The sequence below is a fragment of the Solwaraspora sp. WMMD1047 genome (genome assembly GCF_029626155.1).
GTDB lineage: Bacteria > Actinomycetota > Actinomycetes > Mycobacteriales > Micromonosporaceae > WMMD1047.
Genome location: NZ_JARUBL010000001.1, coordinates 7,040,710 through 7,153,011, shown reverse-complemented (window position 1 = coordinate 7,153,011; position 112,302 = coordinate 7,040,710). Strand labels below are relative to the sequence as shown.

The 112,302-nt window shown below is 70.3% G+C and carries 111 protein-coding genes, 2 tRNA genes, 1 other RNA gene, 1 pseudogene and 4 riboswitches (2 of these 119 cut by a window edge); of the genes and pseudogenes, 62 read left to right on the top strand and 53 right to left on the bottom strand.

Features of this window, described 5'->3' with window-relative positions:
* The 3 genes from O7627_RS32740 to O7627_RS32730 all read left to right on the top strand — a co-directional run.
* On the top strand, positions 1-1,054 hold the 3' portion of the coding sequence (locus O7627_RS32740) for a peptidoglycan-binding protein (protein ID WP_278097291.1). Its footprint begins 59 nt before the window's first position; the window shows 1,054 of its 1,113 coding nt (coding positions 60-1,113); its start codon lies off the left edge, out of view; its stop codon occupies positions 1,052-1,054.
* A 19-nt stretch (positions 1,055-1,073) separates the two neighbouring features.
* Positions 1,074-1,802, top strand: a complete 729-nt coding sequence (locus O7627_RS32735; protein ID WP_278098527.1) for an ABC transporter ATP-binding protein — start codon at positions 1,074-1,076, stop codon at positions 1,800-1,802.
* A 77-nt stretch (positions 1,803-1,879) separates the two neighbouring features.
* Complete coding sequence (locus O7627_RS32730) at positions 1,880-3,055, top strand: ABC transporter permease (RefSeq protein ID WP_278098526.1); 1,176 nt, start codon at positions 1,880-1,882, stop codon at positions 3,053-3,055.
* A gap of 54 nt (positions 3,056-3,109) precedes the next feature.
* Here O7627_RS32730 and deoD read toward each other — a convergent pair whose 3' ends face one another.
* The gene (gene deoD, locus O7627_RS32725; RefSeq protein WP_278097290.1) at positions 3,110-3,820 is read right to left on the bottom strand and encodes a purine-nucleoside phosphorylase; all 711 of its coding nucleotides are present in this window, start codon (positions 3,818-3,820) and stop codon (positions 3,110-3,112) included.
* A gap of 66 nt (positions 3,821-3,886) precedes the next feature.
* Here deoD and O7627_RS32720 point away from each other — a divergent pair.
* Positions 3,887-3,973 (top strand) — tRNA-Ser (locus tag O7627_RS32720).
* Positions 3,974-4,021: 48 nt separating this feature from the next.
* Here the strand turns inward: O7627_RS32720 and O7627_RS32715 are convergent.
* Positions 4,022-4,690, bottom strand: a complete 669-nt coding sequence (locus O7627_RS32715) for a TetR/AcrR family transcriptional regulator (RefSeq protein WP_278097289.1) — start codon at positions 4,688-4,690, stop codon at positions 4,022-4,024.
* 195 nt (positions 4,691-4,885) lie between these two features.
* On the opposite strand from O7627_RS32715, the gene O7627_RS32710 reads away from it, so the two are divergent.
* Together O7627_RS32710 and O7627_RS32705 are read left to right on the top strand one after the other, a co-directional pair.
* Positions 4,886-5,887, top strand: coding sequence for an NAD(P)-dependent alcohol dehydrogenase (locus O7627_RS32710; RefSeq protein ID WP_278098525.1), 1,002 nt, complete (start codon positions 4,886-4,888; stop codon positions 5,885-5,887).
* Positions 5,884-6,564, top strand: a complete 681-nt coding sequence (locus O7627_RS32705; protein ID WP_278097288.1) for a hypothetical protein — start codon at positions 5,884-5,886, stop codon at positions 6,562-6,564. The genes O7627_RS32710 and O7627_RS32705 overlap by 4 nt, the downstream gene beginning before the upstream one ends.
* 421 nt (positions 6,565-6,985) lie before the next feature.
* Here O7627_RS32705 and O7627_RS32700 read toward each other — a convergent pair whose 3' ends face one another.
* Both O7627_RS32700 and O7627_RS32695 read right to left on the bottom strand, forming a co-directional pair.
* The gene (locus O7627_RS32700; protein ID WP_278097287.1) at positions 6,986-7,738 is read right to left on the bottom strand and encodes a DUF6082 family protein; all 753 of its coding nucleotides are present in this window, start codon (positions 7,736-7,738) and stop codon (positions 6,986-6,988) included.
* A 365-nt stretch (positions 7,739-8,103) separates the two neighbouring features.
* The gene (locus tag O7627_RS32695) at positions 8,104-8,433 is read right to left on the bottom strand and encodes a hypothetical protein (RefSeq protein ID WP_278097286.1); all 330 of its coding nucleotides are present in this window, start codon (positions 8,431-8,433) and stop codon (positions 8,104-8,106) included.
* Positions 8,434-8,686: 253 nt separating this feature from the next.
* Between O7627_RS32695 and O7627_RS32690 the strand changes: the two genes are divergently transcribed.
* On the top strand, positions 8,687-9,097 hold the full coding sequence (locus O7627_RS32690; RefSeq protein WP_278097285.1) for a winged helix-turn-helix domain-containing protein: 411 nt from the start codon (positions 8,687-8,689) through the stop codon (positions 9,095-9,097).
* Positions 9,098-9,108: 11 nt separating this feature from the next.
* On the opposite strand, the gene O7627_RS32685 is transcribed toward O7627_RS32690, so the two are convergent.
* The 3 genes from O7627_RS32685 to O7627_RS32675 form a co-directional block, all read right to left on the bottom strand.
* Complete coding sequence (locus O7627_RS32685) at positions 9,109-9,666, bottom strand: dihydrofolate reductase family protein (protein ID WP_278097284.1); 558 nt, start codon at positions 9,664-9,666, stop codon at positions 9,109-9,111.
* A 74-nt stretch (positions 9,667-9,740) separates the two neighbouring features.
* Complete coding sequence (locus O7627_RS32680; RefSeq protein WP_278097283.1) at positions 9,741-10,811, bottom strand: TIR domain-containing protein; 1,071 nt, start codon at positions 10,809-10,811, stop codon at positions 9,741-9,743.
* Positions 10,812-10,923: 112 nt separating this feature from the next.
* Positions 10,924-11,487, bottom strand: coding sequence for a hypothetical protein (locus O7627_RS32675; protein ID WP_278097282.1), 564 nt, complete (start codon positions 11,485-11,487; stop codon positions 10,924-10,926).
* A gap of 152 nt (positions 11,488-11,639) precedes the next feature.
* Here O7627_RS32675 and O7627_RS32670 point away from each other — a divergent pair, with 152 nt between their 5' ends.
* Both O7627_RS32670 and O7627_RS32665 read left to right on the top strand, forming a co-directional pair.
* The gene (locus tag O7627_RS32670) at positions 11,640-12,413 is read left to right on the top strand and encodes a spermidine synthase (protein ID WP_278097281.1); all 774 of its coding nucleotides are present in this window, start codon (positions 11,640-11,642) and stop codon (positions 12,411-12,413) included.
* A gap of 159 nt (positions 12,414-12,572) precedes the next feature.
* Complete coding sequence (locus O7627_RS32665; protein WP_278097280.1) at positions 12,573-13,694, top strand: GDSL-type esterase/lipase family protein; 1,122 nt, start codon at positions 12,573-12,575, stop codon at positions 13,692-13,694.
* A gap of 59 nt (positions 13,695-13,753) precedes the next feature.
* Here the strand turns inward: O7627_RS32665 and O7627_RS32660 are convergent, their stop codons facing one another.
* The 4 genes from O7627_RS32660 to O7627_RS32645 all read right to left on the bottom strand — a co-directional run bounded on the left by O7627_RS32660 (position 13,754) and on the right by O7627_RS32645 (position 18,163).
* The gene (locus O7627_RS32660) at positions 13,754-15,364 is read right to left on the bottom strand and encodes a DUF6297 family protein (protein ID WP_278097279.1); all 1,611 of its coding nucleotides are present in this window, start codon (positions 15,362-15,364) and stop codon (positions 13,754-13,756) included.
* A complete protein-coding gene (locus O7627_RS32655; RefSeq protein ID WP_278097278.1) occupies positions 15,361-16,005 on the bottom strand; it encodes an ABC transporter ATP-binding protein in 645 nt (214 codons plus the stop codon). Before O7627_RS32655 ends, O7627_RS32660 begins: the two co-directional genes overlap by 4 nt.
* A 98-nt stretch (positions 16,006-16,103) precedes the next feature.
* Positions 16,104-16,763 (bottom strand): response regulator transcription factor, encoded by a 660-nt coding sequence (locus O7627_RS32650; RefSeq protein WP_278097277.1) that lies wholly within the window; start codon positions 16,761-16,763, stop codon positions 16,104-16,106.
* Positions 16,763-18,163 (bottom strand): histidine kinase, encoded by a 1,401-nt coding sequence (locus O7627_RS32645; protein ID WP_278097276.1) that lies wholly within the window; start codon positions 18,161-18,163, stop codon positions 16,763-16,765. The genes O7627_RS32650 and O7627_RS32645 overlap by 1 nt, the downstream gene beginning before the upstream one ends.
* Before the next feature lie 200 nt (positions 18,164-18,363).
* On the opposite strand from O7627_RS32645, the gene O7627_RS32640 reads away from it, so the two are divergent.
* Together O7627_RS32640 and O7627_RS32635 are read left to right on the top strand one after the other, a co-directional pair.
* Positions 18,364-19,056, top strand: a complete 693-nt coding sequence (locus O7627_RS32640; RefSeq protein ID WP_278097275.1) for an ABC transporter ATP-binding protein — start codon at positions 18,364-18,366, stop codon at positions 19,054-19,056.
* A 58-nt stretch (positions 19,057-19,114) separates the two neighbouring features.
* Positions 19,115-21,520, top strand: coding sequence for an FtsX-like permease family protein (locus O7627_RS32635; RefSeq protein WP_278097274.1), 2,406 nt, complete (start codon positions 19,115-19,117; stop codon positions 21,518-21,520).
* Between the two features lie 51 nt (positions 21,521-21,571).
* On the opposite strand, the gene helR is transcribed toward O7627_RS32635, so the two are convergent.
* Positions 21,572-23,791, bottom strand: coding sequence for an RNA polymerase recycling motor ATPase HelR (gene helR, locus O7627_RS32630; protein ID WP_278097273.1), 2,220 nt, complete (start codon positions 23,789-23,791; stop codon positions 21,572-21,574).
* Positions 23,792-24,169: 378 nt separating this feature from the next.
* Here helR and O7627_RS32625 point away from each other — a divergent pair, with 378 nt between their 5' ends.
* Positions 24,170-24,595 carry a sigma-70 family RNA polymerase sigma factor gene (locus tag O7627_RS32625; RefSeq protein ID WP_278098524.1) on the top strand — a complete coding sequence of 142 codons (426 nt, stop codon included), beginning with the start codon at positions 24,170-24,172 and terminating at the stop codon, positions 24,593-24,595.
* Positions 24,588-25,718 carry a hypothetical protein gene (locus tag O7627_RS32620; protein WP_278097272.1) on the top strand — a complete coding sequence of 377 codons (1,131 nt, stop codon included), beginning with the start codon at positions 24,588-24,590 and terminating at the stop codon, positions 25,716-25,718. The genes O7627_RS32625 and O7627_RS32620 overlap by 8 nt, the downstream gene beginning before the upstream one ends.
* Positions 25,719-25,766: 48 nt before the next feature.
* Here the strand turns inward: O7627_RS32620 and O7627_RS32615 are convergent, their stop codons facing one another.
* The 3 genes from O7627_RS32615 to O7627_RS32605 form a co-directional block, all read right to left on the bottom strand.
* Positions 25,767-25,973 carry a hypothetical protein gene (locus tag O7627_RS32615; protein ID WP_278097271.1) on the bottom strand — a complete coding sequence of 69 codons (207 nt, stop codon included), beginning with the start codon at positions 25,971-25,973 and terminating at the stop codon, positions 25,767-25,769.
* Entirely contained in the window at positions 25,966-26,136 is a 171-nt protein-coding gene (locus O7627_RS32610; protein WP_278097270.1) for a hypothetical protein, read from the bottom strand. Before O7627_RS32610 ends, O7627_RS32615 begins: the two co-directional genes overlap by 8 nt.
* 344 nt (positions 26,137-26,480) lie before the next feature.
* A tRNA-Ser gene (locus O7627_RS32605) sits at positions 26,481-26,565 on the bottom strand.
* Positions 26,566-26,646: 81 nt separating this feature from the next.
* Between O7627_RS32605 and ffs the strand changes: the two genes are divergently transcribed.
* The 3 genes from ffs to O7627_RS32590 all read left to right on the top strand — a co-directional run bounded on the left by ffs (position 26,647) and on the right by O7627_RS32590 (position 30,421).
* Positions 26,647-26,737, top strand: an RNA gene (gene ffs, locus O7627_RS32600) — signal recognition particle sRNA small type.
* Positions 26,738-26,810: 73 nt separating this feature from the next.
* Complete coding sequence (locus O7627_RS32595) at positions 26,811-27,680, top strand: alpha/beta hydrolase (protein ID WP_278097269.1); 870 nt, start codon at positions 26,811-26,813, stop codon at positions 27,678-27,680.
* 194 nt (positions 27,681-27,874) lie between these two features.
* Complete coding sequence (locus O7627_RS32590) at positions 27,875-30,421, top strand: DNA polymerase III subunit gamma and tau (RefSeq protein ID WP_278097268.1); 2,547 nt, start codon at positions 27,875-27,877, stop codon at positions 30,419-30,421.
* A gap of 202 nt (positions 30,422-30,623) precedes the next feature.
* Here O7627_RS32590 and O7627_RS32585 read toward each other — a convergent pair whose 3' ends face one another.
* The 4 genes from O7627_RS32585 to O7627_RS32570 are packed head-to-tail and all read right to left on the bottom strand — an operon-like array spanning position 30,624 to position 33,283.
* Complete coding sequence (locus O7627_RS32585) at positions 30,624-31,622, bottom strand: hypothetical protein (RefSeq protein WP_278097267.1); 999 nt, start codon at positions 31,620-31,622, stop codon at positions 30,624-30,626.
* Positions 31,619-32,233: a TetR/AcrR family transcriptional regulator gene (locus tag O7627_RS32580; protein ID WP_278097266.1), complete on the bottom strand. Its 615-nt coding sequence runs from the start codon at positions 32,231-32,233 to the stop codon at positions 31,619-31,621. The genes O7627_RS32585 and O7627_RS32580 overlap by 4 nt, the downstream gene beginning before the upstream one ends.
* Positions 32,212-32,334, bottom strand: a complete 123-nt coding sequence (locus O7627_RS32575; RefSeq protein WP_278097265.1) for a hypothetical protein — start codon at positions 32,332-32,334, stop codon at positions 32,212-32,214. Before O7627_RS32575 ends, O7627_RS32580 begins: the two co-directional genes overlap by 22 nt.
* Before the next feature lie 58 nt (positions 32,335-32,392).
* The gene (locus O7627_RS32570; protein ID WP_347404695.1) at positions 32,393-33,283 is read right to left on the bottom strand and encodes an alpha/beta fold hydrolase; all 891 of its coding nucleotides are present in this window, start codon (positions 33,281-33,283) and stop codon (positions 32,393-32,395) included.
* Positions 33,284-33,418: 135 nt separating this feature from the next.
* Here O7627_RS32570 and O7627_RS32565 point away from each other — a divergent pair, with 135 nt between their 5' ends.
* From O7627_RS32565 to O7627_RS32555, 3 genes are all read left to right on the top strand, one after another.
* Positions 33,419-34,000: a TetR/AcrR family transcriptional regulator gene (locus O7627_RS32565; protein ID WP_278098523.1), complete on the top strand. Its 582-nt coding sequence runs from the start codon at positions 33,419-33,421 to the stop codon at positions 33,998-34,000.
* Positions 34,001-34,113: 113 nt separating this feature from the next.
* On the top strand, positions 34,114-34,515 hold the full coding sequence (locus O7627_RS32560; protein ID WP_278097263.1) for a DUF2752 domain-containing protein: 402 nt from the start codon (positions 34,114-34,116) through the stop codon (positions 34,513-34,515).
* A gap of 31 nt (positions 34,516-34,546) precedes the next feature.
* A complete protein-coding gene (locus O7627_RS32555; protein ID WP_278097262.1) occupies positions 34,547-34,969 on the top strand; it encodes an RDD family protein in 423 nt (140 codons plus the stop codon).
* Positions 34,970-34,992: 23 nt separating this feature from the next.
* Here the strand turns inward: O7627_RS32555 and O7627_RS32550 are convergent, their stop codons facing one another.
* Positions 34,993-36,837, bottom strand: coding sequence for a tetratricopeptide repeat protein (locus tag O7627_RS32550; protein WP_278097261.1), 1,845 nt, complete (start codon positions 36,835-36,837; stop codon positions 34,993-34,995).
* Between the two features lie 66 nt (positions 36,838-36,903).
* Between O7627_RS32550 and O7627_RS32545 the strand changes: the two genes are divergently transcribed.
* Positions 36,904-38,502: a recombinase family protein gene (locus tag O7627_RS32545; RefSeq protein ID WP_347404694.1), complete on the top strand. Its 1,599-nt coding sequence runs from the start codon at positions 36,904-36,906 to the stop codon at positions 38,500-38,502.
* Positions 38,503-39,049: 547 nt separating this feature from the next.
* Here the strand turns inward: O7627_RS32545 and O7627_RS32540 are convergent.
* Entirely contained in the window at positions 39,050-39,358 is a 309-nt protein-coding gene (locus O7627_RS32540) for a hypothetical protein (RefSeq protein WP_278097259.1), read from the bottom strand.
* Between the two features lie 886 nt (positions 39,359-40,244).
* Here O7627_RS32540 and O7627_RS32535 point away from each other — a divergent pair.
* Both O7627_RS32535 and O7627_RS32530 read left to right on the top strand, forming a co-directional pair.
* Positions 40,245-40,544, top strand: a pseudogene (locus O7627_RS32535) (transposase); the annotation flags it as partial.
* 17 nt (positions 40,545-40,561) lie between these two features.
* Positions 40,562-41,461 (top strand): IS3 family transposase, encoded by a 900-nt coding sequence (locus O7627_RS32530; RefSeq protein ID WP_278097258.1) that lies wholly within the window; start codon positions 40,562-40,564, stop codon positions 41,459-41,461.
* An 88-nt stretch (positions 41,462-41,549) separates the two neighbouring features.
* Here the strand turns inward: O7627_RS32530 and O7627_RS32525 are convergent, their stop codons facing one another.
* The 5 genes from O7627_RS32525 to O7627_RS32505 all read right to left on the bottom strand — a co-directional run bounded on the left by O7627_RS32525 (position 41,550) and on the right by O7627_RS32505 (position 45,470).
* Positions 41,550-42,170: a hypothetical protein gene (locus tag O7627_RS32525; RefSeq protein ID WP_278097257.1), complete on the bottom strand. Its 621-nt coding sequence runs from the start codon at positions 42,168-42,170 to the stop codon at positions 41,550-41,552.
* Complete coding sequence (locus O7627_RS32520) at positions 42,167-43,423, bottom strand: hypothetical protein (RefSeq protein WP_278097256.1); 1,257 nt, start codon at positions 43,421-43,423, stop codon at positions 42,167-42,169. Before O7627_RS32520 ends, O7627_RS32525 begins: the two co-directional genes overlap by 4 nt.
* On the bottom strand, positions 43,420-44,175 hold the full coding sequence (locus tag O7627_RS32515; protein ID WP_278097255.1) for an ATP-binding cassette domain-containing protein: 756 nt from the start codon (positions 44,173-44,175) through the stop codon (positions 43,420-43,422). Before O7627_RS32515 ends, O7627_RS32520 begins: the two co-directional genes overlap by 4 nt.
* 24 nt (positions 44,176-44,199) lie before the next feature.
* Positions 44,200-44,583, bottom strand: a complete 384-nt coding sequence (locus O7627_RS32510) for a hypothetical protein (protein ID WP_278097254.1) — start codon at positions 44,581-44,583, stop codon at positions 44,200-44,202.
* A 686-nt stretch (positions 44,584-45,269) separates the two neighbouring features.
* Positions 45,270-45,470 carry a hypothetical protein gene (locus O7627_RS32505; RefSeq protein WP_278097253.1) on the bottom strand — a complete coding sequence of 67 codons (201 nt, stop codon included), beginning with the start codon at positions 45,468-45,470 and terminating at the stop codon, positions 45,270-45,272.
* A gap of 936 nt (positions 45,471-46,406) precedes the next feature.
* On the opposite strand from O7627_RS32505, the gene O7627_RS32500 reads away from it, so the two are divergent.
* The gene (locus O7627_RS32500; RefSeq protein WP_278097252.1) at positions 46,407-46,580 is read left to right on the top strand and encodes a hypothetical protein; all 174 of its coding nucleotides are present in this window, start codon (positions 46,407-46,409) and stop codon (positions 46,578-46,580) included.
* A 396-nt stretch (positions 46,581-46,976) separates the two neighbouring features.
* Here O7627_RS32500 and O7627_RS32495 read toward each other — a convergent pair whose 3' ends face one another.
* A complete protein-coding gene (locus O7627_RS32495) occupies positions 46,977-48,911 on the bottom strand; it encodes an AAA family ATPase (RefSeq protein WP_278097251.1) in 1,935 nt (644 codons plus the stop codon).
* Between the two features lie 307 nt (positions 48,912-49,218).
* Between O7627_RS32495 and O7627_RS32490 the strand changes: the two genes are divergently transcribed.
* Together O7627_RS32490 and O7627_RS32485 are read left to right on the top strand one after the other, a co-directional pair.
* Positions 49,219-49,815: a hypothetical protein gene (locus tag O7627_RS32490; protein WP_278097250.1), complete on the top strand. Its 597-nt coding sequence runs from the start codon at positions 49,219-49,221 to the stop codon at positions 49,813-49,815.
* Positions 49,816-50,799: 984 nt separating this feature from the next.
* Complete coding sequence (locus O7627_RS32485; protein WP_278097249.1) at positions 50,800-51,816, top strand: hypothetical protein; 1,017 nt, start codon at positions 50,800-50,802, stop codon at positions 51,814-51,816.
* Positions 51,817-52,024: 208 nt separating this feature from the next.
* Here the strand turns inward: O7627_RS32485 and O7627_RS32480 are convergent, their stop codons facing one another.
* Together O7627_RS32480 and O7627_RS32475 are read right to left on the bottom strand one after the other, a co-directional pair.
* A complete protein-coding gene (locus tag O7627_RS32480) occupies positions 52,025-52,903 on the bottom strand; it encodes a replication-relaxation family protein (RefSeq protein WP_278097248.1) in 879 nt (292 codons plus the stop codon).
* A 248-nt stretch (positions 52,904-53,151) separates the two neighbouring features.
* The gene (locus O7627_RS32475) at positions 53,152-54,000 is read right to left on the bottom strand and encodes a replication-relaxation family protein (RefSeq protein ID WP_278097247.1); all 849 of its coding nucleotides are present in this window, start codon (positions 53,998-54,000) and stop codon (positions 53,152-53,154) included.
* Positions 54,001-54,540: 540 nt separating this feature from the next.
* Between O7627_RS32475 and O7627_RS32470 the strand changes: the two genes are divergently transcribed.
* Positions 54,541-55,092 (top strand): hypothetical protein, encoded by a 552-nt coding sequence (locus O7627_RS32470; protein ID WP_278097246.1) that lies wholly within the window; start codon positions 54,541-54,543, stop codon positions 55,090-55,092.
* A gap of 193 nt (positions 55,093-55,285) precedes the next feature.
* Positions 55,286-55,720: an NUDIX domain-containing protein gene (locus O7627_RS32465; protein WP_278098522.1), complete on the top strand. Its 435-nt coding sequence runs from the start codon at positions 55,286-55,288 to the stop codon at positions 55,718-55,720.
* Here the strand turns inward: O7627_RS32465 and O7627_RS32460 are convergent.
* From O7627_RS32460 to O7627_RS32420, 9 genes are all read right to left on the bottom strand, one after another.
* Positions 55,707-56,780: an NAD-dependent epimerase/dehydratase family protein gene (locus O7627_RS32460; protein ID WP_278097245.1), complete on the bottom strand. Its 1,074-nt coding sequence runs from the start codon at positions 56,778-56,780 to the stop codon at positions 55,707-55,709. The two genes, O7627_RS32465 and O7627_RS32460, sit on opposite strands and share 14 nt — an antisense overlap.
* Positions 56,777-57,415 (bottom strand): hypothetical protein, encoded by a 639-nt coding sequence (locus tag O7627_RS32455; RefSeq protein WP_278097244.1) that lies wholly within the window; start codon positions 57,413-57,415, stop codon positions 56,777-56,779. Before O7627_RS32455 ends, O7627_RS32460 begins: the two co-directional genes overlap by 4 nt.
* Before the next feature lie 104 nt (positions 57,416-57,519).
* Positions 57,520-58,521, bottom strand: coding sequence for a radical SAM protein (locus O7627_RS32450; RefSeq protein ID WP_278097243.1), 1,002 nt, complete (start codon positions 58,519-58,521; stop codon positions 57,520-57,522).
* 275 nt (positions 58,522-58,796) lie between these two features.
* The gene (locus O7627_RS32445) at positions 58,797-59,345 is read right to left on the bottom strand and encodes a helix-turn-helix transcriptional regulator (RefSeq protein WP_278097242.1); all 549 of its coding nucleotides are present in this window, start codon (positions 59,343-59,345) and stop codon (positions 58,797-58,799) included.
* A gap of 60 nt (positions 59,346-59,405) precedes the next feature.
* Positions 59,406-59,723 carry a hypothetical protein gene (locus tag O7627_RS32440; protein WP_278097241.1) on the bottom strand — a complete coding sequence of 106 codons (318 nt, stop codon included), beginning with the start codon at positions 59,721-59,723 and terminating at the stop codon, positions 59,406-59,408.
* Positions 59,724-59,798: 75 nt separating this feature from the next.
* On the bottom strand, positions 59,799-60,125 hold the full coding sequence (locus O7627_RS32435) for a hypothetical protein (RefSeq protein ID WP_278098521.1): 327 nt from the start codon (positions 60,123-60,125) through the stop codon (positions 59,799-59,801).
* Between the two features lie 316 nt (positions 60,126-60,441).
* On the bottom strand, positions 60,442-60,723 hold the full coding sequence (locus O7627_RS32430) for a hypothetical protein (RefSeq protein WP_278097240.1): 282 nt from the start codon (positions 60,721-60,723) through the stop codon (positions 60,442-60,444).
* Positions 60,716-61,567, bottom strand: coding sequence for a helix-turn-helix domain-containing protein (locus tag O7627_RS32425; protein WP_278098520.1), 852 nt, complete (start codon positions 61,565-61,567; stop codon positions 60,716-60,718). Before O7627_RS32425 ends, O7627_RS32430 begins: the two co-directional genes overlap by 8 nt.
* A 45-nt stretch (positions 61,568-61,612) precedes the next feature.
* A complete protein-coding gene (locus O7627_RS32420; RefSeq protein ID WP_278097239.1) occupies positions 61,613-62,353 on the bottom strand; it encodes a hypothetical protein in 741 nt (246 codons plus the stop codon).
* Positions 62,354-62,717: 364 nt separating this feature from the next.
* Between O7627_RS32420 and O7627_RS32415 the strand changes: the two genes are divergently transcribed.
* The 3 genes from O7627_RS32415 to O7627_RS32405 all read left to right on the top strand — a co-directional run bounded on the left by O7627_RS32415 (position 62,718) and on the right by O7627_RS32405 (position 65,902).
* Complete coding sequence (locus tag O7627_RS32415) at positions 62,718-64,124, top strand: helix-turn-helix transcriptional regulator (RefSeq protein ID WP_278097238.1); 1,407 nt, start codon at positions 62,718-62,720, stop codon at positions 64,122-64,124.
* Positions 64,121-64,708, top strand: coding sequence for a GNAT family N-acetyltransferase (locus O7627_RS32410; RefSeq protein ID WP_278097237.1), 588 nt, complete (start codon positions 64,121-64,123; stop codon positions 64,706-64,708). Before O7627_RS32415 ends, O7627_RS32410 begins: the two co-directional genes overlap by 4 nt.
* Before the next feature lie 350 nt (positions 64,709-65,058).
* Positions 65,059-65,274, top strand: a riboswitch (cobalamin riboswitch).
* Positions 65,275-65,392: 118 nt separating this feature from the next.
* Positions 65,393-65,902, top strand: a complete 510-nt coding sequence (locus O7627_RS32405) for an acyl-CoA thioesterase (RefSeq protein ID WP_278097236.1) — start codon at positions 65,393-65,395, stop codon at positions 65,900-65,902.
* A 21-nt stretch (positions 65,903-65,923) separates the two neighbouring features.
* Here the strand turns inward: O7627_RS32405 and O7627_RS32400 are convergent, their stop codons facing one another.
* Together O7627_RS32400 and O7627_RS32395 are read right to left on the bottom strand one after the other, a co-directional pair.
* Entirely contained in the window at positions 65,924-66,400 is a 477-nt protein-coding gene (locus O7627_RS32400) for a hypothetical protein (protein WP_278097235.1), read from the bottom strand.
* A 23-nt stretch (positions 66,401-66,423) separates the two neighbouring features.
* Entirely contained in the window at positions 66,424-67,464 is a 1,041-nt protein-coding gene (locus O7627_RS32395; RefSeq protein ID WP_278097234.1) for a prenyltransferase/squalene oxidase repeat-containing protein, read from the bottom strand.
* Positions 67,465-67,550: 86 nt separating this feature from the next.
* Positions 67,551-67,686, bottom strand: a riboswitch (cobalamin riboswitch).
* Positions 67,687-67,891: 205 nt separating this feature from the next.
* Positions 67,892-67,976, top strand: a riboswitch (cobalamin riboswitch).
* Positions 67,977-68,092: 116 nt separating this feature from the next.
* On the opposite strand from O7627_RS32395, the gene O7627_RS32390 reads away from it, so the two are divergent.
* The 5 genes from O7627_RS32390 (at position 68,093) to O7627_RS32370 (ending at position 74,101) form a co-directional block, all read left to right on the top strand.
* Positions 68,093-69,538 (top strand): prenyltransferase/squalene oxidase repeat-containing protein, encoded by a 1,446-nt coding sequence (locus tag O7627_RS32390; protein WP_278097233.1) that lies wholly within the window; start codon positions 68,093-68,095, stop codon positions 69,536-69,538.
* 89 nt (positions 69,539-69,627) lie between these two features.
* Positions 69,628-70,467 (top strand): hypothetical protein, encoded by an 840-nt coding sequence (locus O7627_RS32385; RefSeq protein WP_278098519.1) that lies wholly within the window; start codon positions 69,628-69,630, stop codon positions 70,465-70,467.
* Positions 70,468-71,637: a CbiQ family ECF transporter T component gene (locus O7627_RS32380; protein ID WP_278097232.1), complete on the top strand. Its 1,170-nt coding sequence runs from the start codon at positions 70,468-70,470 to the stop codon at positions 71,635-71,637.
* Positions 71,634-73,247: an ABC transporter ATP-binding protein gene (locus tag O7627_RS32375; protein ID WP_278097231.1), complete on the top strand. Its 1,614-nt coding sequence runs from the start codon at positions 71,634-71,636 to the stop codon at positions 73,245-73,247. The genes O7627_RS32380 and O7627_RS32375 overlap by 4 nt, the downstream gene beginning before the upstream one ends.
* Positions 73,244-74,101, top strand: a complete 858-nt coding sequence (locus O7627_RS32370) for an ECF transporter S component (protein ID WP_278097230.1) — start codon at positions 73,244-73,246, stop codon at positions 74,099-74,101. The genes O7627_RS32375 and O7627_RS32370 overlap by 4 nt, the downstream gene beginning before the upstream one ends.
* Positions 74,102-74,161: 60 nt before the next feature.
* On the opposite strand, the gene ureG is transcribed toward O7627_RS32370, so the two are convergent.
* Genes ureG through def form a run of 3 tightly spaced genes read right to left on the bottom strand, consistent with a single transcriptional unit; the run spans position 74,162 to position 76,469 of the window.
* Positions 74,162-74,890 carry an urease accessory protein UreG gene (gene ureG / locus O7627_RS32365; protein WP_278097229.1) on the bottom strand — a complete coding sequence of 243 codons (729 nt, stop codon included), beginning with the start codon at positions 74,888-74,890 and terminating at the stop codon, positions 74,162-74,164.
* A 23-nt stretch (positions 74,891-74,913) separates the two neighbouring features.
* A complete protein-coding gene (gene tsaD, locus O7627_RS32360; RefSeq protein WP_278098518.1) occupies positions 74,914-75,951 on the bottom strand; it encodes a tRNA (adenosine(37)-N6)-threonylcarbamoyltransferase complex transferase subunit TsaD in 1,038 nt (345 codons plus the stop codon).
* Positions 75,948-76,469, bottom strand: a complete 522-nt coding sequence (gene def / locus O7627_RS32355) for a peptide deformylase (RefSeq protein WP_278097228.1) — start codon at positions 76,467-76,469, stop codon at positions 75,948-75,950. The genes tsaD and def overlap by 4 nt, the downstream gene beginning before the upstream one ends.
* Before the next feature lie 49 nt (positions 76,470-76,518).
* On the opposite strand from def, the gene alaS reads away from it, so the two are divergent.
* On the top strand, positions 76,519-79,197 hold the full coding sequence (alaS, locus tag O7627_RS32350; protein ID WP_278097227.1) for an alanine--tRNA ligase: 2,679 nt from the start codon (positions 76,519-76,521) through the stop codon (positions 79,195-79,197).
* Here the strand turns inward: alaS and O7627_RS32345 are convergent.
* The 3 genes from O7627_RS32345 to O7627_RS32335 form a co-directional block, all read right to left on the bottom strand.
* The gene (locus O7627_RS32345; RefSeq protein ID WP_278097226.1) at positions 79,194-79,643 is read right to left on the bottom strand and encodes a transcriptional repressor; all 450 of its coding nucleotides are present in this window, start codon (positions 79,641-79,643) and stop codon (positions 79,194-79,196) included. The two genes, alaS and O7627_RS32345, sit on opposite strands and share 4 nt — an antisense overlap.
* Positions 79,644-79,781: 138 nt before the next feature.
* Positions 79,782-80,054, bottom strand: coding sequence for a superoxide dismutase (locus tag O7627_RS32340; protein ID WP_278097225.1), 273 nt, complete (start codon positions 80,052-80,054; stop codon positions 79,782-79,784).
* A gap of 5 nt (positions 80,055-80,059) precedes the next feature.
* Entirely contained in the window at positions 80,060-80,674 is a 615-nt protein-coding gene (locus O7627_RS32335; RefSeq protein WP_278097224.1) for a superoxide dismutase, read from the bottom strand.
* 84 nt (positions 80,675-80,758) lie between these two features.
* On the opposite strand from O7627_RS32335, the gene O7627_RS32330 reads away from it, so the two are divergent.
* Positions 80,759-81,208 (top strand): transcriptional repressor, encoded by a 450-nt coding sequence (locus tag O7627_RS32330; RefSeq protein ID WP_278098517.1) that lies wholly within the window; start codon positions 80,759-80,761, stop codon positions 81,206-81,208.
* Entirely contained in the window at positions 81,175-81,738 is a 564-nt protein-coding gene (locus tag O7627_RS32325; protein ID WP_278097223.1) for a GNAT family N-acetyltransferase, read from the top strand. Before O7627_RS32330 ends, O7627_RS32325 begins: the two co-directional genes overlap by 34 nt.
* A 210-nt stretch (positions 81,739-81,948) precedes the next feature.
* Here O7627_RS32325 and O7627_RS32320 read toward each other — a convergent pair whose 3' ends face one another.
* On the bottom strand, positions 81,949-82,389 hold the full coding sequence (locus O7627_RS32320) for a Fur family transcriptional regulator (protein ID WP_278097222.1): 441 nt from the start codon (positions 82,387-82,389) through the stop codon (positions 81,949-81,951).
* 190 nt (positions 82,390-82,579) lie between these two features.
* On the opposite strand from O7627_RS32320, the gene O7627_RS32315 reads away from it, so the two are divergent.
* From O7627_RS32315 to O7627_RS32295, 5 genes are read left to right on the top strand one after another with little or no spacing between them, the layout of a single operon-like run.
* Entirely contained in the window at positions 82,580-83,620 is a 1,041-nt protein-coding gene (locus tag O7627_RS32315; RefSeq protein ID WP_278097221.1) for an ABC transporter substrate-binding protein, read from the top strand.
* A 23-nt stretch (positions 83,621-83,643) separates the two neighbouring features.
* The gene (locus tag O7627_RS32310; protein WP_278097220.1) at positions 83,644-84,729 is read left to right on the top strand and encodes an iron ABC transporter permease; all 1,086 of its coding nucleotides are present in this window, start codon (positions 83,644-83,646) and stop codon (positions 84,727-84,729) included.
* The gene (locus tag O7627_RS32305) at positions 84,726-85,493 is read left to right on the top strand and encodes an ABC transporter ATP-binding protein (RefSeq protein WP_278097219.1); all 768 of its coding nucleotides are present in this window, start codon (positions 84,726-84,728) and stop codon (positions 85,491-85,493) included. The genes O7627_RS32310 and O7627_RS32305 overlap by 4 nt, the downstream gene beginning before the upstream one ends.
* The gene (locus tag O7627_RS32300) at positions 85,490-87,238 is read left to right on the top strand and encodes an ABC transporter ATP-binding protein (protein ID WP_278097218.1); all 1,749 of its coding nucleotides are present in this window, start codon (positions 85,490-85,492) and stop codon (positions 87,236-87,238) included. Before O7627_RS32305 ends, O7627_RS32300 begins: the two co-directional genes overlap by 4 nt.
* A gap of 20 nt (positions 87,239-87,258) precedes the next feature.
* Positions 87,259-88,959, top strand: coding sequence for an ABC transporter ATP-binding protein (locus O7627_RS32295; RefSeq protein WP_278097217.1), 1,701 nt, complete (start codon positions 87,259-87,261; stop codon positions 88,957-88,959).
* Between the two features lie 9 nt (positions 88,960-88,968).
* On the opposite strand, the gene O7627_RS32290 is transcribed toward O7627_RS32295, so the two are convergent.
* On the bottom strand, positions 88,969-90,141 hold the full coding sequence (locus tag O7627_RS32290) for a hypothetical protein (RefSeq protein WP_278097216.1): 1,173 nt from the start codon (positions 90,139-90,141) through the stop codon (positions 88,969-88,971).
* Positions 90,142-90,336: 195 nt separating this feature from the next.
* On the opposite strand from O7627_RS32290, the gene O7627_RS32285 reads away from it, so the two are divergent.
* The 10 genes from O7627_RS32285 (at position 90,337) to O7627_RS32240 (ending at position 100,550) form a co-directional block, all read left to right on the top strand.
* Positions 90,337-90,480 (top strand): hypothetical protein, encoded by a 144-nt coding sequence (locus O7627_RS32285; protein WP_278097215.1) that lies wholly within the window; start codon positions 90,337-90,339, stop codon positions 90,478-90,480.
* A gap of 82 nt (positions 90,481-90,562) precedes the next feature.
* Positions 90,563-91,351: a hypothetical protein gene (locus O7627_RS32280; RefSeq protein ID WP_278097214.1), complete on the top strand. Its 789-nt coding sequence runs from the start codon at positions 90,563-90,565 to the stop codon at positions 91,349-91,351.
* Positions 91,348-92,940: a CocE/NonD family hydrolase gene (locus O7627_RS32275; protein WP_278097213.1), complete on the top strand. Its 1,593-nt coding sequence runs from the start codon at positions 91,348-91,350 to the stop codon at positions 92,938-92,940. The genes O7627_RS32280 and O7627_RS32275 overlap by 4 nt, the downstream gene beginning before the upstream one ends.
* Positions 92,937-94,304, top strand: a complete 1,368-nt coding sequence (locus O7627_RS32270) for a YcaO-like family protein (RefSeq protein ID WP_278097212.1) — start codon at positions 92,937-92,939, stop codon at positions 94,302-94,304. Before O7627_RS32275 ends, O7627_RS32270 begins: the two co-directional genes overlap by 4 nt.
* Positions 94,244-95,620: a YcaO-like family protein gene (locus O7627_RS32265; protein ID WP_278097211.1), complete on the top strand. Its 1,377-nt coding sequence runs from the start codon at positions 94,244-94,246 to the stop codon at positions 95,618-95,620. The genes O7627_RS32270 and O7627_RS32265 overlap by 61 nt, the downstream gene beginning before the upstream one ends.
* A 46-nt stretch (positions 95,621-95,666) precedes the next feature.
* Positions 95,667-95,862: riboswitch (cobalamin riboswitch) on the top strand.
* An 87-nt stretch (positions 95,863-95,949) separates the two neighbouring features.
* Positions 95,950-97,005 (top strand): iron ABC transporter permease, encoded by a 1,056-nt coding sequence (locus tag O7627_RS32260; RefSeq protein ID WP_278097210.1) that lies wholly within the window; start codon positions 95,950-95,952, stop codon positions 97,003-97,005.
* Positions 97,002-97,784, top strand: coding sequence for an ABC transporter ATP-binding protein (locus O7627_RS32255; RefSeq protein ID WP_278097209.1), 783 nt, complete (start codon positions 97,002-97,004; stop codon positions 97,782-97,784). Before O7627_RS32260 ends, O7627_RS32255 begins: the two co-directional genes overlap by 4 nt.
* The gene (locus tag O7627_RS32250) at positions 97,774-98,682 is read left to right on the top strand and encodes an ABC transporter substrate-binding protein (RefSeq protein WP_278097208.1); all 909 of its coding nucleotides are present in this window, start codon (positions 97,774-97,776) and stop codon (positions 98,680-98,682) included. Before O7627_RS32255 ends, O7627_RS32250 begins: the two co-directional genes overlap by 11 nt.
* Entirely contained in the window at positions 98,679-99,716 is a 1,038-nt protein-coding gene (locus O7627_RS32245; RefSeq protein ID WP_278097207.1) for an ABC transporter substrate-binding protein, read from the top strand. Before O7627_RS32250 ends, O7627_RS32245 begins: the two co-directional genes overlap by 4 nt.
* 18 nt (positions 99,717-99,734) lie before the next feature.
* Positions 99,735-100,550, top strand: coding sequence for a hypothetical protein (locus tag O7627_RS32240; protein WP_278097206.1), 816 nt, complete (start codon positions 99,735-99,737; stop codon positions 100,548-100,550).
* Between the two features lie 293 nt (positions 100,551-100,843).
* Here O7627_RS32240 and O7627_RS32235 read toward each other — a convergent pair whose 3' ends face one another.
* The 3 genes from O7627_RS32235 to O7627_RS32225 form a co-directional block, all read right to left on the bottom strand.
* Positions 100,844-101,671 carry a DUF2637 domain-containing protein gene (locus O7627_RS32235; protein ID WP_278097205.1) on the bottom strand — a complete coding sequence of 276 codons (828 nt, stop codon included), beginning with the start codon at positions 101,669-101,671 and terminating at the stop codon, positions 100,844-100,846.
* 560 nt (positions 101,672-102,231) lie between these two features.
* Positions 102,232-102,615, bottom strand: coding sequence for a helix-turn-helix domain-containing protein (locus tag O7627_RS32230; RefSeq protein WP_278097204.1), 384 nt, complete (start codon positions 102,613-102,615; stop codon positions 102,232-102,234).
* Positions 102,616-102,756: 141 nt separating this feature from the next.
* Positions 102,757-103,215 (bottom strand): hypothetical protein, encoded by a 459-nt coding sequence (locus tag O7627_RS32225; protein WP_278097203.1) that lies wholly within the window; start codon positions 103,213-103,215, stop codon positions 102,757-102,759.
* A 263-nt stretch (positions 103,216-103,478) separates the two neighbouring features.
* Here O7627_RS32225 and O7627_RS32220 point away from each other — a divergent pair, with 263 nt between their 5' ends.
* From O7627_RS32220 to O7627_RS32190, 7 genes are all read left to right on the top strand, one after another.
* The gene (locus O7627_RS32220) at positions 103,479-103,787 is read left to right on the top strand and encodes a YbaB/EbfC family nucleoid-associated protein (RefSeq protein ID WP_278098516.1); all 309 of its coding nucleotides are present in this window, start codon (positions 103,479-103,481) and stop codon (positions 103,785-103,787) included.
* Between the two features lie 10 nt (positions 103,788-103,797).
* A complete protein-coding gene (gene recR / locus O7627_RS32215; protein WP_278097202.1) occupies positions 103,798-104,391 on the top strand; it encodes a recombination mediator RecR in 594 nt (197 codons plus the stop codon).
* Positions 104,392-104,647: 256 nt separating this feature from the next.
* Positions 104,648-106,312, top strand: coding sequence for an ABC transporter substrate-binding protein (locus O7627_RS32210; RefSeq protein ID WP_278097201.1), 1,665 nt, complete (start codon positions 104,648-104,650; stop codon positions 106,310-106,312).
* A 111-nt stretch (positions 106,313-106,423) separates the two neighbouring features.
* Positions 106,424-107,428, top strand: a complete 1,005-nt coding sequence (locus O7627_RS32205) for an ABC transporter permease (protein WP_278097200.1) — start codon at positions 106,424-106,426, stop codon at positions 107,426-107,428.
* Positions 107,425-108,402, top strand: a complete 978-nt coding sequence (locus O7627_RS32200) for an ABC transporter permease (protein WP_278097199.1) — start codon at positions 107,425-107,427, stop codon at positions 108,400-108,402. The genes O7627_RS32205 and O7627_RS32200 overlap by 4 nt, the downstream gene beginning before the upstream one ends.
* Positions 108,403-108,408: 6 nt before the next feature.
* Entirely contained in the window at positions 108,409-109,524 is a 1,116-nt protein-coding gene (locus O7627_RS32195) for an ABC transporter ATP-binding protein (RefSeq protein ID WP_278097198.1), read from the top strand.
* On the top strand, positions 109,521-110,639 hold the full coding sequence (locus O7627_RS32190; protein WP_278097197.1) for an oligopeptide/dipeptide ABC transporter ATP-binding protein: 1,119 nt from the start codon (positions 109,521-109,523) through the stop codon (positions 110,637-110,639). Before O7627_RS32195 ends, O7627_RS32190 begins: the two co-directional genes overlap by 4 nt.
* A 78-nt stretch (positions 110,640-110,717) precedes the next feature.
* Here the strand turns inward: O7627_RS32190 and O7627_RS32185 are convergent, their stop codons facing one another.
* Positions 110,718-111,185 carry a nuclear transport factor 2 family protein gene (locus O7627_RS32185; RefSeq protein WP_278097196.1) on the bottom strand — a complete coding sequence of 156 codons (468 nt, stop codon included), beginning with the start codon at positions 111,183-111,185 and terminating at the stop codon, positions 110,718-110,720.
* 81 nt (positions 111,186-111,266) lie between these two features.
* On the opposite strand from O7627_RS32185, the gene O7627_RS32180 reads away from it, so the two are divergent.
* Complete coding sequence (locus O7627_RS32180; RefSeq protein WP_278097195.1) at positions 111,267-111,767, top strand: MarR family transcriptional regulator; 501 nt, start codon at positions 111,267-111,269, stop codon at positions 111,765-111,767.
* An 8-nt stretch (positions 111,768-111,775) separates the two neighbouring features.
* On the opposite strand, the gene O7627_RS32175 is transcribed toward O7627_RS32180, so the two are convergent.
* Positions 111,776-112,012 (bottom strand): hypothetical protein, encoded by a 237-nt coding sequence (locus O7627_RS32175; RefSeq protein ID WP_278097194.1) that lies wholly within the window; start codon positions 112,010-112,012, stop codon positions 111,776-111,778.
* A 193-nt stretch (positions 112,013-112,205) separates the two neighbouring features.
* Between O7627_RS32175 and O7627_RS32170 the strand changes: the two genes are divergently transcribed.
* Positions 112,206-112,302 carry the 5' portion of a helix-turn-helix transcriptional regulator gene (locus tag O7627_RS32170; RefSeq protein ID WP_278097193.1) on the top strand. It continues 767 nt past the right edge of the window, so only the first 97 of its 864 coding nucleotides appear in the window; the start codon lies at positions 112,206-112,208; its stop codon lies off the right edge, out of view.

Genomic DNA, 112,302 nt, shown 5'->3' with positions numbered 1-112,302 from the left:
CGCGGTCGCGGTGCTCGCTGCGGTGGTCGTGGTGGCGGCGGGGGTCGCGGCCGCGGTCGGTTTCGGTGGCGGCAGCGAGAGTACGGCCAGCGGCTCGACGCTGCCGCCGGCCACCGCCACCATCACCCGGCAGACCCTGGTGGACCGCGAAACGCACAACGGCGAACTCGGGTACGGCGCCACCCGCGCCGCCGCCAGCCGGGCCGGCGGCACGGTGACCTGGCTGCCGGCCACCGGGACCACGGTCAAGCGGGGCCAGGCGCTCTACCGGGTGGACGAGGAGCCGGTGGTGCTGCTGCACGGGTCGCTGCCGGCGTACCGGATGTTGGAGCCCGGGATGGACGGCCGGGACGTCAAGCAGTTCGAGCAGAACCTCGCCGCGCTCGGCAACGACGGCTTCACCGTCGACTCCGACTACACCTCCGCCACCGCCGACGCGGTGCGCGACTGGCAGGAGAAGCTGGGCCTGCCCGAGACCGGCCGGGTGGAGCCGGGCCGGATCGTCTACGCCGCCGGTGCGGTCCGCGTCGACAGCCACGACGCCGCCATCGGCGATACGGTGCAACCCGGCTCAGCGGTGGTCACCTTCACCGGCACCGCCCGGGTGATCACCGTCGAGTTGGACATCGACGACCAGCGGCTTGCCCGGCGGGACGCCCCGGTGACCATCAACCTGCCGGACGGCACGGCTACCACCGGGAAGATCACCATGGTCGAGACGGTGATCGAGACCTCGGCGGGTGGCGGCGGTCAGGAGGCGAGCACCGAGACGAAGATCGAGGTCACCGTCACCGGTGACGACCCGGCGCCGCTCGCCGACTACGACCAGGCGTCGGTCGAGGTCGGGTTCACCGCCGACGAGCGCGCCGACGTGCTGAGCGTTCCGGTTGCCGCGCTGCTCGCGGTCGCCGAGGGCGGGTACGGCCTGGAGGTCGTCGAGGGGGAGCAAACCCGGATCGTGGCGGTCGAGACCGGCCTCTTCGCCGCCGGCCAGGTCGAGGTCTCCGGCCCCGACATCGCCGAAGGGCTGGCCGTCGGGGTGCCGAATGACTGACCCGGCAGCGGCCCCGCCGGTGGTGGAGCTGACCGGCGTGACGAAGGTCTACGGCGGCGGGGTGACCGCGCTCGGCGGGGTGTCGCTGACCATCCGCCGGGGTGAACTGGTGGCGATCGTCGGACCGTCCGGCTCGGGCAAGTCGACCATGCTGAACGTGATCGGCACCCTGGACCGGCCGACCGCCGGCACCGTGGTCATCGACGGGTACGACGTGGCCCGCCTCTCCGACCGGGAACTGTCCGCGCTGCGGGCCAGCCGGATCGGCTTCGTGTTCCAGCAGTTCCACCTGGCCCCCGGGGTGCCGGTGGTCGACAACGTGGCCGACGGGCTGCTCTACAACGGCGTACCCCGATCGGAGCGGCGGCGGCGGGCGGAGGCCGCGTTGCGGCGGGTCGGGCTGGCGCACCGGCTGGACCACCGGCCGCACGAGCTGTCCGGCGGGGAACGTCAGCGGGTGGCCATCGCGCGGGCGGTGAGCGGTGAGCCGCCGGTGCTGCTGGCCGACGAGCCGACCGGCAACCTGGACTCGACGTCCGGCGCCGGGGTGATGGACCTGCTGCGCGAACTGCACGCCGCCGGCACCACGGTCATCGTGATCACCCACGACCTGCAGATCGCCGCCAGCCTGCCCCGCCAGGTCCGGATGCGCGACGGCCTCGTGCTGTCGGACGACGGCGGGTCAGCGGCGGATGTTGGCGGGTCGCCGGGGGTGGCTGCTGGCGTACCCGTGGAGGTGGCCCGATGACCGCGACGGTGACTCGGCGGGGGGCCGGGCGGACCGCGCCGGCTGGCGGCGGGCCGGCGAGGCTGGTGCCGGCGCGGATGCGGCCGGCCGACGTGTTGCGGGTGGGTGGGGTCGGGCTGCGGACCCGGCCGCTGCGGGCGTTCCTGTCGGCGCTCGGCATCGCCATCGGTATCGCCGCGATGATCGCCGTGGTCGGCATCTCGTCGTCGTCGCGCGCCGAACTGGACCGGATGCTGGCGACGCTGGGCACCAACCTGCTCACCGTCTCGCCCGGCAGCACCTTCTTCGGCGAGGACGCGCAACTGCCGGTCGAGTCGGTGGCGATGATCGGGCGGATCGGGCCAGTTCAGCAGGTGGCGGCGACCGCGCAGCTCGCCGACACCCCGGTCTACCGGTCCGATCGGATCCCGCGCGCGCAGACCGGTGGGCTGGCCACCCGGGCGACCAGCCTGGAGCTGCTGGACACCGTCGGCGGCGAGGTGGTCAGTGGAAGCTGGCTCAACGCGGCCACCGCCCGGTATCCGGCCACCGTGCTCGGCGCGGCGGCCGCCGACCGGCTGGGGCTGGGCGCGGCCGGCACCGACGTGCGGGTGCAGATCGGCGGCCGGTGGTTCACCGTGGTCGGCATCCTGGCCCCGGTGCCGCTGGCGTCGGAGCTGGATTCGACGGCGCTGGTCGGCTGGTCGGCCGCCGGCAGCTACCTCGGCTTCGACGGCCACCCGACGACCGTCTACACCCGCTCGGCCGACGCCCACGTGGCGGCCGTCCGGGACGTGCTGGCGGCGACCGCCAACCCGTCGGCGCCGAACGAGGTCGACGTCTCCCGGCCGTCCGACGCGCTCGCCGCCCAGCAGGCCACCGACGAGGCGTTCACCGGGCTGCTGCTCGGGCTGGGCGCGGTGGCGCTGCTGGTGGGCGGGGTCGGGGTGGCCAACACGATGGTCATCTCGGTGTTGGAGCGGCGGGCCGAGATCGGTCTCCGTCGTTCGCTGGGGGCGACCCGGGGGCAGGTGCGGACGCAGTTCCTGGCCGAGTCGCTGCTGCTGTCGGCGCTCGGCGGCCTGGGTGGGGTGCTGCTCGGGGTGGCAGTGACCGCCGGCTATGCCCTGTCGCAGGGCTGGCCGACCGTGGTCCCGGCCTGGGTGAGCGTCGGCGGGGTGGGCGCGACCCTGGTGATCGGGGCAGTCGCCGGTCTCTATCCGGCGATCCGGGCCGCCCGGCTCTCCCCGACGGAGGCGCTGGCCACTCCCTGACGAGCCGGCGCGGCGGGGTGATCGCGCGGATCACCTCACCGCGCCGGGCCGGGATCAGACGGTGGTGGCGGTGTCCAGGGCGATCTCGACCATCTGGCTGAAGGTCTGCTCGCGCTCCTGCGCGGTGGTCCGCTCGCCGGTCTTGATGTGGTCGCTGACGGTCAACAGGGTCAGTGCGCGGGCCTTGAAGCGGGCGGCGATCGTGTAGAGCGCGGCCGATTCCATCTCGACGGCGAGCACGCCGTAGTCGGCCAACCGGTCGTAGAGGTCCGGGCGGTCGGTGTAGAACGCGTCGGCGGCCAGGACCGACCCGACCCGCACCGGCACGCCGCGCCGCTGCGCCACCTCGACCGAGGTACGCAGCAGCCCGAAGTCGGCGACCGGGGCGTAGTCGATCAGCCCGTCGAAGCGCACCCGGTTCATGTTCGAGTCGGTGGACGACCCGCTCGCGGCGATCACGTCCCGCAGGTTGAGGTCGTCGGTGATCGCCCCGCAGGAGCCGACCCGGATCAGCGTCCGGACGCCGTAGTCGTTGATCAGCTCGTGGGCGTAGATGGACGCCGACGGCATGCCCATGCCGGACCCCTGTACGGAGACCTCGACCCCGGACCACCGGCCGGTGAAGCCGAGCATGCCCCGCACGGTCGAGTAACACTTCGCGTCGTCGAGGTAGGTCTCCGCGATCCACTTGGCCCGCAGGGGGTCACCCGGCATCAGGACCCGCTCGGCGATCTCGCCCGGCTTCGCGCCGATGTGCGTACTCATGGGGGTGATCCTGCCAGGCGGGGTGCAGCCGGCGGCCCGGCGGGGACGTCGGGTACCCTTCTCGGCGGTGGTGTGTCCGAGTGGCCTAAGGAGCACGCCTCGAAAGCGTGTGAGGGTTCACGCCCTCCGCGGGTTCAAATCCCGCCGCCACCGCTCTGAAACGCGGTCATATCCCTCGCGGGTATGACCGCGTTCTCGTCGCTATCCGGAGGCTCTCAGGGGCTCGAGGGCGGCCAGGACGAGGTCGAGGCCGAACAGGAACTCCTCTGCCGGGTCGTAGTTGGCGGCGACGAGCGCCGCGGCGGACTCGTTGAGGTAGGGAAACTCGTCCGGAGGAAGCTGGGGCAGATAGACGTCCTCGGCCATGTCCGCGAACTCATCGGCGGAGCCGAACGGCAGGCTGGCTTCCTGCAGGGCGAACCCGTAGAGGTAGACGTCGAGTAACCAGTTGGCGTGCGTCGCCATCAGCACCGGGAAGCCAGCCTTCCGCAGGCAGGCGGTGACCGCTTCGCGGTGGCGCAGGTGCGCGGGTCCCGGCGATGTCCGCGACTCCATCAGGCCGATCGCCCACGGGTGGCGGGCGAGAACCTGTCGGGCGGATATCGTCCGCCGTCGTATCGCCGACTGCCAGTCGGTCCCCTCGGGTGGGAGCTCGATCTCCTCGAACACGACGTCGATCATCGCGTCCAGCAGCTCCTCCTTGTTCGCCACGTAGTGGTAGAGGGACATCGCGCCAGCGCCTAGCGCGTCAGCCAGCCGGCGCATGCTCAGCCCGTCGACCCCGTCGCGGTCGGCGAGCCGGATCGCCTCAACCACCACCCGCTGCTTGCTGAGCCCCGCGTCCGACGTGCCCTGGCGTTGCTTCCTCACCGGCACGGGTCTCCTCGCTTCCTCAGATGGCTTGACAATCGTACACCGTACGAGGATAGTACAGCGTACGTCGTACGGTGTACGAACGAGCCCGGGTCGCAGCCCTGACTTGAGGAGGCTCCGATGGGAGACGAACAGCGATCGAACGCCTCAGCACGCCTGGTGCCAGGGGCCAGTCAGGCGGGGGCGGCGACGATGCGGGCCATCGTCGGGCACCGCTACGGCCCACCCTCAGTGCTCGAGTCGTGCGAGGTCGGGCTACCACTGCCCGGTCGAGGCGAGGTGCTCGTCCAGGTGGGCGCGGCCGCCGTGCATCTCGGCGACTACTTCGTCATGACCGGTGAGCCCTACGTGGCGCGTCTGGCATTCGGGCTCCGCCGGCCGCGCAACGGCATCCGTGGCAGGGACCTTGCCGGCGTGGTGGCAGCGGTCGGAAAGGATGTCACCGCTTTCCGCCCTGGCGAGGAGGTGTTCGGCTGGAGCACCGCTGGCACGCTCGCGGAGTACGCCTGCGTTCCAGCGGCCAACCTCGTGTCCGTGCCCACCAACCTGTCGGCCGTGGACGCGGCGGCGGTCCCCACCTCGGCCATGGCGGCGCTGCAGGCATTGCGCGACACCGCGAAGGTTCGACCGGGCCAGACGGTGCTGGTCACCGGCGCGTCGGGTGGCGTCGGCTCCTTCGCCGTGCAGATCGCCAAGGCGTTTGGCGCCGAGGTGACCGGTGTGTGCAGCACCCGCAACGTCGACCTGGTCCGGTCGCTCGGTGCCGACCACGTCGTTGACTACACGAAGACCGACTTCACCCGCGCCGAGAAGCGCTACGACATCATCCTCGACAACGTGGAAGCCCAGCCCTTGGCGGATGTCCGTCGAGCGCTGACGCCCACCGGCACGCTCATCCCCAACAGCGGTCGCGGCGGCCGCTGGATCGGCCCTCTCGGCCGGATCGCCAAAGCGCGCCTGCTGTCCGGGTTCACCCGTCAGCAACTGAAGCCTCTCGTGTCGGTCGAGAAGCGCCGGGACCTGCTCACCCTGGCCGACCTGCTCGCGACGGGGCAGGTCACGCCGCTCATCGACCGCGTCTACCCCCTCGACGAAGCAGCCGACGCCCTCCGCTACGTCGGGGCCGGCCACACCCGAGGGAAGGTCGTCGTCACCCCGGCGGACGGACCGCTCCGCTCGAAGGAGGACCGATGACCGCCACCACGCCAGCCCGCAGTGGGGTCGTTCGAGGCCGGCTCGTCGGTGCTGCGGCGATCGCGTTCGCGGTGTTGGTGGTGGTGGAGAACGCGCTGTTTGCGGTGACGGGTGCGCTGACCTATGGCGCTCCGATCGAGGAAGTGCTGGCCTACTACGCGGCCAACCGCGACTCGGTCGCGATCGTGTCCGGTCTGGTGGCGCTGTATCTGCCGCTGCTGCTGGTGTTCGTGACGGGCCTGCACGGCCTCGTGGAGCGTCGCGGTGGAGCGGGCGCCGACTGGTCGCGCCTCGCCCTGGCCGCTGGCGCGACGCTGTCGGCCACCTTCGTGCTTGTCAACGTCCTGCAGATCGGGCTCGCGCTCGCCGCCGACGGCCTCGCCGAGCCGACGCCCGCGTTCGAACTCGTCTGGCAGGCTCACGCGGCGGCGTTCGCGCTGGCCCTGCCGACGATCGGCATCACCTTCGTCGGCGCGGCCCTCGCCGCGCACGCGAGCGGGCTGACTCCGGCTTGGCAGCGCCTGCTGGGCGTGGTGGGCGGGAGCCTGCTGCTCGCCGCGGGGGTCGGCACCCTCGCGATCGCCGACGGCTCGGCGCTGATCTTCGTCGGGCTCCTGGGGTTCGTCGCCTGGCTCGTCTGGCTGCTCGTGACCGGCGTACGCCTCGTCCGGTCGTGACCGAGATGAGGACACCTTCGGGACGACGGTGGCGACACAGGCAGCAAAAGCCTGTCTTATCCAGGTTTACTCCCTTTTGTAGCCTATTGTGGCTGCGTCGTGTTAGTTCGCCGAAGCTTCGGCCGACCGTGGGGGAACTGGTCCAGTGAAACTGAATTCTGTTCAGGGGACGTGGCGGAAGAGCAATCGCTGCGTAGCGGAACACCACTGCGTGGAGGTGGCGTCAGGAACCGAGATCGGAGTACGCAACTCGCAGCGCCCCGAGGTCAGTCTGGCCTTCGCGCCGAGCGCGTGGAGCCGCTTCATGTCCGGAGTCAAAGCTCCGGGTCTGGCGAACCCACGCGAATAGCTTGCTGCCGATCGCCACGGGCCGCGAGGACGCGGTCCGTGGCACCCCGGCCGCGCTGCCGTCACCACCGGCTCACCGCCCTTTGCGTCGGGGGCCGGACTGGTCGCCGGGCCGACGCGTCGCGCGTACCTGGGTCGCGGTCGCGTGTGACGGTTCGGCATGCGGCATCGCGGGCGACGGGCCGGGAAAGCCGGCCGGCGGCTCGTACGGCCTGGTCGGCGGACCGGCGAGTACGGCTCGTTCGTACTCCTGCTGCACGAGGCGGATGAAGCTGCGCTCCCGGGAACCGGCCGGTGCGCGCCAGGCGCCGAACCGGTTCCAGTATTCGCGGGCCACCTCGCTTTCGAAGAGGGACTGGGCGTAGGTCCGCGCCTGCCTTTCCGGCAACAGCCGGTGCTCCCAGGCGTGCGACCAGAGCATCACGATCAGATTGAGGTAGTAGAACAGTCTCTCGTCCATGTCCGGTGGGGCCACCCGGGGGCCCCAGCACTGGGCGAAGACCGGGTCCTCGATAGCGAAACTGACGATGTTGACATGGAGTTCCCGCTGCAGCCAGATCCGTTCGTGTCGTACCTGACTCCGCTGCAGGATCAATGACACGGAGACGACGCCGAGGGCCAACGTGGCGAGCATCGCCGATACCGCCCCGTACGTCTCGCCGATGTCGCTCAACCGCGCCCAGTCCCGGTCCTCCCGGTCGACCGTGCTGATCAACATGGGCGACAGCAGTAGCCCCACCGGGGCGCTGATCAGCACCACCAATCCGGCCAGCAGGGCCGCGCCCCGCACGGCCAGGGTGCGGAGGATGTTGAAGTGATCGCTCATCGGGGTCGCCCTCCCGTGATTCCAGAACCTCTGTCACCATTCTTAGGTTCCGGTTGCGGGCGCCGATCAACTCGCACACTTTCACGTTTGATTCACTCAGTTTTGGGGCCGAGTGTGCGGCATTTCCACGGCTGTGGTGCAAGTTGCTGAATGAAAATTGCGGGGGCGGTGGCGGCGTTGCCGGAAATCCTCTGATCCGTCGCCGTGCCTGTCCCGACGCGGAGCATAGCGCAACCGTCGCCTGTTGCACGTAGGTAAACCCGCCCAAAAGAACATGCCGGTTGAGTGATATACCACCGAGTCATAATTATGCCTCCGTGTCATACCGCCTACTGGTTCTATCGCTGCCAGCCTGTAAGAGGTAACTAATGGGGCTGGCAGCGGCCGTCGTGGCCGCAGGGGCGCAAGCAGTCGAGGTTGCCGGGCAGGACGAGGTCGCAGAAGGCGTGGTGGTAGGTGTTCGACTCGACATCGAGGACGAGCTCGTCGCGGGGGCGCAGGTCGGGTACGTGTCGCAGGGAGCGTCCGAGGACCACGGCGAGGTTCAGCGTCTTCCACAGGTCGGTGGTTTCGGTCGGCAGCAGGATGACGAACCGGGGTGTGGTGGGCGTCAGTCCGGTGAAGGCGGCTACGGCATCGCGGGGCAGCGGCCGGAACACCCGTCGCCGGCCGTCATCGTGAAGATCGGGAGTCAACGAACGCTGGCCAACCCGTCGATAGCCCCCAGCCGGCCGCTGATTCACCCCACTCCGCGCCGCCCCGGTCGGGGGCTGCGCTGCACGTCCGTTGAAGTTCAACCCTCGGCTTCTTCGGTCGGGCACATCCGGTGGTCGCCCGTCTCGGGCATCCGGACGTGGGCATCGTTCGTGTCAGGTAGCGTCCAGGGTAGCCATATGGCCACAGGGCCACAAGACCACATGCCCTTACGGGTCAGCAAGGCTGCGGCGCATGTCCATCGATCGGCGCTCACACACGCCCGTCTACCGGCAGATGGCGAATCTGATCCGCGAGCGGATCTACTCGGGCGAGTACCCGGCCGACGCGCCGTTGCCGAGTGAGGCGACGCTGTCGCAGGAGCACGGTGTAGGTCGCGACGCGGTCCGACAGGCGCTCGCGTTGCTACGCGCCGAAGGACTGGTGACCACCGAACGCGGGGAACGGTCCCGGGTCCGGGCAGCCCTCAATCGAGCGGCGGTCGAACTGCCGCCGGGCGGAACTGCGATAGCCCGGATGCCGCATGACCCGGAGCGGGTCGATCGCGATCTGGACGAAGGGGTGCCCGTGATCGAGGTTCGGCATCCCGACGGGACGACCGAGGTGTACCCCGCCGACCGGACGGAACTGATCCGCCCGGCCTGACGGGGACCGAATCAGCGGGTGCGGTAGTGCGCGTAGATCAGCCCGGTGTCGAAGGCGCGCTGCTCGACCAGTTGGAGATCCAGGCGTACGCCGTCGGGGAAGAACCGCTTGCCGCCGCCGACCACGCTCGTGGTGACGAAGAGATGGTACTCGTCCACCAGGCCCGCCCGGATCGCCTGGGCCGCCAGGTTCGGGCCGTCGATGGTCAGGTCGTGATCCGACTCGGCCTTGAGCTTGCCTACCGCCTCCGGGTCGAAGGTCCGCTCGATCCTCGTCCTCGCGCTGGACACCGACTCCAGCGTCGTGGAGTAGACGACCTTCTCCGCGGCCTGCCAGTCCCGGGCGTACTGCACGATGTGCGGCGGCGCGTCGGGGTGGGTGTGCGCGGTCTCCCAGAAGACCATCGTCTCGTACATGCGGCGGCCGTAGAGGTAGGTGCCGACGGCGCGGAAGCGGTCACCGATGAAGGTGTGCACCTCCGGGTCTTCGGCTCCGGTGCCGAGGTTGCCGTCCGCCGCCTCGGCGTAACCGTCGAGTGAGGTGATCATCGAGTAGATGAGCTTTGCCATGGGTCTCCGTCCGGGTGTGGCGCCAGTCTGCCGACGCTCCTGCAGACTGTGACCCGCAGCCGACCCGAAACTCATCAGTCGAGGCGGTCCAGCTCACGGCCGAATTCGGCGACCAGGTCGGGGTCGCCGTCGAAGCGCAGTTCCAGGGTGATGCTGAGAACCTCGTCGGTGCCGCTGGCCACGTGCTCCGGGATACGGCCGGCCTCGGCGACGATCTGCCGGGCGAATTCGTTGATCTTCTCGACCGGCTCGTCGGCGAAGCGGGCGATCAGCTCCAGCAGTCGGCGGCACTCCTCCGGGCAGGCGGTGCCGCGCACGTCGGCGGCCCAGTCCAGCAGTTCCTCGTACGCGCTGGCGAAGCGTTTGGTCAGGTGGTTGATCCGGGTCGGGTCGCCGGGGCTGCCGGCCGCGCCGAGCGCCCAGTCCTGTGACTCCTTGCGTACCACGTTCATGACTTTTGCGACCAGGTTGGTGAACTGGTCGATGGCCTGCTGGCTGAAGGTCCGGATGCCGTCGCGGGTGATGTACCGGTCGCAGGCGCGGGCGTAGCGCAGCTCGTGGTCGAGCCGTTTCGGCTCCAGTTCCTGTACGCCCTGCCAGATGCCGCCGGCCAGGAGGAGGTATTCCCAGCCGCGCGGCCGGGTCGAGATGATCGACTGCTTCTCCTCCGGGGTGAGCGGGACACCCAGTAGGCGATCCTCCGGCGGCTCGGTGGGCTCCGGCGCCGGCGTCGGTGCGCCGATCTTCGCGATGATCAGTTTGGCGACCGCCTCGGGGCCGCGGGCGGTGCCGTCGATGTAGCCGATGGTCGGCCGCAGGCCCGGTACCGAGCTGTCGTCGAGCCGGACCGGCAGCAGGTACGAGTCCTTCTCCTGCAGCGCGCGGGCCTGGGCGCTGCGCCGCTCGTGCGAGGTCCACATCTTGCGGGAGTAGTTCTCCGAGGCGAACACGACCGCGTAGCGGGACTTGTGGCGGTAGACGTCGTCGAGGAACGTGTAGAGGTCGAGCCCCCAGAGGGTGAGCACCTCGAACTCGTCGTAGAAGACCCGGACGCGGTTGTCGCGGAGGATGTTCGCGACCCGTTCGACGAAAACGCGATCTTCCCCGGCAAACGACAGCGCCACATCGAACTCGAATTCAGGCATCAGAAGATGCTATATCGGACAAGATCTATTGCCATCGCTCCTCGACCGTTGCCCCGGATTGGCAACAGACCACACCGTGGACGGTTACCGCCGCGATCGACGGTGTCAGCGGTCAGCAGGTGCCGAAGCCCTCGTCGAACAGCTTGCGGGCATAGTCGGCGTACCCGACGACGGTTTTGCGGACGGTCTGGCCGTCGTGCAGGAACAGGTAGGCCCGGTCGCCCTCGGTGGCCAGCAACCCGTCGAACCGGTACGTCCCCTGCGGCGCGGTCAGCCGGGTGGCCTGCGGATAGGCCCGGCGCACCTGCTCCACCGCGGTGCCGACCATGATTCCCTCCGGCGTCTGCATCGGCGAGTCGGCCCAGAGCAGCACCAGCCGGTCCTCGTCGAAGACCGGGCCGGCGGTGGCGACCCCGGCGAGGCGGGCGCCGCACGGGGTGGTCTGCGGGAGCAGGGTGCCCTCCCGGGTCAGCTTCCGCTGGCTTTCGCCGAATTCGATGTCCCGCAGGCCGGCCAGGTGGACGACGTCCGGCCCGTACCGGCCGCGATCGGCCTGCGGCCGGTCGGCGACGGACGGCGTGTCGACGGGTTTGGATGGGGCGTCCGACGTCGCCGAACAGCCGGCGACGAGAGACGTCGCCAGCAGAACCATGATCAACGAAAGACGGCGCTCCATCACAAAACCCCCGGTATGACTCCTCGGCGACAAACCATAGCTGATGCCGGGTTAGTCCATTATGACCACCCCGCCGGAAATGGCCATTCGGTTAGGTTCAACCGGGTCGGTCGTCGAGACTGAAGATCAGGGTGGTCCACAGCAGAAGGGAAGTGCCGTTGAGCATCCGGTTCGAGGAACTTGACTGGCAGCAGACCCCGATCGGCGAGATCAGCCTGCGCCGCCGCCGCGACCCCGCCCTCGACATCGACGTGTACGAGGTCAAGCTTGGCGACGAGTACCTGATGTCCAGCCTCTTCACCGTCGCCGAGATCGAACTCGCCCGGCTTGGCCTGGCCGCCCTGCCGGGCGCCGGCAACGGAGCCGCCCTGCCAGGCGCCGGTGCCGGATTCGATGTGGTGGTCGGCGGACTCGGGCTCGGCTACACCGCCCGCGCGGCGCTGGCCGACCCCCGGGTGCGGTCCCTGGTCGTCGTGGAGGCGCTCGGCCCGGTCATCGACTGGCACCGCCGCGACCTGCTGCCGTCCGCCGCCGAGCTGACCGGTGATCCGCGCACCCGGCTCGTACCCGGGGATTTCTTCGCCCTGGTCGCGGCCGGCGACGGCTTGGACCCGGACGCGCCGGGCCGGCGGTTCGACGCCATTCTGGTCGACATCGACCACTCGCCCCGCCACGTCCTGCACCCCGGTCACGCGGGCTTCTATCAACCGGCCGGGCTCCGCCGGCTCGCCGGCCAACTGCGGCCGGGCGGCGTCTTCGCGCTCTGGTCGGACGATCCGCCGGACGACGGGTTCGCCGCGGTGCTCGACGAGGTGTTCGCGACCTCGGCGGCGCACGTGGTCGGTTTTCCCAACCCGCTCACGGGCGGGCAATCGGCCAACACGGTCTACGTCGCCTCGGTGGCTCCGGACGCAGCGTCCGGCTGAAACGGATTCAGCGGGCCGGGTGCCGCTCGGCGCAGGAGGCTGACCGTTCGTCGCGCGGAACCCGTTCGGGGGTCGTCGTGACCCCGGTCGATGGGTTGCCATCCACGTATCTCGATGCAACGTTCCGCGCTCCACTATGAAACGAGAAAGGGGTGGCTCGTGAACTCGGTGCTTCGTCGATGTGCCGCGGGGTTGGCGGCGGCGTTGCTGCTGACCATGGCCATCGTGATCAACAGCGGCGCCAGCGCGCAGGCCGCCGCGGTCCGGGTGATGCCGCTCGGTGACTCGATCACAGACGGCTTCAACGTGCCGGGTGGCTACCGGATCGACCTCTGGCAGAAGGTGGTCGCCGGTGGCTACAACGTCGACTTCGTCGGCTCCCTGACCAACGGACCCGCCAGCCTCGGCGACCGCAACCACGAGGGCCACTCCGGCTGGCGGATCGACCAGCTCGACGCGAACATCAACTCCTGGATGCGCAGCTACACGCCGCGTACCGTGCTGCTGCACATCGGCACCAACGACATCACCCAGAACCGGGACCTGCCGAACGCCCCGAACCGGCTGGCCGCCCTGATCGACAAGATCAGCGCCGCGTCGCCGGACACCAAGATCTTCGTGGCCTCGATCGTGCCGGCGAACAACACCGGCATCAACAACCAGATCCGCACCTTCAACGCGGCCATCCCGCAGCTCGTGCGGACCCGCGCCAACGCGGGCCGCCCGGTCTACTTCGTCGACATCTTCTCCGCCCTCAACACCGGCGACCTGGCCGACCTGGTGCACCCGAACGCCAGCGGCTACAGCAAGATGGCCACCGCCTGGTACAACGCCCTCCAGGCCGTGCCCGGCAGCCTGACCGACGGCACCAGCCCCACCACCCCGCCGCCGACCACGCCCCCGCCGACCACCACCCCACCCCCGACCACGCCGCCGCCCACCACCCCACCCCCGACCACGCCGCCGCCCACCACGCCCCCGCCGGGTGGCGCCGGCTGCACCGCCAGCATCGCCCTGAACTCCTGGAACGGCGGCTTCGTCGCCACCGTCCGGGTGACCGCCGGCTCGGCCGGAACCAACGGCTGGACCGTCTCGATGACGCTGCCGTCCGGCGCCACCATCTCCAACGCCTGGAGCGCCGACCGTAGTGGCAACAGCGGCGCCGTCCAGTTCAGGAACGTGAGCTACAACGGCCGGATCGCCGCCGGCCAGTCGACCGAATTCGGCTTCCAAGCGGGCGGCAGCGGGTCGGGCATGACGCCCACCTGTACCGCCTCCTGACGGAGGCAGGGGCCGGCGGCGGCTGTGGGCGCCCGCCGCCGGTCCCACAAACCTGTCTCCTACAGCTCGCCGCGCCGCCGACTGGTCGCCAACAGCAGATAGACCACCGCGCCGAGCCCGGCGAAGACCGCCTGCGCCAGCACCCACCACCAGGACAGACCCACCGGGTACGCGATGAGCGCCCACGCCGCCGGCAGGCCCAGCGGCACCAGCACGTCCGCGCCGGTCAGCGCCCAGATGATCGGCCCCGGCGAGACCGCCCCCATCGGCGTGATGATCAACGGCAGGTCGTTGTTGACCGGCCCGGAGCGGGCCCGGTGCACCGCCGCGACCGCCACCGCCGGCCCGAGCGCCAACCCCAGCGCCCACCACGGACCCGGCGGCAACGGCACCAGCGGCGCCAACACCGCCAGGGTCAGCCCGCACCAGACGGTGGCCAGCAGCCCCGGCACCAGCAGCCGCTGCGCGATCACCCGCCGCCCGGCCAGCCCGAGCAGCCGGATCAGCGCCGGATGATCGGCGTCCTGCCGAACCGCGTCCAGGGTGGTCCCCGCCACGTAGAGCCCGCCGAAGAGCACCGCCCCGGCCACCAACCAGGCCGGCCCGTCCGCCAACACCAGCGGCAACAGCACCGCACCGAGCACCGTCAACTGCCGCCGTCGGTACCGCCCCAGCACCAGCAGATCCTGCCGGGCCAGCGCCGGCAGGCCGCGCAGCCGGCCCAGCGGCACCGACCGCAGCGCCCGCCCCGACCAGTAGCCCCGCTCGCGCGGCGCCAACACGAACGACGGCTCCGCGGCGTAGGCCGCGTCGAGAAAGGCGCCGGCCGCGACCGACGCCTGCTGGATCCGGTACGCCGGCAGCCGGTCCAACGTCCAGCCCGTCCACCCCGCCGCGAGCGCCGCCACCACCAACACGACCGCCGTCACCGCCTGCGTCGGCGGGCCGAATTCGGTGAACCAGGCCGGTGCTTCGGCGTACCCGGAAAGGTCGGTGAGCACGGCGGGCCGGGACCGACCGTCGGTGATCAGCACGGCGGCGAAGGCCAGCAGCGCGCCGATCGCGACCCGGTCCAGGACCCGCCCGACCCGCTGGCGGCGCTGCCCGGCGGCCGCGGCCGTGGTCAACAGCACGCCGACGCCCGCACCGAGGGCTGTCGCGCAGGCCCAGTGCTGGGGTGGGACCGGGCGGGCCGCCAGGTTGCCCACCCCGGCCAGGCCGATCAGGGCGCCGGCCACGGCGGCGCCGGTGGCCGCCCGGACGAACCCGGGCAACAACAACGCCCGCCGGGGGAGTGGGGCGGTGAGCAGCCAGAAGGCGTCGGCCCGACCGATCACCACCGGGCCGGCCTGGCGCAGCGCCGCGTAGATCGCGAGGAACGCCAGCCCGAGCATCGCGCCCGTGCCCAGGCCCGCCAGGCCCTGCGCGGTCTCGGCCGGCCAGGCGGCGTCCCGCAGCCGCGGACCGAACATGGCGAGCGTGACGACGACCGTCAACACCACCACGTAGACGCTGCTGGCCGAGACCCGAGCGCCGGCCGCCGCCCGCCGCCGCCGAACCCAGCGCCGCAGCTCGGCCGCGCTCGGCCCGGTCCGACCCGGTCCGGCCCCGCTCGGCTCGGCCCCGCTCGGCCCGGCTCCGGGTCCGGTTGTCGATACGGTGGTGCTCACGGGGCCGGCTGGGCGGAGCGGTCCAGGGCGAGCACGTCGCCGCCGACGCTCGCGACGAAGGCCGGGTCGTGGCTGGCCATCAGCACCGACCCACCCGATTCGGCGTACGACCGCAGGTGCTCGGCGACCACCGTCCGGATCGTGGTGTCCAGCCGCTGCTCGGGCTCGTCGAGGACCAGCAGCTCACTCGGGCGGGCCAGCACCGCGCTGAGCAGGAACCGCTGCCGCTGCCCGGAGGAGAGGGTGACCGGGGTGGCGTCGGCCAGCCCGGTCAGCCCGAGCAGCTCGAAGACCCCGTCGATGGTGCCGTCGGCCGGGTCGGCGCCGTTCGCCATCCGGATCAGCTCGACGTGCTCCCGCACGGTCAGGCCGTGGTACCAGCTCGGGTTGTCGACGGTGGTCGCCACCCGCCGCCAGAAGCGCGCACCCCGGTCGGGCGGGTCCCCGAAGACCCTGATGTGCCCGCTGTCCGGCTCCTGCAGCCCGGTGACACACCGCAGCAGGGTCGACTTCCCGGCCCCGTTCTCCCCGACCAGGCTGAGCACGGCCCCCCTGTTCACGGTCGCGCCGAGCCCGTCCAACACGACAGTCGAGCCGTAGCTGACGGTGAGCCGCTCGACGATCACCACGCTCCCGGCCACGCCGGAAAGGTAACACCGCCGCCCGTCGGGTCGAACCGTGATCGTGAAGGGTCCGGGTTGTAGCGGCAACCCGGACCCTTCGTGATCACAGCACTTCGTCAGGGGGTGACCAGGCCGGTGCGGTAGGCGACCACGACGGCCTGGACGCGGTCGCGGAGGCCGAGTTTCGCCAGGATGCGGGCGACGTGGGTCTTCACGGTCGCCTCCGACAGGTGCAGCCGGCCGGCGAGTTCGGCGTTGCTGAGGCCCTGGGCGAGCAGGCCCAGCACCTCCAACTCGCGCGGGGTCAGCGCGGCCAGGTCGCGGTGGACGACCGGCGGGTCGGTGTCGTGCTGGGCGAACCGTTGCACCAGCCGGCGGGTGATCGCCGGCGCCAGCAGCGCGTCGCCCGCGCGGACCAGCCGGACGGCACCCACCAGCTGTTCCGGGGTGACGTCCTTGAGCAGGAAGCCGCTGGCCCCGGCGGCCAGTGCCGCGTACACGTAGTGGTCGAGGTCGAAGGTGGTGAGCATGATGATGCGCGGTGCCTCGCCGGGGCCGGCCAGGATCTGCCGGGTTGCCGCCAGACCGTCCAGCTCCGGCATCCGGATGTCCATCAGCACCACGTCGGGGCGGTGCCGGCGGACCGCGTCGACCGCCTCGACCCCGGTGGTGGCCTCCGCCACCACCTCGATCCCGTCGGCGGTCAGGATCATCCGGAACCCGGCCCGGACCAGCGCCTGGTCGTCGGCGACCACCACCCGCGGCGTCGCGGTCATCACACCTCCACCGGAATCCGGGCCCGGACGCGGTATCCGCCGGTGAGTCGCGGGCCCGCCTGCAGGGTGCCACCGTAGACCGCGAGCCGCTCCCGCAGACCGATCAACCCCCGGCCGGTGCCGGTGCCGGCGGTCCCACCGGGTCGGCCGCCGGTGTCGGTGACCTCGACCAGCAGGTGGTCCGCGGCGTACTCGACGAGCACCCGGACGGAGGCGCCGGCCGCGTGTTTCACGGTGTTCGTCAGCGCCTCCTGCACCAGCCGGTACCCGGTCAGCTCGATCCCGGACGGCAGCGGCACCGGCTCTCCGCGTACCGCGAATTCGACCTCGACCCCGGAGTCGCGCATCCGTCGCACCAGCGCGTCGACTCCGTCGAGCCCCGGCTGCGGCGCCAGGTCGGCCCTGTCGGAGCCGGACGTGCCATCAGCGGCGTCGGTGGCGTCGCCGTCCATGGTGAGCAGCCCCATCACGTGTCGCAGCTCGGTCATCGCCGCCCGGCCGCTGGCCTCGACCGCGAGCAGCGCCGCCCGGGCCTCGTCGGGCGTGGCATCCATGACCTTGCGGGCGGCGCCGGCCTGGATCACCATCACGCTGACGTTGTGGGTCACCACGTCGTGCAGCTCCCGCGCGATCCGGGCCCGCTCCAGTTCGGTGGCCCGGCGCAGCGCCTCGATCTGCTCGTGCTCCATCGCCGTCAGCCGGGCCCGGCCCTCGTCGGCGTGCTGCTTCCAGCGGCGCAGGCCCTCGGCCGCCACCGCGATCGGGATCAGGATCAGGAACGGCACGGCACCGTCGGAGACCGAGCTGGCGTCCGACTGCAGCCCGGCGTGCAGGATCGCCGCCACCGGCAGACTGGCCAGCGCCGGAATCCTGTACGGGCTGAAGACCGCCGCGCTGTAGCCCGCGATGACGCAGGCGAAGAACGAAAGCCGTAGCGCGGCCGGGTTCTCGCTGACGATGACGGCTATCGCCAGCAGGGCCCAGAGCACTCCGAGCGGATACCGACGCCGGAACACCAGCGGCAGCGCGACCAGCAGGAGCAGGACGACCGTCCAGCCGGACCCGTCGTCCTCGACCGGCTGGAATGGCGGCCACACCGGGTCGGGTGGCTCCGGGGGCGGCGGGGGTGGCGGGGGCGGTGGGGGTGGCGGGGGCGGGGGCAAGGGGGAAACTCGCTCGGCCGATCGGTCCGCCACGTCCGGCGGTAACTCCACCTGGAACGGCGCCGGCCGGTCGTCTGTCCCGGGCCCGTCCGACTGGATCGCGACCAGGCCGAGCCCCAGCGCCACCAGCGCGTCGAACACCTGCCCCCGGCGTGACAGCGGCGGCAGCGGCCCGACCGGTCGCGCCAGGGACCGGATCCCGGCCCACAGCCGGCCGACCAGCGCACGCCCCGTCATCGGCCCATTCTCGCCGCCGGGTCGGTTCCCGGCATCCACCCACGGAACGGGCCTGCTACGTCGTACGCCTACCTCGCAGGGATGACGCCGCCACCGCTCATCCCGACGCGGTACCGAAGATGCCTCCCGCTGCCGATGCGTCCGAATCGGACCCGCCCATAGCGTCAGCGCCAGTTGACACCACGTGAGGAGACGGGGACATGACCGCACCGCTTATCGAACTGCATGAGGTGACGCGCCGGTACGACGAGGGACCACCGGCGCTGCGGGAGGTGACGTTGCGGATCGCGCCCGGCGAGGCGGTGGCGATCCTCGGCCCGTCCGGCAGCGGCAAGTCGACCACGCTCAACCTGGTCGCCGGGCTGGATCGGCCGAGCGCGGGCACGGTCACCGTCGACGGGGTACGGGTCGACCAGCTCGGCGAGGCGGCGTCGGCCCGGTACCGGCGGGCCCGGATCGGCCTGGTGTTCCAGTTCTTCAACCTGCTCGACGACCTGACCGTCGTCGACAACGTCATGCTGCCGGCGCAGCTGGCCGGGATGGGTCGCGGTGCCGCCCAGCGCCGGGCCGCCGACCTGCTCGGCCGGCTCGGCGTCGACCGGCACGCCGCCGCCTACCCGGGTCGGCTCTCCGGTGGTGAGCGGCAGCGAGTCGCGGTCGCGCGGGCGTTGATGAACCGGCCGGCGCTGCTGTTGGCCGACGAGCCGACCGGGGCCTTGGACACCGCCTCCGGCGAGGAGGTCATGCGCCTGCTGACCGAGCTGCACGCCGACGGCCAGACCATCGTCCTGGTCACCCACGACCTGGAGTTGGCCCAGCGGTGCGCCACCCGGACCGTCCACCTCCTCGACGGCCGGATCGCCGCCGACTCCGCGATGGAGCCGGTCCGATGAGCGCCCGGAGTGAGCGGACCGGCGCCTCCTGGCCGCGTGCGGCGAAGCGGGGGCGGCCATGAGCGCGTTGGCTCGGGTGGTGCGGTCCGGGGTGGGGCGGCGGCGGGTCCAGACCGTTGTGATCGGGCTGGTCGTGATGATCGCGGTGACCTCGGCGGTGCTCGGCGGTTCGTTGATGGTGGCCTCGCAGGGGCCGTTCGACCGGGCGTTCACACAGCAGAAGGGGGCGCATCTCGCGGCCACCATCGACGCCGGAGCGGTCGATGCCGGCACGGTCACCGAGGCGCAGCTCGCCGCGTCCGCCAGCGCCGCCGGGGTGGCCGCGTCGGCGGGACCGTTCCCGACTGCGCAGCTCGAACTGACCAGTCCGGAGGGTCACCCGCTGCCGGCGCTGACCGTCGTCGGGCGGGCCGACCCGGGCGGCGCCGTCGATCAGATCGTCCTCGTCGGCGGCCGGTGGGCGACCGGACCCGGCGAGATCGTGCTGGCCACGGGGGGTCGCCTGTGGTTGCCGCTACAGGTGATCGGCCGGCGGTGGACGGTCACCGGCGCGTCGCCCGACGCGCCGGTGACCGTCGTCGGGATCGCCCGGTCGGCCAGCCAGACCGGTGACGCCTGGACCACCCCGGCGCAGCTCGCCGCCTGGTCCGGGGCTGACAGCGCCCGCGCGTACCAGATGCTCTATCGCTTCACCTCGGCGGAGACGGACGGGCAGGTCGAGATCGGCCGGTCCGCGGTGGCGGCGGCCCTGCCCGCCGATGCCGGCTTCCGGTCCTGGCTGGACGTCCGCCGGGAGGCGATAAGCGACACTCTCCTGCTGGTGCCGTTCCTGATCGCGTTCGGCGTGCTGGGCGTGGTGATGGCGGTGTTGATCATCGGCAACGTGATCGCCGGTGCCGTCTCCACCGCCACCCGCCGGATCGGCATCCTCAAGGCGCTCGGCTTCACCCCGGCGCAGGTGGTGCGGGCGTACGTGGGCCAGGCGCTCATCCCGGCCACGGTCGGTGCGGTGCTCGGGGCGGTCGCCGGCAACCTGCTGACCGTGCCGATCCTCGCCCAGACCAACCGCGTCTACGGTACGAACGACAGCGGGGTGGAGCTCTGGGTCGACGCGGTGGTGGTCGGCGGCGCGCTCGCCCTGGTGGCGGTAACCGCCCTGGTCGCCGCAGTGCGGGCCGGCCGGTTGCGCAGTGTCGACGCGCTCGCCGTCGGCCGTACCCCCCGGCCCGGTCGGGGCCGGTGGGCGGCGAAGCTGACCGGCCGGTTGCCGCTGTCCAGGCCGGTGACGCTCGGCCTGGCCCACCCCTTCGCCCGGCCGGTGCGGGCGGTGAGCATCGTCGCCGCGATCGCGTTCGGCGCCGCCGCCGTCACCTTCGCCGTAGGGCTCGGTACCTCGCTGAACCGGGTCCAGGAGGTCGAGGACATCGCCGACGTCGAGGTCGGGGTGGTGCGCGAGCTCGGGCTGGACGGGCCACCGGGTTCGGGCCCGCCGGCGGCGCCGGCACCGGATCGGGGTCCGGGTCCGGAGGGGCCGCCGCGGCTCGACGATCCGGCGGCGGTCGAGCGGGCGATCACCGACCAGCCGGGCACCGCCGGGTTCATGGGCGTGGCCCGCGGCGAGATCACCGCCGTCGGGATCAGCGGCAGCCTCGACGCGGTCGGCGTCACCGGGCCGGATTCGGCGCGCTACTACCGGATGGTCTCTGGTTCCTGGCTGACCGGGCCGGGGCAGATCGCCGTCTCGACGCCGTTCCTGACCGCCGCCGGCAAGCAGGTGGGGGAGAGCATCGTCCTGACCGTCGACGGCGTCGACATCCCGGTCACGATCGTCGCCGAGGTCTTCAACGTCGACAACGACGGCATGCAGGTGATCACCGACCTGGCCACCCTGCGCCAGGCCGAGCCGGAGCTGACCCCGTCGGTGTACTACGTGACCGTGCGGTCCGGCACCGACGCCGGCACGTACGCCGAGGCGCTGTCGACGGCACTGCGACCGGTCGGCGCGCAGGCCGACCGCCTCGCACATGACACCAACGAGATGGTGATCGTCGTCAACACGCTGACCGGGCTGCTCAGCCTCATGCTGATCGTCGTCGCCGCGCTCGGCGTGTTGAACACGGTCGTCCTGGAGACCCGCGAACGCGTGCACGACCTGGGCGTACACAAGGCGCTGGGGATGACGCCCTGGCAGACCACCGCGATGGTCGTCGCCTCGGTGGTGGTGACGGGCCTGGTCGGCGGGGTGGTCGGCACGGCGTTCGGGGTGCTGCTGCAACGGGCGGTGATCACGGAGATGGCCGGCAGCGTCGGCTTCCGCCTGCCCGACTCGGTCCTGGACGTCTACAGCCCGGTCCAACTGCTCCTCTTCGGCCTCGCCGGCCTGGTCATCGCGGTGGCCGGCGCCCTGCTCCCGGCCGGCTGGGCGGCGAGGACCCGGGTGGCGGTCGCCCTGCGCACCGAGTAGGTCGTCAAGATCGTCAGGACATCGGGCACGCATCAGCCCTTGATCGCGTGCTCAATGTCCTGACGATCTTTCGTCCCCGAGGATGACGAGCTGCTGGGTGGCCCGGGTCATCGCCACGTAGCGGTCGACCGCGCCCTCGATGCCGTCGCCGAAGCGCTCCGGCTCCACGAGCACGACCAGATCGAACTCCAGCCCTTTCGCCAGCTCCGGCGTCAGCGACCGGACCCGCGCCGTCCCCTCGAACGCCGGCTCCCCGATCACAGCGGCCACCCCGTCCGCATGCCCGGCCAGCCACGTCTCCAGAATCGACTCCAGATCGGAAACCGATCCGCGTACGACGGGATGCCCGCCGCCGCGGATGGAGGTGGGCACGTTGGCGTCCGGCAGCGCGGCCCGGATGACCGGCTCGGCCGCCGCCATCACCTCGGCCGGCGTCCGGTAGTTGACGGTCAGCGAGGCCAGCTCGATCCGGTCCAGCCCGACCCGGCGCAGCCGCTCCTGCCACGACTCGGTGAAGCCGTGCCGGGCCTGCGCCCGGTCCCCGACGATGGTGAAGCTGCGCGACGGGCAGCGCAGCAGCAGCATCTGCCACTGCGCGTCGGTCAACTCCTGCGCCTCGTCCACCACGATGTGCGCGAACGGCCCGGCGAGCAGGTCCGGGTCGGCGCCCGGCAGCACGGCCTCGTCCACCAGCACGTCGTGCAGATCCGGCTGGCGCAGCATCGACAGCAGCCCTTCGCCGTCGTCGTACACGTTGGCTTCCAACAGGTCGTCGATGACCCGGGCCATCCGCCCGCGTTCGGCGGCGACGGTGGCCGCGCGCCGCCGCTCGAGCCGGGACGCCGCCGGGTCGCCGAGCCGCTGCCGGGCCGCGTCCAGCAGCGGCAGGTCAGCCACCGTCCAGGCCCGCGGCTCCGCCCGCTGCAGGCTCCGGATCTCCTCGGTACGCAGCCACGGCGCACACTTGCGCAGGTAGGCGGGGACCGACCAGAGGTCGGCGACCAGGTCGGCCGGCTCCAGGAGCGGCCAGGCCCGGTTGACGGCGGTCTGCAGTTCCCGGTTACGCAGCAGCGCGACGCGGAGCTGGTCGGCCGGGACGTCGTTGGCCGGGATGTCGTCGACCGGGATGTCGTCGGTCGGGATGTCGTCGGTCGGGACGTCGTCGTCGTGCCGGTCGGCCAGGATCGTGCACAGCTCGGCCAGGATCTCGTCGCGCGCCTCGTTGTGCGGGGTGCCCGGGTCGGGGGCGGCGAACGCGGCAGCCCAGTCGTCGGCGGTCAGCCGGACCTCGCCCCAGTCGGTGCTGACCGTCGTCGCGTCGGTGGGCGGCTCCTCGTAGAACCGTACGGCCGCCTCGATCGCCCTCACCAGGTCGGCGGTGGACTTGAGCCGGGCCACCTCCGGGTCGGTCTCGTCGGTCGCGGAGGCGCCCTCGGGAACCAGGTCCCGCAGGGTGCAGATCTGCACCTCGTCCTCGCCCAGGCTGGGCAGCACGTCGGAGACGTAGTTCAGGTAGGGCTGGTGCGGTCCGACGAAGAGCACCCCACCCCGGCGGTGCCCGAGCCGCGGGTCGGAATAGAGCAGGTACGCGGTGCGGTGCAGCGCGACCACCGTCTTGCCGGTGCCCGGTCCGCCGTCGACGACCAGCGCGCCCGTGGACCCGGCCCGGATGATGGCGTCCTGGTCGGCCTGGATGGTGGCGAGCACGTCGCGCATCCGGGCCGACCGGCTGCCGCCCAGGCTGGCGATGAAGGCGGACTGGTCGTCGAGGGCGGCGTGCCCGTCGAGCCCGTCCGGGGTGAACACCTCGTCCCAGTAGTCGCTGATCCGGCCGAGGGTCCAGCGGTAGCGGCGGCGGCTGGCCAGCCCCATCCGGTTGGCGTGGGTGGCGCCGAAGAACGGTTCGGCGGCCGGGGAGCGCCAGTCGAGCAGCAGCCGGCGCCCGTCGCTGTCGGTGAGGCCCTGCCGCCCGACGTACACCGGCTCCGGGTTGTCCGTGCCGACCATGCGCCCGAGGCACAGGTCGACCCCGAAGCGACGCAGCGTACGCAGCCGGCTGGCCAGCCGGCGTACCTCCTGGTCGCGGTCCACCGCCTGCCGGCCCTTGCCACCGGGCTGCCGGCGGGCGGCGGCCAGGCGCTCGGTCAGCTCGGCCTGCGCCTGTTCGAGGCTGGTGGCGATGGCCGCGAAGTGCCGTTCGTCGTCGGCGATCAGGGCCGGGTCGACCTTCGCGGAGAGCTGGTCTGGAAGATCAAAAATGCGGGCGGTCATGCTCTTCAGCTCCGATCTGGGATCCAGCCATTGCGCGCAGGGCAATTCGCGCCCCCCGACGGCGTGGATCCCGGCCTCGGCCAGCGATTCTGCGCCTCCACCGCGGTCTTGCCGCAAGCCCCCCGGTGCGGTATACGTTAGAAATGGAAAGGAGCGGCCACCGTTCCTTTCCATTTTTCGTACCCCCTCTTTTGTCGCGCTCCTGACCCCGCTGGAACCCCAACCGCCCCTGGCGCGTGTAGCTGCTGATGGCCGGCGCACGGGGAGGGTGTTGGGGTGGTCACCTTGCGGGACGGGGGCACCGTGGAGGCGGTGCGATCGGCGCAGCCAGGGTTCGAGGAGTTCTACTCGGCGTTCTTCCATTCGCTGACGATCCAGATGTACGCGTACACGCGTGACCTGGCGGCGGCCCAGGACCTGGCCCAGGAGGCGTTCTGCCGGGCGTACGCCCGGTGGGGCCGGGTCAGCGGGTACCACGATCCGGCGGCCTGGGTGACCCGGGTCGCCTGGAACCTGGCGACCAGCCGGTGGCGCCGGCTGCAGACCGCCGCGTCGTTCCTGCGCCGGCAGCGCCCCGAGCACGTCGAGGAGCCGAGCCCCGACCGGGTCGCGCTGGCCACCGCGCTCGCCACCCTGCCGGCCGAGCAACGGCGCGCGGTCATCCTCTACCACCTGGCCGACCTGCCGATCCGGCAGATCGCCCGGCAGGAGGGGGTGGCCGAGAACACGATCAAGTCGCGGCTGCACCGGGGTCGTGCGGCCCTGGCCGCGAAGCTCAGCGAGGAGGGGGAGGGCAATGCCTGACGCCGACGACGACCGGCGGATCTCCGACGCGTTCGCCGCGTTCCGGGCCAACGTGTCGCCGTGTATCCGGCCGGCCGGGGTGGGCGCGGTCCGCGACACGGTGCGGCACCGCCGCCGGGTGGCCGCCGTCGCGGCCGTGGTGGTGTGCGCCGTCGCGCTGCCGGCGATCGCGTACGCGGCGATCGGCGACCCGCGGCAGGTCACGCCGCCACCCGGTGCGACCAGCGCGCCACCTACTCCTGAGCCATCATCTTCGGCGTCGCCCTCGCCTTCGGCGGCGCCGTCGCTGGACCCTCCGCCGCCGCCCAGCTCCCCGTCCGGTGGACTGCCGCCGGTTCCCGGCACGGTGTTCTACCTCGACCAGTCCGGCAGGCTGCACGCGGACGGTCGGCGGTATCCCGGCGGCGAGCTGACGAGCGTGAACGTCTCCCCGGACGGGACCCGGGTGACCTGGGTCGACTCGTCCGGCACCGGCGATCTGCTGATGTCCGACGTGGACGGCGGCAACCGCCGGACCGTGCACTTCGACGTCGACGGCAGTTGCGTCGAGCCGATCTGGTCCGGCGACTCCACCCGCATGTTGTTCGTCTCGGGGCCCTTCGTTCCCGGGGTGGTGATCGGGTACTTCGCCGGGGGTGCCGGTGACCACCTCGGCGAACCGCTGGGCTGCCACTACCGCTGGTCGGCGGATGGCGAGAGGCTCGCCTACCTGCACGGGGATCTGAGCGCGGTGACCGTCTCGGACGTCTACGGGGGCCGAGAGCGGACCCTCGACCGTGAAGTCCTCGGTGGGGACCGGGTCTTCACCGACCTGGCCGCGATCTCCGCCGACGGGGGGCGGGTCTGCGTCAGTACGGTGCCCGAGGGGGAGCCGGTCGGCGACGTCGCCCGCAACCTCAGCTGCGACACCGTCATCGACGTGGCCCGCCGCCGGGTCGTCGACGTGCCGATCGGCGGCGAGCTGCGCGCGGTGCTGTTCACACCCGACGGCGGCCTGCTGGCCCGGGTCGACACCGGCTCGGGCAGCGAGCTGGTACTGCTGGACGCCGACGATCGGTTGATCGCCCGCACGACCGAGTCACCGGCGGAAGCGGGCCGATCGCTGCTCTCCTACACCCCATGACCGTCGCCCACAGCCTGTGGATAGAACATGTGTACGACACGCGTTTCGTTAGCCGATGCTGCGTAGTGCGCGGGAGACGGCCCGGCCGGCCGGTGGTCGCCGGGCCGCTTCGGCGAGCACCTGGGCGGCCCGGTCGAGTTCGTCGCAACCGGGGCCGCAGGACCAGCAGCAGCGGACTCCGGCATCGTGCGCCTGCTTGACCCGCCGCGCGGCTTCGACCCTGTTGGCCCGGGTGGGGACACCGTCGTCAGTCATCGTTGGCTCCGCCCGCCGGCTGCTTGCGCAGGCTGCCGTCGAACCGGTGCGGTCGTCGGTTGTCCAGCCGCGGCGGCGCGAGCCGCGGTTGGCCCTGTCGTCCGAGGTCGAGTGCCTGTCTGATCCGGGTTTCGATCGCGGAGTCGCGGGCGGCGTCGGCCACCTGTCGTAGCTCATCGCCCTTGCGAGCCGGAGCTGTTCGGCGTCGCGCGCCCTCTCTGCCGAGGATCGCGCCCGCGTTGAGCGGCGGGATCGAGACGAGGTGAACACCTGTTACCCTACGATCGCGTTTTAGGGTAACAGGTGTTCACCTCGTGGGGCTCAGAGCAGTTGGACGGCTGGGCTGGGTGTTCATCGGGAACTCTTCGGGTGCGGAGTCGAGGCGGGCCGACTGGGTCGGCAGGTACGCGGACATGTCGGCCCGACCCGGAGAACGCGCCATGTCGGATACCGCGTGAGGCCGGTCCTGTACAGGACCGGCCTCGACGTTTGCGCTGCTCGGGAGAGCGGAGGATACGAGATTCGAACTCGTGAGGGTGTGAACCCAACACGCTTTCCAAGCGTGCGCCCTAGGCCTCTAGGCGAATCCTCCGCACGACAGGATACAGGCACCCGGGCGGGCCGGCTTCCGCCCACCCGTCAAGATCCACAACCCGGCCGGGTAGACTCGGCATACCCCCCGTGCGGCGTGCATCTCGTGAACCTCCCCAGGGCCGGAAGGCAGCAAGGATAAGCGGGCTCTGACGGGTGCACGGGGGGCCTTCTCGTCTCCGGGGCCGGCGGGAGGGCCGACGTCGGCCGGGTGTGACTGTCGGTCCCCCTGGGCACACTGACCCCATGTTCGAGGGCTTCGAGGAGCGCAGGATCGACCTCGGCGCGGTGACCCTGCGGGTCCGCACCGGAGGCGCCGGCCCACCGGTGGTCCTGCTGCACGGCCACCCGCGTACGCACACCACCTGGCACCGGGTGGCGCCGCTGCTGGTCGCCGCCGGCCACACCGTCGTCTGCCCCGACCTGCGCGGCTACGGCCAATCCGACAAACCCCCCACCACGCCCGATCACGCTGCCTATTCCAAGCGCGCGATGGCCGGCGACATCGTGGTCCTGATGCGCCAGCTCGGCCACGACCGGTTCGCCGTCGTCGGCCACGACCGGGGCAGCTACGTCGCGTACCGCTTGGCGCTTGACGCACCCGAGGCCGTGACCCGGCTCGCCGTGCTCGACAGCGTGCCGATCGGCGAGGCGCTGGCCCGCGCCGACGCGAAGTTCGCCGCCGCCTGGTGGCACTGGTTCTTCTTCGCCCAGCCGGAGAAGCCGGAGCGGGCGATCCTGGCCGACCCGGACGCCTGGTACGGCGGCGACCCCGACCGGATGGGGGCGGCGAACCACGCCGACTACCGGGCCGCCATCCACGACCCGGCGACGGTCCGGGCGATGCTGGCGGACTACCGCGCCGGCCTGGGTCCCGACCGGGCGGCCGACGACTCCGACCGGGCCGCCGACCGGCAGATCGAATGCCCCACGCTGGTGCTCTGGTCGACCCGCGACGACATGGAGGACCTCTACGGCGACGTGCTGGCCGTCTGGCGGCCCTGGGCGCCGGACCTGCGCGGCGGCCCGATCGAGAGCGGGCACCACATGGCCGAGGACGCCCCGGAGCAACTGGCCGCCACGCTCGCCGACTTCCTGGCACCGCTGCCGCGCTAGGCGGCACCGGCAGGCGCGGCAACCAGGCGGCCGGCACGGCGGCCAGACGTGGCAATCGTCGTAGTGCCGTGACAGCCTGGCGGACGGCACGGGCGACGACCCGTGCCGGGAGACGTCGAGCCCGGTCGGACCGGCGGTGTTCGACGATCGCGGCGCCGGGTGGAGAATGGCTCGGTCGAGAGGAGGCGGGACGGGTGGCATTGGCGCTCTACCGCAAGTACCGGCCGCGCACGTTCGCCGAGGTGATCGGCCAGGAGCACGTGACCGAGCCGCTGTCGCAGGCGCTGCGCAGCGGCCGGCTGCACCACGCGTACCTCTTCTCCGGGCCGCGCGGCTGCGGCAAGACCTCCAGCGCCCGCATCCTGGCCCGCTCGCTCAACTGTGAGCAGGGCCCCACCCCGGAGCCCTGCGGCAGATGTGAATCGTGCCGGTCGCTGGCCACCGACGGCGGCTCGATCGACGTTCTGGAGATCGACGCGGCCAGTCACGGTGGTGTTGATGATGCCCGTGAGCTGCGGGAACGTGCCGTCTTCGCGCCGGCCACCAGCCGTTTCAAGATCTACGTCATCGACGAGGCGCACATGGTCTCGTCGGCCGGCTTCAACGCCCTGCTCAAGCTGGTCGAGGAGCCGCCGGAGTACGTCAAGTTCATCTTCGCCACCACCGAGCCGGAGAAGGTCCTCGGCACGATCAAGTCGCGGACCCACCACTACCCGTTCCGGCTGATCCCGCCCGGCGTGCTGCGGCCGTACCTGGAGCAGTTGACGGCGGCCGAGGGGGTCAAGGTCGAACCGGCGGTCTTCCCGCTGGTGGTGCGGGCCGGCGGCGGCAGCGCCCGGGACTCACTGTCGGTGCTCGACCAGCTCATCGCCGGCGCCGGCCCGGAGGGCGTCAGCTACGCCCGCGCGGTCGCCCTGCTCGGGGTCACCGACTCGGCACTCATCGACGAGATGTGCGACGCGCTGGCGGCCGGTGACGGCGCGGCCGCCTACGCCACCGTCGACCGGGTCGCCGAGGCCGGCCACGACCCTCGCCGGTTCGCCGCCGACCTGCTGGAACGCCTCCGCGACCTGATCGTCCTGCAGCAGGTCCCGGACGCCGCGACCAAGGGCCTGATCGACGCCCCGAGCGACCAGTTGGAGCGGATGACCGCCCAGGCCGAACGCCTCGGCCCGGCCACCCTCTCCCGCTGCGCCGACATCGTGCACGACGGCCTGGTCGAGATGCGCGGTACCACCGCCCCCCGCCTGCTGCTGGAGCTGATCTGCGCCCGGATGCTGCTGCCCGGCGCCGAGGACTCCACCCGCGGCCTCCTGCAACGCCTCGAACGCATGGAACGCCGCCTCACCCTCACCGGCGACACCCCACCGCCGCCCGCCGCCTCCACCCCACCCCAAGACCCCCATCCGGTACGCACACCAGCTCCCACACCTGCAGCGGAGGTACCCGAACCACCCGCTCCCCAGGTCGGCTCCCCGCCCCCGAACGCCCCCGCCTCGCCTGCCCCACCGGTGTCCCGGCCGCCCTCCGCCGCCCCAGCTTCCGCGCCGGCCGCCCAGCCGGTGGCTGCCCGGCCGGTGCCGCCGGAGGCGGTGATGCCGGACCCTGGTACCCCCGATCCGGAGGTGCCTGGCTCGGCAGCCCCCGGTGAGCTGGACGCCGCCGCCGTCCGGCGGGTCTGGGGCGACATCGTCGCGATGATCAACCGGACCAACAAGCGGCTCGCCGCCCTGGTCCGGGACGCGGTCGTTCGGGACCTCGACGGCGAGACGCTGGTGCTGACCATGAAGTCGTCGGTGCTGGCCAACATGGTCACCGCCAACGCCGAGGTGCTCACCAACGCCCTCTACGAGGAGCTGGGCGGTCGCTGGCAGATCCGCTGCGAGGTGGCCGGTGACCAGCGCGCCGCCGGCCCGTCCCGGTCGGCCCCGGCCGCCGCACCCCGCAACGCGCCGCCGGCATCCACGCCGCCGGCCGGCCGAACCGCCGTGCCGAACGGGGCGACGGCACCGGCCACCGACCGGGCGCCCCGGACCCGGCCCACCGCCCAGGAGCCCAGCGGCGGCGGTGACGACGACTGGCCTGAACCGGTCCCACCGGGCGGCCTCGGCAACCCTGCTTCGTCGGGTAGCACCCCGCCAGACGGCCCGGCCGGGAGCGGTCCGACGTCGGGTGGCCCTGTGCCTGGTGGCGCAAACCTGGGCGGCGACGGGACGCAGGCGGACAGCTCAGCCGGGGGAGGCGAGGAGGAGTGGCCCGAGCCGGTCCGGCTCGGCGGGCCGAACTCCACCCCGGACGCGGGGGCGGCTCCGGGCGGCCGAGGTGGGGCGCGCCCGTCCGATGACTCCGGTGCAAACTCGACCGGATCGGCCGGATCACCGGCCCCGGCGACCCGGGCGGGCACGGGCCGGGTGGGCGCCGGGCTCGCCGCCGCCCGTGCGGCGGCGGCCGGTCGCGGTGGCCCGAAGTCCTCGGCCGCTCCAAAGACCGCTGACCAGGACTGGGCCGGCGAGCCGCCGTACGACCCGGACTACGACGGCCCGCCCGGATCCGCTGCCCCGGTGGCCAGCGCCGCCACCGCCCAGTCCAGCTACGAGGGATTCGACCCGGGCGATGAACCGCTGGACGAGGTGGTGGACGAGAAGACCGCACGGCAGACCAGCGAGCAGCAGGCCGTCCAACTCTTCGAGCAGGCGTTCCGTGCCGAGCGCATCGGCGAGATCGAAGTTGGTCGATCATGACCGTGCTCAGGCCAGGAACCCCGGAGCTCGTACGGGTGGTCGATCCCAGTGATGCTCGTACGGCACCGTGTTCGGTCACGGCCACCGGCCGCGAACGGATGCTGACGGGCTCCGCGGTGTTCGGCTCCACGGTCACGGTTCCGGCCAGTCCGGGTGAGGGCGGTACCGACCACTGTCGCGGCGCGCAACCGACCGATGGTCATCATCGCTGGGTGCTCCTTTCGGTGGTCCGCTTTCCGACGGCCGCCAGCAGGATGATCGCGGCCGCGATGAGGATGGCCTGGACCACCCCGGTGACCAGGCCGTAGCCGTACTGGCTGGCCTGGATGAAGACGCCGGTCCAGCAGTAGGTCAGGACGGCGCCGGTGACGAGGGCGAACAGGTGGACATCGGACCAGCCGGCACGGCCGGCGTTGGTCCGAACCACCTGGACGTATGCGCCGATCAGTGCCAGGGTCGCGGCGACGTGCACGACCGGCGGGAGCAGCCGCTCGCTCACCCCGAGGATGTAGAGCAGGAAGAAGCAGGAACCGGCGGCGAAGGTGAGTCCGGCCAGCACGACGGGTCGCCACGGCGGGACCGCCGGTCGCGACGCTACGCCCGGCGTCGGTCGTCGCGGGACGAGGAAGGCGACGACCACCAGCAGGGCGGCGATCCCCGCGGCGGCGGCCAACTGGCCGGGCCCGGCGAAGAAGTCCTCCGACAGGTACGTGCCCAGACCGAGCACGACCGCGCCGATGAGGTACCCGACAGCGGCCGCTGCCAGTGCGGGCCACGGCAGCCACGGGACTCGCCGGCGGTCGGGGAACAGCACCTCGATCAGCGCCGTCGGCACGACGATGCTCCACACCGAGTGCAGGGTCAGCACGTACGACGCCCAGGAGGCGCCGGTCTGCGTACCGGGGATCTTGCCGTACTCGTTGAGCTCCAACCCGACATACGTCGGGTTGAACAGCGACTGGGTGACGAGGCCCTCTTCGATGACGCCGTAGGCGAGGGCCAGCAGTACGAGCGTCGGCCATCCCCGACCGGCGCGGACGGTGACCTCCCGGATGAGAACGGCGCCGGCTCCGTAGAGGAGGACCAGCGGCAGGTACACCGCGAGTGCGTCCGTGCTGTCCAGGGGCAGGTTGCCGAGTAGGTACTCCCCGATCAGCGGGGCGAGTAGGAACAGGATCAGGGCTGGCAGACAGCGTTTCATGGCTTTACCGCCTTCTGACCGGTCGCGCTGGCGAAGAGCCGCGCGAGTTCACGGGCGTATCGGGCCGGATCTGTGCGGTCGGGTCGGGACACCTCCAGGGCGGCGGCATCAAGCGCGGCACGCAGGCTCACGGCCGCGACGCGGGTGTCGAACGTGGCCATCTCGCCGGCGCGCTGTGCCTGGTGCATGAACTCCTGCAGTTGCGCCAGCTCGGGATCGTGGATCTCGGGCCCGAACTCGGGTCGGCCGTCGGCCCGGCGCAGGTTTCCGCGGACTGCGGTGAGCGCGCGGATCGCCTGCGGGTGGGCGGCGTAGAACTCCACGCTCGCCACGATGAACTCGTGCAGGATCGCCGCCGGCGACGACTGGGCATCCATGCGTGGCCGGATGAAGTCGTACGCCTTGGCGAAGACCGCGCCCACGATGGCGCGCATGAGGTCGGCCTTGTCCGTGAAGTGGTACGAGATGAGCGCGGTGCTGGACAGGCCGGCGCGCCTGGCAATCCGGGCGAACGTGGCGGCGGCGAAACCGTCGTCGGCGATGACCCCGATCGCGCTGTCGACGATCTGGGCCCGCCGGACCTCCGCACTCAGCCGTACGCGCGCTGCCACAGCATTCCCGCCGCCGAGGTCTGCCGATCGCCTACCGACCGCGCGGCCGCGACGGAGCGCGGACCGGGCGGTCGGGGATACCCGAGGAGATCGGCGATCATGATCCCACCCTATTGCTCAGCTGAGCAATTGTCGACTCGAGCGGTCGACCGTGAGGTCTCACCTGGATTCGAGGCGGCCGAGGGTGCTCTCCACCGGTGGCGGCCAGGTGGCGTCCTTCAGTCCCACGGCGTCGCGCAGGTACGCCCAGGTGAGCCGCTGGATCAGGGCGACCCGCTCGGGGTTCTCGTCGGTGGTCTCCCGGGCCTCGTAGTCGGCGATCCCGCCGAGTGAGTGCTCCGCCCCGAAGAGGGTGAGCAGGCTCTTGCCGCCGGGGCTGAGGTGGTACGCATCGGTGAACCAGTCCGGCCCGCGTACCGACAGCGGAGAGTCGTCCCGATCGCCCGCGACCACCAGCGTCGGGGTGGTCAGCTCGGCGAAGCTGGGGCTCATGAAGGGGAAGTGTTCGGCCGCGAACGGGGAGAGGTCGGCGCCACCCCGGCCGGTGACGGCCAGCAGGACGCCGGCGCTGACGCGCGGGTCGCGCAGGTTCTCGCCGGGGTTGCCGTCGGCGTCGAGAACCCGGGCGCCCAGCAGGGTGCTGGCCGTCTGGGCGCCCCAGGAGTGGCCGGCGACCGCGATCCGGGTCCGGTCGAGGCGTCCGGCGAGATTGGGTACCGACGATTCCAGCAGGTCGAGCTGGTCGATGCTGTGCCTCAGGTCGTCGACCCGGATCCGCCAGATCAGCGGCGTGCGGGGGTCGTCGGGCGGGAGGTTCAGGGTTCGCGAGTCGAGGTGGGTCGGCGCGATGACGACAAAGCCGTGGGCGGCCCAGAAGTCGACAAGTGGGCGGTAGCCGGAGGCGGACTGGCCGAAGCCGTGTGAGAAGACGATGACGGGCAGCTCGTGGCCGGTCGTGGGCGCGGAGATCCGGACCCGCAGATCATCGCCGCGATCGGGCGTGGGCAGGGTGACGGGGTGCACCGAGACGACCGGGGTGGGTGCGGGCATGGGGAGCATGATGGGGGTCCTTCGTGTCCTGGCATCAGCCGGCCGGTTCTGGCATGCTGCGCGATACGGAACTCTGTTCCGCTAAAAGATACGGAACAAGGTTCCGTTTAAACAACGAGTGTGACGGGGGTAACAATGGCCGGCACGGGTGGCGGTTCGGGCGGCCCGCGCAAGCAGCGGGCGGATGCCCGGCGCAACCAGGAGGCGCTGCTGGAGGCGGCCGCCGCGGTCTTCGTCGCGGCCGGCGTCGACGCCCCGGTGCGCGACGTCGCCGCCCGCGCGGGCGTCGGCGTCGGCACGATCTACCGCCACTTCCCGACCCGGGCCGACCTCATCGTCGCGGTCTACCGGCACCAGGTCGAGGCGTGCGCCGCCGCCGGCCCCGCGCTGCTGGCGCAGGGCCCGACCCCGTACGCCGCGCTCGCGAAGTGGCTCGACCTCTTCGTCGACTTCCTGGTCACCAAGCACGGCCTGGCCGAGGCGATGCAGTCCGACGATCCCGCGTTCCAGGCGCTGCACGCCTACTTCCTCGACCGGCTGGTCCCCGTCTGCGCCGAACTGCTCGACGCCGCCGTGACGGCGGGCGAGATCGTCTCCGACCTGAACGCCCTGGTCCTGATGCGCGGCATCGGGAATCTCTGCATCGGCGCCGACAGTCCCGGCTACCAGCCCCGCCGCCTGGTCGCCCTCGTCGTCGCCGGCCTGCGAATCCACTAGCGAAGGACCACCGGGGTCGGTCCGGAACGGGCACCCGTCGGAGCCGCCGGATCCGTATGCTGTCGATTCCCTTCCCGGGCTGGCCGGGATCGCCCGAGCAGCGAGGACCAAAGGTGCGGCGGAACCTGTCGGTGCCCGAGCGGCTCGGCGTACTCGGAATCGGAGTTCTGTCGGCGGCGACGGTCTGGCCGGCGGTGACCGGAGCGACCGGCGTGGCGGCGCCCTGCCCGCTGCGCTGGCTGACCGGTGTGCCCTGTCCGGGCTGCGGCCTCACCACCGGCGCGGTGGCGTTGGTGCGCGGCGACGTCGGCGGCGCGTTCGCGGCGAACCCGGTCATCCTCGGGCTCGCCGCGACCGCGGTGCTCGCCGTCGTACTCCTGACTGCGCGGGCGACCGGAGCGTTGCCGCCGCCGGTCGCGTGGTCGGACCGGTGGCGGCGTCGGACCGGATGGGCAGCCGCCCTGCTCGCCCTCGCGAGCTGGGCATTCCAGTTGAACCGGCTCGGCGTCAGCTGAGCGTCATTCCCCCTCAGGAGCTGAACCCCTCATGAACTACGCAAGCTGGGGCACCCGTGTGGGTGCCTACCTCGTCGACGGTCTGGTCGTGCTGCCGATCTACCTGATCGGGTGGCTGGTGGACCGGCCGCAGGTGGACGCCGAGACCGGCGTGGCCTCCGGCGGCGGCGCCATCTACTGGCTCTTCGCGCTCATCGGATTCCTGGTGAGCGCCTACAACCGCTGGTTCCTGGCCGGCAAGACCGGCCAGAGCTGGGGCAAGAAGGCGCTGAACATCTCGCTGGTCGGCGTCGACAGCGGCCAGCCGATCGGCGCCGGCAAGGCGTTCCTGCGCGACCTGGCGCACATCATCGACACGGTGATCTGCTACATCGGGTACCTCTTCCCGCTCTGGGACAGCCAGAAGCAGACCCTCGCCGACAAGATCGTCAAGACGGTGGTGGTGAAGGCCTGACCGGTGCCATGCCGGCCCGCCCCCTACGCAGATTCGAGTGGTGGGGCGGGCCGCAGCCGCGCCAGCCGTTGCCGGGCGTCCCCGGCCGCCGGATCGCCGAGTTCGTCGAAGATGCGGGCGGCGCTCCGCCACGCCTCGGCGGCCCTGGCCGGGTCGGACATCGACTCGCGGGTGTCGCCGAGCCGCAGCAGGGTCTCGGCCTCGTGGTAGCGGTCGGCGGAGTCGCGGAAGAGCGGGATGGCCGCTTCGAAACAGTCGACCGCGCGGTCGTGCTCCCCGAGGCGGTGGTAGGCGAACCCCAGGCTGTCCAGGGTGGCGGCCTGACCGTTCCGATCGTCGCTCGCGCGCTGCTCCGCCAGCGCCTCGGTGCAGCTCTCGATGGCCCGGGCGTAGTCGCCGGTCGCCGCGTAGAGCCAGCCGATCGCGTTCAACGTCCGCGCCGCTCCGGCGCGGTTCCCGGCCAGCCGGTACAGCCGCAGCGCCTCGTGCCCGAGCGCCAGCCCGGCGGCCGGATCGCCGCGCAGATAGCAGAGCTCGGCGTGGTTGTGCAGCGTCTGCGCCTGGCCGGTCGGGTCGCCGAGTTGTCCGTGCAGCTCCAGTGCGCGCCGCAGCCGGTTCTCCGCCGAGTCGAGGTCGCCGAGGCGGGTCTCGGCGCGGGACAGCAACCGGTTGGCGATGGCCTGGCCGGCGAGGTCGCCGCTGCGCTCCGCCGCGGCCAGCGCGGCCTGCTGGGCGGCGAGCTGGTCCTGCCACAGGCCGCGCGGGGCGAAGAAGGTGGTCAACGCCCAGGCGAGCTGCCAGGCGTACGCCTCGAAGCCGGTCTCGGCGGCGGCCTGCCGGACGAGGCGGAGCAGCACCCGGTGCTCCGCCGCGAACCAGGCGAGCGCGGAATCATGATCTTTCATTGTCGGGCTGGAGTTCGACGGCAGCGGCGGAACGGGTTCGATCGTCAACCACTGGGGCTGCAGCAGCACGGCGGCCGGGTAAGCGCTGTGCAGGTAGTGGTCGAACAGCCGCTGCCGGGCGGCCCGCCGTTCGTCGGCGCCCTCCGACGACTCCACCAGTTCGGCCGCGTACACCCGCAGCAGGTCGTGGAAGGCGTACCGGCCGGGCTCGTGTTCGGTCAGCAGGTGCAGCCGGGTCAGCTCCCGCAGCAGCGGGGTGACGGTGGCCTCGGGCCGGCCGTCGAGCGCGGCGGCGGCGTCCGCGGTCATGTCCGGCCCGGGATGCAGCCCCAGCAGCCGGAACAGCCGGGCCGCGGGTTGGCTCAGCGCCAGGTAGGACCAGGAGAAGGCGGCCCGGACGTGACCGTCGGAGAAGGCGTCGAGCCGCGCCTCGTCCGAGCGCAGCTCGGCGGCGAAGGTGTCGAGCGGGAACCCGGGGTGCAGGGCGACGCGCGCCGCCACGATCGACAGGGCGAGCGGAAGCCGGCCGGTGGTGCCGGTGATGTCGGCGACCGCGGCCGGCTCGGCGGCGAGCCGGCCGGCACCGATCCGGCCGGCGAGCAGGCTCATCGACTCGTCCGGGGTGAGCACGTCCAGGCTCAGCGGTCGGGCGCCCTGGGTCGCGATCAGGTCGGAGAGCCGGTCCCGGCTGGTCACCACGACGACGCAACCGCCCGTGCCGGGCAGCAGCGGTCGCACCTGGGCGGAGTCGCGGGCGTTGTCGAGCACCACCAGGATCCGGCGATTGGCCAGCCGGCTGCGGTAGAGCCCGATCCGGGCCTCGATGCTGGCCGGTATCCGGGCATGGGGCACGCCGAGCGCCTCCAGGAAGCCGCAGAGGGCGTCGGCCGGATCCACCACGTCCTCCGCGTCGTACCCGCGCAGGTTCACGTGGAGCTGGCCGTCGGGGAACTCGCTCGCCACCCGGTGCGCCCAGTGCAGCGCGAACGTGGTCTTGCCGGGACCCGGGTTCTAGCACATAGTTGATGCATGGGCATTGTTACTCCTCCAACGGTGGTTGCGGATCTGTACCTGCGCTTGTCCGATCTTCGGGTTGAGGATCTGAACAGCGATGGGGTGAGCAAGGGGCTCGTGGAGCACGAGCGGTTGCTTGTGGGTCGTGCGGGTCAGCTTGGCTGGACGGTTGGTGAGGTCATTGTCGAGAACGATATGGCGGGTGGCAAGCCGAAACCGGCGTCGGCGTTCAAGCGGCGCAAGGTGAGGTTGCCGGACGGGTCGACGGTGTTGCGGGTGATCCGGCCGGGGTTCCGGCGGTTGTTGGATCGGTTGCGCAGTGGGCAGTCTCAGGCGGTGTTGGCGGTGGATCTGGATCGGACGGTTCGTGATCCCCGCGATTTGGAAGACATGATCGATGTGATGCAGGAGGTGAGGGCGAACGCGCAGTCGTTGTCGGGTTCGTTGCGGTTCACCGATGGTGGTACGGACGCGGAGATCACCTTGGCGCGGGTGATGGTGACGATGGGGAACAAGTCGAGTCGGGACACGTCGCGTCGGGTCAGCGCGGAGCGGTTGCGGCAGGCGATGAACGGTCAGTGGGGTGGAGGTCGGCGTCCGTTCGGGTTCTGCAGCGGTCCGCCGCAGGTCGGCGGCGGCGACCCGCAGACGTATGTGTGTGCGTGGCACGGCGGGCGTGACTGCGTCGCGGGTGTCACGCGGATTGACAGTGAGTGTGGCCTGATAGCGGACTGGTCACAGCGGGTGTTGGAGGGTGTGACGTTGCGGGCGTTGGCCGCGGAGGTGCGTACGGCGAAGGTGGCGACGGTGGCTGGTGGGACGTGGAGCGCCGAGACGGTGCGGGAGATCCTGTTGCGTCCGCGTAACGCCGGTTTCATGGTGCACGACGGGGAGATTTTGGAGGGTGTGACCGCGCCGTGGGATCCGATCACGGAGCCTGCGGTGTTCTTCGCGGTGCGGGATCTGTTGACCGACCCGTCCCGGCGGGTGGGGCCGGGCGCAGCCCCGCGTTGGCTGGGTACGGGGGTGTACCGGTGCGGGATCTGTACCCCGCCGGGGACGGACACGGACCGGCCGATGACGGTTCAGGTGACCCTGGGGGGTCGGGTGCCTCGGTACCGGTGTAAGGAGTTCGGCCACCTGACCCGCAATCAGGCTCATGTCGACGCTGCCGTGGTAGCGCATGTGTTGTACGCGTTGACGCACCCGCGTGCGTTCGAGTTGCTGGCCGAGCCGACACCGGAGGTGGACGCCGAGGGACTGCGCGCGCAGCGGGCCGCGATCGGGCAACGGTTGACGCGGATCCTGGACGATGAACTGCGCGGGTTGGAGACGCGCGAGTACGCGCGCCAGGCCCGCCGTCAGTGCGCCGCGATGATCGCGGAAATCGACGAGCAGCTGAACGTCAACGCGGGGAGCGACCCGCTGGCCCGGTTCGTGAACGCGCCCGATCCCGTGAAGGCGTGGCGGGACGCGCCGTTGGCGGACAAGCGGGTCGTCATCGACCGGCTGATGACCGTGACAATCCTGCCGTCCGGACGCAAGGGACGCGGGTTCGACCCGGCCGCGCTGCGCATCGAGCCTAAGCACGGACTCGGCGCACCGGCCGTGTAGCCGCGTTCCGGCAGCACGCGAAGAGGGCACCCCGATTCGGGGGTGACCCCTTCGCGTGTAAGCCGGCGCTGCTCACTCACCGGCTGCCGCGGTGTCGGCATCGGCCGAGGAGCGCGGCCACGGTGGCGCGTTGCTCGTCGGTCAGCGGTGGCCACCGGTCCACGTTCGCGGTGACGTGGGCCCATCAACGCCTGATCACGCAGGATCGCCCGCAGCGCCGCCACCTCCGGGTCGTCGGTGTCGCGGGGGTGCGGCCATCGCCGCGAGCCGTTCGCGCACGAGCGCCTGAACCTCCGCTCGCCCACCGGCCGGTTCCGCCCGGCCTGACTGGTCCGCCCGCTCTGGCCGGGAACGGCCCTACCACAGAGCCGCGTGGGCTACCGACTGTTCCGTCCCTTGGCGCTTGCCGCCAAACGGCATGTCGGGCGGAGGTGGGATGTCTCGCCCGTCGCCGGCCCCGACAGGCAGCGACACGCGGACCGCTCCGCAGCGGTTGGACCGCACGCAGAGCGGTCGAAGGGAACAGCCGGGCGCCCACCTGAACGGGCTACTGCTCCAAGGGCCGATTCTTCGGCTGGTCCCTGATGGTGGCCGCTGCAGTCCGAAGATCCTTCGCGCACCGGTCCATCCAGTGCGCCAACTCGTCTGGATCGCGGTAGGTATACCGGTGCGGGCGCCGACGCGCCGACTCAGCCAAACTTTCCATGTAGCGGGCCAGGAACTCGACAGTGTCGTGGGTGAAGATCGCTGGCTCTTCGAAGGTCGTGTGGTGGTCGACCAAGTCCGGGAACTCGCTCGCCTTGGCAGTCGCCCCGGCAATCGTCGCCATGTGGTACCCGGCGCCAATGATGGTCATCACGGATAGGGGCGACATTACGGTCATCGCAGCGGTCAGGCGAGCAGCCGCCGCTACATGTCGAGGTTCGATCTCCTCGTAGGGGCCAAAATCCCTCTGGAGTCGGATGACATGCTTGCAACCTTAGATCCGTCTTCACTTCGTGGGAGAGAGGGTGCGCGCCGCCGGCACCACCACCGACGCCATGCGCCACGCCCCCACCGTCACCGACCGGTCCCACCTGTGCATGGGCTCTGCGTGACGGCCGCTCCGTACGCGTCGACCGCCTCGTCGACGACGCCCGCTTCACCCTCCACGCCAACACCACCACCACCGGCTACCGCCACCCTGACAGTCCGGCGCACACAACGAGCGGGTAACTGCCGCACCAGCCCCTGCCCCCCAGCCCTTGGCGGGCCCTCGACCGGCCCTGATGCACTCCAAGGCCGCATCAGGCGGGGCCGGTGGCCGAGGGAGCCACACAGCCACCGACCCCACATTCGAGGTTAACGATCGATAAGGTGAAACGCTCTTCTGTCTTATAACGGACATATTGATAGCGGGACCGGACGTCCGCCAACCGGCAAGACAAGCCACCAACAGTCTGGGCTACGCGAGTAGGCCCGGCGGACTGCTGGATGCTCGCCCTGGACGACGTCGCCCGCCGGCTACGTCGGCCCGTCGGGGTCGACGGTTCGACGTAGCGGGGCCGGCTTGCCCTCCACCGACCCACCAGCGTCGTGGCAGCCACACCCCACCAGACCTTTCCCGGCCTCACCCGGGAGGTGAGGCGTTGCCGTCGCTTTCCGGGAGGGGTTGCCCGCGCTGCCGGCGAAGCTGTCCGGGTTGGGCCTGACCCGGTTTGACGGACATCCCAGATCAGAGGGGCTGTGTGCTCCTCGGGAGGATGTTCATCATGGAAGGCATGGGCAAGAAACCACGCCGGCCGCGCAGGGCGTTCACGCCGGAGTTCAAGGCGGAGATCGTCGAGGTATGCCGGCGGGGTGACCGGACGATCGTGCAGGTCGCGAGGGACTTCGACCTGACCGAGACCGCGGTACGCGAGTGGGTCAGGCAGGCCGACCTCGACGCCGGCACCCGGTCGGACGGGTTGACCAGCGAGGAACGCGACGAGTTGGCGCGGCTGCGGCGGGAGAACCGCCGGCTACGCGAGGATGTTGACATCCTCAAACGGGCCACGGCTTTCTTCGTGCGGGAGACCCGGTGAACGTGTACCCGTTCATCGAGGCGGAGAAGGCGCGGCCCGGCGGGAACGTGAAGCGTTCCTGCGAGCTGCTGGAGGTCTCCCGGTCCGCCTACTACCAGCACCGCACCGGTGGCCCGTCGCGGCGGGAACGCGACGACGCCGACCTGACTGCCCGTATCACAGACATCCACGCCGGCTCGGCCGGCACCTACGGCGCACCCCGCGTCCGGGCCGAACTCGCCGCCCAGGGTCGGCGGCACTCCCGCAAGCGGGTCGCCCGGCTGATGCGGGGCGTCGGGCTGTGCGGCCGCACGCCGAAGCGGTGGCGGACCACGACCGTGCCCGACCCGGGTGCGGCGTTGTCGGCGGACCTGATCGGTCGGGACTTCGACGTCGCCGCCGGCCAGGTCGACACCCGCTGGTGCGGCGACATCACCTACATCCACACCTGGGAGGGCTGGCTGTACCTCGCCACCGTGATCGACATCGCGTCGCGGCGGGTGGTCGGCTGGGCCACCGCCGACCACCTCCGTACCGACCTGCCTGCCCAAGCCCTGACAAACGCGCTCACCAGCCGGCGTCCGACCGGTCCGGTGATCTTTCACAGCGACCGTGGATGTCAATACACCAGCACCCAGTACGCCCGACTCGCCAGCCAGCATCAGGTGCTGCTGTCGGTCGGCGCCCGGGGTCAATGCTGGGACAACGCCGTCGCGGAATCGTTCTTCGCCACGATCAAAACCGAACTACTCGACCGGCGGGCGTGGCCGACCCGCGCTGCCGCGCGTGCGGCGATCTTCGACTGGACCGAGGGCTGGTACAACACCCGCCGCCGCCATTCCACCCTGGACTACCTCAGCCCGGCCGAATACGAAGCCGCCGCCTACTCCAGCAGGCCCGTCAGCAAGGTAGCGTGAGATCAACTTACCGACCCTGTCCGTGAAACCGGGTCAAGCCCAGGGTTGCGGTCGTCGGATTCCCGTGGAGGCTAGTCATTCTGAGGAATTACTCGGGTTGGGTGCGGGCTGTTCGCGCCGCGAGTGCGCGTCGGCGGTTGTGGCTGGTGAAGGTGGCTAGGCCGGTGAGGAGGATTGTGGTGCTGATGGTCCAGGAGGTGGGGTTGTTGTCGGGGCGGGCGGGCCAGTCCAGTAGGGGCAGGTTGGTGCGGGTGCCGGCGGTGACGAGGCCGGTGGTGAGCAGGGTGGTGGGGATGGTCCAGCCCATGGTGGGGTGGAAGACGGCGATGCCGATCAGGGAGTAGCCGAGGAGTCCGAGGTAGTTGCGGACGGCGCCTTGCGTGGTGATGGTGCCGGTGAGTGGTTGGGCAGCCCAGGCGACCAGTGTGGCGCCGATGAGGGCGGCAGTGGTGAGGTGGAGCAGGTCGTAGCGGTCGGTGCGGTGGACGGCGAGGTGTTCCTGTAGCGGCAGGGTCGACCAGGCCGCGACGGCGGTGAGGTAGGCGGTGATCGCGGGCAGGAGCGCGGCCCACGGCAGCGGGACCGGTTGGGTGGCGCCGATGAGCAGGTGCTGGCCGCCGAATTCTCGGGAGGCGACGGCGACGGCGACGGCTGCTAGCAGGAGCGGCGCTGTCCGGCGGGATTTCAGGAGCAGGCGTGGGCCGGTCATGTGAACGTGTGGGAAGTCAGGGAACAGGTGCGGATGGCGTTGGCGTGGGTGGTCAGCCATTGCTGTTGTCCGGTCAGCGGGAGGTTGAGGAACTGGTGTCTCGCCTGTTGTTGGATGGGGTCGCGGGGGGTGAACAGTGTCTCGTCGCCGACGGTCCAGGCGACGAGCAGTTGGGCCATGGCGTGGGCGTCGGTGTCGCGTCTGCGAGCGCAGGAGTCGACGCCGAGGGCGGCGATGGCGATGTCGAGCCCGGCGCGGTGGTAGTGGTCGGCGGTGGGTGTGTCGAGTGCGTAGGCGACGGCGCCGGGGGTGGGTTGGCCGCCGACGCCTCGGGGTCGCTGCTCGACCCGGGTGATGGCGAAAGGCGTGGAGGTCAGCCGCCGCTCGATGGCCTGTGCCTGTTCACTGATCGCGGGGAGGCTGGTGGCGAAGGCGGGGTGGATGCACACCTGGGGTGAATTACCCGTGCAGGACCAGGTGATGTGACGGTTCAGGTCGACGTAGCGGCCGTTCTCGTTGACGATCAAGGCGGCGCCGGCGGCGGTCAGGGTGACTGACAGCGCGACCGCAGGGAACATCAGCCAAGCAGACGAGCGGACCTTGACAGTGATCAGCGTGAGGGCCGACAGTGCCGAGCCGGTGAACCACAGCACCTGCCCTCGCATTGTCGGGGTGTGCGGTGCGTTGAACGGTGCGATCAACTCGACGGTAGTCGGGAACATCGCGTAGTCGGCGCCGCTGTTGCCGAGGTTCCAGGTTGTGGCCAGGTAAGTGAGCAGCGCGACGGCGAACGGGGTGAATCGGCCCGGCACCAGCACCCCCACGCCGTAGGCGACAGCGACCATGGCCGCGAACCCGGCCCCGGCTGAGGCCAGCCACCACCAGAACGGGCCGCCCCACGTCGCGGCAGCCGCCGTGGGTAGCAGCGTCACCACAGCGACCAGGATGTACGCCACGGCGGCGCAGGCCACCAGCACACCGGCCTCGATCAGTGGCGCCTGTACCGGATCGCGCCCGGCCAGCAGCCAGGCATGGCGTACTCCGCGACGCTGGGAGCGGCCCCCGGCCCACGCGGCGACGCCCACCGCCAGCGGGGCCATCAACATCGGGGCGCTCGTCACCGCGCCCGTGGCATACGACCAGACGGTGTCCGTGCTCAACTGCGCGCGGGCCATGAACACACCGACCACCGTCAGCACGGGCAGGGTCCACAGGCCCGGCCCTCGGCGCAGCTCGATACCGATCAGGGTCACGAGGGCACCCCCGGGCGCCGCAACGCGGTCAGGTAGCCGCGTTCCAGATCGCTGTCCCCGTCCACCCCCGGCCCGGCCAGACCTTCCAGCCCGGCGACCGTCCCGGTGAACGCCACCGCGCCCTCACGGAGCACGACGATGGTGTCCGCGACATGCCGCACATCGTCCACCACATGCGTGCTGACCAGCACCGAGGACTCACCGGCGATCGTTCGCAGGACGCGGCGCAGTTCGATGCGCTGCGCGGGGTCGAGCCCTGCGGCCGGCTCGTCGAGGATGAGCAGCGCCGGTTCATGCACGATCGCCTGCGCGATCCCGGCCCGGCGCAGCAGCCCACCCGACAGGCTGCCCATCCGGGATCCGGCCCGCCCGGACAGGCTCATCAAGCCGAGCGCCCGATCCACCTTCGCGCCGATGGTCCGCCCGGGTACCCCCTTGAGCCAGGCGGCGTAGGTGACGAACTCCCGGACGGTGTAACCGGGATAGTGCGACACAACCTGCGGCAGGAAACCGACCCGCGCCGCGACGGCCCGAAGACCGCCGCGACGCAGCACATCACAACCGAGAACGTGAAGACTTCCCGCCACCGGACGCTTGAGACCCACGATGGTGTGCAACAGTGTCGTCTTTCCCGCACCATTCGGCCCCAGCAGAACCGTCACCCCTGGCGGAACGACAATATCGAGATCGCGAAACACATTCCGCTTCCCGTACCGCTGGGCCAGTCCGCGCCCAAGCGCCGCCTCTTCCATGGCAGGCCCCCCGATCACATCAGGTCAGCAGGTGTTCACCATGAGATTGCTGGTGTCCACGTAGGTTGGATGGGACGTGAAAAACGAACGACCGTAGTAGTTGGCGCTCCGGCCGCCGTCACAACTGCTGGTCTCAGCATAGTAGAACTTGCCCGTCCAATAGTCATCGTAGCTGGACACCACGGGGTCGGGCAGGACCGCCACGTCCCTCTTGATCTCGATGCGGAAGGTGCGAGTCGCGCTCGAAGAACATTCTGCGTCGTTCCACGCGGTCATGTAGCCGCCACTCTGGCTGATCGTGGTATTGCCCTGGGAACAACCCGACGGATTCGCCCACGCGGGACTAGAAACAGCGACAACGGAAACCACGCAGACGGCCGCCATCGCGACCGCCGCCAATCGTCTCATGCGATACTCCGATCTTCACGACGGATGACACATGCGCATGGCCTCGATGATGACTAGTCGAAACAACACAAGCACGGCCAGTATTCGTCGTCAATGTGTGCCACGGTGCCAACCGTCATATCGCACAACTCCGAAGTCGCCTCTATCCGCAGATAGATGCCGAAATCAACTAATACTTCCAACTCTGTTCAACACGGACATCTCCGCCTGGCGCCGAACCGTCAGCAGATCCACCCCTCGCCCCCGTTCGGAAAGCCCAGCCTTAGCGGCCGGTGAGCCAAGAGACGCAACCGGCCCTCCGGGGAGCACTACCGCCTCCGGATGCTCTGCGACAAGGGCGACCGTCCACCGCCATCACAGCGCAGCGGCGCTACCAACACCACAAGCGAGACAGCCACCTACTGCCCGCGAAACACCAAGGCCCTCCGCCCCTGCTGCCACCCACGGCCCGTTCCGCGTTAAAGTCTCGCGTCGCGCCGTCCGATCCGCAGCGCGCCAGGCGGCGATACCGCCCGCGCCGGCCCCGTTGGTGCTGCCGGGAAGCCAGTGGCAACACCGACCTCGCGGAGAGGACAGCCGGACCCGGTCAACAGCGCTGCCGCGGGGGCAGATTCCATTCGTGCGAGGTCACCTCCTGCTTCCGCTTCCGCCTGCTCGACGGAAGCGGAAGCGGGAAGGCGGAGCGCTCACCTTCTGTCGCGGTACCGACGCCGGCCAAGCAGCGCGGCCACGGTGGCGCGCTGATCGGCCGTGAGCGGTGGCCACCGGTCCACGTTCGCGGTGACGTGTGCCATCAATGACTCGTCGCGCAGGATGGCCCGCAGCGCCGCCAACTCGGGGTCGTCGGTGTCGCGGGGTGCGGCCATCGCGGCGAGCCGTTGCCGCATGAGCGCCTGTACTTCTGGTTGCTCGCCGGCTCGTCCGTCGCGGCCGGACGTGGCTGGTTGGTCTGGTCGGGGTGGGATCCGGGCTGTCGTGCGGGCGGTAACGGGGTGGGTGGCCAGCTGTAACACCCCCCGCGCGTTGGGCTGGCCGGTCGTGGACTCGTGGAGATGGTCGGGTGTGGGGTCGCGGTCCGGTGCATCAGCGCCCGGAACCGGCGACCGGTCGCCTCGTGGGCGACGGCGCGGGTCAGGTGTCGTCCGGCTTGTGGCCATCATCCTCCGCTGTGAATGCCGCTCGTCGGGTCCGCTGTGTTCTGTTCATGGGGTTCGCCTTCCGTGGGTTGAGAATGACGCGCGGGCGTTACCACCCGCGTTGCCCGTAGCCGCCGGTAACGGCCGTTTCCGGCGCCCGGTGGAACGGGACGAGAGAGACCGGCACGGGCCGGGAAATAGGGGTGAGGAAGTTGGCATGTTCGTGCCGTCTCATTCGCGTCGAAGCGGTTTCCCCACCGGGGCGTTACCGGCGCCCGGTGGGGTGCAACGGCGCTACGGGTAGCGGCTGGTAACGCCGGGAGCAGGGGTTACCGGCCCCGCAGCGGCGAGGCGGACGGCACCGACACCCGGGCCGCGCCGCGTGTCGTCGCAGCCCGGGTGCTGCACGCCGGCCGTGCCGTGCGGTACCGTTCCGTACGGGCTGGTCCGTGCCCGTAGCACGGTTACGGTGACAGTTCCCGTAAAGGCCAGACCGGAGCCAGCAAGTTGTAGCACCGGTTACCGGATCTGCGTACGCGCCTTCGGTCGCGGAGCAAGATATGGCAATTGGCGGCCAAACTTGCGGAGCAAGATATGGCCAATGCTTATCAATCTCGACCGGGCGCGGTCGATTTTTTTGGTGGTGCCGAGTCGCCGTGAGGGTCGTCGGCTGTCTTGGCGAGCAGCATGCTGTCCGACGAGACGGGCACGCGGCTGGTCGTGGCCGGCGAGGTGGACACCTGCACCGCCGACGAGTTCCGTGTGGGCCTCCGCGAGGCCTTGGACCACCACTCGGCGACGCTGACCGCCGAACTCGCCGGGGTCAGCTTCCTGGATTCTGAGGCATCAGCACGCTCCTAGACACCTACCACCGCAGCAGCGACAACGCCGTCCGGACTGAGGTGATCAACTGCCAGCCCGCCGGCACGGCGGGTCCTCGACGTCACCGGCGTACCCGCCCTGCTCGGCGGCGACGATGAGGGCAAGACCCCTCCGCGTGAGCGGTGAGCAGCCGCCTGCGCCGCCGGGCATTACCCTAGGCGCAATGCAGCGGTGGGACCGAGATCGGCGACGAGGCGGTCCAAAACCGGGAGCATCACGCACCGTGGCGGACATCAAAGCTGTTGCAGGCCGGCACGGGCAGTCGGCAGGCGTTCGGGGCGCACCGCTTCATCGGCGCTGGTTTGGGACCCGAAGAGAATGGCGACGCGCAAGGCATATACCGCAGACGAGGCAGGAACTCGTCCGGTCGCGATATTAGCGGTCGACGTCGTCGATGGCGAGCTGTCGGATAGCAGGACTGCCGTGCGGATTAGTCAACCCCCGAATGAACCCTTCATCACGTGTGAATTGGTGCACTGTGATGCGTTTGCGAATGTCGGCATGAAGATCGTTATCAACTATTATCACCTGGAAGGGCCGGCGTAACCCTACCTGCCGCCAACTAGACCGTTCGCCCATGTAATCGAGGAATCGTTCATATACGCGGTGGGCGAGTGCCTTATCGTCTTTGTTGGCTCCAAAATTCTTCTGAGGTGAATCGATCATCAACAGGGCGGGCAGTCTTGCAAGCCCGTTCTCCAAGGTGTAAGTGAGTAGTGAAAGGCTGTATGCGATGCTGACCGCTGCGCGGGCCCCTCCTCCTCTTCGTGTGAAGGCTTGCTCGTCAACGAGCGGAAGCAAGCTTTCTGGGTCCAGTCGGGCTTGTCCTGTTGCGTTGGGCAGCTCGATTCCTTTGACGATACTCTCGAAGATTCCGTTTATGGCGGACAAGACATCTTCTAAGCGCTCAAGGTCAGCGCTCCCGACATTTCTCCTGCGTCGCTCCTCCTGTTCCTTCTGTTTCCCACTTATCTGATCGTATTGCTCTCTTAGACGTCTGTGCGCATCCTGGACGCGCGTCAAGGCGGCCACGCTGGCTCTGATTCTAGACAGTTCCCCCGCAGCGGCGGCGATGCTGTCAACATGCGGCGCCACGATCTCGCCGGCCTGAAGGTTGAGGCTATCCAGCAGGACCTCTAGTTCGCGGCGAGCGGCATCGGCCTCTAGCCGAGCGCGGCGTTCCTCCTCATATAGCTTGTCGAACTCGGCTTCAAGTCGCTGGTAGGCAAGCGTCAGCCGTTCACGTTCCATTTGATGGTCCGCTCCCGGGAGCCGCTGGATACAAAGATGGCAATGGCCGGGAGAGGTAATCCGGTCGGTTATGTCAGCCTCGCATGCAGGGCACTCGCGGAAGGCTATACGGAGTGTTGATCGACAGTCAGGGGAACGATGCTCAAGTTCTGCGAGCTCTTCGAGGGAGTTCTTGACGGGCTCCATCCGGTCCTCGACCGCTCTCCGTTTCCGAATAGCCCCGTCGAGAGCATGCTCTGCATCGCTCACGCGTCTACGCGCGCTGAAGACGCGTTCCCGTGTGGGATCAGCATCAGGACTATCGGATCGAGCCTTCGCCCTCAGCTTCAGTAAGTTACTGGCGGAAACCATCTCTGCTTCGCGGAGCCGTTCTATTTCGCGGTCAACTGCATCCGGATGGGTTGCCGCAGAACCGGCGAGGAAGTCGCCAATTGTCTTCAGCCTTCGCTTTTCCCTTGCTAGCTCATTGTCAACGTCGCGCATCGTTCCCGCTAGCCGCTCGGCTTTCGCCGAAGTGAGATTGAATAGGAGCTTGAGGGTCGTCAAGCGTGTCGCGTCCTCCCGTCGCGCCATTATTACGTGCCGATCAATGTCTTCCTGCGTTAGATAACAATAAGGAAAGAGCGCATCCGCGAAGCCCAGTCGCCTCTCGCCGGGCAGACGGACAGAGGCCATTAAGTCAGCGATTCCCAATTGCTGGAAGAGCCAATCCGAAATGGTTTGCACACCTTCGCGCATACGGGTTGGGAACCGACCCTCCGAAGTTCCCGAGGCGTCAAGGATCTCTATATACGAGCGGGTCCGGCGAGAACGCCGCAACGTATAGACGCCGGATGCAACGCGAACAACTATTTCGACCGCGCGTAGCTCGCGGTCAACGGCCCCGCGAAATTCGTCGATGTCCCGACCCAGAGCGAAGGCAATGCAGTCAAGGAGTGAGCTCTTCCCGGTATCTACGGGCCCTACTACAGCAACGACCGGCTGATCCAGATCATACGGATCTTGCCAGCCCTGTGCGGTCTTGACCCGTAGCCGACAGATCTGCAGCGCAGTGGCCACGTGCAGCTTCCTCCGCATTCGCTATTTGATCTCGGTATGGTTGCCGGCGATCTCAACGCCGAACCTGACGTGCCTACTCTAGCGAACGTGACAAGGTGGGGATTGGCTCTTATATGCCCCTGCAGGGGGCTACATGAGCGTTATGTCCTAATTGGCAAGGGATGAGTCTCGCGCTACATGTGCGGCAGGGGGTCACGCGGCCCCGCGAACTCTCGGGATGTAGAGTCCGTTCTCACTTGTCCAAGATTGGCGAAGGGGGGAAGCAGTGGCTCATCTCAGCACGGGCGCTGACGGAACCTCCGGCGAGGTGGAGGAGGTGGTGCGGAAGCTGCATGACGTGGCTACCGCGATAGACGCGGCTCGCGCGCTTGGCCTCGACGTTCGGGTTCCCGAGCGGCTGTACGAGGCGTGCATGGAGATCGTCACTCGGCGGGAGGTGTCGCTCGGCGAACGCGAGCCGGACGAGGCATTTGCCAGGGATGGCGAAGCGATCATGGCCGGAGGTGCCGCCGTCAGCTCATCGAGCGGAGGAGGCAGCGGCGCGACGACTTCCGTTGGGGCGGTGCGTGCACGGGATGTGCCGCTGCGGCGACTCGTGTGGCAGGTGATAGATCCAGGTGAAAGGTTCACCGTGTCAGATGTTGCGAATCGTCTTTCGGCGCTCGGTGTGGAGTGGCCAACTCACAAGGTCAGCAACGCGCTCGGATACTGGGTCAGCCGCGGGCGGCTGGCCCGACAGCGCAAGGGTCTCTATCACTACCCGGTGAAGGCTGGGGCGGATGTTCAATCGGACCACGGGACCGGGCGTCCGAGTCCGCCCGTACGAATCCAAGATCGCGCCGATGCGGCGCGAGGAGAGGAACGGACCATTGGCCCGCAACACAGGGCAACGAAAGCGAGCTAGGCCAAGGAAGGCGAGAGCCAACGAGCAGAGGGGCCCCAAGTCACCGGCTCTCACCCCGGCCGGGGCCCCTCGCTCCGATCACTTACCGAAAGCGAAGACGAGATCCGACAACTGCCGAGACCGGTTGGTCGCCATGAGCTCGGCAGTCAAGATCGCGCTTCGGCTGGTCCAAGTATGGCACGTCCTGCCTGCGGAGATCCGCTCGGCAGTCCTGGACATGCTTGGGAGTTCCTAGTATGTGAGTTGGGTGTCAGTGACTGCGGCAACCCACATCCCGCAGATCAGTCGGTTCTCCGCTGGTTTTGCCTAGCTGGGCCACACCGTACGCGGGGGTGCCTCCGGCACCCCCGCGCACGTCCTGCCGGCAGCCGGCCCGCCAGGTGTCCCAGGCGGGACACCTGCGCAAGATGTCCCGGCTCATTGCCGCCACCGGGTGCGGTGTCGGGACTAGGACACCATCGCTGCCCTGCACCTGATCTACACCCTCGCTGCTCGCCGAGACACTGGCCGACCTGCGCGAGGCGCAATGCCGGCTACACCAAGCGCGGACCGCCGAGCACGCGGCACGACAGCTCTACACAAACACGCCGTCGACCGTGGTGGCGGGACCGCTGCCGGAAGGCGCCCGGCCGCCGAGGCCAGATCCGACGTCGGCGGACCGGCCGGGCCGGCAACGGCAACGAGGGCTGACCCTGGTGCCCGTTTGCTTGACGGCCACGTACCCACGCGCTGGCCGCTGCTCCCGACAGATGCCGGCAACCTTGACACTAACCCGCCGGGCGAGGCCCGAAACCCTATCGTGGGCGTCCCTTCCAGTGAGATCATGGTCGTTCGCATAAGAGATTGAGGTGAGATGTCTTCCGAGTCCTCGGGTGTGGACGAAGCCGTGAACAAGTCATCCGGTGGGCACCCGGCGTCCGTCCAGCCTCGACGGAAGCGGCGGCGGACCCCACGAGAGGGGACGTAGCCCGCTTCGCAGAGACCGTGCATCGTCAGGTCCCCTCGCTCATCGACGGCTCGAATGGCAACGTCGCTACCTGGATGATGCTCGGCACGGTCTCGATGGCGCTGGAGCGCATGCGGGCGGCCGGCTGGATCGACCATCGCCTGGAAGTTGCAGCCAAGACGCCCGGGCTGGCCGCAGCGACTCAGGCTGCGCGGGCTGCCGGTATCTACCCCTTGCAGAACTGGGCATCGATCGCGCGCGTCACGAACTGGACCCGTGCTGCGGAGAGCCTTCGACGACAGGTACAGAGCAACCTCCCCAGGTTCCCACTTGGCATTCCGGACGTTGGCGGGTGGGTTGACAGGCTGCGAACGGACGGCACCTACCCGCCGAACTGGCCGGAACGCATGTTCCTCGCCGACGTCGCCAGCTTGGCCGCGGTGGAGGGCATCCCGCTGTGCTGGGTACCGTCCGCCAATGTGATCAAGGCACTTCTCGCAGTCGAGCCGCACCATCGGCGGGAGGTGCTCCTGCGGCAGAGGGGCGAAGTACTTCAGGACTGCTTGCGGACCTTGGCGGAGGTGTTAGCGCCGGAACTGGACGAGTTCCGCCGGGCGGCCGGCGACCTGCTGGCCGCGATGTGGGCCGGTCACGACAGGCCAGGACAGGCGTACGCGATGAACATCGTGGACGCCACCCTGCGGGGAACCCTATTCAGCACGGTGCCGAAGAATGGCTTCTACCGGCCCATGATTGAGGTAGTGAAGGCGTCGCGGGACTGCACGCTACAGGATCTTCGACACTCAGCCACCTTATGGCCGCTACTGCGAATGTTTGACCAATTTCACCCAGATCGTGGTGACAGGGTTCCCGCGCTCGCGAACCGACACGCCACTGCCCACACGGTGAGCCGGATTCAGTACAAGCCGGTCAACGCCCTGATCGCCACGATGGTTGCGGTGTCGCTCCTACGAGAGGCACAACACACGCTAGACGTCCCAGAGCCGCAACAGCGGCACGGAGCCGCCGAAGCCGAGGAGTTGATCCGCTCCTAACAGCGGGCCGGCCCCTCAGGACTGTGTCTGTCTCGGCCCGACGAAGCCCTGACCAGGCGACAGGGTACCTCGGTGGGCTGTCAGCGCAAGGGGTTGTCCGGTGGCGACATCTTCCGTGTACCCGACAGCCGACCCGCGCTGACCCAACAGCCGGACCGTCCCCTCACCCACCAGGCGATCCGCCCGCCCCCGGTTCGGTTCGGCCGGATCAGCAGGCCATTTCCCTGACTGCGTCGTCATCGTCGGCGAGGCTGACCAGACGTTGTCGGGCTCCGGCGTGTCGGTGGAGCCACCAGATGTCGTCGGCGGGGCTGGCGGCCTGTTGTGTGGCGGTGTCGCGGGTTGCGGTGGCGACCGGGTACACCACGCCGGCCTCGGTGAGCCGGGTGTGGAGGTGGCGTTCCCGCAGGGCTGAGTGGAGCCAGAACAGTACGGGCCAGATCCGGCCGGTGACTCCAGCCATGTGTAGGTAGCCGTCGACTTTGTCGACCAGGACTGGTAGCGGTTCGGTGCCGGTGTCGATCTCGGCGAAGAAGGACAGGCTGAGACCGTGTTCGGTCCAGATGCCGTGGCCGTCCGGGCGGACCCGGGTGGTGTAGGCGAAGACCTGGATCGGGTCGCCGGGCTGCGCGAGGGCGCCCTGCCCCTGGAACCGGGAGGCGGGCCACCACCGGTCCAGACTGGCCTCGGGGTGGGTGCGGGCGTGGCCGGCGAGGTCGGTGAAGAACTGGTTGACGGCGAGGAGGTGGGGCAGGTTCGCCCGGTTGGTCAGGTGCCAGCGTCGTTTGCGGGCCTGGTCTTTGCGGGGTAGGTCCTCGCCGCGGTGCGCGGCGACGACTTCGACGCCGAGTTGGGCGAGGACGTAGTGGTAGGGGTAGGTGCCGCCCTCGGCGCGGAACGGGCGGAACCGGGCCAGGAGACCGGCGTGGCAGAGCTTGCGTAGCCGGCGTTGGGTGAAGTCCAGCGACCCGAACAGGGCGTGGTTGATCTGGACGGTGGTGAGCACGCCGTGGTCGGCCAGCCAGCCGAGCAGGACGTGGTCGCGGTCGGTGAGGCGGGCCTGTACCCGCATGAATTGTTCGTCCATGACGGTGACTCCTTCCTACGTGTGTAGCGGTTGCTTCCCCCGGGGAGACCCCAGGACGGAGGGTCTGTCGCGATATGACGGCCGTTGCTGACAGGCGGGTCCACCAGCGCTGTCAGATGCTGACAGGGGTCGGTTTGGGGGTCAGGATCAAGACCGACACCCCCACTGACACCCGCACGGACAGCCCAACGGCCACCGGGACCGGATCTGTCAGCCCGACGTCGGTGGACCCCACTCAGGCGGGTGGGTTATCGGCCGACCTCGGCCAGTCGTAGCGGGGTGTCGTTGCCGGTCACGGTCCAGATCGCCTCGGCCGCGCTGGACGCCTCGCTGAACCGGTCGAAGGTCGTGGACGCCACGGTGACGGGCACCGGCGCGGCGGCCAGGTCCCGGTGCAGCTCGGCCGCCCGACCGGCGGTGGGACACAGCACCAGCACCGCTGTCAGCGGCACCCCGCGTGGGGCGTGTCGGTAGCCGTGCAGGGCCTCGGCCGCCGGCGGCACTATGGCCTCGGACAGGCGGGGACCGTGGTCGTGGTCGACGTGCAGGACGAACCGCACGGAGAGCCCGTCCTCGATCCACACCCCGTACGCGCTCGGGGCCACGTCGGGCACGCCGTGTTCCCGTAGCCACAGGGCGGCTTCCAACGCCCGCCGCCACCGCAACACCTCACCCCGGCCCCGCTGACGCGCTTCGGCGACGAGGCCGACGAAGAACGCGTTAACCGTGAACAGGTCCGCACCCGGGCGGCCCAGCGCCACCGGCACCGCCCGACCCGCCTGCTGCAGCCGCTGCGTCAGGACCTCCACGCCGGCCGCGCTCAGCTCGTAGTGCGCCAGGTGCGTCGGGTCGTCGTCGTACACGAACCTGCACACCACACCCGCCCTGACCAACGCGCCGAGGTGGCGGGCGGCGGCCGGGCGACTGCCGAACATCAACGTCGCGACCTGCCCGGTATGCAGCACTCCATGCTCGGCCAGTAGGGACAGCAACGCCCAGTGCCGCCGCCCCAGCCCATGCAACCGCACATCGTCGGGCCGACGCGGTGGTGGATTGAACGGGCTCTCGTCCGGCCCGACCGCGTATAGTCTCGCCACGCCCATCACCTCCCCGATGGCACCCGTACGTCGAGTTTCACCGCCGGCTGAGCGTGGCAACCACTCCCGAGACGAAGTACTCCCTTCTAATACTGATCAGAAAGCGCTTTCCAGGGGTCCGCTGTTCACCGAATCGACCGAACGGCCGATCTGCAAAAGCGGCCTAAAAGACAAAAAGGGCCGGCACTCGGCTGGTGCATATAGCGGTTGGCATCAATGGAGGTCGATGGACAGATAGACCGTCGCGTCTTGCTATCTCGCCGTCGGCGAGACGGCCGCTGTGACGGCAGTTCGTCTGGGGTGAGGGGTCGGCGCGGGCGTAGGCTGCGCCGGGTGACGAGGGCGAGGCGATCATGGGGTTCGGACAGGCGGGCGGTGGATGTCGCCTACCGGGCGGCGTTTGACCGGTTGTTCGTGCGGGGTCGTGACGCGGTCCTGACTGGTGCGCACTATCGGGACACGGCGCCGGTTGAGGGTGGCCGGTGGGGGATGTCGGTGGTGTTTGTTCCCGACGCTGGCAGTGTGCGGAGGCTGGCTGCGGTGACCGCCGAGGTGATGGCAGTGGCCGGCCCGTGGCATTGGCCGACCGGCGCTCCGGAGGCGGTGCATTTCACGGTCCGCGCCATTCAGGTTCATCGTCGCCATGTTCCTGTCGGTGACGCGCTGGCAGGTCGCTGCGTGGCCGCGATGGGCCGGGCGGCGGCGGCGTGCCGGCCGGTGCGGTTCAGGTTGAGCGGGCTGACGCTGACGCCGTCGGGGGTGATGGTGTGCGCGTTTCCCCTTGACGGTGCTGCTGACGAGTTCGCTGATCGGCTCGGCGAGCAGTTGGGGCCAGACGGCTGGTTCGAGGACAGCTATCACAGGGACATCTGGTACGCCACGCTGGTGCACTTCACGGGCGAGGTCCGCGACCGGCAAGGGCTGGTGGACTGGGTGACCAGCCGGCGGACTCTGGACCTGGGCGAGACCACCATCGACACGGCGGATCTGCTGCGGTTCCGACACAACGGCCGGCAGCCGGTAAGAGTGGGGCTCGGACACGCCCAACTGCGAAGGGCATCGGCCGTGACGCCCGTGTCAGATCGCCGGTAACAACCTCCATCGCGCCGTCGTCGGCGTTGACCACGAGGTGGCCTGCTCGGGGATGAGGCGGTTGGCGAAGGACGTGCTGGCGTTGACCCGCTCGGTGTGGCCGGATGTTGGCTGCCTTGGATGTCCGGCCTGATGGCGGCTTGTGGTCGGGGTTGTTGCGTCCGGGGCTAGGCTGCGCTGCGTGGCTGTGCGAGTGGATGCGCGAATCGCGGGTGTGATCTTGGTCGATCGGGGAGGTCGGTTGTTGTTGCAGCTTCGTGACGGCAACACCCGCGTGGACCCGCACCGTTGGTGTCTGCCCGGTGGCAACGTTGATCCGGGTGAGGACGCGTTGGCTGCCGCTCACCGGGAGTTGCTGGAGGAGACCGGCCTGAAGGTCGAGGAACTGCGGCTGTTCTGGCAGGGCGTCGCTCCGTCGGCGAAGTTCCCTGGCGCGGTCGGCGAGTTCTCGATCTTCTACGCGCCGACCGACGCCACGGATGGGGATGTGGTGTGCGGGGAGGGGGCCGCGATGCGGTTCATCGACGGCGCTGACGTGCGCGCCCTGGAGTTCGGGCGGGCCTATGGCCAGATCGTCCCGCGTTTTCTGGACTCCCCGCAGTACCGGGAGTTGGTCAGCGCCGGTTGACCCACGTCCCCTGGTTGACCTCGTACATTCCGGTCAGGATTGCCGGTATGTCGTAGGTGTACTGCCAAGTCGGGTAGTGGTTGGCGAACCTCGCCGTGCTGCCGACCCACCAGATGTGGTCACCGATGCGGTTGCCCTCGTGATACTCGGTGATCATCTGCTGTCCGGTGATCTTTTCGGCGAGGGTGGTTGCCTCCATCAGGCTGATGTGTGAGTGCCTGCTGCCGCCCATGTTGTAGATCTCGCCTTGGCGTGGGGCGCGGAGGAACGCCTCGAACGCGGCTACGAGGTCGTGGGAGTGGATCGCATCGCGGACCTGTTTGCCTTTGTATCCGAAGATCCGGTAGGTGCGTTGTTCCATGGCGCAGCGCATGAGGTAGGCCAGGAAGCCGTGTAGCTCGGCTGCTGCGTGTGCGGGGCCGGTCAGGGTGCCGCACCGGAACGTGGCGGTGTTGAGGCCGAAGTAGCGGCCGTATTCCTGTACGGCGATGTCTGCTGCGACCTTGCCGACGCCGAAGATCGAGTGCAGGCATGAGTCGATGGGCATCGCCTCGGTGATCCCGTCGGCGTATTCGTGGCCAGGTTCGATCTCCCACCGGGTGTCCAGCTCGGTGAGGGGGAGCTGGTTGGGGCGGTCGCCGTAGACCTTGTTGGTGGAGGTGAAGATGAACGCCGCGTCGGGGCAGTGGTTGCGGGTGTGTTCGAGCATGTTGAGGGTGCCGACGGCGTTGACGTCGAAGTCGGTCAGCGGCTCGCGTACTGCCCAGTCATGGCTTGGCTGCCCGGCCGCGTGCACCACGACGGCGACGTACTTGCCGTAGCGGGCGAACACCTTCGCCAGCGTGTCGCGGTCGCGGATGTCGTGCTCCAGGTGGGTGTACCGGTCTCCGAGTTCGTTGATCAGCTTGATGGCGTTGGGGAGGGTGGTGCCGTCCTTGCCGAAGAAGTACTGGCGCATGTCGTTGTCGATGCCCACGATGTCCAGGCCGAGGGTGGCGAAGTGCCGGGCGGTCTCCGAGCCGATGAGTCCGGCCGAGCCGGTCACGATGGCGACGCTCACGCGGTGATGCTCCGTTCTTCAAGAGTGGTCCACGCCCGGATCTGCTGCCGGGCGTGGTCGAGGTCTGCCGGGGTGTTGATGTTGTGTCCGGCGGGGAATCCGATCGGTGCGACGAGCGCACCGCGCGGGATGCTCCAGGTGATGTAGTCGGCGATGCTGGTCGATCGGGTCGCGAAGGCTGGCGCGTCGGTGAGCATGTGTCGTGTCCAGTGCCATGCCCCCAGCGGCACCAGGCCGGACGGCTGGGCGTTCCAGCTCACTGCGGTGACCAGCCCGTTGGCGTTGACCACGACAGCGGGTCCGTTCGGATTGGCGCTGGCGGGTGCGACACCCATAGACAGGTCGGCGTGCGGGCCGAGCTGGTCGGCGAGGATGAGGAAGTTGCGCAGTGCGCCGGGATGGGTGATGGTGTCTGCCTCGATCACGCTGAACCGTTCGCCGTAGCGGGCGCAGTCCACGACGTCGGGCAGGTAGCCGGTCGGGGGGCCGATGCTGATCTCTACCGGCTGGAGGTGCCCGGCCGCGAGCACGGCGGCCTCCGCGTCGGGTTCACGCAGGTGCAGGTACAGCCGCGCGGGCCGGACCGCGCGTAGCTCCTGCAAGATCCAGCCGAGGATCGGGCGGTCTCCCACCATTTCGACGGTCTTGTGTTTGCCTCGCGCGACCGCTTGTAGGCGGGTACCGAGACCGCGGGCGAGGATGATGACCGGGTGGTCGACCGTCGTGACCGGAAGCGCCATCAGGGCCTGCCGGGTTCGGTCAGGAACACCGAGCCACCCGGTGTCAGGCCAGCTTGGGTGACGACGTCCATGACGTACTCGTAGCTGGACACTTTTCGGTCCTTGCCGTAGATCAGGTACCTGTCGCGGAAGTCCGCCGGGGTGGCGTTGAAGACGATGAGGTTCGCCCCGGCGTCGAACCCGCGACGCTGCCCGCCTTCGACATTGGCGCGCATGGCGCTGACCGAGGGGATCGTCCACGCCGGCTGAGCGAGCCGCATCGCGGCGATCACGTTCAGGGTCAGCTCGACGTCGCCGGCAGGAGCATCGGCCAAAGGGGTGTCTGGTGCGGGGACGAACGGTGCCGCTGACATCATGTGGACGCCCATGTCGCGGCACAGCACGATGTCGCGCGCGATGCTGTCGAGGCTTTGACCGGGCAGGCCGATGATCATTCCCGAGCCGACGCGGTAGCCGAGGTTCAGCAGGTCCGCGATGCACTCCAGCCGCCGGTCGAGTGCCTCGTGGCGCGTGCGCAGGTACAGGGCCGCGTCCGAGGTCTCGTGCTTGATGATGTAACTCGTCGCACCCTGCTCGCGCAGCCAGGCGTACTCGGCGCGGGTCTTGTTGCCCAGGTTCAGCAGCAGCTCCACCCTGCCGCCGTACAGTTCGGCGATCGTGGGCAGCGCCGCTCCGACCGACCTGGTCGTCTGCGGCACCTCGCCGCCCTGAAGGCAGATCACATCGACCCCGAGGGCGTGCACGCCGATCGCGGTCTCGACCATCTCAGCCGGCGTCTGGTGGAACACGTCGTTGACCCTGGTGTTGGAGCGCCGCATCGGGCAGAAGTCGCAGTCGACCCGGCACAGGTTCGTCACCTCGACGACCGCGCGCACGACCACCCGGTCGCCGTACACGTCAGCGCGGGCAGCACGGGCCTGAATGAACAGTTCTTCTCGCTCAGAGCCTCGCAGCGTGAGCATGGTGCGGATGTCACCTTCGTCGAGCACGGGGATCTCCACTTCATCGAGCGCGTGGCACGGAAAGGGAGGTGCAACGGCCCGTCCACACCTGCGTAGACAGGACGGGGAAACAACGCCCGGTGCGGCGCTGCTGGACTCCAGCCCAGATGAGCACCGGTCGGGCCGGCGCGGTGTCGTCACCGCCCGCTAGGGATCGTTAGCGCCGGTCACGTCTGACTCCTCCCTGTTCAACCGGCGTTCTGAACACGGCCCTCTCCCATAGGCCGACCGATGGTGCCCGGATGTCAGGACTCGGTACGCGCCCGTTCCCGCCCCTACGGCGACACGGTGGAACCACCCGCGACGCGGTGCGCCCTGCCGTTCTCCGCGCCGGACGCCTTGTCCGAGACGGCGGCGAGGATCAGACCGAATCGGGTTCTCGTGTCGGCGTCGGCGAGGGTGAGCGCCTGGTCCAACACCGCCTGTGTGGCCAGCCGCAGCGGTTTCGGGTTGCGGTTTTCCCAGCCGGATACGGTGCTGGTACTGACACCGAGGTGCTGGGCGAACGCGCGCAGGCTCATCCGTAGCGCCTCTCGCAGTGCCCGTGACTCCCGTCCGGTCCACTGGCTGACGGTTACCGCGCACCCGCACCCGCGCGACGCGACCGGCGCCGGCTCACCTGGCCCCGCCGGGCGTGCGGCGTCGCGTCCGGCCAGGGCGCCCGCGACCGTCGACGCTTCGGGCACGTCCGCCTCGGCGCGCGGCCGGGCCGGGCCGCGGGTCGCGGTGTCGCCGATGCCGGCGACGTGCCGGCCGGACGGGTCGACGGGGCCGAGGTGCGGGTCGGTCGCCGGGCTACCGGTGTCGGTGTCGGTGTCGGTCATGATGCCCGTTCTCCTTTCGTGGAACAGCCTGTTGTCGTGCCGGGGTCGATGCCGGCGGCATCACCTCCGCCCCGAGGTCGCGTGGGCGAGGATCTCGGTCAGCGTCTGGTGGACGGCGTGGCCCTGGTCGACGGTGAGGTGGAAGACCTGCCGGTCCTCGAAGTCGCTGCGGGCGATGCGGATGAACGTTCTCGGGTGGGGATCATCGACGTACTCCACGAGTTGCATCTCCACCTCGACCGCCTGCCGGCCGCCCGGCGGATCGCACTCGTACCAGCGGCTGGCGTGGGTGGCAGGTGAGGCGTCGGGATGGAAGTCGGTGAAGTCCGCCGTGCATTCGTGCGGGTCGCACCAGGGCTGATGCGGGCTACTCGCCACTGCTGTCCTCCATGTGCCGTTCGCTTCCAGAGGCGCCCGCAGTCGCGGGACGCCTTCCCGCGCGTCCATTCACCGTCACCTGCCGACGAGGCGCGCGGGCGCATTCCGCAGCGACGCGCCCGCGTCCTCGAACCGGCGGACATACGGTGTCCGAACCGGCGAGGCCGACGCCCTCGCGAACCGTCGAAGTCCGGCGGGCCGGACGAAAATCTCCCGGCGGTCCACCGCGTCGCCGTTGCGGTCGAGCTGGTAGCCCTCCAGCCAGGCCCAGCCGTGGTAGGTGGGACGGTCATCGACACGGATCACCCGGAACACGAACGCTGATGTCCCGCTGAACTGCACACTCGCCGACCGCCCCACGTACACCACATCACCGGCGGCCACCCCGATGCCGTTCGTCACCGCCGACACCACAGACACCTCAACCGGTCCTGGTGAACAGGCCCGCCGCACCAACTCGGCGGGCGCCGATCAACTCCGGCCGGGTCGCTCCTGGCACCCGGCGAGGCAACCGCACCGCGCACGCGAACACCCTGGCCGCCCGTTCGTGATGGACACACGGCGCGGGCACCTGACAGGCCAGGCATAACCCGTCCGCGCTGGACACCGTGTGCCGCTGCAACATCTGCTGCGCGCGGTCGACCTGACCGCCACCGTGATACGTCGCCACGCCCTTTTCCTCCCTCACCACAAAATGGCCGTCACGCCGGGGCATACGTCACCGTCCCTGTCTCAGATACAGGCCGAGTTCGGCGTCAGAGGCCGCGCCGAGAATCGTCCGCAACGCCTGCCGGTAGTCGGCATGGGGCCAGCGGATAACCCCCCGCTCCAACTTGCCCACATAATTCGCGTCCAGCGTGTATTCCTTGCCCGTCAAGGCCGACAACACGCCGTTGAGCCTGTTCGCCAACTCCTGCCGGGAAAACGGCCCCGCTCCCGACCGCGACCGCCGCAATCGGGCCGCCCGAAGAAGATCATTCGGTTCCTGCACTTCACTCACCTCCCTTCCGCTCTCGCACCCCGCCACCACGCGCGCCGTCGTGGACCAGGACCGGACCGCCCCGACGCACCCGTCCGGACCGCGCGTGCAACCTCGCCGCGTCCGGTCCGGCTGGACCGGACGCGGCGCACTCGTGCCGGTCGACCACCTGCCCCCGCACGGACTGGCCCTCATCGACGCAGGAGTCCCGCAGCAGCGCCCGCATCCGGGCACGCCCGTCCACATCCATCGACGCGAGCAGGTCATCCAACAACCTCTGCGTCCCCGGCCGCAGCCCACCCGCGACGGCGAGGCTCTCCCAGCCGGTCACCGACGATGCACGGACCCGCACCCGCGAAGCGAACTGCCCGACGGTCAGCCGCAACGCCTCCCGCAACGCCCGGGTCTCCCACCCCGACCACCGCACCACTGTCAACGGACAACCACACCCGACCACCACCGCCGCCTCAGCCCGAAAAGCCACCCCAACTCCTTGGTCGCCAGGTAGACCGCCGACCGCCGCGTCAACCGGCACCAGCGGAACAGGAGAGTCCGCCAGGAACCGCCGCGCCCGTTCCTGCCGGACACGCCGCCCTTCCCGATCCCGCTGCTCCCGCAGAGCCCGCGTCAACGCCCGCACACGGCCGTACGCCACCGCCAGGGCACCACCGGCGGCCAACTCCCGGTCGCAGGACTCCCAGAACTCCACCGCCACCCGCCCGGAACCGTTCTCAGCAGTGGCCACCGTGCTACGCGAATAGGCGATACGCCCCGCCAACACCACCTGAGACAACCCAGCCGCCCGCCGATACTCACCCAACAACCGCCCCAGATCACGACACGCCTGATCAACCTGCCCCCTCACCACCAGTTCAGAGCCGGCGGCCTCGGACACCACGGCGGTCACCCCTCACACCCCCCGACCGACAGCCACAACCAACGGCGTGCCCACCGGCAGCCGCTCGACGTCACCCGGACTCGCACCGCACAGCAGCGAGGTGACCGCACCCGCCGCCTCGATCCCGATCTCACAGGTCCGGCCCTGCACCTGCCGGACCGTGATCCCCCCCGCCGGCACCACCACCCGCAGCCCATCACCCGACCCCACCGACCACGGCACCGCCGATACCAGCGGCCCAACCTCCTGATCCAGCCCGTCAACAGGAACGTCCATCCGGCGGTTCACGAACAACCCCAGCTGCCCGTCCGTCGCCGCACCCAGCACCTCACGCAACGCCCGCCGCGCCAACAACCGAGGCCACCACGCCCGATCCTGCTCCAGACCGGCCACCCACCGCGCCGTCGCGGACCCCGCGTGCGGACCGAACCTGTGCAGCACCACGTTCACCGCATCAGCCAACTCCTGCCGCGACATCGGCCGACCCGAACCCGACTGCGACACCAACCCCAACCGCGCCCGCCGCAACAACACATTCGGCCCACGAACCACCTCCCCCGAGCCGGACCGCTCACCAACATCGACCGAGACAAACGCCGCCGCAACCGTGGCGGGCGTGCCGGAACCCGGGCCGGGCCGGAGGCGCCCCCCACCCGATCCCGACACGCCCGCCGCATCACCCGACAGCACGGAGACGCCGTCACGCACCACCGGGGAGTCATTGAATCTCTTAATAGCGTCGCCAGCCTTCACTAGACACACTCCGAATTGGGTTCACTAGCACTCGGACAGCCCTCGACGATGGCCAACGGCTCTACGCCCCGCCATGGCGTGCAAACCACCGTCATCGCCCCATCCATATTCAGGACGCAGGCCAGTCGGGTCACGTCGCGCCCGGCCAGCACGCCGGGCGCGAGTGCAACCATGAATGCCACGCACCCACCTCACCTGCATCGACACCGAGTCCCCTGTGGCGGTACCGTCGTCGTGGGCGGCGAGGCAGGCGGCGTTTGCACATCAGCCCCGCGCCCTCACAGAGAGGATCACCGTTAGTTCGGACGGAGTCACGGTTGCGGTGTTGCCGCAACGGTGAATCGCGGAAATGACAGGAGGACATGTGATTACCGGGCAGGACTTGCGCGCCGCGCGGGAGAGTAGGGGCGTTGGCCTTGGCAAGCTTGCCGACATGATTGGGCGGGATAAGGGCCACCTAAGCCGCGTTGAGCGCAACGTGGACTCCCGAGACGTGACGCCGGCCCTCGTCCGGGATTACGAACAGGCTCTTGGCCTCACCGTTGCCGCAACCGCCCTCAGCGGCGGCGAGCCCTCTCCCGCCGAGAAGGGACACGGCCGGTTGTCGAAGCAGGCAGAGTATCTTGACGAGGCACCCGACGCGGACGATGCCGTTGGGGCTGCCTGCCAGGCCCAACTTGAAGAACGCGGACGTCGCGGTCCGCTCGTAGGTCGCGACGTCGGAACGGACCCGGAGGACATCGTGCGGCGCCGCATCCTGCTACAGCACGCCCTGACCGCGCTTGCGGCTGGCGCTGTTACGCCGGCTCTCGACGTGATCCGTTCCGGTCTTGTGTCTTCCCTGACCGGGAAAGACGCCGCCGACGTGGACGTCGATGAGTGGGAAGAAGTCGCCTTCGAGTACGGCGGGGCCTACTTCACCGATCGTCCGGCCGTGTTGGTCAGCAACCTCGCGGCGGACCTCGTTGACCTCCAAGGAACCCTAGACGCCGCGCGGGGTGCCCAGTATCGGGGCCTGTCGAGGGTCAGTGGTCTGCTTGCCGGGGTGATGGCCATGAGCCTGGTAAACCTCGGTCAGTTCCAGCCGGCCCGCAGGTGGTGGCGGGCCGCCCGGCATGCAGCCGACGCATCCACTGATCCGGTCGTTCGCACCTGGATACGTGGACACGACGCGACGCACGCCCTCTACGACCGGCGTCCCCTCACCATCGCGCTTACCCGCGCTGATGAAGCTCTCGTTATCGGTGGCAGTGCCGCCTACCCGGGCGTTACGGAAGCTCTCAGTGCCCGCGCCCAGGCGTACGCACTGCTCGGCCGGGCCGACGAGGCCCGCGACGCCGTGAATCACCTTGCCGACCTCTACGGGCAGCTTCCGGCCAGCGCGACCCAGGACCTGGGCACTGCCTTCGGCTATCCGCAACACCGTTTGTGGCATACCACAAGCTACGTAGGAACCCACTTGGGCGACACCGACACCGCCCGCCAAGCGCAGGAGCACGCCCTAACTTTGTACCCGGCGTCGTCTCGTCGTTCCCGCGCGCAGGTTCAACTTCACGCCGCCCGATGCATGGTCATTGACGGCTACCTTGACGAGGGTGCCTCCCACGCCCAGACGGTTATCGACGCGGTGCCGGTCGCACACCGTACCGCCATGGTGCTGGATATGGGCCGGAAGGTTCTGGATCAGGTACCCGTTGTAGAGCGGGAGCGATCCGCGTTGGCCGAGCTGCGGGAGATGCTGGCACTGCCTGCCGGTCCGGTAGCGCCGTGACCTCCCTCGCCGACATCGACCTTTCCCACCACGACGGCGCTGGACTCGAGGCGATGCTAGGCGAGGTCGCCGACCTGTACGAGGTCGTGTACGCCGAGCCGCCGTACAACGGTGGCCCGCTGTTTAGCCGCGGCCGGTTCTTGGAACGCACCAACGTACAGAAGGCCGCGCCGGGGTTCGCACTCGTGACCTCGCGTGCAGCCGGCCGGCTTGTGGGTTTCTCATTCGGCTTCACGTTCGCAGCGGGTCGCTGGTGGGGAGGCACGACTTCCCCTGAGCCGGCCGCCGAGGTGCTGACGTCGCCCAAATTCGCTGTGATCGAGCTGGTCGTCGCCAAGACGTGGCGGGGTCAAGGGCTCGGTCGGACGCTCATCAATGCGCTGATGTCGAAGCGATTCGAGCCATATGCGACGCTGCTGTCCGAGCCGGACGCCCCGGCCCGGCGGATCTACGACCACTGGGGCTGGCGGCATGTGGCGGATGTCCAGCCGGCGGTCGACGCGCCGTACATGCACGCGCTCGTGCTGCCGCTAACACCGTCCGGCCCATCCGGGAAGGCGAGTTCGACTACTTCGACGACGTAACACCGTGACCGTTCTTAGAGGAAAGAACGGTCCAACCATCGCTTACGGGTCAATGTTTGCTTATCGAGCACCCGTTACCAGCAGTTATTCTACGATTGCGATGATGTCTACAGCGAGGGGCGCTCCTAGTCGAGCGCCCCCAGCGTTGTCCACATCACACGGTACCAAACGTCACACTTTCGGGCGCGCGACGTCGCCGATCTCGGCGACGAAGATCGCGGCGAGAACAGGGCCGACGCCAGGCACTTTTCTGCACGGCCTGGAAGCCGGTGTGACCGGTCAGGGTCGCCCGCAGCGGCCCCTGGGTCACCGGCGGGACCGTACTCTGCCGGTGCAGCCCGCCGGGTGGGTACGATGGCTACGGCGTTGGTTCGCCCGACCTAGACGGTCCGGGCGTCGTAAGAGGGAATCCGGTGGAAAACCGGAACTGCCCCGCAGCGGTGAGTGGGAACGACCGCCGTCAACAGCACTGGGCGCCCCGCCTGGGAAGCGACGGCCAGTAGGACACCGGCAGGCGCCGGTGGCGCCCGCGAGTCCGAAGACCTGCCCGCGCCGCGTACGCGACACGTGTGCGCTGCCGTCGGCCTCGCGGGTGGGTCGAGCGGGTGACCCGCCAGGGTGTGGCGGGTCCTCGACGTGCACCCGGCAAAGCAGACGGCGTGCTTCCCGAGGACGGACTACGCAGTGCCCGAGACCACCACAACCGGCCGGCCACCATCGGCATCCCACCTGACCTTGTCCCAGATCATGGACCAGCATCACACCAACCTGATGGGCACGGTCCATGGCGGGCGGATCCTCAATCTCATCGACTCCGTCGCCGGGGTCGTCGCCGCCCGGCACTCCGACGGTCCGGCCGTCACCGCCGCCATCGACGAGACGGCCTTCCTGCGCGCCGTACGCGTCGGCGACGTCGTCCATGTCGATGCCCGCATCACGTGGGCCGGACGCAGTTCCATGGAGGTGGCCGTCAAGGTCACCGCTGACCGATGGGACCGCGCGGTGCCGGCCACCGACGTGGCCACCGCGCACCTGGTCATGGTGGCCATCGACGATGACGGACAGCCGCGCCCCGTACCGCCGTTGCTGCCCGAGACCGACGAGGACCGGCGGCGTTACCGCGAGGCGCGGATCCGCCGGGAACACCGCCTGTCGCTACGTCGGGCCCTGCTGGACGGCGCGGAGGGAAGCTGACCCTCCGCGCCGAGGCGACCATCAGGGCGGGGTGATGGAGGGCGCCTGGCCGGAGCCGAATCGCCAGCCCTCGACCGTTCCCACCGCCGGGTTGTAGCTGCTCGCTCCGAGTGTGCTGTATGCCCAGGTACCGCCGGGGGTGGCGTGCCAGTACGACCAGTAGGCGCTGGCCGGTGGCGTGTTGACGCAGGGTTCGGCCGCCGGCACGGGAAGGCCGTTGATGCGGCAGATGAAGGCGAGGCCCCAGCGCAGGGTGCCGGTGGGGGTGAAGCCAGCGCCCTGGAGTGCGGCGAGGCCGGTTGGCGGGTCGCCGAGATAGCAGTTGGTCTGCACGCCGAGGCCGAAGGCGGTGAAGTCGACGACGACGGTGACGCCGGTGCCGGGTGCGCAGGCGGCGGCGTGGGCGGGGCGGGTCAGCGGGTCGACCGCGACCAGTCCCGCGACCAGCACGATGACTGCGGCGAGTGCCGCGAGCCGGCGGCGGATCGGTATTGTCATGGTTCCTCCGTACGGTGCCGAGCTCATGTGCAGGCCAGGGTCGGTGCGTCCGGCCGGGAGCCGGTGGCGGAGAGGTTGACCAGGCTGGCCCCCGCAAGCCCTGGTACGGCCTGCGCGGTTGCCCTGGGCGCGGTGCTGGGATCGAAGCCGCTGGCGGCGTAGGCGATCGCACCCCGGTCGCCGGGGTCGCCTTGGCAGTCGACCCGAAGGCTGAGCAGGAACTGGCGGGCACGCCACCAGGTCAGCAGCCGACCGGTCGTCACCAGTGCCTGGGCGGCCAGGCCGGTGCTGTTGGCGTTGGCGACCCCGCCCGCGGCGAACGAGCCGTCCGCGGCCTGGACGGCGACCAGCCACTGCGACGCGGCGTGGGCTTCGTGCCATTCACCGGCCGCGACCAGTGCCTGAATCGCCATCGCGGTGGCGTCGACGTCGCTCGTGCAGGTGGCCAGCGCGAACTGGACGGGGAAGCCTCCGTCCGGACACTGACTGCTACTCAGGTACGACACCGCTTGTGGTGGCGCCCCGGCGGCCCGGTCCAGGGCGATGACGGCGAACGACTGGCTGAACATGTTGCTGTAGTCACCGAACGCGGACTGGTCGGAAAACCGGCCCGACGGTGCCATCAGGCCGGTGAGACGGGTGATCAGATCGACTCCGCCGAAGGAGGCTGGATCGAGGCCACGGACCTGGGCCGCGAGCGCAAGCTTGGCTGTGGCTCCGGCATAGGCTTCGATGCCGTCACCGATGTATCCGGTGATCACGCTGGGTTCGGCGAGCCAGGTGATCGCGTTGGTGGCGTAGGTGTCGGCCTGCTTCGCGGCGGCGAAGGTGAAGATCGCGTCGATGGTGAGGCCCTGGTCGGGGTAGGCGACGCCGTCGAAGACGACTTCGAGGCGTTCACCGTCGACCAGTTGTCGGGCGAGCCAGCCGGCGGCCGCGTCGGTCCGGTTGTGGGTCTGCGGCGGCGTCGCAGAAGCGGGGGTGGCCGCGGTCACGGTCAGGGCGAGAGTTGTGAGGACGCTGGTGGCGATGAGGCGGAAACGATCGCGGCGGCGAGCTGCCATCGGACGGCGCCTTTCCGGCCCGGGTGCCGAAGCAACCCGGGAGGCGCCGGGTAGCCCCGACCCGTGGGCCACGACGGGTGGGAAACCTTCTGCAGCCGGGCGTGGATGGGTATTCGGGCTCGCGGCGTGAGGTTCGCCGCCTACCGTTGCGGGCCAGCGCCGGCTTCCGACCGGACTTCCCCCATCAACGCACAGGTGTTGATCTGCTACGCAAAGTGTGGGGGGGTGGGTCTCGGTCGTCAACGGCGCTGCCGTGGTCCACCTGGGATCAGCCGGGGCCGAATACTGTGAGGTGGCTGTCAACCACTGTGCGGATCCGCTATTCGGTCCGATCGGCCGGCAACGGTGGCGCCGGGTGAGGAGTCCCGACGTCGCGCGTCTGACATACTCGGTAGCGGCCCGTCACAACTGAATCTGCTCCCAGTCGGGGGAAGCCGGTGCGATGCCGGCGCTGACCCGCAACCGTGTGCGAACCGGTGTCCCTTGAGGCACCGCCGCGAGCCGGAATGCCCGACCGTGGAGTGAGCGGCTCACACGTCGTGGTCTACGGATCGAGCCCCGGGTCGGCCATCGCCATCGGCGGCGGGCGGATGCGGTGCCGGTCACCGCTCCCCGAAAGGTCCCCTCGATGGCTCGTCGCCTGCTCTGCCGGTTCCTTCCGGCCGTTGCCGCCCTCGCGTTCCTGACCACCAGTGCCGGAATCGCCGTCATCCATCCGGCTACACCGGCGATGCGGCCGGTTGCCGTCTCCGCCGGAGTCGGGGCGGATACCGCCGCCGGGTCCGCATCCCGTTGGCTGGCCGGCCAACTCGTCGACGGTGGACTGCCAGGCTTCGTCGGTAGCGATTGGGGACTGACCATCGACGCGCTGCTCGCCCTGCGCGCCGCCGAGGTCGAGCCAGCCGCCGTCGCCGCGATCACCAGAAGCCTGGCGGCCAACGCCGACGGCTACGCGGCCATCCGTACCGAGGCGGGAGATTTCATCACCGGTGGTTCGACGGCCAAGGTGCTCGTGGCGGTGGTCGCGGCCGGCCTGGATCCGACCGACTTCGGCGGGCACGACTGGCGGGCGCGTACCCAGGGCCTGATCCATGGGTCCGACGAGGGCGCCCGGGCGGGCTGGCTCCACGACCTCAACCTGGGTACGGCGGCCGGGTCCAACCTCTTCGGTCAGTCGCTGGCCGTGATCGGGCTGGCCCGCTCCGGCGGCGTACCGCAGCCGGCCGTCGATTTCCTGGTCAGACAGCAGTGTCCCGGGGGTGGGTTCCGGCTCTACCCCGGTGCCACCGGCACGTCCTGTGTTGATGATCCGGCGACGGAACAGAACATGGACGTCGACGCCACCGCCATGGCGGTCCAGGCCCTGCTCGCCGCCGCCGAAGCCGGAGCGAGCGGCACCGCCGGGCCGGTAGCCGCGGCCACCTCCTGGCTGCTCGCGGAACAGGCGGCGGACGGATCGTTCCACGGCTCCGGCTTCACCGACTATCCCAACACCAACAGCACCGGTCTCGGTGGGCAGGCGCTCGCCGCCGTCGGCGAACGCGACGCCGCGGCGAAGGCCGCCGCGTTCATCGCCGCCCAGCAGCTCACCCCGGCGAACGCCGGCGCGGCGGCGGCCCACGTCGGCGCGATCGCGTACACCTCCGACGCGCTGGCCACAGCGGTCACGAACGGCATCGGAGAGTTCGAACTGGACCAGTGGCGTCGGGCCAGCGCCCAGGCCGTCCTCGGCCTGGCACAGGTACCGCTCGGTCAGATCGGCACGGGAGGCCCGGTGCCCGAGCCGTCCGCCACGCCGACGCCCAGCACGGCCCCAACGGACACCCCGACGCCGAGTGCCAGCCCGAGCACCACTCCGACGGCGACCGCCAGCCCTGGCGCGCCAGAACCGACGCCGACCGTCGCCCCCACCGGCACCCCGACGCCCCCAGCCCCCCCAGCCCCACCCGGTGGCGGACCGCTGCCCACCACCGGAGCCTCTATCGTGACGTTTGTCCTGGTCGGCGTCATGACGATCGCCGCCGGAGCCGCTCTGCTCCTGGCGGGCCGACGTCGCCGGGACCGGATGTCATGACCGGCGCCTGCGTCACCGCCGCGGCGGGCCAGCGGGGGAGCGACGCGGGCACCGGGCGCGGCGGACTGATCCGTCGGCTCGTCCGGATCATCCCGGCGGTGATCGTCGCCGCCGGTATCGTCGTGGCGCCGGGCAGCCCGGCCGAGGCGACCGGTCGGGCCGGCTTCTGCCCGGACGCCGCCGGCGTCACCGTCGTGGTCGACTTCCAGGAACTGGGCGGGCCCACCATCGTCCGATGCGCGGTCGGTGACCAGGCCACCGGCCACGCGGCATTGAAGAACGCCGGCATCTCGATCACCGGCACCACCCGGTGGGGCGAGTCGTTCATCTGCCGGATCGAGGGCCGGCCGGCCGCCGCCGAGGAGCCGTGCATCGACACCCCACCGGCGAGCGCGTACTGGTCGTACTGGCACGCGCCCAACGGCGGGCCATGGACCTACAGCCAACGGGGAGTGATGGCCCGCAAACCCCCGGCGGGCAGCTTCGAGGGGTGGTCGTTCTCGAAGAACCGGTCGGCGTCGACCAGCCCGCCACCCGGCGTCGCCCCGGTGCGCCCCGCACCGCCGGCGGCGACGCCGACACCGACCAGGGCGGCACCACCCACGACGTCGGGACCGGCGGCCGGTCGACCGCCGGCAGCACCGGACGGCCCCCAGGTGCCAACTCCACCGGCACCACCCGGCGCACCCACCGGCACCACCGACCCCGCTACCCAGGTCACGTCGTCGGTCGCCCCGTCCGTCGGCGGTTCCGCGTCGGCCATGGCCACGGAAACCGGTGGGCAGACGCAGGCATGGACCGGTGACACCGCACCGGCTCAGACGCAGCGTCCCGGCCTGCCGATCATGACCGTGGCCGGAGCCGGCCTGCTCGTCCTTGTCGCGGGCGCCGCAGCGGTGGCAGCACGACGTCGGCGGCGGGCCGAGTAGATGCCGACGGCCCGCGCCCGGCTGCCCCGGGCGGTGCATCCGGGCGCGTGGTGGCTCTGGGCCCTCGGACTGGCGACCGCCGCGACCCGTACCACGAACCCGCTGTTACTCGCGCTCATCATCGCCGTGGCGGCCCATGTGGTCGCGGCCCGCCGCACGGACGCCCCGTGGGCACTCGGCTTCCGGCTCTACCTGTGGCTCGGCGCGCTCATCGTGTCCTCCCGGATCCTGTTCCGGGTCATCTTCGGCGGCGGCCAGGGCGACCACATCCTGATCACCCTGCCCCAGCTCCCACTGCCCGAATGGGCGGCCGGGATCCGGCTACTCGGCCCGGTCGCCGCCGAACAACTGCTCGGCGGCGCCTACGACGGACTACGGCTGGCCGCCATGGTGATCTGCCTCGGAGCAGCCAACGCCCTGGCCAACCCGAAACAGCTGCTGCGGGCCGTACCCGGGGCGCTCTACGAGGTCGGGACCGCCGTCGTGGTGGCGCTCTCCGTCGCACCGCAACTGGTGGAGAGCGTGTTGCGGGTACGGCGGGCCCGGCGGTTGCGCGGTGCCCCCCGCAGCGGAATGCGCGCACTGCGTGGGATCGTCATCCCGGTCCTCACCGATGCCCTGGACCGGTCCCTGGCCCTCGCCGCCGCGATGGACTCCCGTGGCTACGGCCGACACGGAAACCAACCGTCGGCGGTGCACGCGCTGACCGGCGCCCTGATGCTCGGCGGCCTGTGCGGGATCTGCGTCGGCATGTACGCGCTGATGGACGCGACCACACCCCGCTACCTGGGAGCGCCGATGCTCGCAACCGGGGCGCTGCTCGCGGCGGCCGGGCTGGCGATCAGCGGCCGGCGGGTACTACGCACCACCTACCGCCCGGACCGGTTCGGCGCAGCCGAAGTACTGGTCGCGGCCTGTGGGATCGCCGCGGCGGCCGGCCTCTACCTGACCACCCGGATCGACCCGGCCGACCTCTACCCGTCGTTGAACCCGCTGCGGTGGCCGCAGATCGCACCCCTGCCCGCCGTCGCGATCCTGATCGGCGGACTGCCTGCCTGGTTGGCGCCACCGCCACCCGAGACTCACCCGGCCGGCCCGGTCACCACGTCGGCCGAGGTCCACGACGAGCCGGGGCGATCCCCTGCCGCCGCAGGAGAACGGCCGAGATGATCATCTTTGACGACGTCACCGTCTCCTATCCCCCAACGGCATCGCCGACGCTCACCGGGGTGACGCTGCACATCGCCGAAGGCGAGTTGTGCCTCGTCGCGGGACGCACCGGCGCCGGGAAGTCGACCCTGCTACGGGCGATCAACGGGCTCGTCCCCCACTTCACCGGCGGCCGACTCAGCGGCCGGGTCACCGTGGCCGGGCGCAGCACCCAGGACCATCCACCGCGCGAGTTCGCCGACCTGGTCGGTGTCGTCGGTCAGGATCCGCTCGCCGGGTTCACCACCGACACCGTCGAAGAGGAACTCGCCTACGGGATGGAGCAACTCGCCGTCCCCACCACCGTGATGCGCAAACGCGTCGAGGAGACGCTCGACCTGCTCGGTATCGCCGACCTGCGCAGGCGCCCGCTACGCGCCCTCTCCGGCGGCCAGCAGCAACGGGTCGCGATCGGAGCCGCCCTCACCGCCCACCCCCGCGTGCTCGTCCTCGACGAACCCACCTCCTCGCTCGACCCCACCGCCGCCGAGGAGGTGCTGGCCGCGGTCACCCGCCTCGTGCACGACCTCGGCATGACCGTCGTCCTGGCGGAACACCGCCTGGAACGGGTCGTCCAGTACGCCGACCGGCTCGTCTACCTCCCCGGCGACACCACCGTGCGATCCGGCACCCCCAGCGAGGTACTGGCCACCGCCACGGTCGCCCCACCCGTCGTCGAACTCGGCCGCCTCGCCGGTTGGGACCCCCCACCGCTGTCGGTGCGCGACGCCCGCCGCCGCGCCGACGGGCTCCGTACCCGGCTCGCCACCGTGCCCCCGCCACCGGCCCGGCCCGTCCCCGATCATCCGGTCCAGCTACGCGCCCGGCAGGTCGTCGTCCGGTACGGGCCAACGATCGCCGTACGCGGCGTCGACGTCGACCTGCCCGACGGCACGGTGACCGCGCTGATGGGGCGCAACGGCTCCGGCAAGTCGTCTCTACTCTGGGCGCTGCAGGGCTCCGGCCCGCGCCAGGGCGGGCGGGTCGACGTCCGCGGGACCGACCCCCGGGACCGCCCCGCACAGCAGGCCCGCACCCTCGTCGGCCTCGTCCCGCAGACCGCCAGCGACCTGCTCTACCTCGACACCGTCGCCGCGGAGTGCGCCCAGGCCGACCACGAGTCGGATCGCCCCGACGGGACCTGCCGTCGCCTGCTCGACGAACTCGTCCCCGGGGTCGACGACCAGCAGCACCCCCGGGACCTGTCCGAGGGGCAGAAACTGGCGCTCGTGTTGGCCGTCCAACTGACCGCCGCCCCGCCCGTCGTACTGCTCGACGAGCCGACCCGCGGCCTGGACTACCCGGGCAAGAAACACTTCGCCGCAATGGTCCGCCGCCTCGCAGACGAGGGCCGGGCCGTCGTCGTCGCCACCCACGACGTCGAATTCGTCGCCACCGCCGCCGACCACGTCCTGGTCATGGCCGAAGGGGAAATCGTCGCGGACGGACCGGCCACCGAGGTACTCATCGCCTCACCCGCCTTCGCACCGCAGGTCGCGAAGATCCTCGCGCCACTGCCGTGGCTCACCGTCGACCAGGTGGCGGCCGCGCTCGCCAACGATGCGCCATGAACGCCGGACTCGTCGACGAACCCACCTCGACCCGGCGCCGAACCCTGCTCCGGATCCCGATCCGCGCCGCCCTGGTCCTCGGCCTCGCCTCAGCCGCCGGTCTGGCCATGTTCTTCTGGCCGCTGTTCGCCGCTCCCGACCCGACGGCGACCGCGCACACCACCGACGCCCCGCTGATGTTCGTCCTGCTCCTCCCACTGCTCATCGCCATCGTGCTCAGCGAACTCACCTCCGGCGGAATCGACTCCAAGACACTGGCCATGCTCGGTGTGCTGTCGGCGGTCAACGCCGCACTCCGGCCACTCGGCGCCGGCACCGCCGGCATCGAAACCGTCTTCTTCCTACTCGTGCTCGCCGGACGGGTGTTCGGCGCCGGCTTTGGCTTCGTCCTCGGCTGCACCAGCCTGTTCGCCTCCGCGCTGCTGACCGCCGGCGTCGGCCCGTGGCTACCGTTCCAGATGGTCGCCGCCGCCTGGGTCGGTCTCGGTGCCGGCCTGCTCCCACGCCGCCCACGCGGCCGGCTGGAGGTCGCCATCCTCACCCTGTACGGGATCCTGGCGGCCTACGGCTACGGCTTCCTCATGAACATGTGGTTCTGGCCGTACCTCGCGCAAGGCACCCAGCTCGACTTCGTCCCCGGCGACGCCGTCCTGGACAACCTCCACCGGTTCGCTCTCTTCACCCTCACCACCTCCACTCTCGGCTGGGACACCGGCCGTGCCATCACCAACGGAATCGCGATCCTGCTCGCCGGCCCAGCGGTCCTCGCCGTGCTCCGCCGCGCCGCCCGCCGCGCGGCCTTCGACACACCGGTGGAATTCAGCGCACCAGCCGTCGGTCGAGTGGAGTCGTGAACGGCTCTCGTCGCGGTGCCACCAACCCGAACGGTGTGACTCTTGTCCGTTCGGGTCGTGTCAGTGTGTCCGGGAAAGGTGGGCGCGGACCCATTCGGCGACTGCTGTGGCGCCGTCATCGGTGGTGAGTGACTGAAAGACGGTGGGCAGGTCGCCGCGGCGGACCTTCGCGTCGCGGTCCATGACGGACAGATCCGCGCCGACAAGGGGGGCGAGGTCGGTCTTGTTGATGACCAGCAGATCGGCGGTGGTGACGCCCGGGCCGCCCTTGCGGGGGACCTTGTCACCGCCGGCGACGTCGACGACGAAGATCTGCAGGTCGATGAGGTCCTTGCTGAAGGTGGCGGTGAGGTTGTCGCCGCCGCTCTCGACGAAGATCAGATCGAGAGGGCCGAGGGTTGTCTCCAGATCTTCGACCGCGTCGAGGTTGGCGGAGATGTCGTCTCGGATGGCGGTGTGTGGGCAGCAGCCTGTCTCGACGGCGCGGACCCGGTCGGCTGGTAGGACGCCGTTGCGGAGCAGGAAGTCGGCGTCCTCGGTGGTGTAGATGTCGTTGGTCACCACCGCGAGGCGAACGTCGGCGGCGAGGGTTCGGCAGAGTGCGGCGACCAGCGCGGTCTTGCCGGAGCCGACCGGGCCGCCGATGCCGATGCGTAACGCGCGGGGCTCCGCGGGCAACGGGGTGTGCGGGTCGACGCCGGGGTCGGGGTGGGTGTGCGGAACTTCCTCGGCGTGGTGGGTGTGGGGTGCGGTGTCGCCGTGTTCGTGGGTGTGGGTCTCGGTGGTCATCCGGGTGCCGGCCTCGTTTCGGGTCAGGAGGGGATCATCGCGCCGTGCAGGACGGCGCTGGGGTCGATGCCGAGCGTCAGCGGGCTCGGTGGTGTGTCGGCGCGGACGAGCAGGTCGCCGACCGCGGCGATCATCGCTCCGTTGTCGGTGCAGAGTCCCGGTCGGGGCACCCGCAGGGTGATTCCGGTGGCGGTGCAGCGCTGTGCGGTCAACGCGCGGACGCGGCTGTTGGCGGCGACGCCGCCGACCATGAGCAGGGTTTCCGTGTGGTGGGTGCGGCAGGCAGCGATGGCTTTGCGGGACAGGGTGTCGGCGACGGCTTCCTGGAAGGAGGCGGCGACGTCGGCGACCGGGACCGGGCCTGGGTGTCGCTCAACCCAGCGGGCGACGGCGGTCTTCAGCCCGGAGAATGAGAAGCCGTACGGCGGGTCGTGGGGTCCGGTCATCGGTCGGGGGAAGGTGATCGCGGTGGGATCGCCCTCGCGGGCGATCCGGTCGATCGCGGGTCCACCCGGGTAGGGCAGGCCGAGAATCCGGGCGACCTTGTCGAAGGCTTCTCCGGCCGCGTCATCGACGGTGTCGCCGAGGTGGATGATCGGGTCGCGGGCGAGGTCGCCGAGGAGCAGCAGGCTGGTGTGCCCGCCGGAGACGATCAGTGCGACGCATCGTTGCGGCAGAGGTCCGTGTTCGAGGGCGTCGACAGCGGCATGTCCGGCGAGGTGGTGTACCCCGTAGAACGGCACGCCGAGGGCAAGCGCGTACGCCTTACCGGCTGCCAGGCCGATCTGCACGGCGGTGGCCAGGCCGGGTCCGGCCGTGGCGGCCACCGCCGTGATGTCCCCGAAGCCGACGCCGGCACGGTCGAGCGCGGTGCGGACCATGGGTGGCAGGGCGTGCAGGTGGGCTCGGGCGGCGATGTCCGGCACGACGCCGCCGAAGCGGGCGTGTTCGTCCATGCTGGAGGCGAGTGCGTCACCGAGCAGCGTCCCGTCGCGGACCAGGCCGACGCCGGTCTCGTCGCAGGAGGTCTCGATGCCCAGCACCAGTGGCATGGGGTTCAGTCTCGCAGTCCCGCTTCGCGCAGCAGAGCGTCGCGCTGCGCGTCGGGGAGCCGGTCGACGTAGAGCAGTCCGTCGAGGTGGTCGGTCTCGTGTTGCAGGCAGCGGGCCAGGTATCCGGTGCCGGAGACGGTGACCGGGGCGCCGTGCCGGTCGAGGCCGGTGACGGTGGCCAGCGCGGCCCGTCGCAGCGCGGCCCGCGGCCCGGGCACGGAGAGGCATCCCTCGTCGCCGTCGTCGGTGCCGGCCAGCGCGGCGGCGGTCCGCAGCACGGGATTGACGACGTGGCCGACCTGATGGGCGCCATCGGCGTCGGGGCAGTCGTAGACGAAGACCCGCGCGTCGACGCCGATCTGGTTGGCGGCCAGCCCCACGCCGTGTGCGGCGTACATGGAGGCGAACATGTCGTCGATCAGTTGCGACAGCGCGTGATCGAAGGTGGTGACGTCGGCGCATCGACGGTGCAGCACCGGTGCGCCGTAGTGGGTGATCGGGCGGGCGGTCCCCCGGACGGTCGGCATTGCTGCACACTACCGGCAGCTGCAATCGGCTTGCATGTAGCCTGGCCGGGTGCGAACGGCGGAGATCAAGCGACGGTTCCTGGCCCACTTCGAGCAGCGGGGGCACACCGTGGTGCCCAGTGCCCCGCTGCCGGCGGTCCATGATCCGAACCTGCTGTTCATCAACGCCGGCATGGTGCAGTTCGTGCCGTTCTTTCTCGGACAACGCGTCCCGGCGTACCGGCGCGCGGTCAGCGTGCAGAAGTGCCTGCGTACCCCGGACATCGACGAGGTCGGTAAGACCAGCCGGCACGGCACGTTCTTCCAGATGAACGGCAACTTCTCGTTCGGTGACTACTTCAAGGCCGACGCGATCCTCTTCGCATGGGAGCTGTCCACGACGCCGGTCGAGCGGGGCGGCCTCGGGCTGGACCCGGAGCGGATCTGGGCAACCGTCTACCTCGACGACGACGAGGCGATCGACATCTGGCGCCGGACCGGCCTGCCGGCCGGGCGGATCGTGCGTCGCGGCAAGCGGGACAACTTCTGGTCGATGGGCATCCCGGGCCCGGCCGGTCCCTGCTCCGAGCTGTACTACGACCGTGGCCCGGACTACGGCCGCGACGGCGGTCCAGAGGTCGACGAGGACCGCTACCTGGAGTTCTGGAACCTGGTCTTCATGCAGTACGAGATCACCGACGTGTCGAGCAAGGATGACTTCACGATCGTCGGTGACCTACCGGCCCGCAACATCGACACCGGCATGGGGCTGGAACGCATCGCCTCGATCCTGCAGGGCGTCGACAATCTCTACGAGATCGACGAGGTCCGTCCGATCCTCAACCGGGCAGCGGAGCTGACCGGTCGGTCCTACGGTGCGCGCTCCGGTCACGCGGCCAACCGGTCACACCCCGACGATGTACGCCTACGGGTCGTCGCCGACCACGTCCGCACCGCCCTGATGGTCATCGCCGATGGTGTCGCCCCCGCGAACGAGGGTCGGGGCTACGTGCTGCGCCGCATCCTGCGCCGGGCCGTACGCGCGATGCGGCTGCTCGGCCACGACGGCCCGGCGCTGCCGCACCTGCTCCCGGTAGCCCGCGACTGCATGGCCCCCTCCTACCCCGAGGTCGCCGCCGATTTCGGCCGGATCGCCGACCAGGCGTACGCCGAGGAGGACGCCTTCCGTGCCACCCTCAAGGCCGGCACCACGATCCTCGACACCGCCATCACCGCGGCCCGGCGGGCCGGCGGCAGGCGGCTCTCCGGCGATCAGGCGTTCCAGCTCCACGACACGTACGGCTTCCCGATCGACCTCACCCTGGAGGTCGCCGCCGAACACGGATTGACCGTCGACCAGGACGGCTTCCGCGCCCTCATGACCGACCAACGCGCCCGCGCCAAAGCCGACGCCCGCGCCCGCAAGACCGGCCACGCCGACCTGTCAGCTTATCGGGACCTGCTCGCCGCCCACGGCCCCACCGACTGGCTCGCCTACCACAGCCTGGACACCGACTCACGCGTGCTCGCCCTGCTCGGCCCGGACGGACAGCCCACCCCGGCGGCGAACGCCGGTGACATCGTCACGGCACTGCTCGACCGGACCCCGTTCTACGCCGAGTCCGGCGGCCAGGCCCCCGACGCCGGCACCATCATCTCAGCCGGCGCACGGGCCGAGGTCATCGACGTGCAGCGCCCGATCACCGGACTGATCGCGCACCGGCTGCGGGTCCTTGACGGCACCATCGCCGTCGACGACCGGGTGCACGCCGCCGTCGATTCCGACTGGCGGATCGGCGCCCGCCAGGCCCACTCCGGCACCCACGTCGCGCACGCCGCACTGCGCCAGGTCCTCGGCCCCACCGCCCTGCAATCCGGCTCCTACAACCGGCCCGGATACCTGCGCCTGGACTTCACCTGGCGCGGCGCCCTCTCCCCCGTGACGCGGAGCGAGGTCGAGGAGGTCGCCAACCAGGCTATCCGCGCCGACCTGCCGGTCACCGCCACCCGGATGCCCCTGGCAGCCGCCCGCCAGGCCGGGGCACTCGCCCTGTTCGGCGAGACCTACGACGACACTGTCCGCGTCGTGGAGATCGGCGGGGACTTCTCCCGCGAACTGTGCGGCGGCACCCATGTCGACCGCTCCGCCCAGATCTCCGCCCTGGCCATCACCGGCGAATCCTCCGTCGGCACCGGCCAACGTCGGCTCGAAGCCGTCACCGGTATCGAAGCGTTCCGCTACCTCGCCCGGGAACGCGACCTCGTCACCCGCCTCGCCGATCAGCTCAAGTCCCCGCGTGAGGAACTGCCCGACAAGGTGCACGCCCTCATTGGACGCGCCAAGTCAGCCGAACGCCGCGCCGAACGCCTGCAGAAACTCCTGCTGCAGACCGAGGCTGCCCGCCTGGTCAGCACCGCCGTGGACGTCACCGGCTTCGCCTACGCCGGCACCGTCACCACCGACGGCGCCGACCCCCGGCAACTCGCCGAAACGATCCGCGACCGGTTCCCGAGCGACCGTCCAGGGATCGCCGTGGTCGCGAGCCCGGCCGACAACGGCAGCCGGCTGGTGATCGCCGCGAACACCGCGGCGACCGCACGCGGCGCCAACGCCGCCGCATTGATCAGAGCGGCCCCCGGCGGTCGCGGCGGCGGGTCGCCGACGCTCGCCCAGGGCACCTGGGCAGGCAGCAACCCAGCCATGGTGCTACCGGCGATCGGCACCCTCCTCGCCGACCTGACCAACTAACCTGACGGCCGCCGGCTCCGGCAGCCCGCACAACGGCCAAACAGCGCCAACCCGGCCGGCCCCAGATCGAGGTCGCTGGAACGTTGCGCCGCCGCCACCGCCGAACCGAGATCGTCGGCCGGTAGTTCAACATGCGCACCGCACTCCTCGCAGATGGCGTGCACGTGCGGACTGTCATTCAGTCCGTACTGAGCCTCGCCCGGCCAGGGCAGCACATGCGCGACGCCCTGCTCCAGTAGGAAGGCCACGGTCCGGTGCACCGTCGACACATTGATCTCCGGGCGGGTGGCGGCGATCTGTTGGTGAATCGCCGCGACCGACAGATGTCCCGATGCCCGCGCCAGAACCTCGACAACCAACACCCGCGCCTGGGTACGCCGCGCACCCACCCCGGCGAGAAGTCGCCAGGCCAGCTCTGTCCGGCTACCGCCGCTGGTCCTGTTCATCGCCATCAACGTAACCGACCCCGAGGACAACGACTGCTGCCAGCGGTACAGCGATCGAGCCAGGATTGTGGCGCAACCACCTGGGCGGATCGAGGCTGTCCGGCCCCGATCCGCCCAGGCGTGCAGTTGCGTGGGCAGCTATGACCGTTCGCCGGCCGCCGGTGGATTGTGCCCGGCGGTGGCGAGATGCAGGGACAGCTCACGGACCAGGTCGTCCATGGATTGCCCAGTCTGAGCGCGGAGCAGCCCGAGCGTGAGGTCGGCGAGGAGATAGAACCCGAGGGTCTTGGCCTGTTCACTGGGAAACGCGGCCAGCAGCGCCTCGGCGCCGGCGAGGTCTCCACGGTGTCGGGCCCCGATCACGCCAGCAGCCCGCTGTACGGCTTCCGCGGTGGTTTGGGGGTGGGTCACCGCACTCAGATCTTGGGTTGGCTGGCTCGGGCGGCGTCGAACCGGCTCGTGACGTCGGTCCAGTTGACCAGGTTCCAGAGTCGGTCGACGTAGTCCGGGCGGACGTTGCGGTACTGCAGGTAGTAGGCGTGCTCCCAGGCGTCGAAGACCAGGACCGGAGTGGAGCCCTGCCCGACGTTGCCGTGGTGGTCGTAGACCTGTTCGACGATCAACCGGCGGCTCAGCGGCTCCCAGGCCAGCACGCCCCAGCCCGAGCCCTGCACGCCCTTGGTGGCGGCGGAGAGCTGTCCGGAGAACCCCTCGAACGAGCCGAAATGCTCGTCGATCGCGGCGGCCAGTTCGCCCTCGGGGCGGTCGCCGCCGTCCGGTGAGAGGTTGTTCCAGAAGATCGAGTGCAGGACGTGGCCGGAGAGGTTGAACGCGAAGGTCTTCTCCAGCCCGACCAGGGTGCCGTAGTCGCCCTTGTCGCGTGCCTCAGCCAACCGGTCCAGGGCGTCGTTGCTGCCCTTGACGTACGCGGCGTGGTGCTTGCTGTGGTGCAACTCCAGGATCTCGCCCGACATCGCGGGTTCGAGAGCGCCGTAGTCGTAGGGCATATCGGGAAGCGTGTAGACGGCCATCCGAAGATTCCTCTCCAGTTCTGCAGAATGGTTGCTTCTGCCAGGCTATGGCAATAGAGGCGATCGGAGGATGGCTTGGCCGAGGTGACGAGGAACGCCGACGACCGCGTCGCGGCGGCACTCACGATGCTGCGCGGACGCGGCCACCGACGCACCGTAGGGCGTCAGGCCGTGCTAGAGGCGTTGGTCAACGCGACTCACCTCAGTGCCGCCCAGGTCCGTGACCGTCTTGCCGCGCAGGGCCTGCGGGTCGATCTGTCGACGGTGCACCGCACCCTCGGCGTGCTGGTACGAGCGGAATTGGTGCACGTGGTCCCGATGCGCGGCAGGCTCAGCTACGGCATGGCGGATCACCCCCACCACCACGCGGTCTGTGGATCCTGCGGGACGACCCGTCAGTTACCGACGGAACTGGTGGCCGCCGTACTGCGGCGGGTGAACACCAACGACTTCAGCGTCGGCCCGGACGGCCGCGACGGTGGCGTCGTCGTCTACGGCAGATGCGGCGGCTGCCAACCGGGGGCAGCACGGTGATCACCATCCGACCAGCCACCGGAGCGGCTCTGCTCGCGCAGACCGCCCCGCTCCAGCGGATCTACCACGAGTCCTTCTCCGGGCCACCCTGGTCGGAGTCGGCGGACAAGCTGGCCGCCTTCCCCACCCACCTTCGTGACCAACTGAGCCATCCCGGCGCGGGCGGGTGCCTCGCGTTCGACGGCGCCGACCTGGTGGGCGCGACGTACGGCTGGACGGCACCGGCCAGGCTGCCCCGGGGAACGGAGTTCGAGGTAGCCGTCGCCGACGCCGCACCGCCGGAAGCGATACCACGGATGGTTGCCCCGTCGACCGTGGTCGCCGAATTGATGGTCACCGGCACACACCGGCGACGCGGGGTCGCCAGGCGGCTACTCGAGACCTATCTGGCGGGCAAGCCGGCCGCATGGTTGGTGACACATCGCGACGGTGACGCCCCGGCGTTCTACCGCAGGACAGGCTGGCGGGAGGAATCGGCGTTCCGGTCAGTTGGCAACCCCCTGCTGCTGTTCACCTGGAGCGGGCACTGAGTCGACAAACCTGTCCAACCCGGGTTGTTGAGGCTTGCGCGACTCACTGACGGATCCGCGTCAGCTGGTCCGCTCGGCGATCGCCTGGCCGAGCGGGGTCGAGCCCGCCAGCGCGGCGCCGATCGAGGAGGCGCGGAGCAGGTCGTCGAACGGGTGGTCGATCGGGTTGGCTGGTTCGTGCTCACGGGTGTCGGTCGTGGATGCGGGGGATTACGCGGCCCGTGTGGTGCAGTCGGCGCAGGTCCCGGACAGTGCGACGTGGTGGGCCTCGAGATGGAAGCCGAGTTCTTGGTCGAGCCGGCGGGCGACCGCGTCGAGCAGCGGTCCTGGCAAGTCGTAGACGGTGCCGCAGGAGCGGCATTGTGCGTGCAGATGCGGGCCGGTGTGGCTGATGAGGTGGTAGGCGGTGGAGCCGTGGCCGAGGTGGACGTGCTGGACGAAGCCGAGGCCGGTGAGTGTCTCAAGGGCGCGGTAGACGCTGGACCGGTGTACGTGGGCGGCTGCCGCAGCGACCTGCTCGGCACTCATGTGGCCGGGTTCGTGGAGCAGGACCTCGACGACGGCGCGGCGTGAGGCGGTCATCCGGTCGCCGTTGTTCCGTAGCGCGGCCGCCACCTTGGCCACGACGTCGTTCCCCGTCCCGGCAGTCATCTTGTTCCTTGCCATCTGCTCATCGTGACTGATGATCGTGAGATCAGCCGTACTGAGCCGCGATGGCGGCTGCATCGAGGAGCCTGAGATCACGGCGGATCGTCGGACTCCGGCATACTGAGACGCCATCGCAATAGCGAAGCCGGAGGAACCTGTGGCGATCATGATAGGCAACAGCTGGCGTGTACCGTTGACGGCCGCGGTTGCGGTCGCGGCGATGACCGTGGCGGCCTGTGGCGAACCGGCCAGGGCACCCGAGTCGCAGCCGTCAGCCGGTGCGGGTTTCCCGGTGACGGTGCAGGAGTGCGGTGGTAAGAGCGTCACGGTGCAGAAGCGACCCGAACGGGTGGTGCCGTTGAGCGCAACGATGCTGGAGCATCTGTTCTGGCTGGGTGTGCAGGGCTCCGTGGCCGGGTCCGGGGAGTCGGTGCGTCCTGGGACGTTCCCCCAGCAGTTTCAGGCCGACGGTGAGAAGGTGAAGAGCCTGACCGGCCCGTATGTTCCGGGCAGTTATGACCCCGTGAGCCGGGAGGTGCTGCTCGCTGAGCGCCCCGATCTGGTGATCAGCGACTTCGCGTCGACGTTCAACACGGCCGGTGCGGCGACCCAGGCTGATCTGGCGGCCCGGAGTGTGCCGTCTTACCTGGCCTTTTCCACCGACTGCGCGTCGGAGGGTGCCGCCCAGACGAATCTGGATCTGGTCTACCGGGATCTGGAGAACGTCGGTCGGTTGACCGGGGCGCAGCCACGGGCGGCGGAGCTGGTCGCCGGGATGCGTTCGAAGGTGGACGCCGTGCGGTCCACGGTCGCGTCGGCGGCGCCGCCCACGGTGTGGGTGTTCACCGTCGAGGAGGCCGTCGACGGCCAGCCGGGTTCGGCGCTGGGTAACCGGCACACGGTGAACGCGGTGATCGAGCTCGCCGGTGGCCGTAACGTGTTCGGCGACGTCGCCGAGAGTTTCGCGACGACGACGTGGGAGGAGATCGCCAAGCGCAAGCCGGACGTGATCCTGCTGCTCAGCTACGGATATGGCGGTGAGCCGGAGCGGCAGAAGGCCTACGCGGCAGGTAAGAAGGCCCTCGCGGAGAACCCGGCGACCCGCAACCTCGCCGCTGTGGTCGAGGGCCGCTACGCGACCATGGACTACTGGCTGGTGGCCGCCGGGAGCGTCCGTAACGCCGACGGGGTGACCGAACTGGCCCGGCAGCTGCATCCGGACCTGTTCCGGTAGAGCCATCCCGGACAGCTGCTCTCATGGCGAAGGCGATTCCCTCGCCCTCCACCCTGGGCAAGAACCCGGCTCGCGAAGACGCCGGCGTGCTGCGCGGGACGGTGTCCTGCGCGGTCCTTGCCGTCGCGCTGGTGCTCGCGTGTCTGATGTCGGTGGGGTCCGGGCAGGTTCCGGTTCCGGTCGGCACCGTCGCGGACGTGCTGCTGCATCGGCTTACCGGCTGGGGCGAGATCACCTGGGACGTCACCGCGGAGGACATCGTCGTCAACCTCCGCCTGCCGCGGGTGCTCCTGGCAGTGATCGTGGGGGCTGGGCTGGCCATCGCCGGCACTCTCGTGCAGGCGATCGCGCGTAACCCGTTGGCGGATCCGTATCTGTTGGGCGTGTCGCAGGGCGCCTCGGTGGGTGCGGTCGCGGTGATCGTCCTGGGTACTGCCGGGTTCGGGGTGACCTCGACGTCGATGGCGGCGGTGCTGGGCGCGGCCGTATCGTTCGCGCTGGTGGCGGCGCTGGGTCGCGCGGCGGGTGCGGACAGTGTGATGCGGTTGCTGCTGGCCGGTGTGGCGGTCGGGTACGGGCTGCAGGCGGTGGTGAACTTCCTGCTGTTGATGGCCGACAATCCTGGTGAGACGAGTTCGGCGCTGTTCTGGCTGGTCGGGTCGCTGGGGGCGGCGCAGTGGCCGATGCTCGCGCTGCCGGCTGTGGTGACCGTGGCAGTCGGCGGGCTCGCGTTGGCCGCGGGCCGCCAGTTGGACGCGCTGCTGCTCGGCGACGAGACTGCGACCAGCCTCGGCATCCGGCCGCAGGTGCTGCGGGCCGTGCTGGCGACGCTGGCCGCGATCCTGACGGGAGCGCTCGTGGCCGTTTCCGGCGCGATCGGTTTCGTGGGCCTGGTGGTTCCGCATGCGGTGCGGCTGGTCCTCGGTGCCGGGCACCGGCGGGTGCTGCCAGCTGCGGCGTTGTCAGGTGCGTTGTTCCTCGTCGTCGCGGACCTTCTGGCCCGTACCGTGCTGGCGCCCCGGGAGATGCCGATCGGGGTGGTCACCGGTGTGGTCGGCGCTCCGGTGCTGGCCTTCCTGCTGGTGCGGCGGCGTCGGGTGGCCGGGTGAGCGCGCTGCCGCTGCGGGTCACCGACCTGACGGTGCGGCTGGACGGGCGGACGGTGGTGACCGGCGCGACGGTGCTGTGCGACGCGGGTGAGGTGGTCGCGGTGGTCGGCCCGAACGGAAGCGGCAAAACGTCGCTGCTGCGGGCGGTCTACCGGGCGCTACGCCCGGCAGCCGGTGCGGTGCACGTCGGTGACGACGATGTGTGGCGTACGGGCGCGCGGGCGATGGCCCGAGTGTTGACCGCGTTGCCTCAGGAACGGCCCTCCGACGTCGATCTGACTGTCGCCGAGGTCGTCGGGTTGGGCAGGTTGCCGCATCACGGCAGCCGCGAGGAGCATCGGGCGGCGGTCGCTGCGGCGATGACCTCGGCGGAGGTGGCTCATCTGGCGGGCCGGCGGTTCTCCCACCTGTCGGGCGGCGAACGTCAGCGGGTGCTGCTGGCCAGGGTGCTCGCGCAGCGTACCGGCGTGCTGGTCCTGGACGAGCCGACCAATCATCTGGACGTCGCGCATCAGCTGCAGACACTGCGGCTGGTGCGGGACCGGCGGATGACGACGCTCGCCGCTCTGCACGATCTGAACCTCGCCGCCGCATACGCCGACCGGATCGTATTGCTGGAGCGCGGAAGTGTCGTCGCCGCCGGACCGGCCGAGCAGGTCCTGCAGCCGGAACTGGTCCGCCGGGTGTTCGGGGTGTCGTCGCAGCTGACCCGGCATCCGGTCACCGGGCGGGCGCACCTGTTCGTGTGGGATGACGAGCCGTGAGCGGTGACGCGGTCGTGCCGCTGTGGCGTGGGGTGCGGCTGATGCTGGGTTTCGCCCGGCCAGGACGGTACCGGTTGGCTGCCGCGGTGGCGCTGACTGCGGCGGCGACGGCGGGGGAGGTGGCTGTCTACGTCGTGCTCGCACACGTCGGCGCACTGCTGCTCGCCGGACAAGCCACGGTCACGCAGGTGCTCACCTTGACGGCGGTGGCGCTGGCGGTGTCGGTGGTCCGGTCGGGGCTGTGGGCGTGGGGGCTGGCGGTCAGCCATGATGTCGCATTCGACGTGTTGTCGGTGCGGTTGCGTGGGCGGCTGGTGGAGCGTCTGCATCAGGTTCCGCTCGGCCGGGTCACCGGCCCGCGTGCCGGCGTGATGCGGGCTCTGCTGACGGACGACGTGGAAGAGCTTGAGGTTTTCGTCGCCCACGGCGTGCCGGAGATGGTGTCGGCTGCGGTGGTGTGGCTGGCGGTGACCGGATGGCTGTTCAGCGTGGACCCGATGCTCGCGGGAGTCGCGGTGGCGGTGGTGGTGCTGGCGTTCGCCGCCTTGACCCGCGCCTTGCGGGACAGCGACGTTATGCAGGCACGTACCCATGCCGCGTGGTCGGCGTTCAGCGGAGGGCTGCTGGAGGTGATTCGCGGTCTGCCGGTGCTGCACCTGCTGCCGGGAGCCGCTGGGCACGGCCCGGTGCGCCGGGCCTGCGACTGCGCGGACGCGTACGCCGCCCGGGAGAGTGACTGGGCGCAGGCTTTCCGGCCGGCCGGGACGGCGTTCGCCGTGCTGCTGGCCGCACCTCTGGCGGTGCTGCTGCCGGCCGGGCTGTGGCGGCTTGACACCGGCGCGATCACGCCGACCGATCTGATCGTGGTCCTCGTCGTGGGCGGTGGATACAGTGCGCCCCTGCTGCGCTTCTATCACCATGCGATGCGGCTGGCGTTGCTCACCAGCGCAGCCAACGGGCTGCAGGAACTGCTCGACACGCCGGCGTTGCCGGCGGTTGGCATCGCCCCGGCCGTCACGGTCGGCCGGGGCCGGTTGGAGTTCCGTGACGTCACGTTCGCCTATCCCGGCGTGGACCGGCCCGCCGTCGCGGACCTGTCGCTGACGTGTGAACCGGGGACGATGACGGCGCTGGTCGGGGCGTCCGGGGCGGGCAAGACGACCCTGGTGCGGCTGGCCGGACGATTCTTCGATCCGCAGACCGGAGCGGTGCTCATCGACGGCGTCGACGTCCGCCAACTCCCGGCTGCACGACTGCGGCAGCTCGTCACCTTCGTCTTTCAGGACGTCTTCCTGTTCGACGACACGGTGGCCGCGAATCTGCGGGTCGGGCGGCCGAACGCCACGGCGGGGCAGATGTGGGAGGCGTTGCGGGCAGCACGTCTGGATGATGTCGTCGAAGCGTTGCCCGCAGGGCTGCAGACACCGCTGGGGGAACGCGGCGGCCGGCTCTCCGCCGGTGAGCGGCAGCGCCTGGCGATCGCCCGCGCGATCTTGCACGATGCCCCTATCGTCGTCCTGGACGAGGCCACCGCACACGTAGACCCGGACAACGCGACCTTGGTACAGGACGCGCTGAGCAGTCTCGTCGCCGGGCGCACCCTGCTGGTCGTCGCCCATCGTCTGCGCACGGTTGCCGAGGCCGACACCATCGCGGTCCTCGACAGTGGCCGGCTGGTCGAGACCGGCCGGCATGCCGATCTGCTGGCGGCCCGGGGCCGCTACGCCAGTTGGTGGCGGTCATGACCGGGCCGAGGCTGCTCAGGGTGGCTCGCGAGGCGCTCAGCCTGGCCGGCCCCGTACGGGGCCGCATCATCGGCGGGATGGCGCTGCGAGCTGTGGAAGGGGCACTGGCGTGCGGGCCGGCGATCCTCGCGGTCGCGGCTATCACCGACCTGGCCGCCGCGCCGTTGAGCATGTCGATGCTGGCCGGGTACGCGGCGGGATGCCTGACCCTGATCGCCGCGCAGTCCACCGTCGCACTGGTCGCGGCGCGGTTGACCTGGACAGCCGGCTACACCAGTGGGGCGTGGCTGCGTTGCACCGGTACGCGCAGGCTCGTCGGGCCTTGGCCGGGACAGCGTGGCCTGCTCAGCGGCGACGATGTCGTCACCGTCCTGGGCAGCGACACCCGGGTGGTGGAGAACTATCTCGGCTGGTCGCTGCCGGAGATCGCCCGGCTGGCGGCCACACCGGTCGTCGCGTTCGTGGCGCTGGTGGTCGTCGCGCCGCCGGTGGCCGCTGTGGTCGCGGTCGTCCTCGCCGTGGGGTGGCCGGTCTACCGGTGGGCGCAGGCCCGGTATGCCCGGTTCGCCACCGATCACCGCGACAGCCGGGCCGAGCTGGACCGGGCGGTCATCGAGCACGTCGACGGGATCGAGGTGATCCGCGCGTTCGGCCTGGTCGAGCAGCGCGGCAACACTCTGGCCCGGGCGGTCTCCGACTACCGAGACATCAATACCCGCATCCTGCGCCGGGTCGTCCCCGCCTACTCCGCGTTCACCCTGCTCATCGACCTGCTCGTGGTGGCCGCGCTGGCAGGCGCGGCGCTCGCCGCCGCAGCTGGCGGCGCCGGAGCCGGGGCGCAACTCGGCGGGGCGCTGATACTCGCGCTGCGTGTCGCCCAGCCGCTCGGCGAACTGGCGGGACGGCTGGACAGCCTGCCCCGCACGGCCGCGTCCGTCGCCCGGGTCCGGCGCTGGCACGACCAGCAGACCGCCGAACAGGCGGTGGATACCGCCCATGCCGTCGGCTTGGTGCTCGATGCCGCGGTTCTGGCCTACGACGACTCGCGCACAGCCGCCGTCGACGGCGTGACGCTGAAATGCCCGCCGGGCACGCTCACCGTGGTCGTCGGCCCCTCCGGAGCGGGCAAGACGTCGCTTCTACACCTCGCAGCACGCATCTGGCCGCCGACCAGCGGAGGCGTGCACACGCCGGAGATGATCGCGTTGATGCCGCAGCGGCCATCGCTGTTCTCCGGGACCGTCGCCGACAACATCCGCGCCGGGCGGCCCGGCGCGGACGCCGAACTGGTCGAGGCCGCCGCCCGCGCCGCTGCCCTGCACCACGCCGTCATCGCGATGCCCGACGGTTACGACGCCGAGGTGGGAGAACTGGGCAACCGGCTCTCCGGCGGCGAACGCCAGCGGCTGGCGCTGGCCCGAGCACTGCTCACCGACGCCCCGCTGCTGTTGCTCGACGAGCCGGTCTCGGCCCTGGACACCGGCCATGAACAGCAGGTGATCGAGACCCTGACCCAGTTGCGGGACCGGGGCACCGCAGTCGTTGTCGTCACGCATCGCCTCGCGATCGCACCGGCAGCGGACCAGGTCGTGGTTATGGAAGACGGCAGAATCACCGATTCCGGCACGCACGCACGCGTGCTGGTAGTCAGCGCGACGTACCGCGCCTTGTGGGAAGCCCATGAGCGCGCCGGCCATTGGCGGCTGTCGACCCTTGACTGAGTTCGTTGCTCAACCCCCGGGCGCCAGCAGCGCCCGTCTCCCGACGACCACGACAGCGGTGGCGAAAGCCGCGGACAGCGCTGCGGCCCGCAGCACGGCGACGGCGCCGTACTGTTCGACAAGCCAGCCGGAGCACAGCGTGGCCGCCGACGAGCCCAGCACGGCCGCCGCGGTCAGCCACGCGAACGACTCGGTGCGCCGTGCCGGGTCGGCCACACCGCTCAGCACGGTCTGCGCCACGATCCCGGCCGGGGCGATGCACAGCCCGGACAGCACCAGAGCCGCTGCGATGCCCGGCCACGAACCGGGCAGCGAGACCGTAGCGGTACCCACCGCCCCCGCGCCGAGCAGCGCGGTCAGTTGCCACCGGGGGGAACCGGGCCAGTCACGAGCCGCCCAGCCGACAGCGCCGGCGACACTCGCGCCCGCCCACACCGCGAGCAGGACTCCACCGGCCCACGCTGAGCCGTTTTCGTCGGCGGTGGCCAGGACGCCGACCTCCACGCAGGCGAACCCGGCGAACAACAGCGCCTGGACGACGACCAGGATCCGCAGGCCGGGCACGGCCAGCGCCGACCACCGGCCACCCGCGGGAGCGGTGATCGCCGGGGCCTGACGTACCGCGGTGGTGGCGGCCAGCCAGCAGGTGCCGGCGGCAGTCATCGCCGCACCGGCCAGTACCGCCACCGGCGGCCCGCCGAGCAACCCGACGCCGGCGACGAGCAGCGGCCCAGCGATGAACACGGTCTCACCGACGACAGACTCCACAGCCAGCGCGGTTCGCAGAGCGCTGTCCTCGGCGCCGAACCGGCGCGACCAGTGTGCGCGCACGACGGCGGCAACCGGCGGCTGAAGCAGGCCGGCGAGCGCCGCCAAACCCACCAGGGCGGCCACTGCGCCGCCGCCGGGCCGCCCTGGTGGCGACCGGTGGACCACCGCCACCAGGGCGGCCAGCGACACGGCGTGCATCACGGCCAGAACCATGAGCACGGCAACGGGACCGCGCCGGTCGGCCAGCCGTCCGGCGATCGGCGCCCCGACCCCGGTCGCCGCCGAGTAACCCGCCGTCGCCGCACCGGCGATCGCGAACGAGCCGCTGCTGGCGCTGAGCATCAGCAGCAGAGCGACGGAATACATTCCGACCGGCAGCCGCGCGACGAACGCCGGAACCATCACCGGCATGACCTGCGCCACTACACGCCACCGGCCTGCCGCAGACCTCGACGCCACCGGCTCGGCCCCCAATTGCCGCTTCTCCCATCAGTATTGACGAATGGATGACGCCCTCATAGCGTTCTACCCGTTGTGACGACACAGTCGCAACAAGGTACCCGATCCGGAGGGCAGAGGCTCTCCGGCCGAGAACCGGAGGCGCAGATGCGCGACACCACGTTCGAGCCGGCCGAGACCGACGAGATCACGTTCGAGGCGGTGGAGGACCAGGAGGTCATCCCGGCCCTGCACAAGCACAACTCCCTCCTGCACACTCCGTTCACCTGGACGGAGACCGCGGACGCCTGATCCGGCGAACGTGACAGCACACTTCTCGGAGGTGGGGGCCCGTGCCGGGTCTCCACCTCCCGCTGCGACCCCGGTCTGGCGCGTGGCGCGAGGCCGTGAACTCTACTGTGGCCCGGACGGCATCTGGCGCGGCGCCGCCCCCGGCGACCGGTTCACCCGGTTACGCGGATACGCCGCGTTCGACCAGCTCGTACCGCTGCTGCGCGCCGGCATCCACACCCGCGGGCAACTGCTGGACCTGCTCCCTGATGCCGGGCCGGTGCTGGAGGCCCTGCTCAAGGCCGGCATGGCCGAGACATCCGCGAACGACAGGCCGGTGACCGGCAGCGTGCACCTCGACGGTGACGGCCCGCCGGCCGACACCATCGCCCGGATTCTCGGTGACCATCGCGGCATCGAGGTTCGCAGGACCACGGTGGACGAGGCGGCCGTGGCCGCCGCTGACGTGGTCGTGTCCATCGCCGCCCGGCTGCCGGACAGCCGCTGGCTGCTGCTGGACAACTGGTGCGCCCGGCACGGCACCGCCCGCCACCTGGTCCTGGTGGAGGGTGACCGTTTCGTCGTCGGCCCGTTCGGTGTTCCCGGCCAGTCGGCCGGCTACCGTGATCTGCGTGGGCGGCGGCTGGCCGCCGGCGCAGCCGACGAGCTACGGGCGCTGTGGGCCCACCTGGAACGTGACGAAACGCAGCGGGACGCCTGGTGGCCGCCGGACGCGGCGATAGCGGCAGGCTATGCCGCCCGCGACGTGCTGGCACACCTACGCGGCGAGAGCGCGCCGGGGCGTCTGCACCAGGTCGAATGCCGGCCGGTGGACCCGGTGTCGGTGGCACATCCGGTGCTGCCCCTGCCGCCGACAGCGGAGATCGCATGAGGCGGCGGGTACTCGGCGGCGTCCACATGCCGTCAGCCGACCGCGCGGGCCGGTTGACCGGCGACATCTACCTGCCCGACGGCTCCGGTCCGCCCGGTGGTGGCGAGGACACCGCCGGGCCGGTGCTGCTCGTCCGTACGGCCTACGGCCGGTCCCGGATGACCGACGAGGCGCTGGCCTGGAGCAGCCGGGGTGTCACGGTTGTCGTGCAGGACGTACGCGGCCGCTATGACAGCGATGGTGACTGGCAGCCGTACCGGCACGAGACCGCCGACGGCGCGGCAGCCGTCGAGTGGGTGCGTGACCAGCCGTGGGCCGCCGGACGGCCGCTGGTCGCCTACGGCGCCTCCTATTCGGCTTTCTGCGCCTGGGCGGTCGCGGTGGCCCGGCCCGCGCAGGTGGACGCCGTGATCAGCGTCGCGCCGAGCCTGGGACTGCGGTCGGCGAAGTTCGAACCCGCCGGCATCCTGCGGCTTGCCGAACACGCCGGCTGGTGGTTCCTGCACGGCGAGGGCCGGACCAGCCGGGTGCAGCTCACCGAGCGCATGCTGGCACAGGAGAAGGACCTGCTGCGGCACCTCCCGGTCGCCGAGATCGGAGACCTCGCCTGGCCGGGCACCCGCCGATGGCGTGAGGTGCTGCACCACGACGACGCCGCCGTACGCGCCGGGGAACTCACCGACGCCGACCTGGCCGCGTTGAGCGTGCCGGTGTTGCACGTCGGCGGCCTGTACGACCTGTTCCTGCCGGAGACCGTACGGCTGTGGCAGCTGGCCGGCTCGGCGGTGGCCCACCGGCCGCACCGCACGATGCTGCTCGGCCCATGGGATCACGGCTTCGGGCTTTCCGGGGCGACCCGCATCGGTGCACGAGAGCACGGCCCCCGGGCGCGCCGTCTGCTCGGTCCGCTGCTGGCCGGCTGGTTGCTCGCCACCGACCGGGCGGATCGGGTCACCTACTTCCTGCCCGGCGCCGGCCGATGGTACGAGGGCTCCGCCTGGCCACCGGGCCCCACCACGGCGACGATCTGGTACGCCACCGACGGTGGCGCTCTCACCCGCGAGCCCGGCCGACCGGCCGGTGCGGTCACGTTCCTCGACGACCCCGCCGATCCGTTCCCGTCTCGAGAACCCGGCGCCGACCGCCGGGACCTGTTGGGTCGTGCCGACGCCGTGTGCTTCGAGACCGGACCTCTGACCGAGGCGGTGACGCTGACCGGGGATCCGATTGCGGTGCTGCACACCGGCACCGACGCCGAGGACACCGACTGGGTGGTCCGGCTGCTGGAGAGACAGACCGACGGCACCGTGGTGTCGCTGGCCCAGGGCAGCGCCCGGCACCGGCCCGCCACCGATGGCAGCCTCGAGGTGATCCTCACGCCGATCGTGGCCAGGGTGGCGGCCGGCTCGTCCTTGGTCCTGCAGGTCAGCAGCAGCGACTTCCCCGACCTGGCTCGCAGCCTCAACCGGGCCGGGGACCGCACCACGGGTACCGGCTGGTCGCTCGCCCACCAACAGGTTAACCACGGCGGTGACCGTGCGACGCGTGTGACGCTGCCGGTCCTCGACGACAGCGGGGCAGCCTCATGACCGGACCGGAGTCGTTACTGGTCAACGCCCGTACCGGGCTGATTCGCAAGATCACCGCGGACAAGCCCTGGCCGGGGTTTCCGCTGTCCTACACCGCAGCGACCGCGGAGGTCGCCGGGACCGCGGCGTTCGCGGCCTGGCGAGCAGACCCGACCGGGCACGGCTCAGCGTTCGACGACCCGCGAGCCGCCCGGGCGGCCGCGCTGGGCGAAGCGGTCGAACGCTACTGCGGCAACGCCCCACCCGTCGGGACGCGTGTGGCCACGTACGCGCAGCTGCGAGCCGACGGTGTGCCGGCTCTCGACCCGCAGACGGTGCCGCTCTACTCGGCCGCGCAGTACGCGGCGCCGGGATTCCCGTTCACGCCGATGACCCGCGATCTCCCGATGAGATGGATCCCGGCCCACCCGCTCGATGCGACCGCCGGTGCGAATCCGGTACTGGTGCCGGCTTCGCTGGTCTCGCTCAACCCGGGCCACGACGGCCTGCCGGCCACCAATCTGCAGATGTACGCGGGCATCGCCACCTCGACCACGGCGGCTGACGCCTGCGAGCGGGCGATGCTGGAACTGGTCGAACGTGACGCGTTGACGGTGTGGTGGCTCAGCGGTGCTCCCGCCACCGCTCTGGACGGAGTGGACAGCCAGGTCGAGACTCTTCTCGCCGCAGCAGATCCGGGCGCGGTGCTGACCGCGACGGTGCTGGCGGTGCCGACCCGGCTCGGCCTGCCGGTGGTGGCGGCGCTGGTGGAGAACACCCGTGACGGCATCTGCGCGCTGGGCACCGCCTGCCGCACCGACACATCCGCGGCGGTGCGCAAGGCGTTACTGGAGGCCCTCGACGGGCTCGCCGTCGCGGCCGAGCTCCTCGACCCGCAATCACCACTGTGGAAGGCGGTGGCCGACGGCGCGGCGTACGCCCACCCGTACCGGCCGTTCCGCGCTGACCGCGCGTACGCACTCGACTACCGGAGCGGTCAGCGCGACCTGCATGATCTTGCCTGCCACACCCAGTACTACCTGGACCCAGCGGTGCAGGATCGGCTCCTTCCTCGCCTGAGACAGCCACACGACCGAGTGCACGCCGCCGAACTCGACGATCGCCTCCGCGCCAGCGACGGCCCGTCGGCGGCGATCCGAGCCGCCGGGCTGCAACCGTGGTGGGTGGACCTGACCACCGACGACGTCCGGGCCACCGGACTGCACGTCGCACGAGTCGTCGTGCCCGGCCTGGCCGCCTACGCACCTGCCGCGTTCCCGCTGCTCGGCGTCGCGCGGCTGTACGACGAACCGGCCCGCCTCGGGTGGGCGCCCGCACCGCTGCGCGAGGAGAACCTGGTACTCGACCCCCTTCCGTACTCGTGACTTCGGGAAGCCCGCTCGTCGACCCCCGCACCGGAGTGGTCAGCCGCATCGAGCCCTATCCTCGTCACCCCCGCCTGCCGCAGGCCCTGCACCTGGTCCGATCGGTCATCAGTGACACGACGGCGTTCAGCGGGTGGCGCAGCGACCCGTCCGGCATGGGCGCGGCGCTGTGGGATCCGGGCGCCGCCACCGGCGCAGCGCTCGGTGAAGCCGTCGAACGTTACTGCGGCAACCTGGTCCCGCCGGGGTTGCGTGTCGCGTCGTGGCGCACGCTGACCGACTGCGGTGAGCAGGCCATCGACCCGGCAGGGCTGCCGCTGTACGCGACCGGCCAGTACACCGCCGCCGGGTTTCCGTTCGTGCCGTTCACCCACGATCTGCCCGCCGAGTGGGTCTGCGGCCATCGGCTGCCCGACGGCGGACCGGTCTGGGTTCCGGCCGCACTGGTGTGGACGAGCTACCTGTTCCGGGACCTGCCCGCCACCGTCGCCACGGCGTACGCCGGCATCGGGGCAGGAACCTCGACCGACGCCGCCGTGGCCAGCGCGCTGGCCGAAGCCATCGAACGGGACGCGATGACCCTGACCTGGATGACCAGCCGCACCGGGACGCGTCTGCCGATGCCGGACCGGCTGGCGGGCCTGGCCGCCGGCGCCGATGGAAAGCTGCGGACAAGGCTCTGCCGCTTCCCCTCCGATCTCGGGATGCCGGTCCTCGGAGCACTGGTGCACGACACCGCCGACGGATACGTCACCCTCGGCACCGCCTGCCACCCCGACAGCGACACCGCCGCCGGCAAAGCCTTGGCCGAGGCGCTGCACATCCAGATGGTGATGCGCGATCTCGACGATCCCCACGGTGCCTTCGCCGCCGTGGCCGCAACCCCCGGCAGCCCACTGAAACCCTGGCGCGCCGACCGCGCCTACCTCGACGACTATCGCAGCGACTGGCACGACGCCACCGACCCCGGCTGCCACATGCAGGCATACCTCGATCCGCGGCTGGCACACGCGCTGATCGAAGTCGTGGACGGATGGCCGGCCGAACCGGCACCGATCAGCCCCGGTCAGCCCGCCGCCACGGCAACCCTTCGTGCCCGGCTGCTCGTCGACACCGTACGCGCGAAGGGTTTCGACGTCGTCGCCGTCAACGTGACCACACCCGATGTTCGTGCGGCCGGGCTGCGGGTCGTGCGGGTGGTCGTCCCCGGCCTTTACAGCAATGCTGCGGCCGCGTTCCCGCTTCTCGGCGGTGCTCGGCTCGGGCAGGCTCTCGCAGACGCCGGCGCGCTGCGGCTCACGCCGCTGCCGCACTGATCCCACGGCGACGGGACGCAGCAGGTCGGCAGGTGCGTGGCATGCGTGGCATGTGTTACCTTCCGGTCGTCCGAACCAAGTCGCGGTAGTGGGAAGCCGGTGCGAATCCGGCACTGCCCTCGCAGCTGTGACCGGGGAAGTGTGTACCCGTACAGGACGCCACTGGGCTTTGCGGCCCGGGAAGGCGGGGTGCCCGCGACGATCCGGGAGTCAGAAGACCGACCACGACTTGCTGTGCAACGGCTCTACGAGGTGTGGAGAAACCGTGGTCGATGTCATGCCTCCCCGGAGGCACCCGCAACAACGCCTGATGGCTGGTGGGCGCGGGCGTGCCCGCCCGTAGGCTGCCGTCCATCGCCGTCATCGGTGTTCTGCTCGTCGTCACCACCGCCTGCCTGACCGCGGCGGTCAGCCTCGGGCCGGTCCAGGTCAAGGCAACCACGGTGTGGGGGGTCACCTGGAATCACACCGGCGGGCTGCTGCTGGACCCGGTCGCGGTGACCTGGCCACGCGGCGACGAGCAGATCGTATGGCTGGTACGCCTGCCGAGGGCGGCGCTGGCCGCCGCCGTCGGCGCCGGGCTCGCCGCGGTGGGCGCGGTCATGCAGACACTGCTGCGCAACCCGCTGGCCGACCCTTACCTGCTGGGCGTCTCCTCCGGCGCCTCGGTGGGGGCCGCCGCCGTGGCGCTGCTCGGCGTGCTGTCCAGTTGGGGTGTGTATGCCCTGCCGGCCGGCGCGTTCCTGGGCGCGCTGCTGTCGGTGCTGCTCGTCGTCACGCTCGGCCGCGGCGGTGGGAGGACCGGACCCGTGCGGATGGTGCTCGCCGGTGTCGTGGTGTCGTACGTGCTGTCGGCAGCGACAAGCTACCTGGTGATCACCTCCCCCGACGACGAGGCGGTTCGCGGTGTGCTGTTCTGGCTGCTCGGTACCGTCGCCGGCGCCCGCTGGGACATCGTGGCCCTGACCATCGCCGTCGTACTCGCCGGTGGGGTCGTGCTGCAGGCTCGGGGGCGAGCACTCAATGCGCTCACCGGCGGCGAGGAGTCCGCCGCCACCCTCGGCGTGGACACCACCCGGGAACGCTCCCTGCTGTTGGTCGTCGGCTCCCTGATCACCGGGGTAGCCGTCGCCGGGGCCGGGGCCGTCGGGTTCGTCGGGCTGATGGCCCCGCACGCGGTACGGCTCGTCCTGGGGCGCAGCGACCATCGAATCGTGCTGCCCGTGGCGATGCTGGCAGGCGCATCGTTCCTGGTGCTGGCCGATCTCGCCGCCCGGACCGTGGCAGCTCCCCGGGAGCTCCCGCTCGGCGTGCTGACGGCGTTGTGCGGCGGCCCGTTCTTCTTCTGGTTGCTGCGCCGCAGGGTCGCGGACGGCGCCGGATGATCCTCGAATTCGACACCGTCACTGTGCACCTCGGCGGCCGTGACCTCGTCCACGAGGTGTCACTCACCGTCCGGCGCGGCGCCCTGGCCGGCGTCCTCGGCCCGAACGGCGCCGGGAAGACCACTCTGCTGCGCACCGGTTACCGCGCGCTGCGGCCGTATCCGGGTGACGTCCGGCTGGACGACGAGAGCGTGCCGGGCATGCGCCCCAAGACGCTGGCCCGGCGACTCGCCGTCGTGTTGCAGGAACGCGACCACGCCTTGGAGATGAGCGTCGACGACGTTGTCGCCCTCGGCCTCACCCCGCACAAGCGGGCCTTCGAATCCGACACCGCCGACGATCATGCCTGGATGGCCGCCTGCCTGCAGCGCGTCCATGCCGCCCATCTGACCGGGCGGGCCTTCACCACGCTGTCCGGCGGTGAACGGCAGCGGGTCCTGATCGCCCGCGCACTGGCACAGCGGGCCGAGCTGCTGGTGCTCGACGAACCGACCAACCACCTCGACGTCGCCGCCCAGCACGACGTGCTGCGGCTGCTGCGTGGTCTCGGCCTGACCGTCCTGGCCGCCGTACACGACCTCAACCTCGCGCTCACCTACTGCGACACCGTGCACGTGCTGCACGACGGCCGGCTCGTCGCGGACGGCCCACCGGAGCGGGTGCTACGCCCCGACCTGATCGAGGAGATCTTCGGCGTCCGTGCCGCCACCGTCGTCAACCCGCTGACCGGAGGAACCCAGATCGTGTACGCCCCCATCGGAGACCGCGATGACCGGTGACCCCCTGACCTACCGGCCCGGCCTCGTCGGCGACGACCGCCGCCCGGCACGACGGGTCGTGACCGTCGACAGCGGCCCGCTCTCCCTGCTCGACACCCTCGGCACACTTGATCGGGTGGTGGCCGCCAACGACACCGACGGCGGCTGGTCACAGCTTCCCGCCGACGCACGGGCGCGGATACCGCTGCTGCCACGCCGTTTCCCAACGCTCGCCGACCTCACCGCGTACGCGCCTGATCTCGTGGTGGCCGGCGACAACGAAGCGTTCGGCGACGACGCCCTCGGCCCCCGCGGCGCCCTCGCCGCGCACGGCATACGCACCTTCCTGCTCACCGAAGCCGCCCTGGAGGATGCACCTGTCGTCACGCCGGCCACGATCCAGGCGACCGTCGACGACCTTCTCGCCCTCGGCGGCATCCTCGGCACGGGCGACCGCGCAGCCACGGTGGCCACCGCCTGGCAAAAGCGCATCGACGCGGTGGCCGGACGGGCACGCCCGCTACGCGTCTTCGTCCTCGACATGCCCCGCGACGGCGACGTGCTCACCGCCGGAGGCGCCGCTGTCCTCAACGATCTGCTGCACCGCGCCGGCGGAACCCTGATCACCGCCGACCGACCCTTCACCTACGGCTGGGAACCGTGGAGCCGGCTCGCCGTCACGGCACCACCGGACGTGCTGCTCGTCAGCGACTACGGACCCGTTGATGTCGTCCGCAAACTCGAGCTGCTGCACGCCCGGCCGGAACTTGCCGCCTGGCGGACAACCGCACTGCCTACCGTCGTCCTGCCATTACGCGACACCGTCGAGAGTGCCGCCAACATCGACGCACTCGAACATCTGGCCACGGCCTTTACCGCCCTGCCCGAAATCCTCGACCGATCGGAACCGACACGATGATCAACCCCCGCCGCAGCACCGCGGCCGTCCTTGTGAGCCTTCTCGCGCTTGCCGGCTGCACCAGCACCTCCGATTCGGCCGCCACCGGCGCCTCCGCTGCCGCGCCGACCTCCACCGGCCCGGTGACCGTGACCTCGTGCCAGCGCACCATCGCTCTCGACGCCCCGCCGCAGCGCATCTTCGCGGTCTTCCATCCTGCGATCGAGCTGGCACACGCCCTCGGCGCCGGCGACCGCCTGGTCGGCACCGCGTTCCTGGACAACCAGATTCTGCCCGAGTATGCCGCCGCGCAGGCCACAGTGCCCTACAACGACGACTACCCGAGCAAGGAACGGCTCTACTCGCTGACACCGGACTTCGTGCTCAGCGCGTTCAACGACGCTTTCACTCCCGACGTACTCGGCAGCCAGAACGACCTCGCGGCGCAGAACATCAACAGCTACGTCTTCGGCGAATGGTGCCCAGCCGCCGAACCCGGCGAAGGCAAGCCGCTGCAACTCAAGAAAGCCACATTCGAGACCACCTACACCGACATCACCCAGGTCGGCGTACTGCTCGGCGCGCCCGACCGCGCAGCCGACATCATTGCTCGCATGAAAGCGGTCGTCGACGACACCCGCACCCGGGTTCGCGGTGCCGACACCTCCGTCACCGTCGCGGTCGGCACCCTGCGCGACGACGGCACCATCAGCGTGCAGGGTGGTAGCGGCATCACACAGGAAATCATCGAGATCGCCGGCGGCACCAACGCCTATGCCGACATCGCAACCCGGCAGGCCAGCGTCTCCGTGGAGGACTTCGTCCGCCGCGATCCCGACGTGATCGTCCTGGCCCCCTGTTGCGGCAAGGACATGACCGTCGCCGACGGTCAGAAGGAGGTCGACAAATACACCGCCGCGCCCGCCCTCGCCGACGTGACCGCCGTCCGCGACAAGCGATTCATCGTCGTACCGTTCCCCGGCCTGTTCAGCGGCATCCGCAACGCCGACACCGCCGCACAGATCGCCAGGGCCCTGCACCCGGACCGCTTCTGACGACCCGGGCGCAGCACGGTGATCCCGCTCGACGACGTGTTGACCACCGTCACCACCTGGTGCGGCGATCTGCACATCACCAGCGAGCTGCCTGACGACGGCCGGGAGTGGGTGGACGTGGGCGCGCTCGCCCGGCCGGAGCCAGCACGGCAGTCGGTGGCAGCGATGCTCGCTGCCGATGCGAACGGCGACCGGGGTGTCGCAGGCGCCTTCCACGGTCTGTATCTCGCCCACGCGGTCGCCGGACCGCTCGCCGCCGCAGCCATCGGCCTACATGCCGTGTGGGCTTTCGACGGCGGACCCGTATACGCCCGAGTCCATCCCGACGGTCGATGGTTCGACGCCGTCGCCATTGTCGGAGCCCGGACGCGCTGCTCCGGTGACGCTGGACTGACCACCAGCGACGATGTGCTCGCCGCCGCGGCGGCCGGCCTCATCGTGTTCCTCGACCCAATCTTCACGCAGATCGCGACCTTCACCCGGTACGGGCTGCCCGGAATGTGGGGACACGTCGCCGACCAGATCCACCACCGTGCCCTGGCCACCGGCCGCGAACCCACCGACGCCTGGGCCGCAGCCGCCCGGCTGACCGACCATCTCGCAGCACGCGTGCCGTTGCGAACCCGTCCTCGTCTCCATTCCGGTACCACGTCAATGGTCAACGGGACCTGCTGCCTGCTCTACCGGACGCACACCGATCCAGCCGGTTGCGATACCGGACACTGCAGCGTGTGCCCACGTCTCGATCGGTCAGCGCCATTGAGAAACAGCAAGGTCGGGAGGTCGGAACCAGGAATCAGCGAGCAGGTCCAACCCGAGGGTGCTGCACCCTGAACCCGCGTGCGTCCGGTTTACCACCTCCTGCCGGCACGACAGTCTCGACATGCCAAGGCCACTGCAACGGCGTTCGCACGCCGCCTTGCCGCCTGATAGCTGCGGTCGGCGAAGGCCCGCACATCGCCGCTGGTCATCTCGGAGGCGACCTGGCAGGCGTTACCGAGAGGTTTCCGGGGGACGGTTCAACTCTTGCATCGACAGACATTAGCGCTCCGGCTACGTTGCTGCTGGTCAGGTCCCCGCGCTGGCGCTTCCGGAAAGTTTCGAACTTGCGACACACGGTCGGAGAGCTACGCCACCTCCTCCGATAGCAGGGTCAGATCTTCCGGGCGCGGCGGGGCAAACCCCGCGCTGATCGTGGCAACGTCTTGCTCTGCCTGGAGGATTTTGAGTAGGAGTGAGGCGCGTTCGTTGGATACGCCGTGCCCGTCGTTGCGCATCGCGTCGGCCAGCCTGTCTCGCGACAGGGAGCGTCCCGTGGCAGCCAACGCCGCAGAAGCGGTCCGCGCGGCTGGCAGCAAGTGCGCCACGGTGCGTTGGCCCACCGACAGCGGTGTGGAGGCTCGGCCGCCCGACCGTCCGGAGGTGAGCCCGATGGCCCGGCCCGTCCCGCCGGTCTCGGACGGGCCGGGGATACCGGTCCGCCCGTCCGGTGCCGGCCCGGACGACGGTCGGCTGTCCGGGCCGGTCTGCGGGACCGTCCCTGGGACGGCCGGACGATCAGCAGACGGCCGCTGATCGTCCGGGACGGCCGGTTGATCATCTTGGCTGTGGTCGATCATGCCGAACAGCAGCTTGACCGCGACGAGCATCGACAGCGCCGGCCACCCGGCCAACGCCTTGCCGATCGGGTCGTGTCCGCCTACCGCGATGTTCGCCGCCAGGCTGGCCGCCGTGCCGATGACCAGCGCCACCCACGGTGTCCAGCCCGTTGGACGTCCCGCGCGGCGCTGTACCACCAGGTACAGGCTGGCCACGATCTCCAGCCCGTCCACACTGATCGGGAAGGCGTAAGCCTTCCAACCCGTCTGCCCGTACGTGTTCGCCAGCTCGGTCATGTGGGCGAACGAGATCGCCCCGGCCACGACTGCCAACCCCGCGACGAACACCGCCGTCACCGCCGTCAAGATCCGATCCGTGCGGCTCCTCACCGCGACCACCCGCCCTCGGCTTCGGTCCTGAGCAGCTGGAGCGCGGACAACAACCGCGACGCGTCTCGCGCCCTCATCGCGATCTCGTGGCCGGCGTGTTGGACGTGTAGGTAGGTCTCGCACGGCCACGGGGCTACAGCCTGCGTCAAATACGCCTCGCCGACCCTCGGCGCGAGGGCGATTACAGTGGTCAGGTCCAGACCAATCGGCGCCGACCGGTGCTCGCCGCCGACACCCGGCCGGTACCCGTCGGCCTGGCTCGCGGGGTCGGCAGTACACCGGGAACGGTCACACCAACCGGGATGACCCGGCTCGACGTCGATGTTGCCGCCCGCCCGAGTAGATTGGCCTTCTGAAGGCGCCGACCAGCTCACCGGTCCACCTCCTCAGCGGAGGCAGACGGCGCAGCCGGCACGACGAATCCCACGCCAGCGACAGGAACCGGATCGACAACCCCCGGCAGCACCGGCCGGCCATCCGCAGCCGACACCCGCGCAAACAGTGAACTAAGCGACAAGGTTTGTGTGTCACATTCCGGTATCGGGCTTGCCGATGCCGGCCATGCCGGACACCGCGAAAATGATCACGTTCTTCGCGCCGGCCGAGCCCTCGGCGAGGCCGGCGTCGAGGACGGCTAGCTCGTCCCGGCGGCCGACGAACTCCGGCACCGCCAGGGGTAGCTGCTGCGGGCGTTCGGCGCGTGGTCCGGGGCCGTCCGGGTCGGCGGCGCCGATGAAGCGGTCCCGGTCAGCGGCGGAGAGCTCGAACGCGTCCGCCAGCAGCCGGACGGTGGACGGGCGGGGGCGGACCACTCGGCCGCTCTCCACGTCCCGGATGCTGCGTACGCTGAGGCCCGTGGCCGCGGCCAGGTCCTCCTGGGTCAGGCCGAGCCGTCGCCGGTACGCCGCCACCAACTGACCGAAAACGGGGCATCCCCACCGATTCGCGACTCATCGGCTCCCGTCGACGGTCGTGGACGCCGCTGGGAGGTTGTCTCAGTCGATGTTCTACTGGATGCGGTTCCGGTTTGTCGAGCCACGCGGGTGTCGGCGCTACCTTCCGAAGTCGTAGATGTACTCGCCGAACTCGGTGTGGTACCTGCGCTGGGTCTGCTGCCACCCGGCCGAGTGGTTCTCCCGATCGTGGTGGAGATCGTGGTGGAGGTAGTACCCGAAGATCCGATCGCAGTGCGCGAAGTACGCGCGGGTGTCGACGATGTGCCCGTGCCAGAACTCTTCGACGTCGATGTGCGGTGGCAGCAGCTCACCCTCGTAGCGGCGCTGTAGATACAGCCAGTTCTTGTAGAGTCGCTCGAAGTAGTCGGCCTGTGCGGCACTCCAGTCGTTGCCCAGCATGTCGCGGCCGCGGGTGAGGCGTTCCTTCAGGGCGCTGAAGTCGATCGCGTCGAGGTAGCGCCGGACCTCCTCAAGATCTTCGATCCTGTTCGGGGAGGTGTCGGTCGGTACTTCCCGGCGCAGGTCCCTCGCGGGGCGAACGATGATGTCGGTCATGGCGATCCAATCTCGACCGGCCGGAGGTGGTCTGAACGGGATGTCGGTCCTGTCCCGCGCTCGACCCGAATGGAGCCCCCGCAACTCCATTCGGGCGTCGGCTACCGGGACGGTATGTCCGCCGGCCGGACCGGTTCCAGGAGATTGACCGGCAGTTGGCCGGCAGGATGTCTGGCGACCTGCGCCGCGACCGGTCCGACTAGGCTGGGGTCGACAGTTGGATCGACCGAGGAGACGCCGTGCGCCCGGGTGGACAGCCCAACCTGCAGCAGATGATGAAGCAGGCCCAGAAGATGCAGCAGCAGATCGCCTCCGCGCAGGCGGAGCTGGCCGAGGCCGAGCTGACCGGCACCGCCGGCGGCGGGCTGGTCACCGTGACGATCTCGGGTGCCGGTGAGGTCAAGGCCGTCAAGATCGACCCGAAGGCGGTCGACCCGGAGGACGTGGAGACCCTCGAAGACCTCGTCCTGGCGGCCGTGCACAACGCCAACGACGCGGTCCGCAAGCTGACCGAGGAGAAGATGGGTCCGGTCACCGGCGGCATGGGCGGCCTCGGCCTGCCCGGTTTCTGAGCAACCCCAGATGTACGAGGGTGCGATCCAGGACCTGATCGACGAGCTGGGTCGGCTGCCCGGGGTGGGTCCGAAGAGCGCCCAGCGGATCGCCTTCCATGTGCTCTCGGCCGACCCGGCCGACGTCACCCGGCTGGCGACCGCGCTGCGCCGGGTCAAGGAGCTGGTCCGGTTCTGCACCACCTGCTACAACGTGGCCGAGTCGGAGCAGTGCCGGATCTGCCGGGATCCGCGCCGCACCGACGAGGTGCTCTGCGTGGTGGAGGAGCCCAAGGACGTGGTGGCCATCGAGCGGACCGGCGAGTTCCGGGGCCGCTACCACGTGCTCGGCGGGGCGATAAATCCGCTGGAGGGGATCGGCCCGGACAACCTGCGGATCCGGGAGCTGATGACCCGGCTGAGCGCCGGCACGGTCAAGGAGCTGATCCTGGCCACCGACCCGAACACCGAGGGCGAGGCGACGGCGACCTACCTGGCCCTGATCGTCAAGCCGATGGGGTTCAGCGTGACCCGGCTCGCCAGCGGCCTGCCGGTCGGCGGCGACCTGGAGTACGCCGACGAGATAACTCTCGGTCGCGCCTTCGAGGGCCGACGGGCGATCTGAAGCCCGCCGCGGGTATGACAGGGCGCCGTCGGGCGGGTCGAACCATGTAACAGAATGGTATCGATCAAAAGGGACGAAACTACTTCGATGCGCCGTTGGCCACCCGCGTTGGCCACGGAGTCTTTCAGTAAGGACACGATCCGGTACCAAGAGCTTCCCGGCCAGTTTCCGGTCGGTCCGAACGGGGGCTAAGGTCTCGCCATCGGTGGCCCCCTGTCACCGCATTGTCCGTACCCACAGGACGAGGTGAAGCACCATGCGTGCATCCAGGCCGAAGGTCGCCATCGCGGCCGTAGCGGTCGCGGCGCTCGCGGTCGCCGGCTGTGCCGAAAGCGACCGTGGCGACAGTTCCGGCGAGAGTGCCCAGGACACCCTGGTCTTCGGCGTAGCCGGCGACCCCAAGGTCCTCGACCCCAGCTTCGCCAGCGACGGAGAGTCACTTCGCGTCGCCCGGCAGGTCTTCGAGACGCTGGTCCGCCCCGAGGAGGGCGGCACCGCCATCTCGCCCGGACTCGCCGAGAGCTGGACCCCCGACGCCACCGGCACCGTCTGGACCTTCAAGCTGCGTACCGGCGTGAAGTTCCACGACGGCGAGGAGTTCAACGCCGAAGCGGTCTGCACCAACTTCAACCGCTGGTACAACGCCAAGGGTCTGATGCAGAGCGCCGACGTCACCGCCTACTGGCAGGACGTGATGGGCGGCTTCGCGGCCAACGAGCGGGAAGACCTCGGCGAGAGCCTCTTCAAGTCCTGCACCGCCAAGGACGCCAGCACCGTCGACCTGGCCTTCACCCGCGTCTCCAGCAAGATCCCGGCCGCGCTGATGCTGCCGTCGTTCAGCATCCACAGCCCGAAGGCCCTGGAGCAGTACGACGCCAGCAACGTGGGCGGCAGCGCGGACGACATCTCCTACCCGGAGTACGCCACCGCGCACCCGACCGGCACCGGCCCGTTCAAGTTCAAGTCCTGGGACATCGCGAACAAGACGCTGACCCTGGAGCGCAACGAGGACTACGCCGGTGACAAGGCAAAGCTGAAGACCCTGATCTTCAAGACCATCTCGGACGAGAACGCCCGCAAGCAGGCGCTGCGCTCCGGTGACATCCAGGGCTACGACCTGGTCGGCCCGGCCGACGTCGAGCCGCTCAAGGGCGAGGGCTTCAACGTCCTGACCCGCCCGGCCTTCAACATCCTCTACCTGGCGATCAACCAGAAGGGGAACCCGAAGCTGGCCGACATCAAGGTCCGGCAGGCCATCGCGCACGCCCTCAACCGGCAGGCGCTCGTCGACTCGAAGCTGCCCCCGGGCGCCGAGGTCGCCACCCAGTTCTTCCCCTCCACCGTCGAGGGCTGGAGCGACCAGGTCGTCAAGTACGACTACGACGTCGAGAAGGCCAAGCAGCTGCTGGCCGAGGCCGGCGCGTCGGACCTGACCCTGCGGTTCCACTACCCGACCGAGGTCACCCGGCCGTACATGCCCAACCCGAAGGACCTCTTCGAGCTGGTCTCGGCGGACCTGCAGGCGGCCGGCATCAAGGTCGAGGCGATCCCGCTGAAGTGGAGCCCGGACTACCTCAACGCCACCACCTCCGGCAACGCGCACGACCTGCACTTCCTCGGCTGGACCGGTGACTACGGCGACGGCTACAACTTCATCGGCACCTTCTTCGACCGCCAGAAGGACGAGTGGGGCTTCAACAACCCCGCGCTGTTCGAGCAGTTCAAGGCGGCCGACACCACGCCGGACCTGCAGGCCCGCTACGAGCTCTACAAGGGCCTCAACGAGGAGATCATGAAGTTCCTCCCCGGTGTGCCGATCTCGCACTCCCCTCCGGCCATCGTCTTCGGAAAGGACGTGACCGGCGTCAAGCCAAGCCCGCTCACTGATGAGCGGTACGCCACCGCCGAGTTCAAGTCCTGACATAGAGAAAAGGGACCGCGGGCGGGCGCGAGCCGTCCTCCGGCCGAACCACCGGCTGGAGGCGGCGAAGCGCCCGCCCGCGCGACCCTCCGGACCCTTTCCGAGGTCACCGTGATCCGGTTCATCGTCAGACGCCTGCTGCAGCTGATACCCACTCTGTTCGGGCTCTCGATCCTGCTCTTCATCTGGCTGCGCCGGCTGCCCGGCGGCCCCGAGACCGCCATTCTGGGTGAACGGGGCACCCCCGAGACCCGGGCCGCGATCCGCGAGCAACTCGGCCTCGACGAACCCATCCTGATCCAGTACGGCCGCTTCATGAGGCGGATGCTCCAACTCGACCTCGGCACCTCGACCAACACCAAGCGCGAGGTCACCACCGAGTTCCTGCAGCGCTTCCCGGGCACCGTCGAGCTCACCCTGACCGCCATGATCATCGCGATCGGCGTCGGTATCCCGCTCGGCTACCTCGCCGCCCGTCGGCGCGGCCGGCTCCTCGATCACGCCTCCGTCGGCGGCTCGCTGATCGGCATCTGCATCCCGGTCTTCTTCCTGGCGTACGTGCTGAAGGCGATCTTCGCCGAGAACCTGGGCTGGTTCCCTTCGACCGGCCGGCAGGACCCGACGATCGCGGCGACCCGGATCACCAACTTCTTCGTACTCGACGGGCTGATGACCCGGGAGTGGGATGCCGCCGCCGACGCGCTCTGGCACCTGGTGCTGCCGGGGATCGCGCTGGCCAGCATCCCGCTGGCGATCATCGTCCGGATGACCCGGGCCAGCGTGCTGGAGGTGCTCGGTGAGGACTTCGTCCGCACCGCCGAGGCGAAGGGGCTGACCGAGAACGTGGTCCGCCGCCGGCACGTGCTGCGCAACGCGATGCTGCCGGTCGCCACCACCATCGGCCTGCTCACCGGCGGTCTGCTCTCCGGGGCGGTGCTCACCGAGACGGTCTTCGCCTTCAGCGGCATCGGGGCGTTCCTGGCCGACTCGATCAGCCAGCGGGACTATCCCGTCCTGATGGGCTTCATCATGATCATCGCGGTGCTCTACGTGCTGGTGAACCTGATAGTCGATCTCTCCTACAGCCTGATCGACCCGAGGGTGAGGGTCCGATGAGTCTCACCGAGCGGGCGCGGAAGAAGAACGAGAAGCTGGACCGGCTGGCCGAACTGTCGGCGGCCCACGACGACGAGCGCGGCGTCAGCCTCTGGCAGGAGGCGTTCCGCCGGCTGCGGCGCAACCCGGCCGCCATCGTCGGCGCCGTCATCCTGGTGCTCTTCGTGCTGATCGCGGTCATCGGCCCGTTCTTCGTGCCGTACGGCCCGACCGACGCCATCGGCATCCGGGAAGGGCTCGTCAAGTCCGGCCAGGGCATCATTCCCGGCCCGTCGGCCGACCACTGGCTCGGCTTCGACCACCAGGGCCGCGACGAGTTCAGCCGGATGATCGTGGGTGCCCGGCAGACCCTGCTGGTCGGCGTCGTCGCCACCCTGATCGGGCTCGCCGTCGGCGCCCTCATCGGTGGGGTGGCCGGCGCGGCGGCCGGGCTCGGCGGCCGGTGGGGACGGTGGGTGGACACCACCCTGATGCGCTTCATCGACATGCTGCTGGCGATGCCCAGCCTGCTGCTCGCGGTGAGCATCGCCGCCCTGCTCGGCGCCAGCCTGGTCACCGTGATGATCGCGGTCGGGGTGGTCTCGGTGCCGGTCTTCGCCCGGCTGCTGCGCGGCTCGATGATCGCCCAGTCCAACAGCGACTACGTGCTGGCCGCCACCTCACTCGGCGTCCGCCGGCCGAAGATCGCGCTGACCCACGTGCTGCCCAACTCGCTGGCCCCGGTCATCGTCCAGGCCACTCTCACCCTGGCCACCGCCATCATCGAGGCGGCGGCGCTCTCCTTCCTCGGCCTCGGCAACCCGGACTCCGCCGTACCCGAATGGGGGGTGATGCTCGCCGACGCGCAGCCGTACCTCGGGGTTCGGCCGTCCCTGGCGATCTACCCGGCGGTGGCGATCATCATCACCGCGCTCGGGTTCACCCTGCTCGGTGAGGCCATGCGCGAGGCCCTCGACCCCAAGCTGCGGAAGTGATCGGCAATGGCACTGCTTGATGTGGACGAGCTGGCCGTCACCTTCCGCCAGCGTGGCCGGCGCACCGTCCGCGCCGTCGACGGGGTCTCCTTCTCGGTGGACGCCGGCGAGGTCGTCGGGCTGGTCGGCGAGTCCGGCTGCGGCAAGAGCGTCACCTCGCTGGCGCTGATGGGGCTGCTGCCCCGCCAGCCCGGGATCACCGTCGAGGGGCGGGCCGTCTTCGACGGCACCGACCTGCTCCGGATGGACGCCCGCGCGATGCGCGACATCCGGGGTAGGGACGTGGCGATGATCTTCCAGGACCCGCTCTCCTCGCTGAACCCGGTGGTCCCGATCGGCCGGCAGGTCACCGAGGTGCTCAGCCGGCACCGGGGGATGCGCGGCGAGGTGGCCCGCAAGGAGGCCGCCGACCTGCTGGACCGGGTCGGCATCCCGGACCCGAAGCGGCGGCTGCGGGAATACCCGCACCAGCTCTCCGGCGGGATGCGGCAGCGGGCCCTGATCGCGATGGCAGTGGCCTGCCGGCCCCGGCTGCTGATCGCCGACGAGCCCACCACCGCGCTCGACGTGACCATCCAGGCCCAGATCCTGGAACTGCTCAAAGACCTGGTACGCGAGTCCGGCACCGCCCTGGTGATGATCACCCACGATCTGGGGGTGGTGGCCGGGATGTGCGACACCATCAACGTCCTCTACGCCGGCCGGGTGGTCGAGACGGCCCGGCGCAAGCCGCTCTTCGCCGAGCCGCGGCACCCGTACACGGTGGGTTTGCTCGGTTCGATCCCGCGCCTGGACGGCGGCCGAGGTGAGCGACTGACGCCGATCCGCGGTTCGGTCCGCGACGTGCTCCCGTGGGCGGACGGCTGCGCCTTCGCGCCGCGCTGCGACAACCGGATCGAGGCGTGCGTGGGCGAACCGCCGGCCCTGGTGCCGACCCACACCGGCCGCAGCTACCGCTGCGTCAACCCGGTCCCCGTCGCGGGTACGCCGGCCCGACCCACTCCAGCCGGTGCGGCTCCGGCGGACGCGGCTCCGGGTGGCGCTGCAACGGGTTGCGAGGCGTCGAGTGGGCGGGCGGCTGCCGGGGAGCCGGGCGTTGCGCGTGAGGAGGGGGCGGCATGACCGAGGCGACCGGCCAGCCGGCCGACATGCTGGTTGAGGTTCGCGACCTGAAGGTGCACTTCCCGATCACCCGGGGCGTGCTGTTCGACCGGGTCGTCGGGCACGTCAAGGCCGTCGACGGGGTCGATCTGAGCATCCCGCGTGGAAAGACCTACGGGCTGGTGGGGGAGTCGGGCTGCGGCAAGTCGACGCTGGGCCGGGCGCTGCTGCACCTGACCCCACCAACCGGCGGACAGGTCACCTTCGACGGGGTCGAGCTGACCAGGCTGCGTGGCAACCAGTTGCGGGCCATGCGGCGCCGGATGCAGATGATCTTCCAGGACCCGATGTCCAGCCTCGACCCCCGGCAGAACGTCGAGTCCATCCTGGTCGAGGGGTTGCAGACGCACGGCATCGGCACCGACCGCGACGACCGGCGGCGGATCATCGGGGACACCCTGGACGCGGTCGGGCTGCCCCGCTGGGCGCTGTCGCGCTATCCGCACGAGTTCTCCGGCGGTCAGCGGCAGCGGATCGGGATCGCCCGCGCGCTGGTGCTCGGCCCCGAGCTGATCGTCGCCGACGAGCCGGTCTCCGCCCTGGACGTGTCGATCCAGGCGCAGGTCATCAACCTGCTCGACGAGTTGCAGGGCGAGCTGGGGCTGACCTATCTGGTGATCGCGCACGACCTGGCGGTGGTGCGGCACATCTCCGACGTGGTCGGCGTGATGTATCTGGGGGCGCTGGTCGAGGAGGCGCCGAGCGACAAGCTCTACTCGGAGCCGCTGCACCCGTACACCCGGGCGCTGATGTCGGCGGTGCCGGTGCCGGACCCGGAGGTCGAGGACCGGCGGGAACGGATTCTGCTCGCCGGTGATCTGCCGTCCCCGGCGAACCCGCCGACCGGCTGCCGGTTCCACACCCGCTGCCCGTGGGCGCAGCCGACCCGCTGCGCCGACGAGCGGCCGGCCCTGCGGCTGGTCGGCCAGACCCGGGTGGCCTGCCACTTCGCCGAGCCGATCGCCAGCGGCGAACTACGCCGGCACAGGGTGGACCCGGTGATCACCCACCCGCGCGGCGAGGGCGAGGCCCCCGGCAGGGTCTCCGCCCCCAACGAACCCACCTCCCTGGTCTAGGGCGGTTGCAACAAGATCCACAGGACATCCGGCACGCGGTGGACCGCGTTTCCATGCCGGATGTCCTGACGATCTTGGTCAGCGGGGGTCGTTGAGGGTCCAGACCGGGGTGCTGGTGAGGGCGGTGAGGCGCCAGCCGGCCGGAGTGCGGCGCAGGTCGAAGTCGTAGATCTCGCCGAGCAGGAACGGGCTCGGGTCGCCCGCTCCGGTGCGGGCGAAGCTCACCAGCAGGTTGGCCCGGGCGGTGGCCCGGTCATCGTCGGAGTGTTCGATCAGGACGTTCGTGATGATGTGCTGGATGCCCACGTCGGTCGAGTGGCGGCGGCGGGCCTGGTCGACGAGAGCGTCGTGGCCGTGCGCGGTGCCGCCCGGGGTGGTGACGGTCGCGTCCGGGGTGAACAGGTCGCGCAGGCCCTCGAAGTTCCGGCTGTCGAGGTTGCTGCCGAGTCGGGAGACCAGGTCGGTGATCCAGGCCCGGTCGAGCAGGCCGGTTTCGAGGTCGCTGTTCGGGTTGGCCGTTGGTGGGCTCTGGGGACTTGTGGGCATCGTCGTTCTCCCGCGCTTCGACTAATCGTTGGTGCAACCAACAATAGGTCCGACCACGCACTTTGACTAGGCTCTCCGGGCATGGAGATCGACCGGGCCCCCGAACGGCTGCGAACCCTGCCGAGTTGGCTGCTCGCCCAGTCGTCCAACCTCGTACGGCGGTTCGTGTCCGCGGAACTGGCCGCCCTGGACGTCGGGCGCGGCCACTACGCGCTGCTGGCCTGTCTCGACGAGTTCGGCCCGCTCAGTCAGGCGGACCTCGGTGCCCACGCCGGCCTCGACCGCGGCGACGTGGTTCGGCACGTCGACGGGCTGGCCGCCGCCGGCCTGATCGCGCGGTCCGTCGACCCGACCGACCGGCGCCGCAACATCATCACCCTGACCGACTTGGGCCGCCGCCGGCTGCGCGAACTCGACACCGCTCTCGCCCGCGCCCAGGACGACGCGCTCGCCCGACTCACCCCCGACGAACGGCAGCAACTCGTCACGCTCCTACGCCGCCTGCTCGACCCACCCGGGCCGGCTTCCGTGATCGCGAAGGATTCGGTGTCGACGGAGTCACCCAATCCTTCGCGATCATGAATGGCGCCTCAGGCGGGAGCGGCGGCCTCCTCGGTGTCGGTGAGGGCGAGGCTCACCTCGTCCAGCGGGAGGCTCGTGTATTTCGCGATGATCTCCACCGGTACGCCCCGGAGCGCGGCGGTCTCGATCGCCTCACCCAGCACCGCGTACGCCCGTGAGGTGGCCCGATCCAGGTCGCGGACCCGGGGGTCGGCCAGGGTGATCTCGCGATCGGGCGGGACGGGTTGCTGCGGATAGAGTCTCATGTGGCCACCTCGTGTGGTCAGGGCACCGAGACGGGACGTTGGATGCGAGCCAGGACCGTCTCGGTGCCTGTCTTTTCCCGCGCGGTACGTCGGATCGTGTGGGTGCTGCCACCGGGCGTGGTCGTTCTTGCATCCTCATTGGATACCAACGGATAGCGTCAGGAAGAGTGGAGTCTCGGACGGCTCGGGATCGATGGCGGCCCGGCGGCGGCTCGGCCGGTTGCTGAGCGAACTCCGGGTGGCGAAGGGCATCACCCAGGATGTCGCGGCCGAGTTCATCGAGCGGGTGC

What these genes read in the sequence shown, in the direction of transcription:
- O7627_RS32730 (WP_278098526.1), top strand. Translation starts at nt 1,880, where the DNA reads ATGCGGCCGGCCGACGTGTTGCGGGTGGGTGGGGTCGGGCTGCGGACC.
- deoD (WP_278097290.1), bottom strand. Translation starts at nt 3,820, where the DNA reads ATGAGTACGCACATCGGCGCGAAGCCGGGCGAGATCGCCGAGCGGGTC.
- O7627_RS32710 (WP_278098525.1), top strand. Translation starts at nt 4,886, where the DNA reads ATGCGGGCCATCGTCGGGCACCGCTACGGCCCACCCTCAGTGCTCGAG.
- O7627_RS32705 (WP_278097288.1), top strand. Translation starts at nt 5,884, where the DNA reads ATGACCGCCACCACGCCAGCCCGCAGTGGGGTCGTTCGAGGCCGGCTC.
- O7627_RS32700 (WP_278097287.1), bottom strand. Translation starts at nt 7,738, where the DNA reads ATGAGCGATCACTTCAACATCCTCCGCACCCTGGCCGTGCGGGGCGCG.
- O7627_RS32690 (WP_278097285.1), top strand. Translation starts at nt 8,687, where the DNA reads ATGTCCATCGATCGGCGCTCACACACGCCCGTCTACCGGCAGATGGCG.
- O7627_RS32685 (WP_278097284.1), bottom strand. Translation starts at nt 9,666, where the DNA reads ATGGCAAAGCTCATCTACTCGATGATCACCTCACTCGACGGTTACGCC.
- O7627_RS32680 (WP_278097283.1), bottom strand. Translation starts at nt 10,811, where the DNA reads ATGCCTGAATTCGAGTTCGATGTGGCGCTGTCGTTTGCCGGGGAAGAT.
- O7627_RS32675 (WP_278097282.1), bottom strand. Translation starts at nt 11,487, where the DNA reads ATGGAGCGCCGTCTTTCGTTGATCATGGTTCTGCTGGCGACGTCTCTC.
- O7627_RS32650 (WP_278097277.1), bottom strand. Translation starts at nt 16,763, where the DNA reads ATGACCGCGACGCCGCGGGTGGTGGTCGCCGACGACCAGGCGCTGGTC.
- O7627_RS32645 (WP_278097276.1), bottom strand. Translation starts at nt 18,163, where the DNA reads ATGACGGGGCGTGCGCTGGTCGGCCGGCTGTGGGCCGGGATCCGGTCC.
- O7627_RS32640 (WP_278097275.1), top strand. Translation starts at nt 18,364, where the DNA reads ATGACCGCACCGCTTATCGAACTGCATGAGGTGACGCGCCGGTACGAC.
- O7627_RS32635 (WP_278097274.1), top strand. Translation starts at nt 19,115, where the DNA reads ATGAGCGCGTTGGCTCGGGTGGTGCGGTCCGGGGTGGGGCGGCGGCGG.
- helR (WP_278097273.1), bottom strand. Translation starts at nt 23,791, where the DNA reads ATGACCGCCCGCATTTTTGATCTTCCAGACCAGCTCTCCGCGAAGGTC.
- O7627_RS32625 (WP_278098524.1), top strand. Translation starts at nt 24,170, where the DNA reads ATGTACGCGTACACGCGTGACCTGGCGGCGGCCCAGGACCTGGCCCAG.
- O7627_RS32620 (WP_278097272.1), top strand. Translation starts at nt 24,588, where the DNA reads ATGCCTGACGCCGACGACGACCGGCGGATCTCCGACGCGTTCGCCGCG.
- O7627_RS32615 (WP_278097271.1), bottom strand. Translation starts at nt 25,973, where the DNA reads ATGACTGACGACGGTGTCCCCACCCGGGCCAACAGGGTCGAAGCCGCG.
- O7627_RS32595 (WP_278097269.1), top strand. Translation starts at nt 26,811, where the DNA reads ATGTTCGAGGGCTTCGAGGAGCGCAGGATCGACCTCGGCGCGGTGACC.
- O7627_RS32585 (WP_278097267.1), bottom strand. Translation starts at nt 31,622, where the DNA reads ATGAAACGCTGTCTGCCAGCCCTGATCCTGTTCCTACTCGCCCCGCTG.
- O7627_RS32575 (WP_278097265.1), bottom strand. Translation starts at nt 32,334, where the DNA reads ATGATCGCCGATCTCCTCGGGTATCCCCGACCGCCCGGTCCGCGCTCC.
- O7627_RS32570 (WP_347404695.1), bottom strand. Translation starts at nt 33,283, where the DNA reads ATGCCCGCACCCACCCCGGTCGTCTCGGTGCACCCCGTCACCCTGCCC.
- O7627_RS32565 (WP_278098523.1), top strand. Translation starts at nt 33,419, where the DNA reads ATGGCCGGCACGGGTGGCGGTTCGGGCGGCCCGCGCAAGCAGCGGGCG.
- O7627_RS32555 (WP_278097262.1), top strand. Translation starts at nt 34,547, where the DNA reads ATGAACTACGCAAGCTGGGGCACCCGTGTGGGTGCCTACCTCGTCGAC.
- O7627_RS32545 (WP_347404694.1), top strand. Translation starts at nt 36,904, where the DNA reads ATGGGCATTGTTACTCCTCCAACGGTGGTTGCGGATCTGTACCTGCGC.
- O7627_RS32540 (WP_278097259.1), bottom strand. Translation starts at nt 39,358, where the DNA reads ATGACCATCATTGGCGCCGGGTACCACATGGCGACGATTGCCGGGGCG.
- O7627_RS32525 (WP_278097257.1), bottom strand. Translation starts at nt 42,170, where the DNA reads ATGACCGGCCCACGCCTGCTCCTGAAATCCCGCCGGACAGCGCCGCTC.
- O7627_RS32515 (WP_278097255.1), bottom strand. Translation starts at nt 44,175, where the DNA reads ATGGAAGAGGCGGCGCTTGGGCGCGGACTGGCCCAGCGGTACGGGAAG.
- O7627_RS32510 (WP_278097254.1), bottom strand. Translation starts at nt 44,583, where the DNA reads ATGAGACGATTGGCGGCGGTCGCGATGGCGGCCGTCTGCGTGGTTTCC.
- O7627_RS32505 (WP_278097253.1), bottom strand. Translation starts at nt 45,470, where the DNA reads ATGCGGCAACGGCTCGCCGCGATGGCCGCACCCCGCGACACCGACGAC.
- O7627_RS32500 (WP_278097252.1), top strand. Translation starts at nt 46,407, where the DNA reads ATGCTGTCCGACGAGACGGGCACGCGGCTGGTCGTGGCCGGCGAGGTG.
- O7627_RS32480 (WP_278097248.1), bottom strand. Translation starts at nt 52,903, where the DNA reads ATGGACGAACAATTCATGCGGGTACAGGCCCGCCTCACCGACCGCGAC.
- O7627_RS32455 (WP_278097244.1), bottom strand. Translation starts at nt 57,415, where the DNA reads ATGGTGGGAGACCGCCCGATCCTCGGCTGGATCTTGCAGGAGCTACGC.
- O7627_RS32445 (WP_278097242.1), bottom strand. Translation starts at nt 59,345, where the DNA reads ATGACCGACACCGACACCGACACCGGTAGCCCGGCGACCGACCCGCAC.
- O7627_RS32400 (WP_278097235.1), bottom strand. Translation starts at nt 66,400, where the DNA reads ATGACAATACCGATCCGCCGCCGGCTCGCGGCACTCGCCGCAGTCATC.
- O7627_RS32395 (WP_278097234.1), bottom strand. Translation starts at nt 67,464, where the DNA reads ATGGCAGCTCGCCGCCGCGATCGTTTCCGCCTCATCGCCACCAGCGTC.
- O7627_RS32390 (WP_278097233.1), top strand. Translation starts at nt 68,093, where the DNA reads ATGGCTCGTCGCCTGCTCTGCCGGTTCCTTCCGGCCGTTGCCGCCCTC.
- O7627_RS32380 (WP_278097232.1), top strand. Translation starts at nt 70,468, where the DNA reads ATGCCGACGGCCCGCGCCCGGCTGCCCCGGGCGGTGCATCCGGGCGCG.
- O7627_RS32375 (WP_278097231.1), top strand. Translation starts at nt 71,634, where the DNA reads ATGATCATCTTTGACGACGTCACCGTCTCCTATCCCCCAACGGCATCG.
- O7627_RS32370 (WP_278097230.1), top strand. Translation starts at nt 73,244, where the DNA reads ATGAACGCCGGACTCGTCGACGAACCCACCTCGACCCGGCGCCGAACC.
- ureG (WP_278097229.1), bottom strand. Translation starts at nt 74,890, where the DNA reads ATGACCACCGAGACCCACACCCACGAACACGGCGACACCGCACCCCAC.
- def (WP_278097228.1), bottom strand. Translation starts at nt 76,469, where the DNA reads ATGCCGACCGTCCGGGGGACCGCCCGCCCGATCACCCACTACGGCGCA.
- O7627_RS32345 (WP_278097226.1), bottom strand. Translation starts at nt 79,643, where the DNA reads ATGAACAGGACCAGCGGCGGTAGCCGGACAGAGCTGGCCTGGCGACTT.
- O7627_RS32335 (WP_278097224.1), bottom strand. Translation starts at nt 80,674, where the DNA reads ATGGCCGTCTACACGCTTCCCGATATGCCCTACGACTACGGCGCTCTC.
- O7627_RS32325 (WP_278097223.1), top strand. Translation starts at nt 81,175, where the DNA reads ATGCGGCGGCTGCCAACCGGGGGCAGCACGGTGATCACCATCCGACCA.
- O7627_RS32320 (WP_278097222.1), bottom strand. Translation starts at nt 82,389, where the DNA reads ATGACTGCCGGGACGGGGAACGACGTCGTGGCCAAGGTGGCGGCCGCG.
- O7627_RS32310 (WP_278097220.1), top strand. Translation starts at nt 83,644, where the DNA reads ATGGCGAAGGCGATTCCCTCGCCCTCCACCCTGGGCAAGAACCCGGCT.
- O7627_RS32290 (WP_278097216.1), bottom strand. Translation starts at nt 90,141, where the DNA reads ATGCCGGTGATGGTTCCGGCGTTCGTCGCGCGGCTGCCGGTCGGAATG.
- O7627_RS32285 (WP_278097215.1), top strand. Translation starts at nt 90,337, where the DNA reads ATGCGCGACACCACGTTCGAGCCGGCCGAGACCGACGAGATCACGTTC.
- O7627_RS32275 (WP_278097213.1), top strand. Translation starts at nt 91,348, where the DNA reads ATGAGGCGGCGGGTACTCGGCGGCGTCCACATGCCGTCAGCCGACCGC.
- O7627_RS32270 (WP_278097212.1), top strand. Translation starts at nt 92,937, where the DNA reads ATGACCGGACCGGAGTCGTTACTGGTCAACGCCCGTACCGGGCTGATT.
- O7627_RS32255 (WP_278097209.1), top strand. Translation starts at nt 97,002, where the DNA reads ATGATCCTCGAATTCGACACCGTCACTGTGCACCTCGGCGGCCGTGAC.
- O7627_RS32250 (WP_278097208.1), top strand. Translation starts at nt 97,774, where the DNA reads ATGACCGGTGACCCCCTGACCTACCGGCCCGGCCTCGTCGGCGACGAC.
- O7627_RS32245 (WP_278097207.1), top strand. Translation starts at nt 98,679, where the DNA reads ATGATCAACCCCCGCCGCAGCACCGCGGCCGTCCTTGTGAGCCTTCTC.
- O7627_RS32225 (WP_278097203.1), bottom strand. Translation starts at nt 103,215, where the DNA reads ATGACCGACATCATCGTTCGCCCCGCGAGGGACCTGCGCCGGGAAGTA.
- recR (WP_278097202.1), top strand. Translation starts at nt 103,798, where the DNA reads ATGTACGAGGGTGCGATCCAGGACCTGATCGACGAGCTGGGTCGGCTG.
- O7627_RS32210 (WP_278097201.1), top strand. Translation starts at nt 104,648, where the DNA reads ATGCGTGCATCCAGGCCGAAGGTCGCCATCGCGGCCGTAGCGGTCGCG.
- O7627_RS32200 (WP_278097199.1), top strand. Translation starts at nt 107,425, where the DNA reads ATGAGTCTCACCGAGCGGGCGCGGAAGAAGAACGAGAAGCTGGACCGG.
- O7627_RS32195 (WP_278097198.1), top strand. Translation starts at nt 108,409, where the DNA reads ATGGCACTGCTTGATGTGGACGAGCTGGCCGTCACCTTCCGCCAGCGT.
- O7627_RS32190 (WP_278097197.1), top strand. Translation starts at nt 109,521, where the DNA reads ATGACCGAGGCGACCGGCCAGCCGGCCGACATGCTGGTTGAGGTTCGC.
- O7627_RS32185 (WP_278097196.1), bottom strand. Translation starts at nt 111,185, where the DNA reads ATGCCCACAAGTCCCCAGAGCCCACCAACGGCCAACCCGAACAGCGAC.
- O7627_RS32180 (WP_278097195.1), top strand. Translation starts at nt 111,267, where the DNA reads ATGGAGATCGACCGGGCCCCCGAACGGCTGCGAACCCTGCCGAGTTGG.
- O7627_RS32175 (WP_278097194.1), bottom strand. Translation starts at nt 112,012, where the DNA reads ATGAGACTCTATCCGCAGCAACCCGTCCCGCCCGATCGCGAGATCACC.